We start from the raw sequence: 110,345 nt of genomic DNA on the forward strand, positions 1-110,345 counted from the left end.
GCCGCCGACATCGTCGCGGCACGGGGTCAGCCCGCGATGAGCTGCGGCGGGCGACGCCGCTCGACGGCCTCGATGGCCAGGAGCGCGGTCTCGAGCTCGCTGTCCTGCGCGCCGGACTCACGGCGAAGGAACAGCGACTGCTTGAAGCTCTCCCTGGCGGTCTCGTAGTCGCCCGCGTCGTAGGCGTTCTTGCCGTGGTGCTGATAGGCGAAGGCGGCGATCGACAGCCAACGCTGCCCTTCCGCCTCGGTCGCGCAGGTCGAGAGCTCCTGTTCGGCCGCGGCATGCGCGCCACGGTACTGCAGGATCGTCGCGTGCAGCACGCGGGCGCGCAGAACGTCCTTGCGAGTGCCGGCCATGCGTGCCTGGCGCACCGTCTCATCTGCCAGATCGAGCGCCTCGTCGAGGCGGTCGAGCACCTTCAGCAGCCACACGCGCTCCAGCAGAGCGGGCAGGCTGCGCTGCGAATCGATCTCCGCGAGACGTGTCTCGCACTCATCGAGATCGACCTTTTCGCGGAGGGTCTCCTGGTCGTATCCCCGGATGAAACTCATTGCTCTCCTTCCGCAGCGTCCCCCATCAGTCTGCCTTCCGGTCGCGGGCTCGTGGGGGCGGCGCGCCCTGGTCGCGGCATCCTGTCCTCGACACGCCGTCGCCCCGCTGCGTCGGTTCTTCCCGGGGTGCCGGATGACCGCGTCGTGGCTCAGCGCAGGAAGAGCGAAGCGTCCGGCCGAGGGGAGGCGACGGCGTCGACGTCGGTGACGATCCGCGCGCCCTGGATGAACGCGTCGACCTCTGCGCCCTGCGCGATCTTCGCGGGGTGGGGGCCCGCGGCCAGGATGCGCGGCAGCCACTCCGTCGGCAGGGGAGTGGCCGAAGCGGCGATGACGAGGTTTCCGAAGCGTCGCCCCTTGAGCACCTGGGTGTCGGCGAGGATGCCGATCTCGGGGAGTATGTGCGCGATCGTCGCGGCCTGACGGCGGGCGAACGCGAGCCCGGGACCGTCGGCGACGTTGACGAGGAGCACGCCGTCGGTCGACAGCAGCTCCGACAGCTCGCGGTAGAACTCGACGCTGGTGAGGTGGGCGGGCGTCTGCGCCCCCGAATACACGTCGGAGACGACGAGGTCGCACTGCGCCCGCAGCGCGCTCGGCAGCTTCGCGACTCCCTCGCGGGCATCGCCGATCCTGATCCGGATCGGTGCGCCCTTGGGCAGCGGGAGGTGCTCCCGCACCAGCTGCGCGAGCGGGGCTTCGAGTTCGATGACCTGCTGACGCGAGCCCGGGCGCGTGGCCTCGATATAGCGGGGGATCGTCAGCGCACCGGCACCGAGGTGCACGGCCGTCAGCGCACCCGGTGCGAGCTGGTCGATCACCGCTCCCATGCGCACGATGTACTCGAAGTGCAGGTGCGTCGGGTCGTCCAGGTCGACGTGCGACTGCGGGGTGCCGTCGACGATCAGCTCGAAACCGCTCGTGAACTCCGACGGAATGATGCTGGCGATGCCGCCGTGATCGAGTCGGGTCTGGGGGTGCTCGGTGTCTCGCGATCTCGTCCGGCCCATGGGCACGAGCCTACGCGCTGGGGGCACAGCGTCAGCGCTGCCTGCCGTTCGCGCAGGTCTCCTGCTCCGCCGTCTGCCCGGAGATGGCGGAGTCGAGCGTCGCGCGCGGCACCGGAGCCTCCGTCGCGGGGGCGTCGGTCGCGGGATCCGTCGCCGGAACCTCCGCCTCGGCGCCCGGTGCCGGTTCGACGAGCTCGACGCCTCCGTTGTTGCTGACATCGCCGGTGAGCTGCACGGGCTGGCCCGCCTTCAGGGCGTCCCAGATGGTGGCCGCGGCGTCGCGGTTCGGGATCACGCGGTCGGAATCGTCGGGGTCGGCGAACACCGGGTACTGCAGGAAGACGAACTCCGAGAACGGCACATCCTTGACCGACAGTGCGAGCTGGGCGAGCCGGACCGGGTTGGCCAGCTTGTCGCTCGGGTCGATGTTGTCGACGACGGTGTTCGCGAGCCCCAGCACCTTGCCCGGGTCGGAGAGCACCTCGTCGCTCATGATCTTCTTCACCAGACGAGACATGTACTGCTGCTGGTTCGACACCCGTGCCATGTCGCTCTCGTCGCCGACGCCGTGCCGCGTGCGGATGAACTGGAGCGCCTCGTAGCCCGAGACCGTGCGCGGTCCCGGCTCCCAGTCGATGGCCGTCTGGTCGTCGCGGATGCCCTCGCCACCGATGCACACCTCGACCCCGCCGATGGCGTCGGTGACGTCGATCACCCCGTCGAAGTCGATCTTGGCGGCAAAGGGGATCTCCACGCCGGTGAGGTCGGTGATGGTCTTCGCCACGCATGAGATGCCCGCCCGCTGGAAGATCGAGTTGATCTGGGTCTTGCGCGTCGCCGAGGCGACGGAGCCGTCGGGCAGGGTGCACTCGGGGGTCTCGAGCATCAGGTCGCGGGGGAACGAGATCACGGTGACCTTGCGCGGTTCCGCCGACACATGCACGAGCAGGTTCACGTCGTTGAGGATCCCGCCGTCCGCTTCCGAGCAGCGCTCGCCCAGCAGGCCCGTCGACACTTCGCCGCACTCGTCGGTGCCGATCAGCAGCACGCTGAACTCGCCGGGGAAGGCGCTGATGGAGGGGGGTTCGACCTCGGGAGCGTCCTCCAGCGTGACGGCGCCCTCGTTGAAGCGGTTGAAGTAGTCGGTCACGACGAACGCGGCGACAGCGATCGCGGAGACCAGCACGACACCCAGCGTGATCCCGGCGATCTTCAGGAATCCTCTGGCGGGCCCGGGGGAGGGGAGCGTCGCGTGGCGGGCGACCGTCGAACGGTCCTTGTCAGGGGTGCGGCGAACCATCCGGGGAGCCTACCGGGGGAACCTGAAATGGGCATCCGTCGAGTTCCCCGATCCGTTCGCCAGCTCTGTTAATGTCGTGATTTCCGCGCCCTAGCGCGGAGTCGATCGGAGGAAAGAGAAACATGAAGAACAAGAAGAGGGCCAAGTGGCTGGCATCGGCGGCCGTGACGGCAGCACTGGTGGCGGGGGCCGTCAGCGCGGGCCAGATGGCGACCAGCGTCGAGATCGGGACGCTTCGCTTCACGTCTGAATACACGTGTCAGCACACCGTGCGCGAAGCTGTCACCGAAGGTAAGAAGATCCGTCAGGGCTGCACCTATGCGGGGCCGACCTGGTTCGGCTTGCCGACGGCTGCCGGGCCCTGGATCGCCGTGATCGGCTGAGTCGCGGAGAGCGCTAGGCTCCGGTTGCGTCCGGACCTGCACGCGCGCGGCCCCGGGGAGCATGCTCCCCGGGGCCGCATGCGGTTGTGGAGCTGATGTTACGGCCGCATGACGATTGTGAGAGGAACTTGCAGGTAATTAGTTAGTCGTGGATACTTTTTCCTAACCCCCGGTGAGTACCCGATGCTTGCCAGGACTTTTCAAAGAGGAGATCCCCGCAATGCACAAGCGCATTCTCTCGGCCGTGGCGCTCGGCGCCGTGGCCACGCTCGCCCTCGCCGGCTGCGCCGGCGGCACCGACGCCGCCTCCACCGACGGCAAGGGCCAGGAGCTCACCGTCTGGATCATGAAGGGCACCAACCCCGACGCCTCCGCCTTCTACGACAAGGTGTCCGACGCCTTCGAGGAGGAGACCGGCGCGACGGTCAAGATCGAGGAGATCCAGTGGGCAGACGCCCACGACCGCTTCGTGACCTCCATCGCCGGTGGCACGACTCCCGACATCGCCGAGACCGGAACCACCTGGACCGCCGAGTTCGCCGACGCCGGCGCGCTGCTGCCGATCGACGAGTACGTCGACGCCGAGAAGGGCCTCCGCGGCGACCTCGTCGAGGGTCTCGAAGTCGCCGGCACCTACGACGGAGAGCTGTACGGCATGCCGTGGTACGCCGGCGTCCGCTCGCTCGTGTACCGCGCCGACGTGTTCGAGGAGCTCGGACTCGAGGCTCCGAAGACGTGGGACGACATCGTCGCCGCGGGTGAGGCCATCAAGGCCGCCAAGCCCGACATGCTCCCCTTCCCCGTTCCCGGTGACGCCGAGTTCCAGGTCTACCCCTGGGTCTGGGGCGCCGGCGGCGAGATCGCCACGAAGGACGGCAAGACCTGGACGAGCGAGCTCGACAGCAAGGAATCGCAGGCGGGCATCGAGTTCTACACGGGCCTGGCCACCGAGCACGGCTTCTCCTCCGCAGGTGCCACCACCTGGAAGGAGACCGACCTCAGCGACGCGTTCACGCAGGGCAATGTCGCCATGATGCTCTCCGGCTCCTGGACGCCGAACAAGCTCCTCGAGACCAACCCCGACCTCGAGGGCAAGATCGGTGCAGCAGTCATCCCGGGTGAAGACGGCGGCATCGCTCCCTCCGTTCTCGGCGGATCGCACCTCTCGATCTTCAACACGACCAAGAACGCCGACCTGGCGTGGGAGTTCGTCAAGCTCGTGACCACGGGCGACCTCGCTGAGCAGTGGTCGAACGAGACCGGGTACTTCCCGGGCGTCCAGTCCGCGATGGAAGAGGCACTGGCCTCGACCGACCCGCTGGTCGCACCGTTCGCCGAGCAGATGGTCGATGGCGGCGCATCCGTCCCGGTCACCCCGAACTTCGGCGCCGTGCAGGCGAAGAAGACGACCAACTCCATGATTCAGGCCATCCTCAGCGGGCAGAAGGACGTCGCGACCGCGACGAAGGACGCCGCAGCCGAGATGACCGAACTGCTCAACCAGAAGTAAGGAAGCACTCCTTCCATGTCGATGGTGCAAGCGCCACTGCCGGCCACGAAGGCGGAGCCCACCTCCGCCTCCGTGGCCGGCGGCCGGAAGCGACGCGGTCTCTCGATCGTCGCGGCCCGCCCCTGGCTCCTTCTCGCGCCCGGGCTGGCCATCCTCGCGGTGCTCATGCTCTGGCCGCTCATCCAGGTGTTCATCTACTCGCTGCAGGACTACGGCCTGCGCGAGATCAACACCGGGGAGAACAACTGGATCGGTCTCGACAACTACGTCGAGGCGCTCACCAACCCGACTCTCTGGACGGTGGTGCTGCCCAACACGGTCGGCTTCGCCGCTGTGGCGGTGTTCGTCACCGTCGCCGTGGGCACGCTCGTGGCTCTGCTGCTCGCGCGTCTGGGCACCACCTGGCGCGTCATCGTCTCCAGCTGCATCATGGTCGCCTGGGCGATGCCCGCCGTGACCGGCACCTATGTCTGGACCTTCATCTTCGATGCCGACCGCGGCATCTTCAACGCCGTGCTGCGTGACCTCGGTCTCATGGACGACCCGGTCAACTGGTTCACGAACCAGTGGTCGTTCTACGCCATCGTGCTCCTGAACGTGGTGCACCACGGATTCCCGTTCGTCGCCATCACGGTGCTCGCGGGACTGCTCGGCGTCTCGAAGGAGATGCTCGAGGCTGCAGCCCTCGACGGCGCCGGCGCCTGGCGCCGATTCTGGAAGATCATCTTCCCCACGCTCAAGCCCGTCTTCTCGGTCGTGATCATCCTGTCGACGATCTGGGACTTCAAGGTCTTCGCCCAGGTGTACCTGATGCCCGGCGGTGGCGGTGGCAACCGTCAGGTGCTGAACCTCGGCGTCTGGTCGTACGTGGAGTCCTTCGGTCAGAACCGCTACGGCTTCGGTGCGGCGCTCGCCGTGCTGCTCACGCTCGTCCTGATCGGCATCACGATCGTCTACATCCGCTCCCTCATGAAGGAGGACGAGCTGTGAACCCGCGCCCGAGGCTCCGCTCCCGCATCGGAATCGGAATCGCGGTCGCCGCGGTCCTGATCTTCACGCTGTTCCCCGTCTACTGGATGGTCTCCAGTGCCTTCGACGGCAAGGCCTCCAGTGGTGGGCAGTCGCTGCTCCCGCAGGAGTTCACGTGGGACAACTTCGCGTTCGTGCTCACCGACGGCGGATTCGGCACATACCTGCGCAACTCGGCGATCGTGGCGCTGGTCACCGTGCTCGTGAGCGCGCTCGTGTGTCTGCTCGCCGCCGTCGCCGTCGCACGGTTCAAGTTCAAGTTCCGCACCACGATCCTGATGATGATCCTGATCGTGCAGATGGTGCCGCTCGAGGCGCTCGTCATCCCGCTGTTCCTGCAGGTCAAGAGCCTGGGGCTGCTCAACAGCATCCTCGGCCTGATGGTCGTCTACGTCGCACTGTCGCTCGCCTTCGGGATCTGGATGCTGCGCGGCTTCGTGGCCGCCGTCCCGGTCGAGCTCGAAGAGGCCGCGTACATCGACGGTGCGAGCTGGTGGCGCATGTTCCGCTCGGTGCTGCTGCCGCTCGTCATGCCCGGCCTCGTGGCGACCAGCATCTTCAGCTTCATCACGGCGTGGAACGAGTTCATCTTCGCGATGACGATCCTCGGCGCTCAGACCGACCAGTACACGGTCTCGATCGGTCTGAAGTCGTTCTTCGGACTGCACTCCAACGACTGGGGCAGCATCATGGCCGCGTCGACCATCATCACCGTCCCCGTCATGATCTTCTTCGTGCTAGTGCAGCGCAAGCTCGCCTCCGGCATGGTGGCAGGAGCGGTGAAGGGATGACCGACGACCTCGAACGTCTCGCGAACGGCGTGCTGTGGCCGGGCTTCTTCGGCACCGAAGCGCCCCAGTGGCTGCGTGACGAACTGCGTGAGGGCCTGGCCGGAGTCGTGTACTTCGGGCAGAACGTCGGCGAGGGGCTTCCGGCTCTCAGCGCCGCGATCCTCGACGCGAACCCCGACGCCCTGATCGGCATCGACGAAGAGGGCGGCAGCGTCACCCGGCTCGAGTCGGCCACCGGATCGACCGTCCCCGGAGCCGCCCAGCTCGGTCTGCTCGACGACCTCGTCGCCTCCGAGAAGACCGGTGCGGAGCTGGCCAGACGTGTGCGGGCGGTCGGCGCCAACGTGGTGCTCGGTCCGGTCGCCGACGTCAACACCGACCCCCGCAACCCGGTGATCGGCGTGCGGGCGTTCGGCGATGACGAGGCGCTGGTCTCCCGGCACGTGGTCGCGACGATCGACGGCATCCAGGACGGGGCGGTCGCCGCCTGCGTCAAGCACTTCCCCGGCCACGGCGACACCCACATGGATTCGCATCACTCGCTCCCCGAGATCACGCTCGATCTCGAGGAGTTCGAGCGGGTGCACCTGGAGCCCTTCCGTGCGGCGATCGACGCCGGAGTTGACGCCGTCATGACCGCGCACATCGTGGTCCCGGCGTGGGGGGAGCAGCCCGCGACGCTCAACCCGCGGGTGCTCGGCATGCTGCGCGACTGGGGCTACGAGGGCGTCATCATCACCGACGCGCTCGACATGGCCGCGATCCGAGAGACGGTGGGACTCGGTGGGGGAGCAGCCCTGGCACTCGCCGCCGGAGCAGACCTCCTCTGCATCGGGAACCCCACCAACCCCGGTGATGCCGCTCTTCCCGATCAGGATGAGCAGGACTTCCGTGCGGCCAGAGACGGCATCATCGCCGCGCTGCGTGACGGTTCGCTCTCCCGGGCGCGCGTCGAGGAGGCCGCCGGCCGGGTCGCGGCTCTCGCGACCAAGCTCCGTGCGGCAGCCGCTGCCGCCGACGAGGAGGAGCCGACGGACGACTTCGACGCGGCCGAGATCGTGCGCCGTGTGGTGACGATCTCCGGCGGCGCCCTCGAGACGGCATCCGAGCTCGCCGTGATCGATGCGCGTCGCCGATCGACGCTCGCCGTCGACAGCGCCGGTTCCTACGTCGCGAGCGCGCTCGCGGAGGAGGGGCTGCGCGTGCGCCTCGACGTGGCATCCGCACCGGAGTCCGAACAGGATCGTGTGCTCGACGAGGTCACCGCGGCGGCAGGGACCACCGTGCTCCTGATCGATCGGCCCGACACGGATGCCGCGCAGCGTGCGCTCGTCGAACGCGCTGCCGTGCGTGATCCCCGCGCTGTCGTCGTCAACGTGGGTCTTCCCACCGTGAGCCCGTTGCCGCTGCCGACCGTGGAGGTCGCCGCAGCCAGTAGGCTCGGTGCGCAGACGGCGCGTGAAGCACTCCTGGGGTGCTTCACTGTGCAGCAGAGGATGACCAGCGCCGGCTGAGACAGGGATCCCTCATGGACGATGACGTTCTCGCTCGGGTGCGACGCTCGCTCCCCAAGGTGAGCGCTGCCGAGGCGCGCGTCGCGGAGACGATCCTGGGAGACCCGACACTCGTCGTCGATCTGGCCATCAACGATCTCGCCCAGCTCTGCCACACCTCGCTCTCGACGGTCGCCCGCTATGCCCAGTCACTCGGGTACAGCGGATACCGCGAGCTGCGGGTGGCTGTGGCACGTGCGGTCACGCTGGAACAGGCGCAGCAGGCCCGGTTCGGTCTCGACACCACGGCGATCGACCCCGACGACGGTCCGACGGCGATCGCCGCCAAGCTCGCCGCGCAGGAGATCGACGCGATCGAGAAGACGGCGCTCGCCCTCGATGCGGTCGCCCTCGACAGGGTCGCGCGTGCGGTGGTCGACGCCCGTCACATCGATCTCTTCGGACAGGCGGCGTCATCACTGACGGCTCAGGATTTGCTGCTGAAACTGTCGCGCATCGGCTGCTCGGTCTCGCACTCGTCGGACCCGCACCTCGCGGTCACCACGGCCTCGCTGCGCACTGCGGACGATGTGGCGATCGCGTTCTCCCACGGCGGGGAGACGGCCGAGACTCTGCGCGCGCTCGAGGTCGCCCGCGATGCCGGCGCCCTCGCAGTGGCGGTCACCAGCGCCCCCGATTCGCCGTTGGCGCTGGCGGCGGATGTCGTGCTGCTCACGCATGCGCACGAATCCCCGTTCCGGATGGCCGCGATGTCGAGCCGCATCGCTCAGCTCGCCCTCGTCGACGTGCTGTTCGTGCGCGTCGTGCAGCACCGCGGCGAGCCGGTCGCGGTCTCGCTGCAACGGACCCACGACGCGGTCCCCGCGCGCCGCCGCACCTGACCTTCCGGATTCTCCGTCCGGCCGGGGCGTCAGTCGACGTGGTCGCGGGTGCTGACCAGCGCGCGCGTCGCGATGCGGTGTCCCCGCGCGAGGCTTCCCGTGAGCGACAGGCCGGTGAGGATGCCGGCGAGGAAGCCGGCCGCGAAGGCGTCTCCTGCTCCGATCGTCTCCACCACGGGGGCGTCGAGGGCGTCGCTGTCGGCGGTCTCCGTGCCGTCGAAGGCGACCGCACCATTCGGGTCGGTCACGAGCAGGTACCGCGGCCGGGGGAACAGCGAGCGCAGCCGGCGCGGGTCGCTCGTTCCGAACACCACCTCCGCATCGGTGCGGGTGCAGAACACGATGTCCGCGCGACCAGCGAAATCGGAGACCATCCTCCGACCCTCCTCTTCGCGGCCTCGCCAGAGCGCGGGTCGCCAGTTCAGGTCGAAGCTGAGCAGCCGGTCGGGGTGCCGTTGCGTGTAAAGGGCCTCCTGGGCAGCGAGCGCCGAGGCAGACAGCGCGGGGGTGATCCCCGAGGTGTGCACGAGCGCCGCTTCGGCGAGGAGAGCGGATGCCACGGGCGTGGTCAGGGTCTGGGGTGAGATCGCCGCAGCGGCCGAGCCGGCGCGGTAGTAGTGCATGGTTCCGTCGACCGCGCCGTCGTCTCGAGCCGAGAGCTCCTTCACATACAGGCCGGTGGGCGCATCTCCGTCGACCTCGACCGCGGAGTCGTCGACGCCGTGGTCGCGCAGCTCGGCGGTGAGGAAGCGTCCGAAGCCGTCGTCTCCCACCCGGGAGAGGACCGAGGTGCGGATGCCCGCCGATGCCAGGGCGATCGCGGTGTTCCACTCGGCCCCTGCCAGGGAGCGGTGGAAGGTCCGGCATCCCTCGAGAGGACCGGCGGTGGCGGCGACGAGGGCGACCATGCCCTCGCCGAAGCAGACGGCGAGCGGGGTGGTGTCGGGCACGATCTGGACACTACCGGATCGATGTCTGTCGCGCCGATATCGGATTGCAACCTGGATGCGTTTGGCATCTGAGGATCTGCTGGGTACCGTCGAGTCATCACCGTCCCCGAGGCGAAGAAGCCTCGGGACGCGCAATGAAGCGCCCGACAGGGAAGGTCACACAATGCACCAATCAGTCAAGCGTCGGCGAGGACTCATCGCCGTAACCGGAGCCACGATCGCGGCGCTCGCCCTCGCGGGCTGCGTCGCCAGCGAGCGTGGCGATGAAGGGTCCGAAGGCTCGGGCGACGTCGACGGGACATTCGTCTTCGCCGCCTCCTCCGACCCGGCGAGCCTCGACCCCGCCTTCGCTCAGGACGGCGAGAGCTTCCGCGTCTCGCGTCAGATCTTCGAAGGTCTCGTCGGCACCGAACCCGGCACCGCGGACCCTGCGCCGCTGCTCGCCGAGTCGTGGGAGTCGTCGGAGGACGGCATGTCCCACACCTTCGCGCTGAAGGAGGACGTCACATTCCAGGACGGAACGCCGTTCAACGCCGAAGCCGTCTGCGTGAACTTCGACCGCTGGTTCAACTGGACCGGCCTCGCCGCGTCCGAGGCGTTCGGCTACTACTACAACAAGCTCTTCAAGGGGTACGCCTCCAACCCGGCCGACGCCGTGTACAAGTCCTGCACCCCTGACGGCGACTACTCGGTCACGATCGACCTCAACAAGCCGTTCGCCGGCTTCGTCGCCTCCCTCTCGCTCCCGTCCTTCTCGATGCAGAGCCCTTCGGCGATGCAGGAGTTCGGTGCGGACGAGGTCAGCGGCTCGGCGGAGTCCCCGCAGCTGTCCGAGTACGCGATGGGTCACCCGGTCGGTACCGGTCCCTACGCGTTCGACGAGTGGGCACCGGGCGAGCAGGTCACGCTCAAGGCCTACGACGGCTACTGGGGCGACGCCGGACAGATCGACGAGATCATCTTCCGCACGATCGACGACCCGACCGCTCGCCGTCAGGCGCTCGAGTCCGGCTCGATCGACGGGTACGACCTCGTCGGACCGGCCGACACCAAGGCCCTCGAAGACGACGGCTTCACGATGGTCTCGCGCCCGCCGTTCACGATCCTCTACCTCGCCTTCAACCAGGCGGTCCCGGAGCTGCAGGACCCGAAGGTCCGTGAGGCTCTGTCCTACGCGGTCGACAAGGACGCGCTGATCAGCCAGGTGCTCCCTGAGGGCACCCAGAAGGCGATCGAGTTCGTGCCCGAGGTCGTCAACGGCTACAACCCCGATGTCACGACCTACGACTACGACCCGGAGAAGGCCAAGGCGCTGCTGGCCGAGGCCGGGTACACCGAGGCGAACCCGTTGAAGCTCACCTTCAACTACCCGGTCAACGTCTCGCGTCCCTACATGCCGGACCCCGAGCAGATCTTCACGGTGCTCTCGTCCCAGCTGTCCGAGGTCGGCGTCGAGACCACCCCGGTCTCGGAGGAGTGGGTCGAATACCTCGACCGCACCACCGGCACCGCGGATCACGGCATCCACCTGCTCGGCTGGACCGGCGACTACAACGACACCGACAACTTCGTCGGCGTCTTCTTCGGCCAGCAGAGCTCCGAGTGGGGCTTCGACAACCCCGAGCTGTTCCAGAAGCTGAACGAGGCGCGCGGCGTCTCCAACCTCGAGGAGCAGACGGCGCTGTACGAGGAGATCAACGAGATGGTCGCCCAGTTCATCCCTGGAGTCCCGCTCGCGCACCCGGCGCCGACCCTGGCGTTCGACCCGCGCGTGAAGAGCTACCCCGCCAGCCCGGTGAACGACGAGGTCTTCACGGACATCGTCCTCACCAAGTAGGCCTGACCACTTGATATGTCGACCCCCGGTCCCGCGCATTCGGCGGGACCGGGGGAACGGCGTACCTTCTGATCGACGGAGATCTTCGTGCTGCGCACCATCGGCAGGCGACTGCTGTTCCTCATTCCCACCCTGTTCGGGCTCAGCATCCTGCTGTTCGCCTGGGTCAGGGCCCTCCCCGGCGGCCCCGCGGTCGCCCTGCTCGGCGAGAAGGCCACGCCAGAGGCTGTCGCGAGAGTCAACGAGCTCTACGGCTTCGACAAGCCCCTCATCGAGCAGTACTTCATCTGGATCGGACGCCTTCTCCAGGGAGACTTCGGCACCTCGATCCAGACCAACAGGCCGGTGACGGAGGAGTTCCTCCGCCGGTTCCCCGCGACGCTGGAGCTGAGCGTCATGGCGCTCATCTTCGCCGTCGGCATCGGCATCCCGCTCGGGTACTGGGCGGCTCGCCGTCACGGCAAGTTCACCGACCATGCCTCGGTCGTGCTGAGCCTGATCGGCATCACCATCCCGGTGTTCTTCCTCGCGTTCATCCTGAAGTACGTCTTCGCGGTGCAGCTGGGATGGCTGCCTTCGGACGGACGCCAGAATCCACGAATAGATGCCACCCATCCCACCGGGTTCTATGTGTGGGACGGCATCATCACCGGAGAGTTCGATGCCGCATGGGATGCGATCCTGCATCTGATCCTGCCGGCGCTCGCACTGGGCACCATCCCACTCGCGATCATCGTCCGCATCACCAGGGCGAGTGTCCTGGAGGTGCAGAACGCGGACTACGTGCGCACGGGTCGGGCGAAGGGCGTCGGGTCGCCGACGCTGCGCAACCGCTTCATCCTGCGAAACGCCATGCTCCCGGTGATCACCACGATCGGCCTGCAGACGGGGCTGCTGATCTCGGGGGCGGTGCTCACCGAGACGGTGTTCGCCTTCCCTGGCATCGGCTCGTTCCTGGCGAGAGCCATCTTCACCAGGGACTTCCCCGTCCTCCAAGGGTTCATCATCTTCATCGCGATCGCATACGCGTTGATCAACCTGGCGGTGGACGTCTCCTACAGCTTCATCGATCCGAGAGTGAGGGTGCAGTGATGTCACTCCCCACCGTGCGAAAGGAGGCGGTCGTATGAGCATCGCCCTCCCGCCCGCCCAGGGCCCTTCGGCAGAGAGCGGCGGCAGCATCGACACCGTCGCGATCGCCCAGGCCGATCTGAAGAACGGTTCCGGCGGATTCTGGCGGGACGTGTTCCGTCGCCTCCGTCGCAATCCGACAGCGTGGATCGGCGCGGCCATCGTCTTGGCGTTCCTGCTCATCGCAGTCCTCGCGCCCCTGCTCGCTCCCTTTCCGGAGACGGCGCTGCCGGGTGCGAAGTACATCACGCCCACCTACATCCCGGGTCCGGGAGAGCTGCCGCAGTTCCCTCTGGGCCTGGACCGCTTCGGCGGCGACGTGCTGTCCAAGCTCATCTGGGGCGCGCAGGCGTCGCTCATGATCGGCGTCATCTCCACCGCGATGGGTCTGGTCGGGGGCATGATCCTCGGCCTGCTCGCCGGTACGTTCGGCGGATGGGTGGACACCCTCATCATGCGCATCGTCGACATCATCCTGTCGGTGCCGAATCTTCTGCTCGCGGTGTCGATCGCCGCGATCCTCGGTCAGACCCCGTTCGCGATCATGATCGCGATCGGTGCATCGCAGGTGCCGATCTTCGCTCGCCTCCTGCGCGCGTCGATGCTGCAGCAGCGGTCGAGCGACTACGTGCTCTCCGCGCAGACCCTCGGTCTCGGTCGCGGCAAGATCACCATGTCGCATGTGCTGCCCAACGCCATCGGTCCGGTGATCGTGCAGGGGACCCTGACGCTGGCGACCGCCGTCATCGATGCGGCGGCCCTGTCGTTCCTCGGCCTCGGCGGCGGACGTCCGGAGACGGCGGAGTGGGGCCGCATGCTCACCTACGCGCAGTCCGAGCTGGCCATCGCGCCGTGGCTCGCCTTCCTTCCCGGTATCTGCATCGCGGTCACCGCGCTCGGCTTCACCCTGCTGGGTGAGGCGCTGCGCGAGGCGATGGATCCCCGGACGAGGGCACGATGAACGCGCGGGAAGACGGCGCCGTGAGCGCCGCGAAGGAGAAGCAGATGTCGACCGAACCGCTGTTGTCGGTCCAGGGGCTGGCCGTGGACTTCGCCACCATGGACGGTGTCGTGCACGCCGTGGAGGGCGTGGACCTCGAGATCCGCCCCGGCGAGACCGTCGCGATCGTGGGGGAGTCCGGCTCGGGCAAATCCACCACCGCGATGGCGATCATCGGGCTGCTCGCCGGGGGCGGCAAGATCGCCTCCGGCAGCATCCGCCTCGACGGGAAGGAGATCTCGCGTGCGTCGGAGCATGAGATGCGCGCGATCCGCGGTCGTGACATCGGTCTCGTGCCGCAGGACCCGATGTCCAACCTGAACCCGGTCGCGAAGATCGGCACCCAGGTGGCGGAGACGCTGCTCGCGCACGGCCTCGCCACACGGCAGAACGTGCAGACCAAGGTGGTCGAGGCCCTGACCGCCGCGGGCCTTCCCGACCCGGCGCGACGTGCGAAGCAGTATCCGCACGAGTTCTCCGGCGGCATGCGTCAGCGCGCGCTCATCGCGATCGGGCTGGCGTGCAAGCCCCGACTGCTGATCGCCGACGAGCCCACGAGCGCCCTCGACGTCACGGTGCAGCAGACGATCCTCGACCAGATCGGACAGATGACTCGCGAGCTGGGAACGGCCGTGCTGCTCATCACACACGACCTGGGGCTCGCGGCAGAGCGTGCCGAGCGGGTGATCGTTATGCATCGCGGCAAGGTGGTCGAGCAGGGCGATGCCCGGCAGATCCTGGAGGACCCGCAGCATCCGTACACGCAGTCGCTCGTGAAGGCGGCCCCCTCGGTCGCCGCGGCCCGCCTGCAGCCGGAGGCGTTCCGTGTGCAGGAGAGGGCAGCGGAGGCGAGCACCGTCGCCGAGACGGCTCCCGCCGACAACATCGTCGAGATCGAGAACCTCACCAAGGTGTATCCGGTGCGCGGACGCGGGGAGGACTTCGTAGCCGTCGACGACGTGTCGCTGGTGATCCCGCGCGGCGAGACCGTGGCGATCGTGGGCGAGTCCGGCTCGGGCAAGACCACGACGGCACGGATGCTGCTCAAGGTGATCGAGCCGACCAGCGGGCTGATCCGCTACGAGGGCAAGGACATCGCGTCGCTGACTCGGGCGGAGACGAAGGAGTTCCGGCAGCAGGTGCAGCCGATCTTCCAGGATCCGTACTCGAGCCTGAACCCGATGTTCACGATCGAGCGCCTGATCGCCGAACCGTTGGAGTTCTACAAGAGGGGAAGTGGCGCCGACCGACGCAGGCGCGTGCGTCAGCTGCTGGATGACGTGGCTCTGCCGCAGTCGATGCTGCGTCGGTACCCGTCCGAGCTGTCCGGTGGGCAGCGGCAGCGCGTCGCGATCGCCCGTGCCCTCGCCCTCTCGCCCGATCTGATCGTGTGCGACGAACCGGTGTCGGCGCTCGATGTGCTCGTGCAGGACCAGATCCTGAAGCTGCTCGGCGACCTGCAGAGCGAGTACGGGTTGAGCTATCTGTTCATCTCGCACGACCTCGCGGTGGTGCGACTGATCAGCGACTACGTGTGCGTGATGAAGGACGGCAAGCTCGTCGAGGCCGCCACCTCGGAGGAGATCTTCACGAACCCCCGCGACCCGTACACCCGGCGTCTGCTGGCGTCGATTCCCGGCAACGAGCTGGGCATCGCCTCCTGACGACGGTCGTCCGCCGAGACCCACCCCGCTCGTCGAGACCCATCTCCGCAGTCGTCTGCGGGGGTGGGTCTCGACACAGAAGGTGGGTCTCGGCGTCCCCGCAGGGGCACTCATACCGCAGCTTCCGAGATTGGTCAAGGACTGCGCTTGCCATGTCGCATAATCGTGCGTATAGTAGGTAGTTGCGCTCGCTTCTCCCTGCCCTCATATGGTGGTCGGCATCTGTTGAGTTCCCGGGCGCACACTCCACCTGACGACAAAGGAATCGAGAAGCCCTGCGGGGCTCACGGAGGTTATTCCCTTGGCTGCTGCTCGCAACGCATCCACATCCACCACCACCAAGAACGGACGCGGAGCATCCCGTCTTTCGTTCGCCAAGATCTCCGACACGCTGACGGTCCCTGACCTTCTCGCCCTGCAGACCGAATCCTTCGGTTGGCTGGTCGGCAACGACGCCTGGAAGGCGCGCGTGGCCGAGGCCAAGAAGCAGGGTCGCACCGACGTCAACGAGAACAGCGGTCTGGGCGAGATCTTCGAGGAGATCTCTCCTATCGAGGACCTCGGCGAGACGATGCAGCTGTCGTTCACGAACCCCTACCTCGAGCCGGAGAAGTACTCGATCGAGGAGTGCAAGGAGCGTGGCAAGACCTACGCCGCTCCGCTGTACGTCGAGGCCGAGTTCATGAACCACCTCACGGGTGAGATCAAGACCCAGACGGTCTTCATGGGCGACTTCCCGCTGCAGACCGACAAGGGCACGTTCATCATCAACGGCTCTGAGCGAGTCGTCGTGTCGCAGCTCGTGCGCTCGCCGGGTGTCTACTTCGACAAGACCCCCGACAAGACGAGTGACAAGGACATCGTGTCGGCTCGCGTCATCCCGAGCCGTGGAGCATGGCTCGAGTTCGAGATCGACAAGCGCGACCAGGTGGGCGTGCGCGTCGACCGCAAGCGCAAGCAGTCGGTCACGGTCTTCCTCAAGGCGCTGGGCATGACCAGCGAGGAGATCCTCGCCGAGTTCGCCGGCTACACCTCGATCGAGGAGACGCTCGCGAAGGACACGATCGTCACCAAGGAAGATGCGCTCCGCGACATCTACCGCAAGCTCCGTCCGGGCGAGCAGGTCGCTGCCGAGGCCGCGCGCGCGCTGCTGGACAACTTCTACTTCAACCCGAAGCGCTACGACCTGGCCAAGGTCGGTCGCTACAAGATCAACCACAAGCTGGGCCTGGACCAGCCGCTGAACTCTTCGGTGCTGACCGTCGAGGACATCGTGGCCACGATCAAGTACCTCGTGCGTCTGCACGCCGGTACCGAGGAGACCTTCACGGGCATCCGCGGTGGCAAGAAGGCCGAGATCCGTCTCGCGACCGACGACATCGACAACTTCGGCAACCGTCGCATCCGCGCGGTCGGCGAGCTGATCCAGAACCAGGTCCGCACCGGTCTGTCCCGCATGGAGCGCGTCGTCCGCGAGCGCATGACCACGCAGGACATCGAGGCGATCACCCCGCAGACCCTGATCAACGTGCGCCCCGTCGTCGCCGCGATCAAGGAGTTCTTCGGAACGTCGCAGCTGTCGCAGTTCATGGACCAGAACAACCCGCTCGCGGGTCTGACGAACAAGCGTCGTCTGTCCGCGCTCGGCCCCGGTGGTCTCTCGCGTGACCGCGCCGGCGTCGAGGTCCGTGACGTCCACCCCTCGCACTACGGCCGCATGTGCCCGATCGAGACGCCTGAAGGCCCGAACATCGGTCTGATCGGTGCTCTCGCGACCTTCGCGCGCATCAACTCGTTCGGTTTCATCGAGACCCCGTACCGCAAGGTCGAGGGTGGCGTCGTCACCGACCAGATCGACTACCTGACCGCTTCCGAAGAGGTCGACTTCAACATCGCGCAGGCCAACGCCCCGCTCGATGCCAAGGGTCGCTTCATCGAGAGCCACGTCCTGGCCCGTCCCAAGGGCGGTAGCGGTGAGGTCGACATGTTCCTCCCGGAGGACATCGGCTACATCGACGTCTCGCCGCGCCAGATGGTGTCGGTCGCGACCTCGCTCGTGCCCTTCCTCGAGCACGACGACGCACAGCGCGCCCTCATGGGTGCCAACATGCAGCGTCAGGCTGTGCCGCTGCTTCGCAGCGACTCGCCGCTCGTCGGAACCGGTATGGAGGGCTACACGGCCATCGACGCCGGTGACGTCATCACCGCCGAGAAGGCCGGTGTCGTCTCCGAGGTCTCCGCAGACCGCGTCGTCGTCATGCTCGACGAGGGCGGAACGCAGGAGTACCACCTCCGCAAGTTCGACCGCTCGAACCAGGGCACGTCGTACAACCAGAAGGTCGTCGTCAACGCCGGTGAGCGCGTCGAGGTCGGAGAGGTCATCGCCGATGGCCCCGCCACCGAGAACGGTGAGCTGGCCCTCGGAAAGAACCTCCTCGTCGCCTTCATGACGTGGGAGGGCTACAACTTCGAGGACGCGATCATCCTGAGCCAGGACCTGGTGAAGGACGACACCCTCTCCTCGATCCACATCGAGGAGTACGAGGTCGATGCTCGCGACACCAAGCTCGGCAAGGAGGAGATCACCCGTGACCTCCCCAACGTCAGCCCGGAGCTGCTGAAGGACCTCGACGAGCGCGGCATCATCCGCATCGGTGCCGAGGTCCGCCCCGGCGACATCCTCGTCGGCAAGGTCACGCCGAAGGGTGAGACCGAGCTGTCGGCCGAGGAGCGTCTGCTCCGCGCGATCTTCAACGAGAAGAGCCGCGAGGTCCGCGACACGTCCCTGAAGGTGCCTCACGGCGAGCAGGGCACGATCATCGCGGTCAAGGAGTTCAACGCCGAGGACGGCGACGACGAGCTCGGCTCTGGCGTCAACCGCCGCGTCGTGGTCTACATCGCCCAGAAGCGCAAGATCACCGAGGGTGACAAGCTCGCCGGCCGTCACGGCAACAAGGGTGTCATCGCGAAGATCCTCCCGATCGAGGACATGCCGTTCATGGCGGACGGCACCCCGGTCGACATCGTGCTCAACCCGCTCGGTATCCCCGGTCGAATGAACTTCGGTCAGGTCCTCGAGACCCACCTCGGGTGGATCGCGAAGCAGGGCTGGAAGGTCGAGGGCACCCCGGAGTGGGCATCCCGTCTGCCGGAGCAGGCCTTCGAGGCAGCTCCCGGCACGAAGGTCGCCACCCCGGTGTTCGACGGTGCGAGCGAGGAGGAGATCGCAGGTCTCCTCGACGCGACCATCCCGACCCGCGACGGTGTGCGTCTGATCGACTCCACCGGAAAGGCCCAGATGTTCGACGGCCGCTCCGGCGAGCCGTTCCCGGCGCCGATCTCGGTGGGCTACATGTACATCCTGAAGCTGCACCACCTGGTCGACGACAAGATCCACGCACGCTCCACGGGTCCGTACTCGATGATCACCCAGCAGCCGCTCGGTGGTAAGGCGCAGTTCGGTGGACAGCGCTTCGGTGAGATGGAGGTGTGGGCCCTCGAGGCCTACGGCGCCGCATACGCGCTCCAGGAGCTCCTCACGATCAAGTCCGACGACATCCTCGGCCGCGTCAAGGTGTACGAGGCGATCGTCAAGGGCGAGAACATCCAGGAGCCCGGCATCCCCGAGTCCTTCAAGGTGCTCATGAAGGAGATGCAGTCGCTCTGCCTGAACGTCGAGGTCCTCTCGGCCGACGGCACGCTGGTGAACCTCCGCGACACCGACGATGAGGCGTTCCGCGCCGCAGAAGAGCTCGGTATCAACATCTCCAGCCGCTTCGAGGCCGCCTCGATCGACGAGATCTAATCCGCAGGTGTGCCCGGGATCCAACTCCCGGGCACACCCCAGCAGACTTCTCAAAAAGAATTTCCGACACAGGAGAACTAGTGCTCGAGTCCACAACTTTCGATGAGCTTCGCATCGGCCTGGCGACCGCAGACCACATCCGCGCGTGGTCCTACGGCGAGGTCAAGAAGCCCGAAACCATCAACTACCGCACCCTGAAGCCGGAGAAGGATGGTCTCTTCGGAGAGCAGATCTTCGGCCCGTCCCGCGACTGGGAGTGCGCCTGCGGCAAGTACAAGCGTGTCCGCTTCAAGGGCATCGTCTGCGAGCGCTGCGGCGTGGAGGTCACCAAGAGCTCCGTCCGTCGTGAGCGCATGGGTCACATCGAGCTCGCCGCTCCCGTCACCCACATCTGGTACTTCAAGGGCGTGCCCTCGCGTCTGGGCTACCTGCTCGACATGGCGCCGAAGGACCTCGAGAAGGTCATCTACTTCGCCGCCTACATGGTCATCTCGGTCGACGAGGAAGCTCGTCACCGCGACCTGGGCACGCAGGAGAACAACATCCGTCTCGAGCTGAAGACGCTCGGCGACCGCCGCGATTCCAAGATCGCGGAGCGCCTGGCCAAGCTGGAGGAGGAGCTCGCCGCTCTCGAGGCGGAGGGTGCCAAGGCCGACGCCAAGAAGAAGGTCAAGGACGCCGCCGAGAAGGAGATGTCGCTCATCCGCAAGGGTGCCGACGAGGCGATCCTGAAGCTGGAGCGCGTGTGGGAGGACTTCCGCACCCTCGAGGTCGGCGCCCTGCGCCCGGAGGACGACGTCTTCCACGAGCTGCAGGACCGGTTCGGACAGTACTTCGAGGCCTACATGGGTGCCGAGTCGATCCAGCGCCGCCTTGCGGCCTTCGACCTCGTCGCCGAGGCGGAGAACCTGCGTCTGCAGATCTCCGAGGGCAAGGGCCAGCGCAAGATCCGTGCGATCAAGCGCCTCAAGGTCGTCAGCTCGTTCCTCGAGACCGGCATGAGCCCGGCCGCGATGGTCCTCGACGTCGTCCCGGTGATCCCGCCGGAGCTGCGCCCGATGGTCCAGCTCGACGGTGGCCGCTTCGCGACCAGTGACCTGAACGACCTGTACCGTCGCGTGATCAACCGCAACAACCGTCTTCGTCGTCTGATCGACCTCGGTGCCCCCGAGATCATCGTCAACAACGAGAAGCGCATGCTGCAGGAGGCCGTCGACGCACTGTTCGACAACGGTCGCCGTGGTCGCCCCGTCACCGGTACCGGCAACCGTGCCCTGAAGTCCCTCAGCGACATGCTGAAGGGTAAGCAGGGTCGTTTCCGCCAGAACCTGCTCGGAAAGCGTGTCGACTACTCTGGCCGTTCGGTCATCATCGTCGGGCCGCAGCTGAAGCTGCACCAGTGCGGTCTGCCCAAGCAGATGGCTCTGGAGCTCTTCAAGCCGTTCGTCATCAAGCGCCTGATCGACCTCGGTCACTCGCAGAACATCAAGGCGGCCAAGCGCGCCGTCGAGCGCACCCGTCCCGAGGTCTGGGACGTGCTCGAGGAGATCATCCGTGAGCGTCCGGTTCTGCTGAACCGTGCACCCACGCTGCACCGCCTCGGCATCCAGGCGTTCGAGCCTCAGCTCGTCGAGGGCAAGGCCATCCAGCTGCACCCGCTCGTCTGCGCGGCGTTCAACGCCGACTTCGACGGTGACCAGATGGCTGTCCACCTGCCGCTGTCGGTCGAGGCTCAGGCCGAGGCACGTGTGCTGATGCTCGCGTCGAACAACATCCTGAAGCCGTCTGACGGTCGTCCGGTCACCCTGCCTTCGCAGGACATGATCATCGGCCTCCACCACCTGACCACGGTCAAGGAGGGTGCAGCCGGCGAGGGACGTGCGTTCGGTTCTGTGGGCGAGGCGATCCTGGCCAAGGACGAGGGTTCCCTCGACCTGCAGGCGAAGATCCGCATCCGCATCCCCGGTCTGACCTTCCTCGAGGGCGAAGCTCCCGAGGGCTACGAGCGTCACGGTCTCGTCGACGCCTCGCTGGGTCAGGCGATCTTCAACGACACGCTGCCCAAGGGCTACCCGTTCGTCCGCGAGCAGGCTGACAAGAACAAGCTGTCGCAGATCGTCAACAAGCTGGCCGAGGAGTACCCCAAGGTCGAGACGGCTGCGTCGCTGGACCGCATCAAGGACGCCGGTTTCTACTGGGCCACGCGCTCCGGTGTGACCGTCGCCCTGAGCGACATCCTCACCCCGCCGAACAAGGCGGAGATCGTCGCCGGCTACGAGAAGCAGGCCGCGAAGGTCCAGTCGCAGTACGAGAAGGGTCTGACGACCGACTCCGAGCGTCGCCAGGAGCTCATCAAGATCTGGACCGAGGCCACCGACGAGGTTCAGGCCGCCATGAAGGCGAACTTCCCCGAGGACAACACCATCAACCGCATGGTGTCGTCGGGTGCTCGTGGTAACTGGCTGCAGATCCGGAACATCGCCGGTATGCGTGGTCTGGTGAACAACCCCAAGGGTGAGATCATCCCGCGTCCGATCATCTCCTCGTACCGCGAGGGTCTGTCGGTTGCGGAGTACTTCATCGCGACGCACGGTACCCGTAAGGGTCTGGCCGACACCGCTCTGCGTACCGCCGACTCGGGTTACCTGACCCGTCGTCTGGTGGACGTCTCGCAGGACGTCATCATCCGCGAAGAGGACTGTGGCACGTCGAAGGGCCTCGAGCTCCCGATCGCCGCTCCGAACTCGCAGGGTGAGCTCGTGCGCGACGCGAACGTCGAGAACTCGGTGTTCGCTCGTACGCTGGCCTCCGACGTCGTGAACGAGTCGGGCGAGGTTCTCGCCTCGGCCGGTGACGACGTGGGTGACGTGCTGATCGACAAGCTCGTCGGACTCGGTGTCGAGAGCATCAAGGTGCGCTCGGTCCTGACCTGCGACTCGGCTGTCGGTGTCTGCGCGCAGTGCTACGGCCGTTCGCTCGCGACCGGCAAGACGGTCGACATCGGAGAGGCCGTCGGCATCATCGCGGCCCAGTCGATCGGTGAGCCCGGTACCCAGCTGACGATGCGTACCTTCCACACGGGTGGTTCGGCATCGGCGGATGACATCACGCAGGGTCTTCCCCGTGTGCAGGAGCTCTTCGAAGCGCGTACCCCCAAGGGCGCGTCGCCGATCGCCGAGGCCGATGGCCGCATCACGATCGACGAGACCGACAAGGGCAAGAAGGTCATCCTCACGCCCGACAGCGGTGACGAGCCGGTCATCTACCCGGTGCTGAAGCGTGCGACGCTTCTCGTCGAGGACGGGCAGCACGTCACGGTCGGTCAGCCGATCCTGGTGGGCACGCTCGACCCCAAGGAGATCATGCGCGTCATGGGTGCTCGCGAGGTGCAGCGTTACCTCGTCGGCGGCGTCCAGGGCGTGTACCGCTCGCAGGGTGTGCCGATCCACGACAAGCACATCGAGGTCATCGTCCGTCAGATGCTCCGCAAGGTCACCGTCGTCGATCACGCCGACACGAACCTGCTGCCGGGTGAGATGGTCGACCTCAAGCGCTACCAGTCGATCAACCGCGAGACAGTGGCAGAGGGCAAGCGCCCCGCGTCGGGCCGTCCGGAGCTGATGGGTATCACGAAGGCGTCGCTCGCGACCGAGTCGTGGCTGTCGGCCGCCTCCTTCCAGGAGACGACCCGCGTGCTCACCGAGGCTGCGATGCAGGGCAAGCGTGACCCGCTGGTCGGTCTCAAGGAGAACGTCATCATCGGTAAGCTCATCCCCGCCGGAACCGGTCTCTCGAAGTACCGCGACGTCACGGTCGAGGCCACCGAGGAAGCCAAGAGCGAGCGCTACCCGAACCGGATCTTCGCATCCGACGGCGCGTACGCTGACGGTGACTTCGGCTACGTCGACTTCGACGCGTTCTCGACGGACGACATCACCCCCGGCACTTACAACTGATTGAGTGCTGAGTGACTGAGAAGGCCCCAGGCGATTCGCCTGGGGCCTTCTTCGTGCCCTGGTGCAGTCGCGTGGCGCCTGGTAGCCGCGCGGTGGACGCGGTCAGCCGAAGAGGTGCTCCACGATGCTCGAGGTGTACCCGCTCGGCGCCAGGTTCGAGTAGCGCGTGTCGATGAGCACATCCTCCCGCCAGAAGAGGGTGCGGCCGTCGGTCACCGGGTACTGCGCATTGGGCCAGGTCTTCTCGCAGCGCGTGCCGCCGTCCGGGGTGAAGCAGGAGAAGCCCTCATCGTTCGCGAGAGCGTTCAACATGTCGAGCGCGGGTCCGCGGTTCATCCGGGAGATCGTGGTCGTGAGACCGGTCGTGTCGGCGCCGGGGTCGGCCCAGATGCACGTCAGAGTGCCGTCGGAGCCCACACCGGAAGGGCCGAAGGCGGCGTCGTTGAGCGGTGTCTCCCCGAGTTCGGCCAGGACGGCGTCCGACAGGATCGCACGGCAGTCGGTCGGGAGCGCGACGGGTGCGCTGGTCGGCGTGGGGCTGGGCGACGGCGAGCCGGTCTGCTCGGGGTCGGCCGTCTCGCTCCCTGCCGGGCTCGGCGAAGCGCTCGCGCCGCCCGTCTGCGGGGTGCAGGCGGTCAGTGCGACGAGGAGGAGGAGTGCCGCGGCAGCGCCGGTGAGTCGGGGCTTCATGGCCACACCGTACTGCGCATCGGTGTCGGGATGGCAGAGGATCGCGGTGTTGCCGTCGGCTCCCCGTGCCGCGATAGTGTCGGCGGGTGAGCAACCAGACTTCTTCCGCCGGTTCCGTGGTCGTGATCGGCGACGCCTTGATCGATGAGATCCGCGACGATTCGGGGGTGCGCGAGCTCGTCGGCGGTGCCGCACTCAACGTCGCCGTCGGACTGCGGCGCCTGGGAGTCGTGACGACGCTGATCGCGATGGTGGGAGATGACGAGGCCGGCGCGCACATCCGCGAGTACCTTTCCGACCACGGCGTGCGGCTGATCGGGAGTGAGGCCCCGCTCGGGTCCTCGCGGGCGATGGTGCAACGGGCGGCGAACGGTGAGCCGCAGTACGTCTTCAACGACGCCGCACAGAAGCGCAGCATCCTGTACTCCGACGAGGCTCGACAGGCGATCGCCGACGCCGGGCTCGTCGCGATCAGCTGCTTCCCGTTCGACGAGCCGGTCGAGGTCGACGCCCTGACCGATGCCCTGGCGGGTGCGCGCGTTGCCGTCGACCCCAACCCGCGCACCGGAATGCTCAGCGACCGTGAGGAGTTCGTCCGCGGCTTCGAGCGGCTCGCGGCTTCGGCCGCCATCGTCAAAGTCGGCGCGGATGACGCGACGATCCTCTACGACGGCGACCTCGACGCCCTGCGCGCCCGTCTGCGGGCCCTCGGCGCTGCTGCCGTCCTCGCGACCGCGGGTGCCGACGGCGCCACCATCGATGCGGATGCCGGCATCGTCTCGGCTCCCATCGCGCAGCTTCCCGGTGTCGTGATCGACACCGTCGGCGCGGGGGACGCGACTCTCGCGGCGGTTTCGGAGGGCCTGGTCGCAGCGTCTCCGTCCGACCTGGGGGAGTGGCGTGCACTGCTGCTGCGCGCGATGGACGTCGCCGCCGCGACCTGTCGCGCCGAGGGTGGTCTGCTGCGGACACCCGAGTCGCTGGAGGACTCCAGGCGCGGCGCGAACGGCAGCTGACCGTTCGATTTCTTGCACCCGCCTCCGGCAGGTATGCTTGTCTCTCGTGCCCCCGGTTGGCTGTCCAAGTCGGACGGGTGCGCTCTGGCGAGTTACCCAAGCGGCCAAAGGGATCTGACTGTAAATCAGACTGCTCAGCATTCGGGGGTTCGAATCCCTCACTCGCCACCACCACATCCGCGGAACTCGAAGGCCCACGCGATTACCGCGGGGGCCTTCTCTCGTCACCGTGGCCCTCACGATGAATAGGGTGGTCACATGCCAATGACGACTTGTGCTCGCCTCGACCTCCGAGATCGTTCGTGACCACGCCCGCGGGTTGGTATGTCGACGACAAGGGCGCGACCCGGTGGTGGGACGGTTCCCGGTGGGGTGAGGACTCTCCGGTCGCAGCGCCATCGACGGAGTTCCCATCGGTCCCGGAGGGGACGAGCACGACCACGGTATGGGTGTGGCCGGGTGTCGCTGGCTTCACGGATCCAGTCGCGCAATTGCGAGATCCGTCGGCCGCACGGCGAGCCGGACAGACGCGCGGCAAGCTCCCGCTGCGCGACTGGGTGGTGTCGGTGGAGAAGAACTCACTGCTCGGATGTCAGACTCTCGAGCCCCGCTGAGCGACATGCGTCGATGGAGTGGTGTTTGCGCGAGACGGAAAATCCTGACAGACATTTTTCTGATCGACGCGACAGGCGCAGAGAGAAGCGGTGACGGCGGCTGCGGCGACGGCAGCACGGCGCCCGCTCATCGTCCGCATTTGGCCGCAGGAATACGCCGAAGTGAGGGCAGGAAAGATGTGTGTCAGGTGTTCCTTGTGCCTGCAAAAGGCCACCACCGTGTCCTCCGAAAGGGGGACAGACACTCCGAAACGCTGTCTTTCACACTCAGGGGGAACCGAGGTGAAACTGGTCAATACTGATCCAGGCCTCGCATCCATGAGGAGAGAAAATGAAGTTGAGCACGAAGAAGCGCTTGGCGAAGTTCGCCGCCGCGACGGCAGTGTCCGCCGCCCTGATCGTCACGCCGTCGGTTGCGGCGATGGCCGACGCCACGGCGACGTACACGACAGGCGGCCAGGCGCGCGCCACCGCGTACTGGAATGCATCCTCGGACACGATGTCCAGCACCGACCGTTACAACGACGGGTGGGGCTCCCGCACCGCGTACAACCTCCGTGGCAATACCAGCAACCAGTACGTTGACAACATCAAGGGCGCCGGCACGACCGAGTCGCGCACCCTGTGGGTGCTTCCTGGCTGGGAGTTCCGCGTCCAGGCGTGCTCCATCAACAACGGCACGCAGCTCGGCTGCGGGTCCTGGTCGGGGTTCTCGGGAGTCTGACCCACGCGTGAGACCGGGCCTACTGCGTGCCCGGTCTCACGTCCCCACCGTCTCGAGATTAGGAACGCCCCGAACCCATGAAACGCCTCGCGCCCACACTGCCCCTGCTCGCCATTGCCGCACTCGTCATCTCGGGATGCTCCAACGCGTCGTCGGAAGAGGGATGGACCACCCCGGACCTTCCTGCAGAACTCTCCGCGACGCAGGCGCTCGCAGCGTTGCCGTTCGATTCGTTCGCGATGAGCAACTCCGAACGTGAGCAGCTGCAACAGGGCACGGCCGCTCTACTGAACCGGTGCATCGCCGACTTCGGTCTCTCTGCGACGTTCAGCGGCGACTACATCCAGCAGCTGAGTGAAGATCCGGACGTGCCTCTCATCTACCAATGGGGAGGCAGGCTCGGTACTCTCCCGCGTGACCAGGCCGAAGAGTACGGCTACGCAGCACCTCCCGGAGGCGAGTGGTCGAATGGGGCCGGCATCTACCTGTCCAGCGCGGAGAACTTGAACCCGGTTATGCCGAGCGATCCGACGGAGGCCGCGCAGCTGGCGGCGGTGATGTACGGCCCCGAGCAAGGAATGATCCCCGGCGAGGGGGGCGATGACCAGGTACTTTCCTCAGAGCTCATCCCGACAGACGTCGAAGGCAATGCGCCATCCGCGAAGGGGTGCTACGGAGTCGTCGAAGACGAGATCGGAGTTCCGTTCGTCGACCTCCGCGACCTGACGTCCGACGTCTACGGCCTCACGTTCAGTCACGATGCGGTGAAAGAGAAAGCCAGCGCCTGGTCGGCATGCATGAAGGATGCCGGCTTCGATTACGCACGCTTCGAGGAAGCTCCGACTGCGAATGCGGGCGCGATCAGCGCGGACACTATCGCCGTGGCCTTGGCAGATGTCGAGTGCACGAAGGAAAGCCGCTGGCCGGACACTTTCTACTACGTCCTCGCCGACTACGAGCAGCAAGCGATAGACAAGCAGCCGGACACGTTCCAATCAGCGCTGGACGGAGAGCGGAAGCGACTCGAGGCCGTGAACACACTCCTGGGCAAATAGAGACGATGGACGACAAGCCCCGGATGACGCCGACACGTCGAGTAGGCACCCTGATCCTCGTCACAGCTCTCGTATCTGCGGCCATCGGGGGTGCGGCCGGCTTCTTCGTGCGCTCGCCCGCACAAGTTGCGGCGGATGCTGCCCCGCCCGCGCACAGTGAGCTGACCGTTGCCGTCGAAGAGGGCACTATCACCGACCCGCTTCTCCTGTCCGGAGTCGTTGCTCTCGGCAGCGTGACCGACCTCACGCCAAACGGGGGAGGTGTTGTCACAGGTCTGCCGGTAGCCCTCGGAGCGCAGTTCACCGCCGGTACCGTCATCGCCGAGGTGAACGACAGGCCCGTGATCTACCTGCAAGGCTCTATACCGCTGCTGCGGGACCTGCGCCCCGGGGACAAGGGTGAGGATGTTCGGCGCCTGCAGGAAGGGCTGCGTCCGTGGCTGAGCGGCGAGCCCGATGGCACGTGGGGGACGGCGACGACCCGTGCTCTGCAGGCCCTCTACAAAGCTGCAGGGTATGTGGCTCCTGTGGACAGCGCCGCTCTCCAGGCGGAGCTCGTATTCGGCGCCGCGGCCACGGCTACGGTTCTCAGTGTCGCGTCCCCGCTCGGAGGAGCGGTCGAGAGTCCGCTGATTCGGGCGACCACATCCGATCCGACAGTGATAGCAGAAGTCGCCGATGCGACGTCGCAGCTTGTTCACATCGGTGACCGCGTATCCGTGACAGGCAGTGCCATCGGCGGTGCGCAGGACGGCACGATCACCGCGGTGGGCGGCTTGGTCACGGGAGACGATGGAGTCAGCCGGGCCACCGTCACAGTCCAGCCGGATGTTGCGTTGCCAGCCGCGGCTATTGACCGAAAGGTGGAGATCACCGTCTTGACCGGCGCGGACGCTGAGGTCGGTCTCATCGTTCCGCTCTCCGCTATCCGCTCGAACGCGACCGGCGGAACATATGTACTGCACGTGCACGGGGAGAACCCTCATCGCGTCATGGTGACTGTCGAAGAGACGGGAGGCGGACAGGCGCGAGTGACCGCCAGCGACGGAGATCTCGCTGTCGGTGACCTGGTCGTGCTGGGCGTGCAATGACAGCTGTCGTCGAACTGCGAGACGTCTCGCGTGTCTACCCTGGGCCACCCGAGGTGCACGCGCTGGTAACGTCCTCCGTCACCATCGATGAAGGCGATTTCGTCACCATCGTCGGCCCGTCCGGCTCTGGGAAATCGACTCTTCTGAACCTTCTCGGCCTTCTCGACAAGCCGACGGCGGGAACCTACGCGTTGAGAGGCCAGGACGTCACGCCGCTTTCGGAAAACGAGCGGGCGCGTGTGCGGGGCACCGACATCGGGTTCGTCTTCCAGTCCTTCCACCTGCTCGAACAACGCACCTGCTTAGAGAACGTGATGCTCAGCGACCTGTACAACGGAACGACGGAGCGAGAGTCTCGCGCTCGCGCATACGAGGCGTTGGAGGCAGTCGGACTCGGGGCTTTCGACCGCCGGCTGCCGACCGAACTCTCGGGCGGACAGCAACAACGAGTAGCCATCGCCCGAGCGTTGGCATCCGACCCCGCGGTGCTGTTGTGCGATGAACCGACCGGAAACCTGGATAGCGTAACCGCATCGGCCATCCTCACCCTCTTCGACGACCTCAACGCCGTCGGCCGCACGGTCGTGCTCATCACCCACGACGCCGACGTCGCCCGCCACGGCAATCGAACACTGCACATGCTTGATGGCGCGTTGAGCGAGGAGTCATGACCCGTCACCCGGTGCGCAGGCGGTTGCTCAACGAGGCGATGGCCGGTGTTGTGCAACGCTCGTCTCGCTCGGGGATGACGATTGTCGGAATCGCGATCGGCGTCGCGTCCTTCGTGGCGGTGCTCGGCGTGACCGCCAGCGCCAACGGACAGATCAGTGACGAGTTCCTGAGAGTCGAAGCCACCCAGATCACGGTGACTCCCCGCACTGGGGGAACCGGGACCGAACCTCTCTTCGCTACGGACGCCGACCGCCGTGTCGGTCAGATCGACGGGGTCACCGCGACCGGACGATGGTGGAACGTCCCCGGCGTCACCATCAGCGTAAATCCTCCGTCGATCGACCCCGGCTCCTCCCAACCTTCGTTGCTGGCAGCGACACCGGGGTACTTCGATCTCGTCGGCGCTGAGGTGTCCAGCGGCCGCACATTCGATGAGTTCCATGAGGATCAGCCGGTTGCGGTCATCGGAGACAAGCTGGCCGGCGACCTCCGTATCAGCGACATCGCTGATCAACCCGTCATCGTGCTCAACGACCTTCGGGTCACTGTCATCGGCGTCATCGATGACACGACCGGCTCGAGCGCTGCGCTGACAAGCGTCATCATCCCCGACGGGTTCGCTCGGACACACTTCACTGCACCAGGACAGCGGGAGACGATGGTCGTAGCCACCGAGGTGGGGGCATCGGAGGTTGTCGCCGACCAGCTCGCGGTCGCCTTGAACCCCGCGGAACTCACCGCGTTTCAGATCGTCCCACCTCCGAAGCCGACGGTCGTGAAAGACCGGGTCAACACGTCGACGCAGGCGCTCTTCTTCGCACTCGCAGGCATCTGCGTTCTCGTCAGTGGTGTCGGAATCGCCAACGTGTCATTGCTCGGCGTCATCGCCCGCACGCGAGAGATCGCACTTCGGCGTTCGCTCGGCGCCTTGCCCAGACATATAGCGATGCAGTTCCTCGGAGAGTCAGTCGTGCGCGGGCTCCTGGGTGGGCTTGTGGGTACGGCGTTGGCGATGGCAGCCGTGACCGCCATCGCAGTGAGTCAGCAGTGGACGGCCGTCATCGAACCATGGTCGCTCATCATGGGGCCGGTCATGGGTGTGGCCATCGGATCGATCGCGGGGCTCTATCCGGCGATTCGAGCCACGAGGATCGAACCGGTAGAGGCGTTCCGTCGATGAACGTCTATTCGATTTCGTTCTGTCTCACTTGACGTCCCACAGCGTGTACCCGACGACACCAGCAGGAATGAACTCCATCGCCTTGGTCAGTTCGTTCTCGGTACCGACTATCCGCCCCGTATCCCGAGAGATGAGGAGTGTGTTCTGATAACCGCGGTCGTCGATGGTTGTGCGGAGCCCGACGACCGCTCGTCCCAGTCGGTCGGTCGATTCGCCGAGAACCGTGACATCGCCTGCATCGACGAGCATGTGGATTAAGGTCGCGTGCTGTTCGTCGGTCAAGGTCCAGTAGCTCAGCAGTTGGCTGATGGCCACGAGGAGGTCTCCGGATGAAGAGTCGGCTGACGCGCCAAGCTCTCCCAGCGCTGCAAACAGTTCCTCGCGACTCGACCCCTTCAGGCTCACAACCCCGGGCGGGATGTCGAGGTCTGCGGCGCTGGTCGTGAGTTCGCTGATGATGTCACCAGGTCGATACGGACTCTCAGCGATGCCCTCAGGCCGCGCATCGCCAGACCAATACGATTCGGCGGCGACGACCGTGCTGATGGAGCCAGTCTCCGGCGACCAGTCGAAGGTTGTTTTTTGCGGCACGACCTCCACCCGCCCCTTCGCCATGTCGATGTTCCACCCCCAGCTCAGCGTCTGCACCCGCGACTCCTGGACGACGTCGTCTGGCAGATCGAGTTTCAGCTCAGCGGCTGTGACGACGGCAGACAGCGGCTGCGCGTTTGCGTATTGCAGTGGCGGGGGGGTGAGCGCGACAGCGGATTGCGGCGGACCCAGTACGTTGACCGCGATGATGGTGACCGCAGCGATGGATGCCACCACGGCGGTCACGCCGCCCCAGACCCGCCCTGCGCGACGGCGAGGCTCCGGTGATAGTTCGAACGTCCCGCGGATGATGCCCTCGCGGATAGCGATGTCGCGCGCGGTGAGCGGAGCGAAGCGTGCGCCCGGCGCAGGGCTCACTGCTCGGAACAGCTGGTCCAGCTCCTCGTCGGAGACGTTCATCGCCCGTCCTCCTTCACCTCAAGCTGGATACGCAGCTTCGTCCTCGCGCGGGTGAGTGTGGTCCATACCGCCGCAGAACTGCAACGCAGCACAGCCGCGACCTCACCGGCGGTGAGTTCGTCCCAGTATGTGAGTACCACCACTTGACGCTCACGGGCGTTCAACTTCTTCATAGCCTGACGCAGCGCGAGCGCCTCCAGCGGATGAAGCCGCTCCGCGGCGTTCTCCAAGCCCCGGCTCATCGCGTCAAGCGCCCTCCCTCGCGAACGGGCACTTCGGTCGACATCGCGGACCTTGTTGTCTGCGGTGCGGATGAACCAGCGCAAGCCCATCGGCGTCTCCGGACGCAGTTTCCTCCATGCGACGACGAACACCTCCGCAGTGATCTCGTCGACTTCTTCCTGGTTGTCGAGGAAACACGACAGGTGGTGGTGCACGAGAGGCCAATACTCATCGAACAATCGGCGGAAGACGACGGCCTTGTTGAGAGCCGGGGCGCTCGTCGAGGTGCTGGAATGCGCCTCAGCCGGAAGGGGAAAGCTCTCAGCTCCGGCAAGAACGACGCGGACGGTATCGAATAGCCCCAGCCTCACCATCGAAGACGCCCCGCTCATCTCGCTCGTCTCCTCAGGTTATCGGGTGCTCAGAGCGTGCAGAGCAAGTTGGTGGTGCCAGCGCCGACGTTCGCGGAACCGTTCGCCCCGGCCGTCGCGAGCGTTGTGCCTGAGGAGTTGCGCGCGCGAACGCTGCCGAAGGAGCGGCCGTTGGCGATGGATCCGACGGACTGCAATGCGGCTGTGCTGACGGTGGTGCAGATGGTGAACGTCAACTTCGAGCCTTGAAGATTGGGCGAGGCGTATGCGCAGTATGTCCCGGTGGCGCAACTGCCGACAGCGCGCAGCGACGCGGACTCCGACCCCGCTTCGAGGATCATCCCGAGTGCCGGCCAGACGGCGGTGGTGTCGTTCACGGCGAAGCCGCCGGGCAACGCCTCCAAGGCGTACTCGACATCCGGGTGGAGTTCGTCGGAGTCTGCGTTGGCTGTGGCAGGTGTGAGAACCAGTGCGAGGACGAGCGCCGCGATGGTGGTGATGGTGCGTTTCATGTTGCCCCCAGGCTCAGGATGCGAGGGAACCCGGGGGCCAACCGAGCACCCCGCCGAGGGGCGCGAATGGCCTCCGATCTCAGTACGGGTGCCCTCCGATTTCAGTATCCGCGCGGGATAGCGGTCCCATCCGCTCCTTCTTTGCGGCTGAGGGCGATTCCTGACACACCTGTTCGATGACTGAGCCCAGCTAAGTTCACAGCTGTCTTCGCGCGACGTGCTCGTGGTGTCAGGTCTCACTTTCGTGGTCGCGCGATGGGTGACTCCCACCGAGAAGATTGGGCGGGGGCGTTCTCTCGTCACCGTGGCCCTCACCATGAATAGCGTGGTCACGACGACGTGTGCTCGCACCGACCTCCGAGATCGTTCGTGACCGCGCCCGCGGGTTGGTATGTCGACGACAAGGGTGCGACATCCGTCTGGGCATCCGTGTTCGTCGCCCAGACGTTCGAGACCGTGTTCTGGATGGTCACGACGCGGCAGATGTGACGTGGCCCCGGGACCGCGAACGATTCATAGACTGGAGCGATGCGACCGCTCACCGAAGCCGACGTCCGCGCATCGTTCGTCAATGCGGATGCTGACGAGCTGCGCCTCATGGAGATGCCGCACGACTTCCTGCTCGTCGACTGGGACTACCTCGACTTCTTCGCCTGGCAGGATCCGGGTGCGAGCCGTCGAGGCTACGTGGTGATCCCTCACGACGACGAGGTGGTCGGCATCGTGCTGCGCGCGACGGAGCCCGGCCGCGCCCGTTCGGGCATGTGCAACATCTGCCACACGATGCAGCCCGGCAACCAGGTCGCGCTCCTCTCCGCACGTCGGGCCGGTGAAGCGGGCACGCGTGGGGACTCGTTCGGCACCTACATGTGCGCCGACCTCTCCTGCCACGAGAATGTGCGCCTCGCCCACCCGCTCGCGCCCAACGAGGTGCGCACTCCGGGGCAGGTCGACTTCCGCCTCGACGGCACCCGTCGGCGGATGGAGAGCTTCGTCTCGCAGGTCTGGGAGCGGGTCTGATCGCGGTTACGCTGGTCCCACACGTCCTGCGCTCGAAGGAGAAGCCATGAGTGATGCCATCCTGTTCGCCGTCGAAGAGGGAATGGCCCGGCTGACGCTGAACCGCCCCGCTCGCCTCAACGCCTTCAATGCCGACCTGGCGCACGCCTGGAAGGATGCGACGGCCGAGGCGACCTCGAGGGCCGACGTGAAGGCGATTCTCATCGATGCCGCCGGCCCCGCGTTCTGCGCCGGCGGCGACGTGATCGACATGGCGACGACGATGGGGGCGTCCGGTGGGCAGATCACCGCGCTCGCCGAGGTGATCAACGCCGGTATCCGCTCGCTCACGGAGTCTGCGGTGCCCGTCGTCGCGGCTGCCCACGGCACGACCGCAGGCGGCGGTCTCGGCATCCTGCTGTGCAGCGACTACGCCGTCGTCGGCTCACGGTCGAAGCTCGGCAGCCTCTACGCGAACATCGGTCTGACTCCGGATCTGTCCGTCTCCGCTCAACTCGCCCGCGCCGTGGGCCAGCGCCGCGCCCTGCAGCTCGTGCTGCAGGACCGACTGCTCTCGTCGGCGGAGGCCGTGGAATGGGGGCTCGTCGCCGAAGCCGTCGAGGGTGCGGATGCCGTCTCCGAGGCGGAGAGCGTGCGAGCACGCGGTGAGGAGATCGCGCGGTTCTGGCTGGCAGGAGCGGCCGAAGCCTACGGTCAGGCGAAGCGGTTGGTGCGCTCCCAGCCCGAGCGCTCCTTCGTCGAGCAGCTGAGTGAAGAGGCGCGTTCGATCGGTGCGGCTCTGGAGACGCCCGACGCGCAGGCCAGGGTCGCAGCCTTCGCCGCGGCGTCGGCGAAGAAGGCGGGCTGACGACCTCTCCTGCCCAGGCGCGGGGGAGGAGTGAGCTTCCCCGGGATGGGGCGGGAGCCGTGGCAACCGTCGACGCGCGTGGCAGGATGAAGGCATCGCCGCTCGACGAGAGGATCGCCATGTCCCATCCGGACATCACCACGCATCAGACGCAGGGTGAGAAGAAGAACATGTCGCTGCTCATCAGGGGCTCTCTGTGGATCGCCATCGGGGCTCTGATCGCTGCGGCTCTCGTGTGCGTGGTCTGGGTGCTCATCGGTGATCAGGACGGTCTGATCGGTCGGGCCTTCCTCACGATCCTCCTGCTGGCGGCTTTCGCGGGGATCGCGATCCTCGAAGCAGGGCTGGCGCCGAATCGCCCCGACTGGCTGCAGCTGGCGAGCATGGTGAGCTGGATCGTCGCTCTCCTCGTCGGCGCCGTGAAGATCTGGCTGCCGGAGGACGGCTTCTACTTCGGCGCGGAGCGGTTCTTCCAGCTGCTCCTCGTCATCGGAATCCTCCAGCTCGCCCTGCTGCATGTGCGCCTGTTCACTCCGGCCGCGCAGAGACATGTCACGACGTTCACGCGCATCATCTACATCGTCACCGTCACGTTCCTCGTCGGCCTGGTCGGCATGCTCGTGTTCTTCCTCGCCTTCCCGAACACCTTCGAGTACGGCGAGCTGTACTGGCGCATCGTGGTCGCGCTCACGATCCTCGTGGCCGTCGGCACGACGCTGATCCCGCTGCTGAACGCGCTCTTCGCGCCGAAGAAGAAGACGCCTGCCGATCGTGCGGTGGCGGCGGCGCCGGCGTGGCCCACCTACGCAGACGGCATCACGCCGCTCCCTGCCCTCCCCGACGCGACTCCGGATTGGAACGCCTACTACACCGGGTATCCGACCGTCGCGCCGCAGCAGGCTCTCGGTCAGGTACCCGGCTCGGCCTTCCCGGTCGCGCCCCAGCCCCTGCCCCCGCAGCCTGCCCCGCCGCTCCCGGCCGCCCCGCAGTTCGCGCAGCCTGTCGTGCCCGCACCCGTCGCTTCGGGAGAGCACCCGGTACCGCCGGCACCGACCGCCGCGCAGTCGACGGCTTCTCCTCAGGAGCCGTCGCCGGCCTTCCCGCCGCCTCCGCCCGCCCCGCAGCAGCCTGCACAGTGACACTCGAACTCGAACTCCGCGAACTCGCCACCGAGATCGCTGAGGAGGCCGGACGACTCGCGCGCACACGTCGACAGGAGGGTGTGCGCCTGGCGGCCACCAAATCGTCCCTGGCCGACATCGTCACCGAAGCCGACCGAGAGGTCGAGGCGCTGATCCGCGCACGTCTTCGTGCAGCACGAGCTGACGATGGTTTCCTCGGCGAGGAGTCGGGCGCCGAGGTCGGCAGCAGCGGGATCACCTGGGTCGTCGATCCGATCGACGGCACCGTCAACTACGCCTACGGCATCCCGGCGTACAACGTGAGCATCGCCGCCGTCCGGGGTGAACCCGACCCGGCGACGTGGGAAGCGCTCGCCGGGGCCGTCAACGCGCCGGCACTGGGCGAGACGTTCATGGCTGCCCGCGGCCACGGCGCGTGGGTGAACGGGAGCCGGCTCGCGGTGACCGCCGCGACCCCGGCAGGCGCTCTGCTCGCGACGGGGTTCGGCTATGACCCCGCCACCCACGAGGGGGACATCGCGACCGTGGCCCGAGTCATGCCGATGGCCCGTGACATCCGTCGCATGGGCGCTGCGGCGCTCGACCTCGCCTTCGTCGCGGCCGGACGACTCGACGGGTACTTCGAGCGAGGACTCCGCCCCTGGGACTTCGCCGCCGGCGCCCTCCTGGTCGAGGAGGCGGGTGGCGTCGTTTCGCGAATCGACGTCGACTCCCTGCGTCCGATGCTGATCGCGGGTGGACCCGATGTGCACGCCCGACTCCTCGCGATCCTCGACGAGAAACCGTGAACGATTCATGGCATTCCCAGCCTGGTCAGGGTAGGGTTTACGGGATCGTTACTTTCGCCACCCGAAGGTGAAAGTCAAAGTTTGCGCCCCCCGAGCTTGACGCACGACCGAGAGAAACGCTTTGCCCTTCGAGAATTCCCAGGCTGCCTCTGCGCCCACGCGCCGGTCCAGCCGACTCCGCACTGCGGCCTCTGAGGCCCCCGCGGCGGGACCGACGGCACCCATTTCTGCCGCGGAGTCCACCGCTATCGCCCTCGCTGCCGTCGCTCCTCTTTCCCGACGCGCCGCCCGCCAGCGCCAGGCGCCCGACGACGTCGCAGCCGAAGCGCTGATCGAGCCCTTCACGGCGGCGAGCCCCGAGCCGATCATCGCCGATGTTCCCGCCGTGCCCGTCGCGGCCGAGAACGTCGACGAGGCCTTCGAGCTCGTCGACGTCGAAGCCGACGTCGAAGTTGAAGAGGCTCCCGAGTCGATCGAACCCTCAGCCTCTCCCGAAGAAGCCCCGTATCCCGTTTCCGGGAATGACGACGAGGTCGATGCTTTCGAGCGCGCATCCCGCGCCTTCCGTGTCACCGGTTCGGTGCCGACGGTTTCCGCCGCCGCCGACCCGTCGCAGCCGGAGCAGGGGTCGAGTGACGAGCCTGTCGCTTCCGCGCACGTGGCGCCTCGTCGTCCTCGCAGCATCCGCAAGGCCGTCACCTTCGGCGCGACCGTCGGTGTGATGAGCCTCGCCGGTCTCCTCGCGGTGTCCATGACGCTCCCCGCTGAAGCCGTTGCCGGCGTTCAGGGAGCCTCGGCGGCATCGATGTCGTTGGTCTCCTCCTCCGCGGCCGCCGCGAAGGACGCCGCCGACGACGAGATCCAGGCTTTCGTCGCCCCGTCCGGTGTGGAGAGCGAATCGCTCACTCGCGCCGATGACTTCAGCACGGTCTCGCTCGCCGAGGTCGCGGCGGAACAGGGCATCAACTACTCGGGTGAGATCTTCACGAACGATCCGGACGCCGCCATCCAGTGGCCGTTCCTCGTCGGCGTGGGCATGAGCTACGGGTACGGCATGCGCAGTGGCCGTCTCCACGAAGGCATCGACTTCGTGCCCGGCGACGGGGCCCCCATCCAGGCCATCGCCGACGGCACGGTGCGCATCGCGACCGAGCAGGGCGGCGCCTTCGGTGTCACCGTCTACATTGACCACGTCATCGACGGCCAGGTCATCACGAGCCACTACTCGCACATGCAGTATGGCTCCCTCAACGTCAAGGCCGGCGACACGGTGAAGGTCGGCACCATCGTCGGCAAGACCGGCAACACGGGCCGTTCCTACGGCGCGCACCTGCACTTCGAGCTCATCGTCAACGGATCGACCATCGACCCGATGCCGTGGCTCAAGGAGAATGCCGGTCGAACGTCGTACTGACCGGCTCGATTTCATGAGGACGCCACAGTGATGGTATTCTCGTACGGTTGCCCCGCGAGGGGCAGCACGCCCCGATAGCTCAGTGGCAGAGCACTTCCATGGTAAGGAAGGGGTCGTCAGTTCAATCCTGACTCGGGGCTCGCAAGCATTCTTCTCACGCGGACGGATGCCTCGCGGCAGGGTAGCTCAGCTGGTTAGAGCGCACGACTCATAATCGTGAGGTCGCGGGTTCAAGCCCCGCTCCTGCTACAGATGAAAACCCCGGTTCGCCGGGGTTTTTCTGCTTTCCGGCGGTACTTTCCCGGCGACCTGCGACTATTCCGCGGGCGAGTGCGAGGGCTGTGCCCTGGGCGCTCTCGCAACGGGAGGCCACACGACGAGCAGGAAAGCTGCGATCGGGCCGAACAGGAGCGTCAGAAGGAACCACGCCCACGCGGACCTGTTGCGCGTCCGGGCGAATCCTCCGGCGAGGATGGCGACGGTCAGCCACATGGACGACACGACGGTCCCGAGGTACTCGACAGTCATGCCCTCGAGGCTACGACGGCGTCCCCATACCCCCCGCAGGTGCCGGGGCGTGTCGGTGGTGTCGCGCGCCCGTCCGCGGCAGGCCGGCGGGGGGCCTATCGTGGCAGGGGAATCGATTGAGAACGAACAAGGAGCGGCATGCGCATCGCACTGCACTCGGTGATCGCAGAAGGTGCGATCGACGACTACCGGACCCACCACGCCCGCGTCCCCGATGGGCTGCGGGACCTGTTCGGGGTCGCCGGGATCGAGGATTGGACCATCTGGCGCTCCGGTCGCAACCTGTTCCACATCGTCGAGTGCGAGGACTTCGACGCGGCGATGCGGGTGGTCAACGCCTCGCCGGCGAACGATGCGTGGCAGGCCGACATCGGCCGTTTCGTTGAGGGGTTCCACGGGCCCGACGGGGAGGACGGGTTCACTCCGATCGAGCAGGTGTGGGCGCTGTCGACACAGCGGAGCTACGAAGGTTGAGATCTGCGCCAGCGATCGGTATCTTTTGGATACTAGGAGCGCTTGCGGGTAACTAGAGGGCTTCGGATAGCGTGGCGCGCATGGCAACCACGAACCTTCCGGAATCCTCTTCCACCCCGCTGTCCCTCCCTGAGCGGATGCCCGCGATCGGCGCCCGCGGCAGGCGTCCCGTGTCGGCCCCCGACGCGCTCAGCGACATCTTCCTTCCCGTGCCGAGACCTGCCGGACGGGATGTGCTCGTCGAGGTGCAGGGCGTCTCGGTGAACCCCGTCGACGTGAAGGTGCGTGCGGGAGCCGCCACCACCGGGGCGCCTCGGGTCCTCGGGTACGACGCGGCAGGAGTCGTGGTGGCCGTCGGCGACGAGGCCACGCGCTTCGCGGTGGGGGACCGCGTGTACTACGCGGGTCAGATCGACCGCCCCGGCACCAACGCCCGGTTCCATCTCGTGAACGAGAACATCGTCGGGCATGCCCCACGCACTCTCTCGGTCGCCGAGACGGCCGCTCTGCCCCTCACCGTCATCACCGCGTGGGAGAGTCTCTTCGACCGGCTCGCGCTCACCCAGGAGAGCGAGGGCGTGCTCCTCGTGATCGGGGCCGCAGGCGGCGTCGGCTCGCTCATCATCCAGCTCGCGAAGGCGCTCACGCGTCTCGAGGTCATCGCGGTGGCCTCCCGCCCTGAGACCGCGGAGTGGGTGCGGCAGATGGGGGCCGACCACGTCGTGGGTCGCGACTTCGTCTCCGAGGTCTCGGCGATCGCTCCCGCCGGCGTCGACTACGTGTTCACGTCGTTCACTCCTGGCAACGTCCGGGCGATCGCCGACGTCATCCGTCCACGCGGGCAGGTGGTCTCCATCGACGAGACCGGTGGCAGCATTGACGCGCTCAAGGCGAAGAGCGTGACCTGGCACTGGGAGCTCATGTTCACCAGGCCCGTCACCGACCCCGCCGACCACTACCAGCACGATCTGCTGGAGGCCGTCGCCGCGCTTGTGGACGACGGCACGCTGCGCACCACCGTGACGACCCACCTCACGCCGCTGGATGCGGCGACCATGCGTCAGGCCCACGAGATCGTCGAGGCGTCGCGCACCATCGGCAAGGTCGTCGTCACCGACTGGCCGGAGGGGGATCGATCAGCCTGAGGATCGAGGGGACCGCGGCCGCTCGGCATCCGTCAGGCGGCGCGGTCCTCGGCGAAGGAGGGGGCGGCGTCGCCCACGCGGCCGCGGATGAAGAAGATCAGCACGGCCGCAGCGGCGATGACGACGATGTTGCCGAAACCGGCGAACGCGGTGAGAGCGCCTTCGGCAGGGTGCGCGGTCTGGAGGAAGATGCTCGGATCGGTGCTGGCGTGCAGCAGGATCGGCGCGAGGATCGTCCCGGTGACCCGGAGCGCGAGGTACATCAGGATGCCGAACGCGAAGGTGTACACGAGCTGGAACGCGGTCGCGAACACCGACTGTCCGCTCAGGAGGTTCCCGGCGTGGAGGCCGGCGAACACGGCGGCGGAGAGCACCGCGACCACGATCTCGCGGTATCCGGCCTTGCGGGCGAGGTTGACGACCAGCCCCCGGGTGAGCACCTCTTCGGCGAACCCGATGAAGAGTCCGGCCAACAGCCAGCTGGCCACGACGTCGAATCCGACGTCGCCGTAGTCGATCGTGGCGAAGCGCAGGATGTTGAACAGGAGCACGACGACGATCGCGATCCACATCCATCCCCGTCCTCGGATCGGCTGCGGACCGAAGACGTCGCGCCACCACCCGACCGACGCGATGAAGCCGACGAGCAGCAGGCCGCCGACGACGAGCGGCAGGACGTAGTAGACGACGACCGCAGCGGCACCGGTCGGGTCGTCGAGCTGAAGGGCGAGGGGCGTGAACGCGAGCGAGAGCAGGTCGTAGAGCACGAAGTACACGGCAGCCAGGACGAGCGCACGCCACCAGCCGCCCTTCTCCCAGAACCTCTTCCAGGGGGACGCGTCCGTGGGGCTCGACATGGGATGCTCCAGACCGTCGGCGGGTGGGGGCGGCCGACTATCCGTCAGTTTGTCGCACGACGGCGGTCAGCGTCCATCCGGAGAATCCGGGGAGTGTCGGACGGCTCACCCGCGGAACCCCCTCGGGCCACGCGCCGGAGGCATATGTGGGATCGGGATCGGACGTGTGGCGCGTGAGGTGTCCTGGAACCTGCGCACGGCCTCGAGAACGTCGGCAGCCGAGGAATAGCGCAAAGCGAGCGGCAGGTCGCGTCGCCACAGGACCTCGACTTCGGTCGGGGCGTCTTCGAAGATCGTGCAGACGACGCGACGGTGGTCGTTCTCCGGGTACTGCAGATCGTGGATGGTCCAGTCGGTCGCGCTGACCTCGACCAGCGTGAACCTGCGATCAGGATCGTGCTCCATCATTCTCCTCGCTGTCCCCACGGTGAAGAATGCGGGATCCACGCCCGGAAGGGGAGCCCCTTGACAGACGGCGGCCCCTGCCCACGTCGGGGCAGGTGCCGCTCGTCTCAGCGCGTGAGCGGTGTCGTGTCGGTGTCCGTCGGGTCGGCATCGGCCGCGACGGCGGTCGCCGAGACGCCGTCTGCGCGCCCGACCCCGCGCTGTGCGGCCTCCAACCTCTCGGCTTCCTCGCCACTGACGGCCTCGCCGCGTGCGACGAGTCCTGCCTGATCCGACAGCGGGATCTGCTTGAGGAACAAAGAGAGCAGCAGCGCGAGCACGATGAACGGCACGAGGTACCAGAAGACCGGCGCGAGAGCGTCCGCGTAGGCGGTGACGATGCCCTCCCGCACCTCGTCCGGCAGCGAGTTGAGGGTCGACGGATCGATCGTCGATGCGGCCTCGGAGGCGCCTTCGGGGGAGGCGCCGGCGCCGGTGAAGACGCCGAGCAGGTTCTCGGTCAGACGTGTGGTGAAGATCGTCCCGAACACCGCGGTTCCCAGAGATGCTCCCACCTCGCGGAAGTAATTGTTCGTGCTCGTCGCGGTGCCGATCTCGCCGGCCGGGACCGCGTTCTGCACGACCAGGACGACGACCTGCATGATGAGGCCGAGCCCGGCGCCGAACACGAACAGGAACACGCAGATCAGCCAGATCGGCGTCGACGCCGACAGAGTGGTCATCGAGACCATGGCGATGCCGGTGATGATGGTGCCGAGGATCGGATAGATCCTGTACTTGCCGGTCTTCGAGATCGCGATTCCGGAGAAGATCGACGTGCCCATGAGCCCCACCATCATCGGGATCATCAGCAGTCCGGATTCCGCCGCAGACGTGCCGGAGGACATCTGCAGGAACGTCGGCACGAAGCCGATCGCCGCGAACATCCCGATTCCGAGCACCAGCCCGATCGCAGTGGCGTTGACGAAGATCGGGTTGCGGAACAGGCTCAGCGGGATGATCGGGTCCTGAACCCGCGATTCGGTGATCACGAAGGCGGTCGCGGCGACGACCAGCCCGGCGCCCCAGGCCCAGGTCGCGAGCGAGTCCCAACCGAATTCCTTGTCTCCGCCGAAGTCCGTGAAGAAGATCAGGCACGTGGTCGCGATCGAGAGGAAGATGACGCCGAAGATATCGATCGGCTTCTCGGCCTTCTTGCTCGGCAGCTTGAGTGCGACCAGCGCGATGATGAATGCCGCGATCCCGACGGGGATGTTGATGTAGAACGCCCACTGCCAGGTCAGGTGGTCGACGAAGTAGCCGCCGAGGAGCGGGCCGGCGACGGCGGACAGCCCGAAGACCGCACCGAGCGGCCCCATGTACTTGCCGCGCTCGTTGGCAGGGACGATGTCGGCGATGATCGCCTGGGACAGGATCATCAGGCCGCCACCGCCGAGGCCCTGCAGGGCGCGGAAGACGACGAACATCCAGAAATCGGTGGCGAATGCGCAGCCGACCGAGGCCAGGGTGAACAGAGCGATCGCGACGAGGAACAGGCTGCGTCGACCCAGTACGTCGCCGAACTTGCCGTAGATGGGCATCACGATCGTGGTGGCCAGGAGATAGGCGGTGGTGATCCACACCTGGTGGTCGACGCCGCCGAGCTGCCCGACGATCGTCGGCATGGCGGTGGACACGATGGTCTGGTCGAGGCTGGAGAGCAGCATGCCTGCGATGAGGGCGCTGAAGATGATCCAGATGCGGCGCTTCGTGAGCAGGAAGGGGGCGTCCTTCGTGGAGGTGGCGGACATTCAGTGCGCTTTCTGTGACGGTGCGTAGAGCGAGCGGGCGACGTCGAGGCGTCGGGTGAGGAGATCGGCGAACGGCTCGGTCGACTGGCGATGCAGCAGCTCGTCCATGCTCATGCGCACGAGCGCGCCGACGGTGTGCACGACCACCTCGGCCTGCAGCTCGGCGGCGTCGTCGGCGGTGCGATCGGTCTCGGCGGTTCGGCGGAGGATCAGCCCCACATCGCGCCTCTCGTTCTTCGCGAGATGCTCGAAGGCTGCCTTGAGCAGACGCGGCTCCTGCTCGATCACGGCGAACATCGCGGGGGCGTCCTCGACCGGGTTGAACAGCTCGAAGCGGCGGATCGTCAACCGGAGGAAGTCGTCGAGCAGGTCTCCGCGTCGGGCGGCGAACTCCTCCTCGAGCGCCTCCTGGGACGAGTCGATCGTCGCGAACCCGAAGACCGCATTCTCCTTGCTCTCGAAGTAGTTGAAGAACGTGCGGCGGGAGACTCCGACCTCGGCGCACACCTCCTCGATCGTGAACCCGGCGAACCCCTTCTCCGTCGTCAGACGTCGTGCGGCGTCGGTGAGGGCGCGGGAGGTCTCTCGCTTGCGCTGTTCTCGCAAGGAATCTGCACTGTCGGTCATGGAGTGCAATATTGCACTCTCAACCTTTGAGTGCACCGTGAGCGGTTCGTCAGGGGTCTTCAGAGATTTCTTTCGACGGATCTGTGACATCTGCCGTTCGGTATACGTCCTAGTGGTGGCGTCGCCGACCGCGACCTGCGCTTCGCACTGCGAGCGGCATGAGGAAGAAGGAGCTCACGATGACGAACACGACAGGTGGCACCCAGCCCGAGATTCAGGTCGTCACCCCGCCGCAGGGGGCTGCGGTGGGGACGACCACGATCGAGGATGCGGTGGTCGCGAAGATCGCCGGCATCGCTGCGCGTGACGTCAGCGGAGTCCATGCGCTCGGCGGGGGCGCCGCACGCATGGTGGGCGCGATTCGGGACGCGCTCAACACGACCGACCTCTCGCAGGGGATCAGCGTCGCGGTCGGCGAAGCACAGATCACCGTCGACGTGACGATCGTCGCCGAGTACCCCGTCTCGCTGCAGAAGGTCGCGGATGACGTCCGCGCGGCGATCCACCGGGACATGGTCGATCTGGTCGGGGTGGGCGTGGTCGAGGTCAACGTCACCATCGACGACGTGCACGTCCCCTCGGATGACGAAGGCGACACCGCAGACACGGACGAGGCACCGACGGCATAAGCCGCCTCGTCGAGGACTCGGCCCCGAGATGCGGGGTCGGTGGAGAAGGAGAAGGAGAAGCCATGAGCGCTGAAGACAAGATCAAGGCCGCAGCCGAGAAAATCGCCGGCAAGGCGAAGGAGACCGTCGGCAAGGTCATCGATGACGACAAGCTCGTCGCCGAGGGCAAGGCGGAGCAGGCCAAGGGCAACGTCCGCGATGCCGCCGAGAACGTGAAGGATGCGTTCAAGAAGTGACGAGGCGGGGGAGAGGCCCGCACGGCCTCTCCCCGATCCCTCACAGGCGGGTGAACAATGATCCGATCCGTTGGGGCATCTGTTCCGAATCCCTCAGGGGATCGGATCGAGGGGTGGGGTAGATGGAAGACGAACGCTTTCGCACAGCGCTCGAACACGCGGACGACGGCATCGTCGCCGGACGCGCGATGGACGGCGACGTCGAGGCCTTCGCGGTGCTCGTGCGCAGGTACACGCCCATGATGCGCGCGTACACACAGCGGATGCTGAATGCATCCGCGGATGTGGACGACATCGTGCAGGAGTCCTTCGTCACCGCCTGGCAGCGGTTCGGCGAACTCGAGGATCCGGCCAAGGTCAAGAGCTGGCTGATGAGGATCGTGAGCCGGAAGGCCGTGGATCGCATCCGCGCGATCCGCCCGGCCGTCGACATCGATTCGATCGACCGTCCGGCTCCGCTGCATGCCTCACCGACCGCGGTCGTCGAGGCTCGCGCGGGCGTCGCCGCCCTCGGGGCAGCGCTTCGAGAGCTGCCGGACGCGCAGCGCGAATGCTGGGTGCTGCGGGAGATCGGCGGGTACTCCTACGAGGAGATCTCCGAGGAGCTCGACATCCCCGTCTCGACCGCGCGCGGCCTGCTCGCGCGGGCCCGGAAATACATGATCGTACGGATGGAGGAGTGGCGATGACCGACGAGAGAGAGACTCGCGAAGTCCGCCGGCTCGGCCTGGAACCGACCGATCTCGACGGGCACACGCTCGACGAGCTCACCGACTATCTCGACGCGGGGCGACAGCCCGCCGATCGCTCGATCGACGAGTCGCCCGGCTGTCAGCTGGCGCTGGATGCACTGGAACGGCTGCAGGGGCTCGGTGCTGAGCTCATCGCCGCAGAAGCCGCAGCCGAACCCCCGGTCGACGAGAACTGGGTCGATCGCATCCTCAGCGGCATCGCGATGGATGCGCGCGCCGGACGCCGCATCCCCTTGGAGTCACCGGATCCGCACGTGGATCTCGCGATCACCGAGGGAGCGGTGCGCGGCCTCATCCGCTCTGCGGAGAATGCCGTGCCGGGACTCCTCGTCGGGCGCTGTCGACTCGACGGGGACGTGACGCAGGCGGGTGCGCCGATCCGGATCGAGATCGACGCGAGCGCTCTGCACGGTCAGTCGATCCCGAAGGTCGCCGCTGAGCTGCGGGCCGAGGTCGATCGAGGCCTTCGCGCGCATACCGAGTTGAACGTGATCGCGATCGACATCGCGATCAAGGACGTCCGGGAGGTGTCGTCGTGGGCGGGAGAGAGCCGATGAGGGCGGAGGAGCGCGACGAGCTCGCCGCGGCGATCGAGGCGACGCTGCGGTCGACGCCGGGCGTTCGCAGCGTCTACCGATCGGGTTCCCTGATCTCCAACCTGCTGCGCGCGGGAGCCGAGGCGATCGGCGTGCGCAAGGACGACGAGCCGATCGTGTCGGTGGTCGCCGCGGGCGACGGGGTGGCGGTGGAGGCGACGCTCGGTGTGGACTCCGGCGCGAAGTCGGCGGAGATCCTCCGCACTGGGCACGCGGCCATCGACGCATTGCTCGGGGCGCGCGGCATACAGCGGGAGAGCATCACGCTCACGGTCGCGCACGTGCAGGCCGGCGCGCACGGGCAGGCGCACGTGGGTTCCTGACCCCGTGCCTACGACCACCGAGTGCCGCCGTCCGGGGGGACGGCGGCACTCGGTCTTGCGGAAGCGATCAGGCGGAGGCGGCGCGCAGTCCTTCGAGGAGCGGGGTCGTCGGGCGACCGATCAGACGCGCGAGCGTGCCGTCGGTGTCGGCGAGTGCCCCGTCCTTGATGCCGGCGTCGAGCGCGGCGACGAATCCGGCCGTGCCCTCGTCGAGGCCGGCCTCACGCAGCGCCGCGACCTGGTCGTCGAAGCCGAGACGCACATACGAGACCTCGCGTCCGGTCAGCTCGGAGAAGGTCGCAGCGAGGTCGGAGTACGTCCAGGCGACGTCGCCCGCCAGCTCGTACACCTCGCCGATGTGCCCGTCTTCGAGCGCCACTGCGGCCGCAGCCTCGGCGAAGTCCCTGCGGCTCGCCGAGGCGACGCGTCCGTCCCCGGCACCGGCGGCGAGCACGCCCGTCTCGGCGGAGCGGGTGAGGTCGGCGACGTAGTTCTCGGTGTACCAGTTGTTGCGGAGGATCACCGCGGGCACACCTGCGGCGGCGATGAGCTCTTCCGTCGCCTTGTGCTCCGGCGCCAGGACCAGGTCGCTCGTGGTGGCCTTCGGCACACTCGTGTAGACGAGCTTCGAGACGCCGGCGGCCTTCGCCGCATCGATGACCGCGCGGTGCTGGGCAACGCGCTGACCGACCTCGGAGCCGGAGACCAGCACGACGGTGTCGATACCCTCGACGGCGGTCGCGACCGAGGCGGCGTCGGTGTAGTCGAGGTGCACGACACGCACGCCCAGATCGGCGGCCTTGGCCGTGTTGCGAGCTCCGGCGACGATCGACTGCGGGTCGGCGCCGCGCTCGAGGAGGCCGGCGATGATGAGACGGCCGAGGTTGCCGGTCGCACCGGTGACGAGGATGGTCATGAGGGTCCTTTCGTAAGTGACATCCTCGACAACCCGAGAGCGGGCATCCCGCATTCCATCCAGCGGGTACCCACTTTGAAGTAAGGTACCCACATGACGGTTAGTTTCGCGCAGATAAAGGAATCCACTCCGTTCGTCTTCGATCAGAACTGCGGCACGCGCGTCATCCTCGATCACATCATGAGCAAGTGGGGCGTTCTCGTGCTCTCCTGCCTGTCCGACGGCACCCACCGCTGGGGCGCGCTGCGACGGGAAGTCGACGGCATCAGCGAGAAGATGCTCGCCTCCACCCTGCGTACGCTCGCCGAAGACGGATTGGTGCACCGGGAATCCCTCCCGACCGTGCCGCCGCACGTGGAGTACAGCCTGACCCCGCTCGGGCGTGACCTGATGGAGAGGATGCTGCCGTTGATGGAGTGGGTGGCCGAGCACGCTGACGGCATGCTCGAAAGGCCCTGATTCCACGGATTCCGTCGTGAAGGTCCATTCCGCGCTTCGGATTCAGACGGTCGAAGAAACCCGTTGACGCGATAACCGCGGTGGCTCTACTGTTCTGACATGGCAGCAACGACGCCGATTCATCTGGAACGACCCGACGGCAAGGGTCTGGCTGCGGGAACACTGGGGCTCTGGGGCTCGACCGTCATCGGTCTCGCCTCGACGGCGCCCGTCTACTCGCTCGTCGCGACGCTCGGCTTCGTGGTGCTCGCTGTGGGCGCCCAGGCGCCGATCGCCTTCATCATCGCCTTCGTCCCGATGCTCCTGATCGCCTTCGCCTATCGCGAGCTCAACAACGCGGTCCCCGACTGCGGGACGACCTTCACCTGGGGGACCAAGGCCTTCGGCCCGTGGGTCGGCTGGATGGGCGGCTGGGGTGTTGCTGTGGCCGGCATGGTCGTGCTCGCCAACCTGGCCCAGATCGCCTCGGTCTACTTCTGGTCGCTGATCGGGCAGGACCTGGAGAACAACGACTGGCGGGTCGTCGTGGTGGCCGTGCTCTTCATCGCGGCCATGACCTGGGTCAGCTGGCGCGGGGTCGAGATCGGCGAGCGCATCCAGAACATCCTGCTCGGCATCCAGTACCTCGCGCTCGCGATCTTCGTCGTCACCGCGCTCTGGCAGTTCTTCGCCGGCACCGCACCCAATCCGACCCCGTTCGACTGGGAGTGGATGAACCCGTTCGCGTTCACCGACTGGTCGGGGTTCACCGAGGCCATCCTGCTCGCACTCTTCATCTACTGGGGATGGGACACCTGTCTCGCCCTGAACGAGGAGACGAAGGACCCGAAGCGCATTCCGGGCCGCGCAGCGCTCCTGACGACCGTGATCCTGCTGTTCACCTACGTCGCCGTGACCATCGCGGCCATGATGTACGCCGGTCTCGGAGAAGACGGCACGGGCCTGGGCAACGAGGCGAACGCCGACGACTTCTTCCTGGCGATCAAGGACGGGCTGCTCGGACCGTTCGGCTGGGTGCTGGTGGTCTCGGTGATCATCTCGGCGATCTCGTCGACCCAGACCACGATCCTCCCCACCGCTCGCGGCACGCTCGCGATGGGTGTGTACCGCGCTCTGCCCGCCCGGTTCAAGGAGGTGCACCCGACCTACAAGACCCCGTCGTTCTCGACCATCGTGATGGGCGTGGTCGCGTCGCTCTACTACGTCGGGATGACGCTGATCAGCGACAACATCCTGCAGGACTCGATCCTCTCGCTGGGGCTCGCGATCGCGTTCTACTACGCCATCACCGGGTTCGCCTGCGTCTGGTACTTCCGCAAGGATCTGACCTCCTCCGCCCGCGAGTTCTTCTTCAAGGGCCTGTTCCCGCTGCTGGGCGGGCTCATGCTGGCCTGGGCGTTCATACAGTCGGCGATCGACATGTGGGACGTCGACTACGGCTACACGGTCCTGTTCGGCATCGGCGGCACGTTCGTGATCGGCGTCGGCTCGCTGGCCTTCGGCCTGGTGCTGATGTTCCTCTGGTACCTGTTCCCTCGATCGAAGCGGTTCTTCCGCGGTGAGAGCCTGAACCGGGAGACCCAGGTGATGGTGCCGGACGAGCCCGCCGTGACGATCCGTTCCATCGACGGAGGCATCTGAGGATGCCGGTCGCGACGGCGGATCTCTACGACGAGCTCGAAGAGGGGATCCAGTCGCTCTCGCTGCAGCTGCGATCGTTCGGCGGCCGGTCGGCATTCGACGGTCCGATCCGCACCGTCCGCTGTTTCGAAGACAACGCGCTCGTGAAGTCCGTGCTGGCGACACCCGGTGCGGGCGCCGTGCTCGTCGTCGACGGTGCAGGCTCGCTCGAGACGGCGCTCATGGGCGACCTGATCGCGGCCTCAGCGGTGGCGAACGGCTGGGCGGGCGTCGTGATCAACGGGGCGATCCGCGACCGCGTCGCGATCGATGCGCTCGACCTCGGCGTCAAGGCGCTGGGCACCAATCCGCGCAAGAGCGCCAAGCTCGGTGCGGGCGAGCTCGACGTCACGCTCGTGATCGCTGGAGTGGTGTTCCGACCCGGAGCGCATCTCTACAGCGATGAGGACGGCATCCTGGTCGAGCACTGAGGGTCGCCCGGTGGTACCGGGGCGCTTGTCCTAGGCTTGCTGCGTGCGCATCCGGCTCGACATCGCCTACGACGGCACCCACTTCCGCGGGTGGGCGAAGCAGCCGACTCTCCGCACGGTCCAGGGGACGCTGGAAGCCGCGCTCGCGCGCATCGTCGGCTCCGACGTGCAGTTCGTGGTGGCCGGCCGCACCGACGCCGGAGTGCATGCGAGCGGGCAGGTCGCGCACGTCGACCTCGACGAGAAGCAGTGGTCGCGCATCGAAGCGAGGCAGGGGCGTGCACCGCTGGAACCAGCCGAGACCATCGCCGGGCGCATGCGGGGAGTGCTCGGTGCCTACTCCGATGTCACCGTGACCCGCACGTCGATCGCTCCTGAGGGGTTCGACGCCCGGTTCTCCGCCGTCTGGCGACGCTACCGTTACCGACTCGCCGATGGTCAGGCGGGCTACGATCCGCTGCGCCGCCACGACACGACCGTCGTCCGCGGTCGCCTCGACGAAGACGCGATGGATGCCGCGGCGAGGACCCTGATCGGACTGCACGACTTCGCGGCGTACTGCAAGCCGCGTGAGGAGGCGACGACCATCCGCACCCTGCTCGACTACCGCTGGGAGCGCGATGCCGACGGCGTGCTCGTCGCCGAGGTCAAGGCCGATGCGTTCTGCCACAGCATGGTGCGCGCGCTCGTGGGCGCCTGCGTGGCCGTGGGCGAGGGGCGCCTCGACGTCGACGACCTCGTGGTGCTGCGCGATGCGCTCACCCGGACCAGCGAGTTCAAGGTGCTGGCCGCTCGCGGCTTGATCCTCACCGAGGTCGGCTACCCCGCAGACGAGCTGCTCTCGTCCCGTGCCACTCAGACCCGCGCCCGTCGCGATGGAGCGAACGGCTGAGATGACGGCGCCGACCGGCGACCGGCCGAACGCGTTCGCGGAGGCTCTGCGGGCGGCGGTCTCCGAGCGCGGCATCACCCTCGCCCGTCTGCGCCGGCAGCTCGCCGACGACGGCAACGTCGTGTCCATGGCCACGCTCAGCTATTGGCGTTCTGGTGATCGCCAGCCGGAGGGTGCCCAATCCCTTGCCATCGTCGAGGGCATCGAGGACCGCCTCCGCCTTCGTCGCGGTCATCTGAGCGCCCTCCTGGGCCCGTCCGCTCGACTCGGCGCGGTCCCGCCTCCGCGTCTGCCGTTCGACGAGGAGCGCGAGAACCGGGAGACGGAGCAGACGCTCGCGGCGCTGCGTTCCTCCCCTCAGGAGACTCTGCGGGATCTCTCGACCCAGATGACGGTGCGCGTCGGCGCGGACGGTGCCGTCGCGAGCATCGTGATGCGCTCGCTCGTCCAGGCCACCCGTGGGGTGATCACCGAGCTCCCCCTCATCGACGTCGCTCCAGAGGAGACCGAGGTGCTCTCCGTCATCTCGAATCTCGTCGGCGGTCGCGTGGATCGCGAGTATCTGCACCCCGGGCATCGGGTCTCCGGGGTGGTGATCGCGCTGGATGAGCCGATCGTGGTCGGCGACACGACTCTCTTCGAGTTCACCGAGACCTTCCCGCCCGGATCCCCGGTTCGACAGTCGGCGTGGCACGCGACCTCGCGACCCGCGCGCGAGACGCTCATCTGGGTACGGTTCCATCCGGACGCCCTGCCGAGCTGGTGCGAGGAGTACGCCGAGACGGACGACGACTACGTGTGCGTCATCCGGCCGGTGCGCGGGGGGTCCGTGCACGCCGCCCGCCACGGATTCGGTCCGGGCGTTCTCGGAATCCGCTGGGGATACGACGACGATCCGGAGCCGGGGCACAGCAGGGGCGAGTAGCGTGGAACGGTCATGAAGGTCATCTCGTACAACCTCCAGAAGCACCGGGCCGCCGGCGAACTCGCGGCGCTGGTGCGCGAGCACGATCCCGACATCCTCTGCCTGCAGGAGTGCGACGTGCCCGAGCTGCCGGCGCAGATCGGCGATCTCGTGCTCGCGGACGCCACCCAGGGCAACCGCCTCGGACTCGCGCTCTTCTATCGCGCGAGCACGTTCCGCCTGCAGGCGATCCGCATGCTCGGCCTCAAGAAGTCGCTGCACGACCGCATCGCGAAACCGGCGCACGAGCGCGTGCTCGGTGCGCGGCTGAGCGACATCGACGACCGCCAGGATTTCATCGTCGCCTCGTTCCACGCAGCACCGCTGACCGCGTTGAACTCCCTGCGACGCCACCAGATCCGTGCCGCGCTCACCGAGCTCGCGGCACTCGGCGAAGGTCTGCCCCAGCTGATGGTGGGGGACTACAACTACCCGATCTTCAAGGAGAACCTCGGCCAGGCCGTGCGCGACCACGGGTACGCGCTCTCTCTCAGCGACGACCACACCTACACGCGCTACCGCGTCTTCCGCGGGCACTACGACTTCGCCACCTCCACGGGGTTCGAGATCGAGCGCATCACGACCCTGCCGCAGGGGGCGAGCGATCACCGGCCGATCCTCGTGACGGTCAAGCCCGACTGAGCCCGTGGTTTGGGCATACGGCACGGCGTGGCGTATGATTTCTCTTTGGTGCCTTTCCCCGCTCGCGGAGAAGGGGCATCGTCCGAACGTGAGCCCTCCACTGGCGTGTTCCTCCCTGTCGGGAAGAACCACCCCGGAGTGGGATTCACGAACTTCTCCGTTCGACACAAGAAAGCAGCACTATCGTGACGCGCACTTACACCCCCAAGGCTGGCGAAGTCCAGCGCGATTGGGTCGTCATCGACGCCACCGACGTCGTTCTCGGCCGTCTGGCCTCGCACGCCGCTACGCTCCTGCGTGGCAAGCACAAGCCGACCTTCGCCAACCACATCGACTCGGGTGACTTCGTCATCATCGTGAACGCGGAGAAGGTTGCGCTCACCGGTCAGAAGCTCCAGAAGAAGATGGCCTACCGCCACTCCGGTTACCCGGGCGGCCTGAAGTCGGTCACCTACGCCGAGCTCCTCGAGAAGAACCCGGTCCGCGCTGTCGAGAAGGCCATCCGTGGCATGCTCCCCAAGAACAGCATCGGCCGCCAGCAGCTGTCCAAGCTCAAGGTGTACGTCGGTGCCGAGCACCCGCACGCCGCGCAGCAGCCGACGCCGTACACCCTCGACCAGGTCGCCCAGTAAGCGCCGTAAGACTTAAAGGACATACTCGTGGCTGACATCCAGGACACCACCGAAACCCCCCAGAACTTCTCGACGTCGACTCCCGAGACCGACGTGGTCGAGGCGGCTCCCCGCCCCGTCCTCAGCGTCCCGGGTGCCGCTGTCGGCCGTCGCAAGCAGGCCATCGCCCGCGTGCGCATCGTCCCCGGCTCGGGAACGATCACGGTCAACGGCCGCACGATCGAGGACTACTTCCCGAACAAGCTGCACCAGCAGCTGATCAACGACCCGTTCACCGTGCTGAACCTCGCCGGTGCATACGACGTCATCGCGCGCATCTCCGGCGGCGGCCCCTCGGGCCAGGCCGGTGCGCTTCGCCTCGGCATCGCCCGTTCGCTGAACGGCATCGACGAGGAGAACAACCGCCCGACCCTGAAGAAGGCCGGCTTCCTCTCGCGCGACGCCCGCGTCAAGGAGCGCAAGAAGGCTGGACTCAAGAAGGCCCGTAAGGCGCCTCAGTACTCGAAGCGTTAAGGTCAACTGCTCCGATGCCGATCTTTGGCACGGACGGTGTGCGAGGACTCGCCAATGGCATCCTCACCGCCGACCTGGCGCTCACCCTGGCCCAGGCGACTGCTGTCGTCCTGGGCCAGGGCCGTACTGCGGAGGCTCGCAAGGCCGAAGGCAAGCGACTCACCGCAGTGGTCGCCCGAGACCCCCGGGTCTCTGGACACTTCATCGCCGCGGCCGTCGCCGCGGGTCTCGCCTCCTCCGGAGTCGACGTGCTCGAGGCGGGAGTCATTCCGACGCCCGCGCTCGCATTCCTCGTCGCCGACCGTGACGCCGACTTCGGCGTGATGATCTCGGCGTCGCACAATGCTGCGCCCGACAACGGGATCAAGATCTTCGCCCGCGGAGGCCGCAAGCTTCCCGACGTGGTCGAGCAGCGCATCGAAGAGGCCATGGCCGGCGACAAGCTGCGCCCCACGGGCGCCGGAGTCGGTCGCATCGATCGGTTCTCCGACGCCGAGGACCGCTACGTGGTGCACCTGCTCGGATCGCTCCCGAACCGCCTGGACGGCATCCACGTGGTGCTCGACTGCGCCCACGGCGCGGCATCCGGCGTCTCACCGGAGACGTTCCGCGACGCTGGCGCCGAGGTGACCGTCATCGGGGCAGACCCCGACGGCTGGAACATCAACGACGGTGTCGGCTCGACTCACCTCGACAACCTCGCCGAGGCCGTCGTGCGTCTGGGCGCCGACATCGGCATCGCCCATGACGGCGACGCCGACCGGTGCCTCGCGGTGGATGCCGAGGGAAACCACATCGACGGCGACCAGATCATGGCCATCCTCGCGGTGTCCATGAAGGAGCGCGGTCACCTCACCGACGACACCCTCGTCGCGACGGTGATGAGCAACCTCGGTTTGCATGTCGCGATGCGCGAGCACGGGATCACCGTCCGACAGACCGCTGTCGGAGACCGCTACGTGCTCGAGGACATGAACGAGGGCGGCTACGCGCTCGGCGGCGAGCAGTCCGGTCACGTCATCATGAGCGAGTACGCCACCACGGGTGACGGAATCCTCACAGGCCTGCACCTGGTGGCCGAGATGGCGCGGCAGAAGAAGTCGATCGCCGAGCTCGCATCGGTGATGACCATCTACCCGCAGGTTCTCATCAACGTGCGCGATGTCGACAAGGACCGCGTCGCAGACGACGAGGTCGTGCAGCAGGCCGTGCGCGACATCGAGATCGAGCTGGGTGATTCCGGACGCGTGCTGCTGCGCAAGTCCGGCACCGAGCCGCTGGTGCGTGTGATGGTGGAGGCGGCCGACGCAGAGTCGGTGCATGCCTATGCCGGACGCCTCGCGGCGGTGGTGCAGGAGCGCCTGTCGCTCTGACGTCCGCACAGATTCAGTGACGGCCGACCGCTGTGTTCAGCGGTCGGCCGTCTCGTTCTGGGGGGCGTTGCGCGGCCTCGCGGTGCGCGCGAAGCGCACGGGGGGTGGCGCCGTACTCTTCCTCGAGTGCGCGACGCAGGCTGATGGGTGAGGGGAAGCCGGCACGCTGCGAGATCTGCTCGATGCTGAGCGAGTCGAACCGGCTGTCGAGCAGGAGTGACTTGGCCAGACGCGCCCGCTGGCGCCTGATCTCGCAGGCCACGCTGTTCTCCGCCTCCGCGAAGACCAGCTGCAGCTGACGCAGCGACGATCGCACTTCGCGGGCGACCCGTGCGGGGTTCAGTGCGGGATCGCTGCACTGCTGCGCGATGACAGCGACCGCCTTGTCGCGCAGAGCGGCGTGGGGGGAACGGTGCCCGGATGCCCCGTCGACGCGGTCGAGCAGGATGGCTCCGCTCATCTCCACGATCAGGCGATCGATCGCGTAGCGTTCGATCGCGGTCGCCGTGTCGTCGACGGCCAAGACTTGTTCGACGAAGGCCTGCATCGCGCGGTCCAGCGGGCGCCGCTCCTCGAGGACCTGAGCGGTGGTGGGCAGCGCCGCGACGAATGCTCCGAGCGCGGCCCGGGGAACACACGCGGCGGTGATGCTCCAGGAGCCTGCGCAGCGCACGTGCTGGGCGATCCCGGACGGCGCGATCACGAGCCCGCTCCCGACCGGCGTCCACGGGCCGTTGTGCTCTTTCGCCACGAGTCCGGGTGCATCGACGAAGGCGAACACGGCGTGGTCGGGGCGTACGGTGACGGTGTCGATGGACAGTTCGTGGGCTGCGCCCTGCATCGACAGCAGGAGCACGGGGCCGGTCGTTCGCTGCGTCGACGTGATCGTCGTGCGTTCGTCGACGACATGCACGCCGTGTGAGAGCAGCTCTCCTGAGCCGATCTCTCTCACATCTCCCGGACTCACACAGCCTCCCCGACGCCGATGACCATGGGGCGGCCCCGACCCTGGGCCGGTGCTCGCTTGGTCAGAGGATACCGGCGGCGACGGAGGCGGCAACAGAGGCTGTCACTCCGTGCGACCGGTCGCTCAGCGTCGGGAGTCGTTCCAACCCAGCTGCTCGATGTACCGCAGCAGCACGCCTTCACGCAGCGCCCACGGCGATACTTCAAGCTCGTCGACGTCCAAGGCGGTCATCGCGGCGTGCAACGACACGGCGGCCGCCACGATCTGGAACGTGCGATCCGGTGTGATGCCCGGCAGCTCCTGACGCGCGGAAGCGGGAAGGCGTGCGAGGCGTGGGATCCACGATCCGAGCGACGCCCGGGGGAGCAGCATCCGCTCGCTTCCGGACCACCCCGGCGCCGGGTAGCCGACCAGTCGGGCCAGAGAACGGATGGCCTTCGACGACCCCACGACGTGATCGGGCCGGGGGAGCGCGACGAACCGCGGGAGGACATCGGCCAGAGTCGTCGCCGCGTGGGCGCGCAGCCGCTCCACGTCGCTCTCGCCCGGAGGATCGTTCGGCAGGAACTGCACCGTCATGCGTCCGGCGCCGAGGGGAACGGATGCCGCAGCGTCGGGCATCTCCTCCGCTCCTGCGGCGATCTCGAGTGAACCGCCCCCGATGTCGAGGAGCAGGATCTGTCCGGCCGACCAGCCGAACCAGCGTCGCACCGCGAGGAACGTCAGCTCGGCCTCGGTCTCCCCATCGAGCACCTGCAAGGGCTGGCCGAGAGCCGCTTCGATGCGGGCGATGACCTCGGTTCCGTTGCGCGCATCGCGGACGGCGCTCGTCGCCGTGGCCAGCAGCGCGTCGACGCGCTCGCTCTCCGCCACGCGCCGCGCCTGCGCGACCGCGGCGACGAGGGCGACGACGCCTTCCTCCGAGATGGAGCCGTCGGGTGTGAGGTAGCGCATGAGGCGCAGCACCGTCCTGTCGCTCGTCGTCGCGAGCGGCCGTCCGCCGGGGCGGACGTCGGCCGCCAGCATGTGGACGGTGTTGGATCCGATGTCGAGGACTCCCAGGCGCACGGGAAGAGACTACTCGCCCCCCGATACGATGTACTCCGTGACCACCGCCGACCCCACGCTGCCACTGTCGCCCTATCGGGAGATCGGACGCGCGGAGTGGGCGCGCCTGGCGGCCGGGCTCGACCAGCCGCTCACCGAGACCGAGGTCGTCGAGCTCCGCGGCATCGGGGACCGTCTCTCCCTCACCGAGGTGCGCGAGGTGTACCTGCCGCTGAGCCGTCTGCTCAGCCTGTACGCCACCGCGACGAAGCGACTGGGCGCCGCCACCTCGTCGTTCCTCCAGGAAGACGACACCACGACGCCGTTCGTCGTGGGCGTCGCCGGTTCCGTGGCTGTGGGCAAGTCCACCATCGCCCGTCTGCTGCGCGAGCTCATGAGCCGCTGGCCGGGAACGCCTCGGGTGGAGCTGGTCACCACCGACGGATTCCTGTACCCGAACGCCGAGCTCGAGCGCCGCGGCATCATGGATCGCAAAGGGTTCCCCGAGTCGTACGACCGTCGAGCGCTGATCGAGTTCCTCACCGAGGTCAAGAGCGGCGCCACCGAGGTGCGGGCCCCGTTCTACTCCCACATGCGCTACGACATCGTGCCGGATGCGAACGTCGTCGTGCGCCGGCCCGACGTCGTGATCGTCGAGGGACTGAACGTGCTGCAGCCGCCGCCCGCTCCGAACGATGTCGCCGTGAGCGACCTGTTCGACTTCTCGATCTTCGTCGACGCCGACACCTCGCACATCGAGAAGTGGTACGTCGACCGCTTCCTCGCGCTCCGTCAGGCCGCTTTCAGCAACCCGTCCTCGTACTTCAACGTGTTCGCGCACCTCACCGACGAGGAGGCGATCACCACGGCCCTCGGCTACTGGAACGAGATCAACATGCCCAACCTCGTCGAGAACGTGATGCCCACGCGGCACCGCGCACGGCTCGTGCTGCGCAAGGGCGCCGACCACGATGTCGAGACGGTGCTGCTGCGCAAACTCTGAGGCCGCAGCCGGACCGTCGCCGTCCGAAGAATGTACGGACGACTCGCAAAAAAACCGTCTTACTCTTGATCCCATGTGTGGAATCGTCGGATACGTGGGCCCGCGCCCCAGCCAGGACATCCTTCTCGCAGGCCTCGCCCGCCTCGAGTACCGCGGATACGACTCCGCGGGTGTCGCCGTCATCGACGGAGACGGCGTGCTCGGCATGCGCAAGAAGGCGGGCAAGCTCGCCGTGCTGCGCGACTCGCTCGCCGACGCGCCTCTGCCCGATGGGTCGACCGGGATCGGACACACCCGCTGGGCGACGCACGGAGGGCCGACCGACGGCAACGCGCACCCGCACCTGGCAGACGACGACAAGCTCGCCGTCATCCACAACGGCATCATCGAGAACTTCTCCGCACTGCGCGACGAGCTCCTCGCCGACGGCGTGGTGTTCCGCAGCGAGACCGACACCGAGGTCGCCGCTGCCCTGCTCGGACGCGAGTACGCCGGCAACGGCGGCGACCTGCAGCTGGCCTTCCGCAGCATCGTGAACCGCCTCGAGGGCGCGTTCACCCTGCTGGCGATGCACCAGGACCACCCCGGCCTCGTGGTCGGCGCCCGTCGCAACTCCCCGCTCGTGATCGGCCTCGGCGAAGGGGAGAACTTCCTCGGCTCCGACGTCGCCGCGTTCGTCGAGTACACGCGCAAGGCGCTCGCGATCGGCCAGGACCAGATCGTCTCGATCACGCCGGAGTCCGTCACCGTCATGGACTTCGCCGGCACGCCCGTCGAGCCCGAGCCGTTCGACGTGTCCTGGGATGCCGCCGCCGCCGAGAAGGGCGGATGGTCGAGCTTCATGGCCAAGGAGGTCGCCGAGCAGCCCGAGGCCGTCGCCAACACGATCCGCGGGCGCATCCACGACGGCCAGGTCGTCATCCCCGAGCTCGACGGACTGGACGAGCTCTTCGTGGGCATCAACCGGGTCATCATCACCGCCTGCGGCACGGCGTCCTACGCGGCGCTGGTCGGCAAGTACGCGATCGAGCAGTGGGCACGCGTGGCCGTCGACGTCGAACTCGCCCACGAGTTCCGCTACCGCGACCCGGTGATCGGCGCCGACACGCTCGTGGTGTCGATCAGCCAGTCGGGCGAGACCATGGACACCCTGATGGCCGTGAAGTACGCCCGCGAACGCGGCGCACGCACGCTGTCGGTCTGCAACACGCAGGGCGCCACCATCCCGCGCGAGTCGGATGCCGTCGTCTACACCCACGCCGGACCCGAGGTCGCCGTGGCCTCGACCAAGGCATTCTCCGCGCAGATCACCGCGCTCCTGCTGCTGGGCCTGCACATGGGACGGGTGCGCGGCGCGATCGCCGACGCCTCGGTCGACGTCGCAGAGCTCGCGGCGCTTCCGGAGAAGATCGCCAAGGTGCTCGAAAGCGAGCAGGAGCACGTCACCCAGCTCGCCGGATGGATGGCGGACACGCGTTCGGTGCTGTTCCTGGGGCGCCACGTCGGCTACCCGATCGCGCTCGAGGGTGCGCTCAAGCTCAAGGAGATCTCCTACATCCACGCCGAGGGCTTCGCCGCCGGTGAGCTCAAGCACGGTCCGATCGCGCTCATCGAGCCGGGGCAGCCGGTGTTCGTGCTGGTCCCCTCCCCGCGTCACTCGGCACTCGTGCACTCGAAGGTCGTCTCGAACATCCAGGAGATCCGCGCGCGCGGTGCCCGGGTGATCGTGATCGCCGAGGAGGGCGACGCCGCGGTGCTGCCGTTCGCCGACGAGGTCATCCACATCCCGCTCGCCGGGGCGATGTTCGAGCCGCTGCTCGCCGTCGTGCCGCTGCAGATCTTCGCGATGGCACTGGCCACGGCCAAGGGCCTCGACGTCGACCAGCCGCGCAACCTCGCCAAGTCGGTCACCGTCGAGTAAGGCTCGTCTCGTATCACCGGAATGGCTTCGTTTCCACGGGAACGGAGCCATTTGGGCGATTTCAACCGAACGCACGCTCGGTAGGCTGAACGGGTGATCATCGGCACCGGCATCGACCTCGTGGACATCCCACGGTTCGAGCGCACGATGGAGAGGACTCCGAGGCTGCGTGAGCGGCTCTTCGCCCCTTCCGAGCGCACTCTCCGTCTTCCCTCCCTCGCCGCGCGCTACGCCGCGAAGGAGGCGCTGATCAAGGCGCTCGGCGGTTCCGACGGCGTGCACTGGACCGAGATCGAGATCGCCTCCGAGCCCTCGGGGCGCCCGCACTTCGTGCTGTCCGGGTCGACGGCCGCGGTCGTCGAAGAACGGGGCATCCTCACGCTGCATCTCACCCTCACCCACGACGCCGGTCTCGCCGCGGCGTTCGTCGTCGCCGAAGGAGCACCGCTGTGACCGCCCCCTTCCGTGAAGCGAGCATCGACCTCGACGCGATCGCCGACAACGTGCGGCACTTCCGACGCCTGACCGGCGTCGAGGTGATCGCTGTCGTGAAGGCCGATGCCTACGGCCACGGCGCGGCGATGGCTGCAGTCGCGGCGCTCTCGGCCGGTGCCACCCGCATCGGCGTCGCCGAGATCCCCGAGGCGCTCGAGCTGCGCCGGCAGGGTGTGCATGCACCGATCATGGCGTGGCTGCATGCTCCGGGGGAGCGGTTCGAGCAGGCGGCTGCCCAGGATATCGAAGTCGGGATCTCGTCGTTTGATCAGCTCGAGGCGGCCGCGACCGCTGCTGCGGTCGACCGCCCGGTGGGGGTGCACCTGAAGTTCGAGACCGGTCTGTCGCGCAACGGCATCGCCCCGGCGGACTGGGGGCGTGTGCTCGCCGAGGCCGCGCGCCTCGAACGCATCGGACGCCTTCGCATCGTCGGACTGTTCAGTCACCTCTCCAACACCTCGGCGGAAGACGACAGAGCAGCGCTCGCGAAGTTCGAAGAGGGGGTCGCCGCGGCGGCATCCTTCGGCATCCACCCCGAGATCCGGCACATCGCCGCGACCGCGGCTGCCATCGACCTGCCGGAGATGCGCCTGGATGCGGTGCGCATCGGCGTGGGACTCTTCGGCCTCTCGCCGTTCGACGATCGCAGCTCCGCCGAGCTCGGCCTGCGTCCGGCGATGACGCTGCGGGGGGCGATCGCCGCCGTGCGCAGAGTGCCGGCCGGGACGGGCGTCTCCTACGGCTACGACCATCGCACGGACCGCGACACGACGCTGGTCCTCGTGCCTCTCGGATACGCCGACGGGGTGCCGCGCAACGCGTCGGGAAAGCTCCCGGTCTCCATCGGCGGACGCCGGTTCGTGAACGTCGGACGCATCGCGATGGATCAGTTCGTCGTTGACGTCGGAGACACCCCGGTCTCGATCGGCGACGAGGTCGTCTTGTTCGGCGACCCCACCCTCGGCGTGCCGTCAGCGGCGGACTGGGCCGATGCCGCCGACACCATCAACTACGAGATCGTCACCCGCATCGGTCCCCGCGTGCCCCGGCGGGCCTCGTGAGCGTGGACCCTGCGTTCCTCGGTCGTCGGGAGATCGCGACCGCCGAGGAGATGGAGCAGCTGGGCCTGCGCATCGGCGAACGGCTGGAAGCCGGCGACCTCCTCGTCCTGACGGGTCCGCTCGGAGCGGGGAAGACCACCTTCACCCGCGGGCTCGCCGAAGGGCTGGGGGTGCGCGGTCCCGTGCAGAGCCCCACCTTCGTGATCGCCCGCACGCACCCCTCGCTGGTCGGCGGAGCGCCACTGGTGCACGTCGATGCCTACCGCCTCGGTTCGGCGGCGGAGCTCGACGACCTCGACCTCGACCTCGAGCGCTCCGTCGTGGTGGTCGAGTGGGGCAGAGGCATGGCCGAGGAGCTGGCCGACTCCTGGTGGGACATCGAGGTGGAGCGGCCTGTGGGGTCCTCGGACGACCTCGACCCTTCGGAGCTCGATTCGGATGCGCCGAGGATCGTCACGATCGTGCGCGAGAGCGCCGCATGACCTCGACGTCGACGCCCGCACTCGTCGCCGTGATCATCGAAGACGATCCCGACGTGCGATCACTCCTGGACGAGGTGTTCCTCGCGGCAGGCTTCGAGACGATCCTCACGGGCTCCGGCGTCGAGGGGCTCGCTGCCGTCGAACAGCACCATCCGGTGATCACGACCCTCGACATCAACCTTCCCGGCATCGACGGCTTCGAGGTCGCCCGGCGGATCCGGCGGGTCAGCGACACCTTCATCATGATGCTCTCCGCACTCTCCGAAGAGTCCGACGTGGTCCTCGGGCTCACCTCGGGAGCGGACGAGTACCTGGTCAAACCCTTCCGCCCGCGCGAGCTCCGCGCCCGTATCGAGGCCCTTCTGCGGCGTCCGCGGCTTCCGGCCCCCGGTGTCGCCGACGCCCGCGTGCCCAGCCCTCGACTGCCGGACAACGGCAGGTCCGATCCCGGCGCCGAGCAGGCGCCGGACGGAGCGACGGTCCTGACATGGCGCGGCCGAGTGCACCGCGATCTCAGCCTCGACCTCGACACGCGACTGGTCCTGATCGGGCAGCGACGGATAGAACTCACACCGACCGAGTTCGACCTGCTCGCGATGCTGCTGGAGGCCGGGAAGCGGGTGTGCGGCAAGGCCGATCTCGCCCGAGGCCTGCGCGCTGCGCCGCCGGGGTCGAACGACTACGTGAGCGAGCCGGACAAGCGGGCGATCGAGACGCATATCGCGAACCTGCGACGAAAGCTCGGCGACAGCACGACGCAGCCGCGCTACATCGAGACCGTGCGCGGTGTCGGCTACCGGCTCACGTCGGACGAGGGCTCGTGAAGACCGAGGGGGCGGGGCCGTGGTTCCCCAACCACGGCCCCGATTGCCTGCGAATCCCCACTCGCGCGGCCCCAGCGTCTGCGTTGTGCCCCAGTCGCAGTATCGGCCCCCACTGAGAATGCTAGGGGCGAGAGGTCGCCTGAAGAGCGGGCTCGAACGATCTTTGAGTAATCTTGCGGCAAAGCTGAGGTTCGAAGGGGAGGGTGGACACTGATGGTCCGCACGGTGTCCATCTGGCGCTGGCAGCTCGTCTTCACCGGCAGCATCGTGGCGATCGTCGTCATGATCACCGCTTTCAAGCCCCAGACCTTCGCGAACCCCCTCGTGGTCGCCGGATTCGGTCTCGTCATTCTGACCACGGTGGCGACCCTGGCTGTGCCGTGGCATCGACTCCCGCGCACCGCGGCGACGGCCGTGCCGCTTCTGGATGCGCTCGCCGTGGGGCTCACCACCAACGCCCCCGACATCAGGCTCGGCTTCCTCTGGGTCTTCCCCGTCGTCTGGCTGGCCACCTACTTCACGTTGCCGTGGGTGCTCGGGGGCATCGCCTTCATCAGCGCCACCCTCGTGGCGTTCGCGGATCACAGCGGCGCGCCGGCCGACATCCTGCTGCGGCTGCTCACTCTCGTGATCACGCTGGGCTTCCTCGGGGTGACGATCCGCATCGGCTCACAGCGCTCCCGCGCCGCGCGTCGGCTGCTGCAGCGTCGTTCAGAGCAGGTCAATCGTGCGGCTGAGCGGGCCGAGGCCAATCAGCGACGGGTCGTCCAGATCGTCGATGCGCTGAGGGTCGCGCTCGTGGTCGTGAGCACGAGCGGGCGCGTCCTCCAGATGAACGACGCCTACCGTGCGCTCTACGGGCGCGACCGCTTCGGCGCGGCGCTGCCCTCGGCCTCCGTCGAGTACGACGCGCGGCGCGGCACTGCGCTGCCGCCCTCGCGCACCTCGCTGGCTCGGGCCGCCAGCGGGGAGCAGCTGCAGGCCGAGCGGGTATGGCTGTTCGACGGCAGGGGGCAGTGGCGTGCACTCGAGGTGAGCACGCAGTCGATGGCCAGTGCGGGCGAGGGGGAGGACATCACGCTCGTCGTGATCGACGACGTGACGGCCCTGCTCGAGGCCGATGAGGAGCGGCGCGCCTTCAACGCCGTCGTCTCCCATGAGCTGCGCAATCCGCTCACGGCGATCATCGGGCACGTCGACCTGCTCCGTGAGCGCGAAGACCTCCCCGGGCGCGTGCCGGCGCAGCTGGACATCATCGCGCACGCGGGCGAACGCATGCAGGACCTGGTCGCGAGCATCCTCCAGCAGACGAGTCGTACCGCGCAGGAGCCGTTCGCCCCCGTGGACCTGCGCGAGGTCGTCGACGAGGCCGCCGCGTCGTATGCACCGGTCTTCTCTGGCAACCGGCAGGAGCTGGTCATCGCAGGAGCGACGAGCCTCGTGATCTCCGGCGATCCCTTCCGGCTGCGACAGGTGCTGGACAACCTCCTCAGCAACGCGGCCAAGTACACCCCGGCCGGCGGGCGCATCGACGTCGCGATCGACACGGCCGCCACCGGTCAGGCGGAGGTCTCGATCATCGACAACGGGTTCGGGATGACGCCGGAGGAGCTGTCACGGGTGTTCGAGCCGTACTTCCGCGCGGAGCGGGCGGTGCGCGCCGGCATCAGCGGCACAGGGTTGGGTATGGGGATCGTGCGGGAGATCGTGGCTGCGCACGAAGGCAGCATCGACGTCTCGAGCGAGCGGGGGATCGGCACCCGCGTGATACTTCGATTCCCGCCGCGTTCCCCCGAGGAGGTACAGGCGTGAACCCTCTCGTTCCCGTCAACGTCGACATCACCACCAGCATGGTGGCCGTGGTCACGGTGCTCACGGTCATGGTCGTGGGGCTCGGCACACTCGCCCGTCCGAGCAGGGCGACGGTCGCTTGGGGCGGCGCCTTCGGCCTGGGGATGCTCGGGGCCTACCTCTGGCTCGCCGGCCAGCAGACGGACGTCGCGATGCTGCGAGGGGCGGCGTCCGCGCTCCTGCTGTGCTTCGAACCTCTGGTCTGGATCGGTCTGCGGATGCACTTCGGGCGGCGGGCCCGTCGGTGGCCGATCGTCCTGTTCGTCCTGGCCTCTCCCACCCTCCTGGTGGCCACGGCCGGCACCGGCTGGTACATGCCCGCGTTCCAGCTCGTCTTCCTCGGCAGCGCCGTCTTCGCAGGCCTGGTGGCCTACGAGCTGCTGCGCGACGGATCAGCCGTCAAGGACATCGTGCTGCCGCTGGCTCTCGCCTCTTGCGGCTTCGTGGTGGTCGCGCTCGTGAGCGCCGCGATCGCACTGATCTCCGGTGGTGCCGGCACCGAGGCCCAGCTGAGCGCACTGCGGGGTCTCAATGCCGTCGGCACCGTCGTGGTCAGCACCTGTGCGGCATTCACGCTGGTGCTGCTGGTGCGATCGGAGCAGAAGAAGGACGCTGCCGGTGACATCGCCGAACGCGCGCGTCGACGGCTGCGCAAGGCCGAGGCGCAGAGCGACCAGCCATGGTCGATCCTCGACATCCGGCTGGACGATCCCGCCGACCTCCGTGAGGCGTCGACGGGGGCGGCGTTCGCCCTCATCGTCGATCGCTTCCACCAGGACATCGAGGAGACCCTGCCGGCGTCGGCCGATGCCGATCGGGTCGCCGACGGCCGTGCGATGGTCATCATCCGCGGCAGCGACGAGTCGGTTCGTCATCATCTGCGCGAGATCCTGACGCGCATCTCGGTGATCGACACCGAGACCGCGGTGAGGGGCATCCGGTCGTCGGCGAGCATCGGCTGGGCGACTGCATCGGTGTTCGGCTACGACTATGACGCCCTCGTCACCGCGGCGGGCAGTGCGGCGGACAGAGCGCGAGCTGCCGGCGGCGACCAATGGAAGCGGGCCACGGTGGCGGACCTGGCATCCGCCTGAGGTCGACCTTCGACTAGGAGGGTCGGGCTTCCCGGCCCCGAGCGAGGGCAGCGGCGATGGCCTCTTCCGCACCGGCATCGGTCTCGGCAGCGGCGGACACGTTCTCGGCGACGACGGCCTCGATGATCTCGGTGCGCTGGATGCGCGTCTCGCGGGGCGCCTTCACACCGATCCGCACGCTGTCGCCCTTGATCTCGAGCAGCGTGATCTCGATGTCGCCGTCGATGCGCACGCTCTCACCGATCCGCCTCGTCAAAACCAGCATTCGTTCAGCCTAGTGCTGCGGGGACGACGCCGACCGCAGGAGCGGGGATGTCCCGCACGACCCCGACCGTCTCGATCGTGAGGGCGGCGGCGGTCGCCTCGGTGTAGGAGAGCACGGGAAGGCCGTCCGTCTGCGCCGAGACGAGGCGTCGCACGGCCGGCCGCAGAGACGGCGCGCACACCAGCACCGGCTCGCCGCCCTCGCGCACCGAGGACACGGCCTGCTTCACCGATTCGACCACGGCTTCCATGCGCTGCGGGTCGAACACGATCTGACTGCCCTCGTCGCCCGGACGCAGGCTCTCGAGCATCGCCTGCTCCAGCAGCGGATTGATCATCACCACACGCAGCGTGCCGGCGTCTGCGAACCGGGCGGCGATCGCGGGACCGAGCGCGGCTCGGGCGGCCTCGATCAGGCCCTCGGGGTCGGTGGAGGCCCTGGCGCGCAGTGCGAGAGCCTCGTAGATGCGACCGAGGTCGTTGATCGGCACGCGTTCCGCGAGGAGTCCCTGCAGCACGCGTTGGACCTCGGCCAACGACAGCAGCGCCGGTGTGAGCTCCTCGACCGCGGCGGGGGAGACCTGCTTGAGGGCATCGGTGAGCTGGCGCACGTCCTCGCGGCTCAGCAGGCGTGCGGCGTGGGCGTGGATCACGCTGGACAGATGCGTGATGATCACGCTCGCGCGGTCGATCACCGTGGCGCCGGAGAACTCGGCGCTGTGGCGCATCTCCATGGGGATCCACTTGCCCTCGAGCCCGAAGACCGGGTCGAGCGTCGCGGTGCCGGGGAGGGTGTCCAGGCCCTGGCCGAGAGCGAGCACGGACCCCGCCGGTGCGGTGCCGCGGCCGGTCTCGACCCCGGCGATGCGGATGACGTAGGTCGCCTGCGGCAGCTCGATGCTGTCGCGGGTGCGCACCGGCGGCGTGATGAGGCCGAGATCGAGGGCGATCCGGCGCCGGAGGGCCTTCACACGCGCGAGCAGGTCGTCGGGGCCCCCGGTGACCATATCGACGATGTCGGGGGCGAGCAGGATCTCGAGTGGATGCACACGCATCTTCTCGATGAGCTCCTCCGGTTGGTCGGTCGGGACGCTCGAAGGGCTCTGCGCGGCCGCGGCGGCCTCCTCCCGCTTCTGGGTCGCCTTGATGCGCTGCGCGATGAGCAGGAGCAGCGCCCCGATCGCGACGAACGGCAGCATCGGCATGTGCGGGATGAGCGACATGATGATCGCGGCGCATCCGGCGATGATCAGCGCGTTGCGGGACTGGCCGAGCTGGGCCGACGCCGCCGTGCCCATCTCCACCTCAGCCGTGGAGCGGGTGACGATCATGCCGGTGGAGACGGCCATGAGCAGGGCGGGGATCTGCGTCACGAGCCCGTCGCCGATCGTGAGCAGGCTGTAGGTGCTCACCGCTTCGTCGATGGTCATCCCGTGCTGCACGATGCCGATCGCGATGCCGCCGACGACGTTGATGATGATGATGACGAGACCGGCGATCGCGTCGCCCTTCACGAACTTCGACGCACCGTCCATCGCGCCGTAGAAGTCGGCTTCGGCCGCCACCTCGGCGCGGCGCTCTCGCGCCTCGGCGTCGGTGATGAGTCCGGCGTTGAGGTCGGCGTCGATCGCCATCTGCTTGCCGGGCATGGCATCGAGCGTGAACCGCGCGCCGACCTCGGCCACGCGCTCGGCTCCCTTGGTCACGACGACGAACTGGATGACGACGAGGATGAGGAAGACGACAGCGCCGATGATGAGAGAGCCGCCGACGGCGATCGCGCCGAACGCCTCGATCACCTGCCCCGCATACGCCTCCCCGAGCACGAGACGGGTCGAGGCGACGTTGAGTCCGAGCCGGAACAGGGTCGCCACGAGCAGGAGCGACGGGAACACCGAGAAGTCCAGCGGCTTCTTCACGAACATCGACGTGAGCAGGATCACCAGCGCGAACATGATGTTCAGGATGATGAGGATGTCGAGCAGGAACGGCGGCACCGGCACGACCAGGAGCATGATGATGCCCACGACTCCGATCGGCACCATCAGCTTGGTCATCAGCTGTCTCATGCGGTCCTCCGGTAGGGAAGGGAGTGGATGCCGCGCGCGGCTCCGCGTCGTCGCAGCGAGTCGACGAACACGAGCACGCGCGCCACGGCGTTGTACAGGTCTTCGGGGATCTCCTGGCCGAGCTCGCAGGCGGCGTGCAGGGCCCGGGCCAGGGTGATCTCGCGCACGAGCGGCACGCCGGCGCGCACGGCCTCGTCACGGATGCGTTCCGCGATCACACCGCTGCCCTTGGCGACCACCTTGGGGGCGGCACGACCCGGCTCGTACCGCAGTGCGACCGCGATGTGGGTCGGATTGACCACGACGACATCGGAGCCGGCGACCGCGGCGATCATCCGGTTGCGGCTGACGGCGAGCTGCCGCGAGCGTCGCTGCTGGCGGATCAGCGGGTCGCCTTCGGAGTTCTTGCTCTCGTCGCGGATCTCGCGCTTGGTCATGCGCGTGTGTTTGCGGTTGCGTCGCATCACCACGAACATGTCGATCGCGGCGAGGGCGAGCCCGACGCCGATCGCGGTCTGCAGCAGGGCGGCGGTGCCCTCGCTCGCGGTGCCGAGCAGGCGGGAGATCGAGTGCGCGCCACTCGCCGTCAGCACGGGCATCAGGCTGGCGATCACGAACCACAGCGCGATGCCGATGGCCGCGGTCTTCATGAGCGCCTTGGCGCCCTCCCAGAGGGCCTGCATGCCGAACACCCGGCGCATGCCGCTGACGAGGTTGAACTGCTCGAAGCGGCCGGTGAGCGGTTTCAGGTGCACGCCGCCCTGGACGACGGCTCCGAGCAGGGTGACGATCGCGACGGCGGCCAGCATCACGGTGATCGTGGGGAGCACGGAGGCGAGGCCGCGACCGAGGGCTGCGAGTGCCGCCTGCGGCGTCGGGGCATCGACCAGAGAGGTCAGAGTGAGCATCTGCTCGCTGCCGGCCGATGCGCCCAGGGCGATGGCCGCAGGCATGGTGACCGCCGCCGCACCGATTCCCAGCCAGGCGGTGAGGTCCTGGCTGCGGGAGAGGCGTCCCTTCTTGCGGGCCTCGCCGAGGTGCTTGTCGGTCGCCTTCTCACTGCGTTCGCCGCTGTCGGTGCCGCTCACTGGTGCACCCCCTGCATCATGCGCAGCGCCTGCGCGGCGAGGGCATCGACGATGCCGGGGAGCACGGCGTACACGGCGCCGGCGAGCAGCAGCGTCAGCAGGATCTTCACCGGGAAGCCCATCGCGAACGCGTTCAGGGCCGGGGCGACGCGGGTGATGAGTCCGAGCCCGACGTCGGCGAGGAACAGCACGAGCACCAGCGGCCCCGCGATCTGCACGGCCGCGAGCACCATCTGGGAGACCCCGTCGACGAGGAGCTCGGCCGGTCCTGCCGCCGAGAACATGCCGTCGACCGGCACGGCCTCGAAGCTGCGGGCGAGCCCGGCCAGGATCAGCTGGTACCCGCCGGAGGCGAACAGCAGCGTCAGCGCGGTCAGATGGAAGAGCCTGGTGAACTGGGCGCCGTTCACGAGCGAATGCGGGTCGAACGCCTGAGCGAGCTGGAACCCGCCGAACACGTCGATCAGGCTTCCGGCGGCCTGCAGCGCCGAGAAGCACAGCAGCACGAGGAACCCGAGCAGGGCGCCGGTGACCAGCTGCAGCACCAGGGCGCCGAGGAACGGCCCGGTGTCGAGGTTCTCGTAGCCGGGAGCGACGGCCGTGCCCACCGCGAGGGAGAGGCCGATCGCGAGCATCGCCTTCACCCGCGCCGGAATCGCCCCGTAGGAGAACGGCGGAGCGATCATGATGAACGCCGTGATGCGCACGGCGGCGAGCATCGTGGCCTCCAGCCAGGCGAAGTCGATCGGGATGTACACGGGGTCATCCGCTCAGCAGCGAGGGGATACGGGCGAACATCTCGTTCGTGAAGGCGATCATCTCCGCGATCATCCAGTTGCCGGCGATCAGCAGCGCGATGCCCACGGCGACGATCTTCGGCACGAACGACAGCGTCACCTCCTGCACCTGGGTGATGGACTGCAGCAGCGAGATGGCGAAGCCCACCACGAGGGCGGTGACCAGCACGGGCGCGGCGAGCTTCGCCGCGATGATCAACCCCTGCGTGCCGATGTCGATGACGGCTTCGGGACTCATCCGACCCCTCCGTAACTCTCCAGGAGTGCCCGGATGATGAGCCCCCAACCGTCGACGAGGATGAACAGCAGGATCTTGAACGGGAGCGAGATCATGACGGGCGGGAGCATCATCATGCCCATCGACATCAGCGCCGCGGCCACGACGAGATCGATGACCAGGAACGGGATGAAGATCACGAAGCCGATGATGAACGCGGCCCGCAGCTCGGAGATCATGAACGCGGGGATGAGGGTGTACATCGGGACGCTCGAGGGATCCTCGGGGTTGGGCTGACCCGCCATCCGGGTCATCAGGGCGAGGTCCTCCTCGCGCGTGAAGCGCAGCATCCACTCCTGCAGCGGAAGCTGGCCGACGTCGATCGCCTGCGTGAAGGTGAGGCCGCCGTCGATGTAGGGCTGCACCGCGACGGTGTTGATCTCGGTCAACACCGGCCACATGATGAACAGCGACAGGAAGAGGGAGAGACCGGCCAGCACCTGGTTCGGGGGGATGGTCGGCAGTGAGAGGGCGTTCCTGGTCATCGCCAGCACCACGAAGATCTTCGTGAACGACGACATCATCAGCAGGAGCGCCGGGGCGACCGAGAGCAGCGTGATGCCCAGCAGGGTCAGGATGGAGCCCGAGGGGCCGCCGTCGACGCCGTTGATGTCGATCGTGACGCCATCGCCCTGGTCGTCCGGGGTCACCTGTGCCTGGGCGGCCGTGCCCGTGACGAGTGTGACGACGACGACCAGCGCGAGCGCCGCGGCGAGGAGCAGGGCGATCCGTCGCAGCGCACGAGCGTCGCCGACCACGCGGGCGACGCTCATCGGGTGCGCCGGATGGCCTCGGCGGTCTGCCGCCAGGTTTCAGGGGAGAGGATGGAGCCGCGCAGCGGATCGTTGCGGTGCCGCACCCGACGCTGCGGCGTCGGGGACGCGGGTGAGACGGTCGTCGACGCGGTCAGGGCGGTGGCCGCGAGGATCCGGTCGAACTCCTCGGCGTCTGACGCTGCTTCGGCGCTCGCCGCCGACCACGTCGGAAGCGCGGGGTCGTCCTGCTCTTCCGTGGGCACGACCGGCAGGCGGTCGACGACGTTCACGCCGTGCTCGGTGACACCGAGCACGTACCGGGCATCCGCCGTCTGGATCACGACGATCTGCGCCTTCGGACCGACTCCCTGGCGACCGAGCACCGTGATCGCCTCGCTGTCCCGACGACGCGCCTGCGTGCGTGCGACGCGGCGCTGGAGGAACCACAGCACCCCGAGCACTGCGGCGAGCGAGAGCACGACCCGCAGGCCGAGCAGGAGGTCGTCCAGGGTCAGGCCTCGACGTTCTCGAGGATGCGGGTGATGCGCACCGCGTAGTCCTGGTCGACGACGACGACCTCGCCGTGCGCGATGATGCGTCCGTTGAGCTTGATATCGGCGGGGGCGCCGGCGGAGCGGTCGAGCTCGACGATGCGCCCTGGTTCCAGATCGAGCACGTCGCGCACCGCCATCCTGGTGCGTCCGATCTCGACCGTGAGCTCCATCTCCACTCCCGCGATGCGGTGCAGTCGGCGCGAGGAGTGGGAGGCGCCCGCCGGCGCGCGCGTGACGACGACGGCGAGACGGCCGACCGTGTGACCGGCATCGTCCTGCAGGTCGAAGAGCTGCACAGCCGGATCGGCGAAGAGCCTGGAGGCGTCGCCGATCGTCGCCTCACCGAGGGCGCCGGAACCCAACGCGCTGGTCGCGGTCTCGAGGGCGTCGCGCAGGCGGTCGGCCAGGGGTGTGCCGCCGAGTCCGTCGACGAGGATCTCGGGCTCGAACAGCTGCACCGCCAGGTGCGCGCTCGCCTCGCCCACGAACGGCACGATCAGGGCGTCGCCGGTGTCTCCGGAGACCTGCGAGGCGCGCGCGATGAGAGGAGAGGCCGTCGGCAGCGACGCGGCGAACGCGGCGGCGACGGCGGACTCGTAGGTGGTGGTGCTGGTCACGCGGGCTCCTCGGCGAAAGCGGGATCGGGGACGATGGTGGTCACGACGCAGGCCAGTCGTGCGCCTGCGGTGCCGACGGCCGCCGTGGCGACGGTCTGATCACCGACGACGAGGGTCATCGGTCGGTCGGCGGAGTGCGGGAACGCGATCACGTCGCCGACGGACAGATCCAGCACCTCACGGGGCAGCACGGCGCGGGGTGCGAGGCGCAGCGCGAGCTCGACGGGGGCGAGATCGACCTGACGACGGATCCGGGCAGGGGCGGCTGTGCGCTCGTCCTCGGAGGGGCGCACGGTGAAACCGGCGAGCACGGAGGCCGGAAGCATCACACTCGTCGGCACCGTGCGACCGGCGAGGCGCATCGAGAAGCGCGCGACGATGACGGGTTCTCCGGAGGCCGCGACCTGGGCGAACTGCGAGCTGTACTGGATGCCGCTGAAGGAGACCCCGGTCGGGAGCAGCCCGTCGAGCGCTCCGGTGAGATGGTCGATCGCATCGACGATGAGCGAGCGGATCAGCGCCTGCTCGATCGGGGTGAAGGTGCGCTCCTCGGACGCGGCGGATACCCGTCCGCCCACCATCTGCACGATCCAGGCGGTCGCGGCCGATGTCGGCAGCTGCACGATGAGACGCTCTTCCGAATCCGGAAGCGCGCACACGATCATGGTGGTCGTGGTCGGCAGGGACTCGGCGTACTCGCCGTAGGTCATCATCCCGACATGCTCGACCGCGATGGTGGCACGCACGTGGATCTTCGCCGACAGCTGCGCAGACCACTGCCGGGAGAACGTCTCGAAAGCCAGTTCCAGGGCACGGGTGTGTTCACGCGAGAGGGTCGCCGAACGGCCGAAGTCGTACACCTCGACTTCGGCGGTCCTCTCCACCGTCCCTGCGCGCGCTCCGGAGCGCACGCTGTCCTCGATCACCACGAACCCGACTATCGGGCGGTGATCGGCGTGCGTTAGGCGAGAGGCGGTTCAGGAGGACGGCGTTCCCGCCTGTGCCTGGGGGATGAGCGCGCGCACCTCCTCGTTCGCGTCGGAGAGCACGACGATGTCGACCCGTCTGTTCTGGGCCAGCGCCTCGGGAGCGTCACCCGCTGCGACCGGGCGAGTGTCGCCGAAGCCGACCGACTTCAGGTGCGCCGGCGGAAGCCCCGAGGCCTCGACGAGATGCCGCAGCACCTGCGTGGAGCGTCCGGCCGACAGCTCCCAGTTGGTGGGGTACGGCGCGACCGATCCGCGTACGTCGGCGTGGCCCTCGACCGAGATCTCGTTGGTGGTGGTGACCAGCACCGAGCCGAGCGCGTCCAGGACCAGGACGGCCGTCGAGCTGAGCGTCGTGCTGTTCGTGGTGAAGAAGGTCTCGGCGCTCACGAGGCCGATCGTGAGGCCGCGCTCGTCGATGGTGAAGGTGACGTCGGCTTCGAGCCCGTTCTCGGCGAGGACCTGACGCAGCCGCTCCCGCAGGGCCGACAGCTCGTCGAACTCGGTCTGCGCCGCGGCGAGGTCGACGTCGGCGAAGTCCTCGCCCTTCTCATCGACCAGCTCGGGTGGCACGACCACACCCGTGGTGGCGTCGATCTCGTCCGACGGCTCCTGCCCGAAGCCGGTCGCGAGGGAGGCGCTGAGAGCCTCGAACTTCTCCTGGTCGACCGTGGACATCGCGAACAGCACGATGAACATGCACATCAGCACGGTCACCATGTCCATGTACGACGCCATCCACCGCTCATCCGGACCGCTGTGCTCCTCCTGCGGCACGCGGCGACGGGCACGGACGCTCATGACGCCTGCTCCGTCTCCTCGGCTGCTTGGGTGCGGGCGCGACGGCCAGAGCGGGCGGAGGAGCGCTCGGACACGAGGGCTCGTAGGCGTTCTCCGACGAACTGCGGCGGGGCGCCGGTCTGGATCGCGAGCATGCCCTCCATGAGCACGGTCATGCGTTCGAGCTCGAGCTCGCCGAGACGCTGGAGGCGTCCGCCGATGGGCAGCCAGATGAAGTTGGCCGAGAGTAGACCCCACAGCGTCGCGACGAATGCTGTCGCGATCATGGGACCGAGCGTGTCGGGCTTGTCGAGCTTCTCCAGCACGTGCGTGAGGGAGACGACGGTGCCGATGATGCCGACCGTGGGCGCGAAGCCGCCGAGCGTCATGTAGAAGCGTGAGGCGGTGCGGTTGCGGGCGGCGGTCGAGGTGAGCTCATCCTCCAGCAGCGTTCGCAGGTCTTCGGCGTCGGTGCCGTCGGCGATGCTCTGAAGTGCCTGGCGCAGGAACGGGTCCTTCTCGTCCTCGAGTCCCTGCTCGAGGGCGAGGAGCCCTTCGGCGCGCGCCTTCTCGGCGTAGCCGACCACCGTGTCGATCATGCTCGACGCGGTGCGGCGCTCGCCGCGGAAGGCGCGGGGGAGCGACTTGACCGCATGCAGCGCATCGCGCACAGTACCGCTCGCGATGCCGACGGCGATCGTGGCTCCGAAGACCAGCACCATCGGGGCGGGGATCAGCAGCGATCCGATGGTCGCGCCTTCGAGGTTGATCATGGCGATCAGGGCGCCGAACGCGAGGACCAGTCCGAGGATGAGAGACGGATCCATCAGAGACCGACCTCGGAAGCGGGGGCGTCTGAATCCGTTCCGGCGGTGCTGATCAGAGCGGCGGCCGTGGCGAGCACTTCGGCGCGGAACCGGGTGATCTGCGCGATCACGTCATCCATCGTCTCGGTGACGACGAAGGTCGCACCGTCGACCATGATGAGCGTCGTGTCCGGCGTTGCCTGGACACGTTCGATCAGGTCGGGGTTCACCGCGAACCGCGAACGGTTCAGGCGCGTGAGGATGATCATGGGCTCCATCCTGGAAAGATCCGTCCGCGTTCCGGGGAGCGCGGACCCGACGGCCCGTCCTGGGCTGTCGGAGGTGACTGTCGGCTGGAGGGCGTCAGCCGTTAGTCGTGCCCGTGGGGGAGGATCCCGTGAGGGAGGACGATCAGCGCTCGGCGAGGAGGTGGTCCCGCACCTGTCGACGCAGCACCTTGCCGATGAGGGAGCGGGGGAGGTCGTCGACGGCGGTGATGCGGCGCGGCACCTTGTACGGGGTGAGCCGGGTGCGGCAGAAGTCGCGCAGCGCGTCCACGTCGAGGGCGGCGCCGTCGCGGAGAACCACGGCGGCGGCGACCTCTTCCCCGCCATGAGGTCGCGGAAGACCCACGACCGCCGCGGCCACGACATCGGGGTGCGCGATGAGGGCGTCTTCCACCTCGCTCGGCGACACGTTGAAGCCGCCGGTGATGATGAGCTCCTTCAGGCGGTCGACGATGCTCACGAACCCGTCCGAGGAGACCTGGGCGATGTCGCCCGATCGGAGCCAGCCGTCCGGCAGCAGAGCGTCGGCCGTCTCGCCGGGCCGCCCCCAGTACCCCTGGAAGACCTGCGGGCCGCGGATGAGGAGTTCGCCGGGTTCTCCGGAAGGCACGTCGACCGTCGGGTCAGCGGGGTCGACGACGCGGATCTCCGTGCTCGGAAAAGGCACGCCGACGGTGCCGGGACGGCGGGTGGGACCCATCGGATTGCCGAGCGCGACCGGCGAGCTCTCGGTCATGCCGTAACCCTCCACGAGCAGACCGCCCGTCGCCTCCTCCCAGCGCTTCACGGTGGCCACCGGAAGACTCATCGCTCCGGAGATCGCGAAGCGCACGGTCGAGAGGTCGATGGTCCCCCGAGAGGCTGCGCGGGCGAGAGCATCATAGATCGGCGGCACAGCGGGAAGGAAGGTGGGAGGCGTCGAGCGCGCCGCCGCTGTGACCAGCCCCAGATCGAACGCGGGAAAGAGCACGAGCCGGGCCCCGATGCTCATCGCGAAGGTGAGGCACAGCGTCATCCCGTACGCGTGGAACAGCGGCAGCACACCGTAGAACGTCTCCTCGCCGTCGACGAGTCCCGGCACCCACGCTCGTCCCTGCATCGCGTTGGCGCGGAGGTTCGCGTGCGTGAGGATCGCTCCCTTCGGGACGCCCGTCGTCCCGCTGGTGTACTGCAGGAGCGCAGTGTCGTCGAGGCCCGGTCCTGCCACCCGCCGCGAGATCCGCCGGTGATCGGCGAGGCTCTTCCAGGTGACGAGGTGCCGCGCCTTCGGGGTGCCGGTGAGCTTCGCGCGGGCCTCGCGTGCCCGCGGCAGGGGCAGTCGCAGGGCGAGGCGCTTCGACAGCGGCATCGCCGCGGTGATGTCGACGCTCACGACGTGCTCGACCCTGACGTCGGTGGGGAATCCGGCGATCGTGTCGACGGCCTTGTCCCACACGATGGCGACGCGTGCGCCGTGATCCTCGAACTGGTGTCGCAGCTCGCGCGCGGTGTAGAGCGGGTTGTGCTCGACCACGATCGCACCCAGTCGGAGGATCGCGTAGAACGCGACGACGTGCTGCGGGCAGTTCGGCAGCACCAGGGCGACGCGGTCGCCGGCACCGACCCCGAGCCGGCGCAGGCCCTCAGCGGCGCGCTCGACCTGCTCTCCGAGTTCCCGGTACGTGGTCACCGCTCCGAAGAAGTCCAGCGCCGGGCGTCGACCGAAGGCCTTCACGCTCGCCGACAGCATCTCCGGCAAGGTCTGCGACGGATCCTCGATCTGGGCGGGGACGCCCTCGGCGTAGGAATCGAGCCAGGGCCGGGAGGCGAGGGGAGAGTCGGGCATGTCTCCATCCTCCCCCGGGATCGCGTTTCGCGGGCGCTGTGCCTCAGCCGACGAACAGCAGGATGATCGACACGGCGACCGCGGCCGCGCCGACGCCGGCCAGGGTGATCCCGAGCACCTGGAGCGCATGGAGGAGGGGGCGTCGGGGTTCGAACCTCATCAGGCGCGGGTGTCGGGCGCTGATGAACGCGTCTACGTCCTCCCTCCCACGCCAATGGACGGACTCCTCCGCCCGGAGCGGCCGCTCCCAGAAGTCGCCGGCGGTGAACCAGCGGGCGCGCGCCCGGCCGTCCTCCTCCTCGAGGATGACGACCTCGTGGGGCAGCCAGGGACCGTCGTGCACCTTCACCAGCAGCACGATCGTGAGCAGCGGGAGCCCGACACCGAGTCCGACCCATGAGAGGATCTCGGCGATCATTCCGACAGCATCGACCGCGTTCATGACCGCCTCCGTTCTCCCAGAGACGACAGTACCGGCGAAGTCGGGCGTCCTAAGCTGACGATGTGAACGAAGATGTGCGGAATGTGCAGGCGGCGCTGGCAACTATGACCGAGCATTGGCAGCCGCACCGGCTGGCCAGCGTCAACGACTACGACGTCAAGGTCGTGAAGCTGCTCGGAGAGTTCGTCTGGCACACCCATCCCGACACCGACGAGCTCTTCATGGTGGTGCACGGGCGTCTGACGATCCAGTTGCGCGATCGTGATGTGGTGCTGGGGCCGAACGACGTCTTCGTCGTTCCGAAGGGTGTCGAGCACTGCCCGCGAGCCGACGAGGAGGTGCAGGCGATCCTGTTCGAGCCGAAGGGCACCGTCAACACGGGCGATGCCGGGGGAGAGATGACGTCGGAGCTCCGGGAGCTCGGATAGGTCGCGGGGCACGACCTGCGGCGGTGCGGTGGTGCGGTGGTGCTCAGACCGCGCGGAGCGCGTCGGCTGCGGCCTCCATCGCGTCGGCGTTCAGCGCGAAGTACGCCCACTTGCCGCGCTGCTCTCGCGTGACCAGACCGGCTTCGGTCAGAAGCTTCATGTGATGGGAGACCGTTCCCTGCGAGAGGCCGACGGGCTCGGTCAGGTCGCAGATGCAGGCCTCACCGCCGGACCCGGCGGCGATGAGGGACAACAGTCTGACCCGAGTGGGGTCTCCCAGCGCCTTGAACACCCGGGCGACGCGCTCCGCATCCTCGACGGTCATGGTCGCGGTGACAGGAGGGACGCAGCAGGTGCGGGCTTCGATCGTCGTCGGCAGGGTCACTCGCCCATCCTGTCACGTATTGACAATCTTCGATAGGTGGGAGACAGTCTTCATATTGAAGATTCTCAATCCGAGGAGATGTGATGTCTGAGCTTCCCGTCGTCGTCATCGGAGCCGGCCCTCAGGGCCTCGCCGCCGCGGCGCATCTCGTCGAACGCGAGGAGGACGTGGTCGTCGTCGAGCGCGGCCGTGGTCCCGCGGCCGCCGTATCCGAGTGGGGTCACGTGCGCCTCTTCTCGTCGTGGCCGGAGCTCACGGACGCGGCCGCGCGTCGCGTTCTCGAGCCGACCGGTTGGACCGCACCCGCGGCGGGGTATCCCACGGGGGCGGAGTGGGTGAGCGGATACCTCGCGCCGCTCGCGAAGGTTCTGGGCGAGCGGATCCGGTACACGACGACAGTCACAGGAGTCGCACGTCAGGGACGCGACAAGGTCGTCGACGGAGGGCGCAGGAGCCAGCCGTTCGTCGTGCATACGGTTGACGCCGATGGTCGGGAATCCCGACTCCTCGCTCGCGCCGTCATCGACGCGAGCGGCACCTGGGGTCTTCCCAACCCGGCCGGGGCCGATGGTTTCCCGGCTCTCGGAGAGGCCGCGGCGGCCGGTGCGATCTCCTATCGGATCCCGGCCGATGTCTCGGAACTCGCGGGTTCGCACGTCGTCGTCGTGGGGGCCGGGCACTCCGCCACGCATGCCGTGCTGCGCCTGAGCGAGCTGGCACGGCGCGCCCCGGGAACACGGGTGACGTGGATGCTGCGCCGGGGGAGCGCCGCGAACGTGTTCGGTGGCGGTGCCGGCGACGAACTGCCGGAGCGCGCGGCTCTCGGCTCTCGCGCACGAAAGGTGATCGACGACGGAGTCGTCGACCTGGTGACCGGATTCCGCGTCGCCGAGTTCCGGCAGGAGGCCGAAGGGCTGACGGTCATCGCCGAAGACGGGCGCGTCGTCAGGGGCGTCGGCCGCATGTTCGCGCTCACGGGTTTCCGACCCGATCTGCAGATGCTGCGCGAGCTCCGGACCGAACTGGATCCCACGCTCGAAGCCGTCGCCGGTATCGCATCCGAGATTGATCCGAACATCCACTCCTGCGGATCCGTGGGTGCGACCGGGGCGCGTGAGCTCGTGCAGCCGGAGCGAGGATTCTTCATCGTCGGCGCGAAGTCCTACGGTCGGGCGCCGACCTTCCTCGCGCTGACGGGCTTCGAGCAGGTGCGCAGTGTCGCCGCTCACCTCGCCGGCGATCACGAGGCAGCTGATCGCCGCGAACTCAGGCTTCCGGACACCGGGGTGTGCGGAGGGGCCGGCGACTTCGATGACAACGCGGGCAGCTGCTGCGCCGCCCCCTCCACGCTTCAGATCGGTGCGCGGCCCGTCGTCGTCGGCTGATCGAGCTCGGAGGGAGCGGCGACGAGGGGGCCTCTCCCGGGCCTCGTCGCTCGAGGAGAAGGCAGATACCCGGCACCGGAGTTCACCTCGTCAGCGGCGCCCCGCCAGCATCGAGCCGTTCCAGCACTCGCACTGCTTCACCTGTGCCGTCGTCGCCGGAGATGCTCTGCGCGAGCGTTTCTGCACTGTCGGCGTAGCGTCCTGTCGAGACGAGCTCGTCGATGCGCGCTGCGAGAGCCGCCGCTGTGGCTCTCCGCAGCGGAAGAGGGCGCGGCCCGGCCCCGAGCGCGTGCACCCTGGATCCCCAGAACGGCTGGTCTCCCAGCACCGGGCAGATCAGGCTGGGTCGACCCGCCCTGAGACCGGCCGCCGTCGTCCCTGCCCCGCCGTGATGCACGACGGCAGTGACGCGGGGGAAGAGCCAGCGGTGCGGGGCTTCGTCGATGACGTGGATGCGCGGGTCGGAGATGTCGTCGAGGCCGCCCCACCCCTTCGCGACGACGGCTCTGACCCCGGCGTGCCGGACAGCCTCGAGGACCGTCTTGCTCCGTTCCGCTGAGGGTTTTCCGAACCCCATGCTCCCGAAGCCGATGTAGATCGCAGGACCGGCTTCGAGGAATTCCCTCAGCGCCGGCGGTGGCGTCCACTCGTCGCTGTCGTTCTCAGGGAACCAGTAGCCGGTGATGTGAGCGGAATCCGGGTAGTCGGCAGGCGGCGGAACCACATGGGGGCTGAAGGGGTAGAGGACCGGTACGCGTTCGCCATCACGGTGCAGATAGTCGCTCATCCGGCTGGTTCGTCGCATCCCCAACGTCTGAGTGCGGAACCGATTGATCATCCCCCCATAGGCGAGGGCCGTGAAGCGGTTGAACTGATAGCTCAGATGGTTGACGGGTCCGGGAAATCGGCGAGCCACGAACGGGATGGCGAAGTCGCGCGTCGGAGTGAGGAAGGGGAGTGGGAGCGAGGCGACGAAGGGAATGCCGAGTCGCTCGGCTATGTGGACTCCGGCCAGCGCCTTCGGGTGAGACACGATGACGGTCGGATCGACCTTCTGCGCCACCGTCCACTGCTCGGAGAGGGAGCGTCGCATCGCCTGTGACATGCGCCGGGCGAGCGTCGCTGCTTCGACAGGACCCCGTGAGTCCGCCATCAGTGCTCGCATTTCATCGTGCATCGCGTCACCCATGGGTTCGAACCGGATGCCACGTCGCTCGAGGTCTTCTCGGTAGACGCCGGGCGCGGACAGGGTGACCGCATGCCCCTCCCGCTGAAGCCGTGATGCAAGGGCGACGTAGGGGTCGACATCACCTCGGGTGCCGAACGTGAAGATGAGTGCGCGCATCGACTCAGCCGTTCACGTCGCGGTGGCGGAGCGCACGCGCTCATGTGGCGATGTCGGGTCGTTCTCTCCCTTGTCCGAGCTCGGGCCGCTGTGCCCGCCCAGCGCTTCCTTCGCAGCGACGAGCAGACGATCGTCCGAGTAGAGACCGTGCGTGTACAACTCCAACACAGGGATGGTCGAGCGCTCCAGCAACGAGGTCGTCAGCGAGCTCTCTCCGAAGGCCCGGGCGAGGTGGCGACGCAGGATGACCGGCCCCAAGCCGTAGAGCGTGATGTACACGGCTGTCGCTTCGAGATCGGACTGCTCGCGCATCGTTCCAGCCGCGACCTGTTCTCGGAGCATCTCTCTGGTACCGGCGAGGAACGTGTCGAAGAGCCGGTCGGACGCGGTGGAATCGTCGACCAGCATCCCGGCGAGGTAGTCCAGGGCGACGCTGCGCTTCTCCAGCGAATCCAGCGCCTCTCGCATCAGGCGTGAAGCGTCCGCACCGGTCATGCCGTCGCGCTCGGAGAGGAACTCGCTCACGACGTGCGCGTCACACGCCTCCCGCAGCCCATCCTTGCTTCCGAAGTGGTGCAGGATCAGAGCCGGGCTCACGGCAGCGTCCTGTGCGATCTGACGCAGGCTGGTGCCAGCGAAACCCTGCTGGCCGAACCGTGTGATCGCCGCGTCGCGAATGCGCGCTCTGGTCGTGAGGTCTGCGGATGCTGAACGCATATTCAGAATGCTAAACGAATGTTCAGCGAAATCCAACCACCATGCGAGGGGTGGAAAGCGCCGAGACGCCCTCCACCCCTCGACCGTCGTGGGGTCAGCCCGCGGCGGGGGCGATCTCGTTGGGCGTCACGTCGAGCTCGGTGCTGGCGAGCACCTTGCCGGTGGTGAGGTCCACCGCATGAACGCTGTTGGCGGCAGGCTCGGTGACGTACGCGATGTTCCCGGCGACGACGATGGCGGGGTGGGCGTCCTGCCACTCGGCCGGACCTTCCCACGCCTTCACGACCGGGAAGCTGTCGGTGATGTCACCGGACTCCGGATCGAGCACATGGATGGCACCGTCGCTGCTGAGGATGTAGGCGAGGTCCTTCGGCCCGCGGACGATGTCGCGGAACGTGTACTCGACGCCCTCGGGAAGATCGACGACCTCGAGGGTCTTGGCCGCGGTGTCGATCAGCGTCACAGCGCTCAGCAGGTAGCCTTCCGCGTCGACGTCGTCCTTGTAGTCGCCGACGACGATCGGGCTCGTCTCACTGACGTACGCGTTGCCCATGCGGCCGTAAGGCTGGTCGGGGGCATCGAGCTTGGTGATCTCGCCGTCGTGGTAGACCAGGGCTCCGTTCTCGCAGCCGAAGACGACCGCCTCGTCCTTCGCGGTGCCTTCGCCGTGGACACCGGGGCACTGGTCCGAGGACGCGATCTCGGTGCCTTCCGCGTCCTTCGCCACGATCCCGTTGCGGCCGTCCGCGTTGCCGACCGTGGTGAGGAAGGTGCCGTCCTCCAGTACGACGGAGACGCCGTGGTGCGCCTCGACACCCGCGATGGTCTTGACCTCGGGCAACCCGTCGGTGCCCGCCAGGTCGGCGGAGTCGAAGATGGTGGTGTCGCTCGTGCCGTCGGCGTAGAGCACCGTCTTGTCGGCGTGCCGCACGACATGGCCTGGGGCGTCAGCGGCAAAGATCGTGTCGGTGAGCTCAGGCTCGTCGCTGGAGCCGGCTCCCGTGTCCAGCACCTGGAAGCCCTCGCTCATGGTGACCATCACGTGCCGTCCGTCACCGGCCGCGTTGAGGCGCGTGAACGGCTCGGAGTCGAATTCGGCGAGCGTGTCGAGCGTCTTGCCGTCGAGGACCAGGATCCCGCCCTCGTAGGAGATGGCGACGCGGGAGGTTCCGGCAGCGTCGGACGCGCTGCTGCCGGGGGTGGAAGCCGGTGCAGCGGCGTCACCGCCGGTCGAGCACGACGTCAGGGTGATGACCGCGCCGATGGCTGCCGCGCTGATCAGCGCGCGACGCAGGGGGGAGGGGGATCGCATATGCATGCCTCTTTCTCTGTGGTGAGGTCTCACGGCGTGAGACCGGTGGTGATGCGCTCGGTGTTGACACGCATCATGGTCAGGTAGTCGGGGGCGGCCTCATCGGGTCCGGTGAGCGATTCGGTGAAGAGCTCGATGACCTCGACCTGCACGTTCGCCTCGCTCGCCAGGGCCTGGACGAGGCGATCAGGTGAGGAGGATTCCGCGAAGATCGCCCGCACTCCGGTCTCTTCGATCGCGTCGACCAGGTCGGCCAGGTCGGATGCCGAGGGGGCCGCCAGAGTCGTCCCGCCCGGGATCACCGTGCCGACGACGTCGAAGTCGAACCGATCGGCGAGGTAGCCGAAGACGTGATGGTTGGTCACCAGGGCGCGGTGTGCCACCGGGAGGGAAGCGAACGCCTCGCTCATCTCGGCGTCCAACGCCTGCAGCTGGGCGCGATACGCCTGGACGGTCGTGGCCAGGGAATCCTGATCGATCCCGTCGACATCGGCGAGGACCGGCTCGACGGCGTCGACGACGTCGAGCATGCGAGCGGGATCCGTCCAGAAGTGGGAGTCCGGCATCCCGGCGGCATCCCCCTCGCTGTAGTCGAGGACGTCGATGGCATCCCCGGCCACGAACATCGGCACGTCATCCGAGGCAGCGGCATCGATATGCTGCTGCAGTCCCTCCTCGAGCCCGAGACCGTTCGAGACCAGCAGGTCGGCGTTGCGCAGCATCGCAGCCTCCTGCGCCGAGATCTCGAACGAGTGCGGGTCGGCGTTCGGCTTCATGAGGGTCACGACCTGCGCCTGGTCACCGATCAGCTCTTCGACGACGTCGCCGAGGATGTTCGTCGAGACGACGATCGTCGGACGTGAGTCGACCGGTGTCGAACAGCCGGTGAGGCTCGCCAGGGTGAGCCCGCAGAGCGCGAGAGTAGCAAGGGTCGCGAGGGAACGCAGGGAGGGCATGTCATCGTCCTGTCTCAGCGACGAAGGCCGGTGCGGTGGCGGTCTCGAAGGTGCGGGCGATGCGGGCACCGTCGGCGTAGTCGATCTCGTAGAGACGGTGCTCCGTCGGGGCGCTCACATAGGCGCGGTGCTGATCCGCGATCAGAGACGGGGTCGTGCCCGCGGCCAGCGACTCGGCGACGAGAGGTTCGGTCTCGGCGAGCACGGTGCCGTTCTCGTCGCTCAACACCAGCACGCGTCCGTCCCGAGCGAGGGCCATCAGATGACCGGCTTCATCGTCCACCGCGGTGACGTGTACGAGCGGAACAGGGGAGGGGAGCAGGGTCCAGGACCGCTCGCGAGTATCGAGGAGCCAGATCCCTTCCGCTCCGGCGAGGCCGGCGACCGTGGGACGGCCCTCGCGGTTGTCGAACGATCGCGCGGCGGGCGCTGTCGTCCCCGCGGGGTAGGGGATGCGCTCCACCTGCAGCTCCTCGCCGTCGACATGCGCGAGCAGGGCGCCGTCTCGGCATCCGATGACGGCGCCGACGCGGGTCGTGATGGTCCCGGCCAGATCGGTGCACGGCTCCTCGAGACCGGTCGCCTCTCCGTCGGACGTGTACCCGGCGACGGTCGAGTCCGCCCCGGCCGAAGCCTCGGACACCAGAGCGAACGATCCGACGGGGACCACGAGTCCGGAGTGGGGCTCGCGCTCGAGTCGGAACAGCTCGCGGATCTCGCCCTTCGACAGTGCTTCGGTATCGAGCAGCACGGCATCTCCGGAATCGGCGAACGAGATACCGGTCCCGCCTGTCGTCGACAGGTTCGTCGTCGCGATCGTCGCCGGCCCCGCCCCCGTCACGGAACCGAGAAGAGCGGGGGCTGCCCGGTAGTAGTGGAAATGATCGACGTGATCCCAGGTCCACACGCCACTGTCGACGATCTCGATACCGTCGTCGGTCTGTGCGAACAGGTAGCGTCCATCCGTCGTCACACCGGTGACGACCGGGATCTCACCGATCTCGGTGGTGCTTTCGTCGAGGAGGTCCAGGTGGGAGACCGTGCCTTCCGGGCCGATCCAGGTGAGACCGAGCTGCGGCTCGGCCACCTCCGCGGCGCCCGCGACGGCGCCGTGCCCGTTGTCGGCGGAGTCGTCGGACGGGACCGTGGTGGCCGGCGTCGTGACGCAGGCCGTCAAGGAGACGGTGAGAGCGCCGGTGAGGGCGAAGAGGGCGATGCGAGAGCGCACGGTGTCCTTCCTTTGTCGTGGTCGTTCGAGAGTTCGCGTCGTCGCGACGGCGGGCTCAGGCGTGCGGCGTCCGGGCTCCGCGAGAGCTGAGGGTGCGCACGGCCCACGAGAGGCAGGCGAGCAGGATCGCGCATGCCGCGACCGAGGCTCCTGCCGCCGTCGCGGCGTACCAGGAGGCGAGGAGACCGAGGATGACCGCGGTCACGCCGAAGACGGCCGCGAGCGCCATGCGTGTGGGGATGCGGGTGGTCCAGTGCCCGGCGGCAACCGCCGGCGCGAGCAGGAGGCCGACGACGAGCATCGAGCCGACCGCCTGGTAGGACGCGACGACGGCCAGGGTGACGAGACCTACCAGCGCGGCCCGCGCGAGCTGCGGGCGCAGTCCGAGAACCGAGGCGATGCGCACGTCGAGCGAGAGGGCGACGAAGGAGCGGTGGAACAGGATGGCGACGATCAGCCCGACAGCGGCCGCGGCGGCGAGCAGGACGAGATCGACGGCGCTGATGGCGAGGATGTCGCCGAACAGGATGGCGGTCGCGTCGGTGGCAAAGCTGCCCGAGTGGGAGATGATGATGACGCCCAGTGCCAGCATCGAGACGAACAGCAGGCCGATGCTCGTGTCGTAGGAGAGGCGTGCGCGTCGTTGCAACGCTCCGATGCCGAGGCTCATGGCGATGGCGCTGAGCGCGCCGCCGATCAGGACCGGAAGCGAGAGCACGGTCGCCAGGGCGACGCCGGGAAGCATGCCGTGCGCCAGCGCTTCGCCCAGGAATGCCATCCCCCGGATGACCACCCACGTGCCGACGATCGCGCAGAGGATCGCGACCAGCGCGCCGCCGAGCATGCCCCGCTGCAGGAAGTCCAGGGCGAACGGGGCGAAGAGGTCAGATGGGTGGCGGGGCACGGTGTCGAGACTAGAGGTTTATGAGAATGATTATCAAACTCATAAACTGGGGGCATGCTCGAGACCCGATTCCGCCCCGACATCGTCGCTTGTCTGACCGACGTCCACGTGTCCTTCAACGGTCGGGCGGCGCTGGTGGGCGTCGACGTCTCGATTCCGCGCGCGTCCCTCACGGTCATCACAGGTCCGAACGGTGCGGGGAAGTCGACGCTGCTCGAAGTGCTGGGCGGGACGAGAGTCGCTACCTCGGGGCGCCGGATCATCAGTGGAACCGTCGCTTTCGTGCCGCAACGGGCCGCCGTTCCGTCCGGGCTTCCGGTCTCGGTGAAGGACGTCGTCAGCGTGGGAGCGTGGGGAAGACTCGGTCTGTGGCGGCGCATGGATGCCGCGGCCCGAGAGGTCGTCGCGCGATCGATGGAGCGTCTCGACATCAGCGCGCTGGCGAGGCATCCGTTCGCGTTGCTCTCCGGCGGTCAGCAGCAGCGGACACTCCTCGCCCAGGGGCTGGCGCGCGGAGCTGATCTGCTCCTGCTCGATGAACCGACGACGGGGCTCGACGTTGCCAGTGCGCTTCGCATCCGCGCTGTGTTGCGCGAGGAGGTGGAGCGCGGGGTCGCCGTCGTGTGCGTCTCGCACGACCCGTCCGTGATCGGCGACGCCGAGCGGAGGATCTCGCTTCAGGAGGGGCGGGTCTGCTCCGACGTCTGATCGGTCACCGTGTCGCTCGCTGCGGAGTGTCGGGTGGCGCTGTGAGGGGGAGCGATCCGCGGCGGGCGATGGAATCGTCGGTCACGGGTGTTCCTCGACGATTGCCGGCCAGGTCGGAAGAGGGTCGGTGAATCGTCGCCAGGCGTGTGGTCCCGCGATGAGCTCGTCGTCGTCGACGGCGGCGGCGTCGAGGGCCAGACGGATTCCCTCATGGTCGAGGTCGAGTCCGGTGAGGGCCAGATCCTGTGCGGTCGTCGCGTCCTCCTGTCCTGTCGACTGCGGATCGATCCAGATCGCGGAGCCGACGTGGTCCCACCGTGCGAGGATGCCGAGGCGGGTGGCGAGACGGCAGAAGCCGGCTGATCGGAGCACGATGCCCCAGCGGCCGGAGTCGATGTCATCCAGTGCCGCGGCCAGCCGTCCCGGATGGAGTGGCCGGGGTTGTTCGTAGCGCAGTGTCGTCACCCGCGGATCCGTCATGTGGGGATCGTGCTCGTCGTTGAGGGCATGCACCCATCCGGCCCGCTCGAGCAAGGGGAGCGGTTCGCACCCGCCGTCTAACGAGGCTCGGAGATCCTCGACCGGGCCACGCGACAGTCGTGCGCGAGCGGTGGGGTTCAGGTGCGAGGTGATCGCCATGAGCAACGACAACTCGGCCGTGGGTACCGTTTCCCAGTTCACGAAGGAGACAAGCGTCGCACTCTCCACGTGCGATACCGCACGGCGTGCTCGCGATCCGAAGTCACCCCGGTCGTCGCCCTCGACTGCCACCTCTGAGAGAGGTCTGCCGTCGCCGAGGTCGTGGGAGAAGTGGAGTGCATCGACGACGCAGATCACCGAGGAGCGCGGCGCGTTCGCCAGGGCGAGGTGGGGGAGATCGATCTCGCTGTCGACGTCCACGACGAGGTGAGAAGTGCTCTGGGGCAGGGAGGGGCGTTCCGGCGAGAGCACGATGTGCTGCGGGCCTCGTCCGGGCATCGGTTCGACAAGTGCGATCAGATGGCCTCCGATGCCCTGCGCCAGCTCTGCGGCATATGACCGCCTCTCCGGCGTGCACACTCCGACCACGACGAGGGGGTTCCTGCTCTCCACGACGACCTGCTCTTCCTCACATTGACGAGACTCTCGTCTCACCCTAACTTGTTAATGAGAAAGATTATCAATAAGGAGATCCCCATGAAGGTTCGTGCATCCCTCAAGTCCCTGAAGAATCAGCCGGGCGCCCAAGTGGTGCGCCGCCAGGGCAGAGTGTTCGTCATCAACAAGCTCAACCCGCGCTTCAAGGGGCGACAGGGCTGAGTGCGACGCGAAAGGGCCCGGCGGAATGATCCGCCGGGCCCTTTCGTTGTGCGCCTCGTCGACGTGATCGCGACGGTGCCGAACGGATGAGACGGGGCGTCTCAGATCTGGGCGAGCTGTGCGAGGAACTCGTCGGCCATCGCCACCTGGCTCGCGAGCTTCGCGCGACGAGCGCCGGCCTCGTCGCGGAGCGCGCTGAGTCTTGCGCGCAGCTGCTCATCCTCGGGTGCGTCGACCAGGGCGTCGACGACGTCGAGGAGCGCCCGCATCTCGTCCAGCGAGTAGCCCAAGGGTTTCATCCGTCGCACGATCATGAGTCGTGCGACGTCCCTCGGCGTGTAGAGCCGGAACCCGCCCTCCGTGCGACCGGAGGGAATCACCAGTCCGACGTCCTCATAGTGGCGAAGCGTGCGGAACGACAGGGAAGTCTGTTCGGCCACTTCGCCGATGCGCATAGTCTGCACGTTCTCCACTGATCCGCCTTCGTCAATTCGTCAGCAAACCTCACGTTACGTTAGAGTCTGCGAGTGTGCCCCTTCGGCATCCCCATTCTTCCGCGTCGAGCTGTTCGGCGCCTGCGTGTCCGCGCGCGTATCGCCGCTCGTTCGCGAGCCCGACTCAGGAGAGCACATTGACTGCTGTCACTCCCGCCAGGGACAGCGCATCGCGCTATCGGATCGAACCCACCGTGCTGCAGGCGCTGCGCAGCCCCAGGCTGCTCACTCGCGAGGTCCTCGCTGGCCTCGTCGTCGCATTGGCGCTGATCCCCGAGGCGATCGCCTTCTCGATCATCGCCGGCGTCGACCCCCGGGTGGGTCTGTTCTCCTCCTTCGTGATGGCCGTGGCCATCGCGTTCCTCGGTGGCCGTCCGGCGATGATCACCGCGGCGACGGGGGCCATCGCACTCGTGATCGCCCCGGTGGCCCGAGAGCACGGGATGGACTACTTCATCGCCACGGTGCTGCTGGGTGGGCTGATCCAGATCGTGCTGGCCCTCCTCGGCGTCGCCAAGCTCATGCGGTTCATTCCTCGCTCGGTCATGGTGGGCTTCGTGAACGCGCTCGCGATCCTCATCTTCACCGCTCAGCTGCCCCAGCTGTTCGACGTGCCGTGGCTGGTGTACCCGCTGGTCGCCGTGGGGCTGGCGATCCTGTTCCTGATGCCGCGCATCACGAAGGTGGTCCCGGCTCCGCTGGTGACGATCGTGCTGCTGACAGCGGCCGTCGTGGTGTTCGGATGGAGCGTGCCGAACGTGGGTGACCAGGGTGAGCTTCCGCAGAGTCTGCCCGAACTCTTCATCCCGGAGGTGCCATTGACCCTGGAGACACTCGGGATCATCGGCCCGTTCGCTCTCGCCATGGCGGTCGTCGGCCTGCTCGAGTCGCTCATGACGGCCAAGCTGGTCGATGACATCACGGACACCCACTCCCGCAAGACGCGCGAGGCGTGGGGCCAGGGCGTGGCGAACGTGCTCTCCGGTGCCTTCGGCGGAATGGGCGGATGCGCGATGATCGGCCAGACGATGATCAACGTGAAGGCCTCGGGCGCGCGCACGCGCATCTCGACGTTCCTCGCCGGTGTCTTCCTCCTCGTCCTTGTTCTCGCGCTCGGCGACGTGGTGGCGATCATCCCGATGGCGGCGCTGGTGGCTGTGATGATCCTCGTTTCCGTCGCGACCTTCGACTGGCACAGCATCCGCCCCTCGACGTTGCGTCGGATGCCGAAGAGCGAGACGGCCGTCATGCTCATCACTGTCATCGCGACGGTGTGGACGCACAACCTCGCTATCGGCGTCATCCTCGGAGTGCTCGCCGCGATGGTGATGTTCGCCCGACGGGTCGCACACTTCGTCACCGTTACGCGCACTGTGGTGGACGAGGAGGGGATCGCTGCCGCTCGCTACGAAGTCGTCGGGGAGCTGTTCTTCGCGTCGAGCAACGACCTGACGACCCAATTCGCGTACGCGGAAGATCCGGACCGGGTCGTCGTCGACATGACCCGGTCGCACATCTGGGACGCCTCGACCGTTGCTGCTCTCGATGCCGTCGTCACCAAGTACGAGCGCCTCGGCAAGTCCGTCACGATCCATGGCCTCAACGACACCGCGGCGGCGTTCCGTCAACGGCTCACGGGCAATCTTGGGACAGGGCACTAGCAGGCGGCAAGGTGACGAACAGGTGAACTCCTCCGTCGGAGATTGCAGGGGGTATCGATGAGTGTCAATATAGACACATGTCGATTCAACAGGTTGAGCTGGTCATCATCGGGTCCGGCCCTGCGGGGTACACCGCGGCCGTGTATGCGGCGCGCGCGGGTCTTTCCCCTGTGGTGCTCGCCGGGTCCGTGACCGCGGGCGGCGCGCTGATGACCACGACCGAGGTCGAGAACTTCCCCGGGTTCGTCGATGGCGTGCAGGGGCCCGAGCTGATGGAGTCGATGCGCGCGCAGGCGGAGCGCTTCGGAGCCCGCATCCGTCTCGATGACGCGGTCCTGGTCGACCTCGACGGCCCCCTCAAGACCGTGGAGACGGGCTCCGGTGAGACCTTCCTCGCTCGCGCCGTCATCCTGACGATGGGCTCCGCCTACCGGAAACTCGGCATCGCGGATGAGGAGAGACTCACCGGCCGCGGCGTCTCGTGGTGCGCCACCTGCGACGGCTTCTTCTTCCGCGAGCAGGAGATCGTCGTCGTCGGCGGAGGGGACTCCGCGATGGAGGAGGCGCTGTTCCTCACCCGCTTCGCCTCGAAGGTCACCGTGGTGCACCGTCGGGGTGAGTTCAGGGCCTCGAAGATCATGGCGCAGCGCGTGCTCGACCACCCCAAGATCGAGATCGCGTGGAACAGCGAGGTCGCAGGCCTCATCGGTGCGGAGAAGGTGGAGGCGGTGGAACTGCGCGACACCGTGACCGGTGCCGAACGGAAGCTGCCGGCTACGGGAGTCTTCGTCGCGATCGGGCACGATCCGCGCTCCGAGATCGTCGCTGGACTCGTCGACACGGATACCGACGGCTACGTGCTCGTCGAGCACCCCTCCACTCGCACGAACGTGTCGGGAGTCTTCGCCGCCGGCGATCTGGTCGACCACACCTACCGCCAGGCGATCACCGCCGCAGGCACCGGATGTGCTGCAGCGCAGGATGCGCAGCACTACCTCGCGGCTCTCGACGAGGCAGAGCCCGTCATCGCCGAGAAGCGGGAGGCGCTCCTCGCATGAGCACCGCGACCGTACCCACCACCGCTCCTTCCGCGCGCCGCCTGTCGACCCTCGACCGGTGGCTGCCGCTCTGGATCGGCCTGGCCATGATCGGCGGCATCGTCATCGGCCGCTTCATCCCCGGCGTCTCCGACCTCCTGGCCCGCCTCGAGGTCGGTGGAATCTCCATCCCCATCGCCCTCGGCCTGCTGGTGATGATGTACCCGGTGCTCGCGAAGGTCCGCTACGACAAGGTCGCCGCCGTCACCGGCGACAAGAAGCTGCTGCTCTCGTCGCTGGCGCTCAACTGGCTCGTGGGCCCTGCGCTGATGTTCGCCCTCGCGTGGGCGTTCCTGCCCGACCTGCCCGAATACCGCACGGGCCTCATCATCGTGGGGCTCGCGCGCTGCATCGCCATGGTCGTCATCTGGAACGACCTGGCCTGCGGCGACCGCGAGGCCGCGGCCGTGCTCGTCGCTATCAACTCGGTCTTCCAGGTCATCGCCTTCTCGATGCTCGGCTGGTTCTACCTCACCGTCCTCCCGGGTTGGCTCGGACTCGACTCACAAGGGTTGGACATCTCGATCGGACAGATCGCGCTGAACGTCCTGATCTTCCTCGGCATCCCCCTCGTCGCGGGATTCGCCTCCCGCTTCATCGGGGAGCGTACGAAAGGACGCGACTGGTACGAAGAGAAGTTCCTTCCGAAGATCGGTCCGTGGGCGCTCTACGGCCTGCTGTTCACCATCGTGCTGCTGTTCGCCCTGCAGGGTGAGCAGGTCACGAGTCGTCCGTGGGATGTCGCCCGGATCGCACTCCCGCTGCTGGCGTACTTCGCGATCATGTGGTTCGTCGGCCTGTTCACCGGCAAGGCGCTCGGCCTCGGATACGCACGATCGTCGACCCTGGCGTTCACCGCCGCCGGCAACAACTTCGAGCTCGCGATCGCCGTCGCCATCGGCACGTTCGGTGCGACATCCGGCCAGGCCCTCGCCGGAGTCGTCGGCCCGCTGATCGAAGTCCCGGTGCTGGTCGGGCTCGTCTACGTCTCGCTCTGGGCCGCCCGGCGCTGGTTCCACACCGACCCGTACACCGCTGAGAGGATCTCGTCATGAATGTCACCCCGACGACCGCAGACGACACCTGCAGTCCCGTCGCGACGCATGCGATCGGGCAGGAGGCTGCCTCCTCGGTTGCTGCGACGTTGAAGGCTCTGTCGGATCCGCTGCGGCTGCGGATGCTGTCGGCCATCGCGTCCGACCCGCGCGGAGAATCGTGCGTGTGCGACCTCGCCGAGCTCGCCGAGGTGTCGCAGCCGACCGTGTCCCACCACCTCAAGGTGCTCAAAGACGTCGATGTCCTCACCTCCGAGCGGCGAGGAACCTGGGTCTGGTACCGGATCACCCCGGGCCGGCGCCGCGCGGTCACGGCATTGCTGGACTCGTTCGCACCCGCGACGGTCGCGCCCTGGAGCGTCTCCGCCGACGACGAGGGGCGGCGCCCCGACTTCGACGCGCGCGTCACCCGTCTCGCCCAGGAGCTTGCCGCGGAGGTTCCGGAGCTGGATTCCGACGTCGTGCTCACGACCGTCCGCGAGTCGTACACGGCGCTCGCGCGCAGCGCCCGCGTCACCTCCGCTCTCGTGCCGCTCACGGAGCGCTTCGCGCGTCAGCGCCTCGCCGACCTCACCCGCGATCGTGATGCCGCGGTCCCGCAGGTGCTCTTCGTCTGCGTCGCCAACGCGGGGCGGTCGCAGCTCGCCGCCGCGCTCGTCAACAAGCTGGCGGCCGGCAAGGTCGTGGCTCGCTCGGCAGGATCGGCCCCCGCCGACGTCATCCACCCGCACGTCCGCTCGATCCTCGCGGAGATCGAAGGCGACCTGGCCGCCGAGCGCTTCCCGAAGCCCCTCACCGACGACGCCGTGCGTGCGGCCGACGTCGTCATCACCATGGGGTGCGGCGACGTCTGCCCGATCATCCCCGGCGTCCGCTACGACGACTGGGCCGTCGGCGATCCCGCCCTCGCTTCGCGGGAGGGCGTCGAAGCCATCCGCGACGACATCGCCGCACGCGTGCGCGCGCTCGTCGACGACCTTCTTCCCTGACCACATCTCTCACCAGGAGTCTCCATGACCGACACGACCACCACGCCCTCCGTCCTCTTCGTCTGCGTGCACAACGCCGGACGCTCCCAGATGGCCGCCGGATTCCTTCGCGACATCGCTGGCGACCGCATCGAGGTCCGCTCGGCCGGCTCCATGCCCGCCGACCAGATCAACCCCACCGCCGTCGAAGCGATGCAGGAACTCGGCATCGACATCACAGCCGAGCAGCCCAAGGTGCTCACGACCGAGGCCGTGCAGGCGTCGGATGTGGTGATCACGATGGGCTGCGGCGACGCGTGCCCGTTCTTCCCCGGCAAGCGCTACGAGGACTGGAAGCTCGAGGACCCGGCCGGCCAGGGGATCGACGCCGTGCGGCCGATCCGCGACGACATCCGGGCGCGCATCGAGCAGCTGGTAAGCGAACTGCTCTGACCACAGGCGACGGCGCGGCGGCTCGTGATCTCACGCGCCGCCGCGCCGCCCCACGGCTCAGCGCTTCAGGTTCGTGAGCTCCTGCAGCACCTCGTCGCTGGTGGTGATGATGCGGGCGTTCGCCTGGAAGCCGCGCTGCGCGACGATCAGGTTGGTGAACTCCTGCGACAGGTCGACGTTGGACATCTCGAGCGCGCCGCTGATGATGCCGCCCAGGCCGTCGGTGCCCGCCTGCCCGAGCGTCGGCTCGCCGGAGTTGCCGCTCGGGCGGTACTGCGAGGAGCCGGCCTTCTCGAGTCCTCCCGGGTTGACGAACCCTGCCAGGGCGACGCGGGCGAGCACCTCGGTGTCGCCGTTGCTGAAGGTGCCGACGAGGCTGCCGTCGTTCATCAGCGCGTACGAGCTCAGCGTGCCGGCCGGCTTGCCGTTCTGCTCCTTGATCGCGACGTCGCTGACATCCGCGAACCCGGTGACGGCGGAGAGGTCGACCGTGACACCGCCGGAGACGATGGAGGAGGCCGCCGCCTGCTTGCCGTCGGTGAACGTGAGGGCGGTGTTCGTGCCGCCCGGCTCGGTGACGCTCCAGCCCGTGGCGGTGCGGGTGAAGGTGAGGCGCAGCGACGTGGCCGTACCCTCGGCGTCGTAGGTCTTGATGTCGCGCACCAGCTGCTCGCCGACCGCTGCCCCGGAGGGCAGGTTGCCGGTGACGCGGGCGGTGGTGGTCGCGGTGGCGGGGCTCAGCGCGCCGACAGGCAGCCGGATGTCGCCGATGCCCTGACCCGGGACGATCACTCCGTTCTGGGCCGTCCAGCCCTGCACGAGCGCGCCGTCTGCGGAGACCAGCTTGCCGCTGGCGTCGAACGAGAACCCGCCGTTGCGGGTGTACAGGGTCTCGCCGCCCGAGCGGACAACGAAGAAGCCGTCGCCCGCGATCATGAGGTTGGTCGGCACACCGGTGGGCTGCGGCGCCCCGGAGGCGAAGTTCGTGCTGATGCCGGCGACCTGCACGCCGAGACCGACCTGGGCGGGGTTCTGACCGCCGACGGCCTGCTGCGGCATCATCGAGTTGCGCACGAGCTGCGAGAGCGAATCCTGGAACTGCACGGCCGAGGCCTTGAAGCCGGTGGTGTTGACGTTGGCGATGTTGTTGCCGGTGACGTCGAGCATGGTCTGGTGCGAACGCAGACCCGAGATACCTGCGAACAGAGAGCGGAGCATGGTGATGCCTTTCTGGAAGGGACTGGTCAGGACTGCGAACGGGGAGCGAGGGAGACGCCGGAGACGGCGTCGAGAGGGATGGATGCGTCGCCGATGGTGACGAGCGGGACAGCGCCGGCGTAGGAGACCGAGGTGACGATGCCCTTCTGGGTGACGCCCTTCTCATCGACGTACTGCGCTTCGTGGCCGATCAGCGCGGCGGCCGTCTGGCGCATGCTGAGCGCGAAGCTCTCGGTCGAGGTCGCCGTGAGCGCGGTGAGCTGCTCCATCGAGGCCAGCTGGGTGGTCTGCGAGATCATCTCGTTGGTGTTCATGGGCGAGCTCGGGTCCTGATTGGTCAGCTGGGTCACCAGGAGTTTCAGGAAGACCTCCGAGTCGAGCGTCTTCTTGCGCTCGGTCGGGGGCGTCGTGCTGCCCGTCTGCACTCCGGAGGGCGGGATGGTGCCGGAGATGGGGTCGACCGTGGTCATGGATTCCTCTCGGATCAGGCGAAGACGTCGATGCCGCCGTGCGGCGAGATGAGGGGGACGGGGGATGCCGGATCGGTCGGCGATGTCAGGTCGGTGGACGCTCTGTCACCGGACGAGGGATGTGCTGCGTCTCGGCCTCTCGCGTCGGCGGCTCCCGGCTCACCGCTGTTCGTTCCGGTCGTGGCACCGTTCGAGGAGCCGGTCCCGCCTCCGGCGCTGTTGTGGGCGGAGTGCTGCGGGTTCGAGGATGCGGGCCCGTCGTCCGAGGTCGACAGCAGGAGCGAGGCCTGCGGTGCCGCGGCTGCGAGGTCGCGGCGCAGGTCGACGAGGATCGCACGCAGCGCCTCGCGACCGAGGTCGTTCGGGGCGTGCAGCTCGATGTGGATGGCCCCACCCGAGATGTGCGCGCGCACCGTCACAGGACCGAGGTTCTCCGGCGACACCGTCAGGGTGAGGCTGTGGTCTCCGTCCGGAGCCTGCGCGAGCGAGATCACGGGTGCAGTGATCTGCGGGAGCAGTGCCGGCCGTGGGGCGGCGGCAGCGGCCGGGGCTGCGGCGGCGACGGGCGTCGGCGGAGGAGTGCTGCCGACGGCCGCGGGCGGGACGGGCGCGTCACCGGTGGAGGCCGAGGCCGCGCGGGCGGGAGCGGACGCAGAGATCGCGGGCGCCGGGGTCGTCGGGGCGTCCGGGGAGAGTGCGGGAGGCACCGCGTCCGTCTCTTGTGCTCCTGCGTGAGCGCTCGGGACGGGGCCGCTCGGCGCTCCTGCGACGACGGGGATCCCGCTGATCGGACCACTGCTGACGCCGATGCGGGAGGCCGTCGAGGCAGTCCGGGGCAGGGCCGGCTCCGCCGTGCCGAGCACGCCCGTCGCCGTGGGCCCGGCGGAGTGCGAAGCAGCAGGGGTCGGGGCATCGAGGGCGGAAGTCGTCGTCGTCGCGAGCGGGAGGCTTCTCGTCGTCTCGGAGACCGCGGGCTGGGCGGGGGCAGTCTCGACGGGGCTGGCCGGTGCGGTCGTTCCCGCGACAGCGGCAGGTGCTCCGATCGAACCGGCGGATGCGGCGGACTCCGCTGCCACGACCGTGACCGCTCCCTCGGGGGCATCCGCCGCATCGGCACTCTGTGGGGCCGGTATCGCCGCGGCGGGCACCTCGCCTGTGGCGTCGCCGATCACGACCGCGCTCACGGGGAGCACGAGAGTCGGCTCGGGCAGGGGAACGATCGCCGGCGGGATGTTCGTGGCCGGGGTGGAGGGAGCAGCGGGGGCGGCATCCGCGGTGTCGCCTTCCGTCGATGCTCCGGCGAACGTCCCCTCCGCGGCGTCGGCGTCGACGCGCGAGGCGTCCAGGATCACATCGGCGAAGGCCGCGGCCCCCGGCGTGATCTGCCGGGAGGGCGAGGGGGGAGCCGCTGCGCGCTGGACACGCGGATCGAGCAGGTCCACGATGCCGAGAGATGTCATGCCTGGCCCTCCGCACGGATGCGCGAACCGATCTCATCGAGCTCCGCCTGCTCGGCCCGCAGCTCGGCCGTCCGCACCTGCAGGGCGTGCGCCTGGGAGAGACGGTCGAGTCCGCGCATCGCCCTCCTCGCCTCCGCGTGCTCCGTTCGGGCCAGATCGACCGTCTGCTCCTGCAGCTCCGAGATGGTCGTGAGATCGGCCAGAAGGGTTCTGCCGGCCACTCTGGCTGCGGCGAGGGCGGCGAGGGAGCGCACATCGACGGCCTCGCTCCCGACGCCCGACAGGTGCGCGCGCAGCGACCGGTCGCGGGCCTCGGTGTGCTGGGCGTCGATCACCGCGCGGGAGAGCCGCTGGGCGGCCGCGCGCTCCTGGATCTCGCGCACGCGCAGGAGTCCGGCCAGGGAGAAGGACCGCGTCATGACACTCCTTCGAAGGAGGCGACGAGATCGTCGAGTCGGCGCCACGATTCGCCGATCTCGCTCGTCTCGTCGAGGGGCTGGGTGAGGAAGGCGCTGATCGCCCTCTCGTGGGCGATCGCCGCGTCGATGCGGGAGTCCGCTCCGGGCTGATAGGCGCCGATGTCGATCAGGTCGTTCGCACGAAGACGGGCCGCGAGCACGGCTCGGAGCGTGGCGGCGTGCGCTCTGCGCTCGGGGGCGGTGACCTTGCCGGCCACCCTCGACACGGAGCCGAGCACGTCGATCGCCGGATGGTGGCCCGACAGCGCGAGTGCGCGATCGAGCACGACGTGGCCGTCGAGGATCGACCTGACGGTGTCGGCGATCGGCTCGTTGTGGTCGTCGCCGTCGACGAGCACGGTATAGATGCCGGTGATCGAGCCGCGCGTGTCCGTGCCCGCCCGTTCGAGCAGTCCCGCCAGGAGCGAGAACGTGGAAGGAGGATAGCCGCGGGTGGCAGGAGGCTCCCCGGCCGAGAGCCCGATCTCGCGCTGTGCCATCGCCACGCGGGTCAGCGAGTCCATCATGAGGATGGCGTGGGCCCCGTCGTCGCGGAAGGCCTCGGCGATCCTCGTGGCGGTGTACGCCGCACGGATGCGCGCCATGGCCGGCTGGTCCGATGTCGAGACCACGACGACGGAGCGGGCGAGCCCTTCCGGTCCCAGGTCGTCTTCGATGAACTCGCGCACCTCGCGACCGCGCTCGCCGACGAGGGCGATCACGGTGACCTCCGCCTCGGTGCCGCGCGCGATCATCGACAGCAGGGAGGACTTTCCGACCCCTGATCCGGCGAAGAGTCCGACACGTTGGCCGCGGCCCACGCTGACGAGCGTGTCCAGGGCCCGCACGCCCAGCGGAAGCGGTGAGTCGATCCGGTCGCGGCCCATGATCGACGGCGGCGCGTGGTCGAGGCTCACCGGGACGGCGCCCGTCAGCGGTCCCTTTCCATCGATCGGCCGGCCGAGGCCGTCGAGGACCCGTCCGAGCAGAGCAGCACCGGTCGGTACACGCAGCGCCCCTCCGCGTGACCGCACGGGGGCGCCGACCGTGAGACCTGCGACGGGGGCGAGCGGCATGCAGCGCAGTCCACCCTCGCCGATCGCCACGACTTCGGCATCCACGCCGTCGAGTGCCACGACGTCGCCGACCGCGCCCTCGAGGCCGCGCACCTGCACGCTCAGTCCGCGCACCTGCGACACCTCGCCGATGCGCTCCGGCCGCACCGCTTCGCGCACCGCCGCCCAGACACTCATGCGCCGACCACGGCGTGGCGGGCGCGCTCGAGCGCGCCCGCGACACGGGCATCGATGCGACCGTGGGCCAGGACCGCGACGGCGTCGCCCCGGTCGAGGGTGTCGTCGGCGACGAGGGCGATCCCGGCGAGATCGTCGGCGGATTCGCGGAGTGTGCGCAGGTCGTCCGGGTGCAGTCGCACCTCGCGGATCTCGGCGGGGTCGGCGCCGGAGAGAGCGCGCCGGGCGGCGACCGCGGCGGAGGCTCCGGCGTCGGAGAGCTCGCCGACGACGATCAGCTCGGCGAGCTCGATCGCACAGCGCACCACCTGGTCGTGCGCGGCGGTGGTCAGCTCGCGTTCCCGATCGCCCAGCGAACGTGCGGCCGCGTGCAGCGCCGCCACAGCGTTCTCGAGCTCCCGAGCCGCAGCCGCCTCGCGGGCGGTCCTGGCCTCTTCCGCCGTGCGCTGCGCGACCTCGGCCTCGGCGCGGCCGGCACGGAAGCCCTCCGCGTGTCCGTCGGCATAGCCGCGCATCCGCGCCCTGGCATGCTCCTCGCCGCCCTCGCGTCCGTCGAGACGCGGGAACAGCACCGGCGAGAACGCGTCAGTAGACATACTCGTCCTCGTCGGCGCGTTGCACCGTGATGTCCCCGGCCGCCTCGAGCGCGCGGATCGTGCGGACGATCTCGGCTCTGGCCTCTTCGACCTGCGACACGCGCACGGGGCCGAGCGTGCGGGCCTCCTCGTCGAGGTTCTCCCTGTTGCGCTCGGAGACGTTGCGGCGGATGAGGTCGGCGATCGGCTGGTGCGCGCCCTTCAGTGCCAGCGCGAGCGAGCGGATGTCCATGCCCCGCAGCACGCGCTGGGTGTCGCGGTCGTCGAGCTTGACGATGTCGGCGAAGGTGAACATGCGCGAGCGGATGTCCTCCGCGAGCGCGCTGTCCCTGTCTTCGATGCTCGCCAGCAGCGCCTTCTCGACCGTGGCTCCCGAACGGGCGATGATCTCGACCAGAGGCTCCACCCCGCCCAGCACCTCGGGGGTGTCGCGTGCGGCGAAGGTCCCGGTCCGAGCCTTGAGCGCATCGGCCACGATCGCGATCGCCTCCTGCGACGCAGTCCCCATCGTCGCGATCGCGTGGGCGACGTCGGTGCGCGTGGGGTCGGGAAGCGCGGCCAGGACCGCTGCGGCGCGGTCGGTCGGCAGGTGGGCGAGCACGAGGGCGACCGTCTGCGGGAGCTCGCCGTCCAGCAGCGTCGCCAGCTGCGCAGGGTCGGCGGAGCCGAGGAACTCGAAGGAGGAGTTCATCGAGGACGAACCGACCCGGCCCAGCACGGCAGCCGCGCGCTCGGCGCCGAACGTCGCCTCCAGCAGCCCCGCGGCGATGTCGCGGCCGCCACGGGCCGGTGGCAGGTGTCCGGAGGCGATCCGGTGGAATTGCCCGAGAGCCTGCGCGGTGGTCGCCGCATCCAGGTTCTGCAGGTCGATGATCTCGGCGGCGACGGCCTCCGCCTCGGACTCGGAGAGGTGCTTCATCACCTCGATGGCCTGTGCGCGATCGAGGTTCATGAGCACGACGGCCGCCGTCTGCCGATCGGTCAGTCCGGTCATACCTGCTGCCTGTCGTCGATGAGGGTGCGCAGCAGGTCGGCGGTGCGCTTCGGGTCCTGCCGGGTGAGGGAGTCGATCTCCGCGCGGCGGCGCTCGAGACTCACCTGCGCGGGCTCGGGCGCCGGCTCCGGTTCGGGGTCGGGTGCCGTCTCGAGGAACGCCAGCGGCGTGGTCGGCGACTGATCGATCGCCGCGGTCGCCCCGGCGTCGAGGGCGGAGAGCGCGGGCGGGCGGGCGCCGAAGAGCTGCTCGAACTCGCTGTCGGCGCTGCTGCGTCGGCGGGCACGCATGATCAGGGCGGCGAGGGCGGCGAGCAGCGGGATGGCGATCGCGGCGGCGATGATGAGGGTGTTCAGCAGCACGGCCTGGCGTTCGGCGCCCTCGGCGTCCTTCGCAGCCTGGAGGGCGGCCTGCGCCGCTTCGGAGCTGGTCTGGTTGAACGACACGAGCTCGACGGCGATCGAGTCGCCGCGGTCGGTGTCGATCCCGGCCGCGGTCTCGACGAGGTCGCTCAGCTGCGCCGTGCTCAGATCGCCGCCCGCCCCCGCATCGACCGCGACCGAGACCGACTGACGAAGCAGGGATCCGGCCGGCGTGGAGGTGCTCTGCGTGCTCTTGTTGACCGCGTTGGTCTTCGACGTCTCCGTGGATTCGGAGGTGCCGTCGCCGTCGGCCGACGGAACCGCGATGTTGTCGGGGCCGAGCACTCCGGCATTCGAACTGGAGCCGTTCTGCGTGTCGGTCCTGGTCTGCTCGGTGAGCGGGGGAGCGCCCTCGGCCGGGGTGTAGGTCTCTTCGACGCGCTCGTTGACGGAGTGGTCGATCTCGGCGACGACGGTCACCTTGGCGTTGCCCGGTCCGACGACGGTGTCGAGCATCTGCTGCACGTTCGCCGTCACGCGGGCCTCGTAGTCGCTCGCCTGCTGGTCGATGCCGCCGGTGGTCCCGACTCCCGCGGCCGAGAGGGTCTGACCGCTCTGGTCCACGACGGCGACGTTCTCCGGCTTCATGCCGCTCACCGCTGCGGAGGTCAGGTGCACGATCGCCTCGACCTGCTTCGGCGAGAGCGTCGAGCTGCCGGAGGTCTCCACGAACACGGAGGCGGTGGGGTCGACGGTCTCAGAGACGAAGACGCTCTCCTCGGGGATCGCGAGCTGGACCGATGCCGCCGTCACGCCCTTGATCGATGAGATCGTCGCGGCGAGTTCCCCCTCGATCGCGCGCTTGAAGGTCACGGACTGCTGGAACTCGCTCGTGGTGACGCCCATCTTGTCCAGCAGCGAGTAGCCGCCGGAGCTGCTGCCGGGGAGCCCTGCCGACGCGGCGGCGAGTCGCTGGTCGTAGACGTCCTTCTCGGGGACGAGCACCGTCGCACCGCCGTCGGCCAGCTCGTAGGGCACCGACGAGGACCGCAGCTGCTCGACCACGGCATTCGCATCCGAGGCGCTCATCCCGGAGAACAGCGGCGTGTACGTCGGGCGGCTGAGCCAGCTGGAGAGGGCGACGATCCCGAGCGCGAGCACGGCGACGCCGATGATGGCGATCGTGCGCTGCGCGAGCGAGAAGCCCGCGATCACGCGCCCGATCCGCTGGAACACGTTGGTGACGGCCTGGGGCATCAGGCTTGCATCCGCATGATCTCGTTGAACGCGTCGACGCCCTTGTTGCGCACGGCGGCGACGAGTTCGAGGGTGACCGCCGCGCGGGAGGACGCGATCATCGCGGAGTGGATGTCATCGAGGTCGCCGGTGACCGCGGCGACCTTGAGCGTGTCCGACTCGGACTGCAGCGACCTCAGCTCGTCGATGGCACCGGTCACGCTGCTCGCGAAGGCGCTGTCGTCGGTGGCCTTCGCCGATGCGGGGGCGGGCGCGGCGAGCGTGAACCCGGAGGAGACGGCTTCGATGCCGGCGAGTGAGGCCATCAGCTGCGTCCGATCTGCAGGGCGGATTCGTAGGAGTTGCGTGCGCGGTCCACGATGGCCGCGCTGGCCTGGTAGCCGCGCTGGGCGAGGATGAGCTGGCTCATCTGGTCACCGAGATCGATGTCGGGGTAGCGCACGTAGCCGTCCGCGTCTGCGAGGGGATGGTCGGGCTGGTGCACGAGGCGTCCCTGCGCGCTGCCCTGCGCGGTGCCGGCCACGTAGACGCCGGGGGACTGATCGCTCGTCTGGGCGAGGATGTACCGGGCGCGGAACGCCGCACCGTCGCTCGGAGCGGCGGTGTTGATGTTGGCGATGTTGTCGCTGATGGCGTCGAGCCATTTGCGGTGCACCGTCAGTCCGGTGCCGGCGATGCCGATCGCGTCGAAGGTCATGAGGTCCTCATCGCGGTGCGCATCGATGTGAACGAGCCGTTCACGGCCTGCGTCGCGAACTGGTAGCGCAGCATCGTGTCGATGCTGGAAAGCGTCTCGGTGTCGAGGTTGACGTTGTTGCCGTTCAGGCGTGTGGGCTCGAGCGAGGTGCCGACCGTCGCCGCGACCCGACCGTCGCCCGCATCGATCGAGCGTGCGAGCGCCTCTTCGAACTGCACACGCTTGGCGTGGTAGTTCGGGGTGTTGATGTTGGCGATGTTGTCGGAGATCGCGCGCTGGCGCTGCGCGAGGCCGTCGAGCGCGCTCGTCAGCGCGTTGATGGTCACAGAATCGAACACGAACCGGCTCCCCGTGTGTGGCTGGTGTGGCCGATCCATGGCCGAGTCTTGCGAGCCATCCGTGCTCTCCCTGCTCTATCGGCAGGATCTTCCGCGATGTTAGAGAGCGGTCTCACCCGTCGACGTCGAGATAGGCGGGCTCCTCCGGGCGGCGGGTGCTCGGGATCCGGCTCACGGCGCCCAGGTGCTGACGCAGGCCGTCGAGGTCGGCCCGTGTGCGCTCCATCGCCGCACGCTGGAGGTCGACGACGTGCCTGGCGCGGTCGGCGAGAGCGGGGGGCAGCGGTGTGGTCGGCGGGGTCCACGGGGCGATGTCGGTGTCGGCAGCGGTGCCGGGGGCGGCGGCGAGGATCCGTCCGGCGTCCTGTTCGAGCCGGTCGAGCATCGCGGTCCACTCGTCGAGGCTCATGATCGCGCCTCGGCGACCGTGCGGGCGGCCTCGTGCCACGCCTCCCGCAGCGGGGCGATGATCTCATGACAGGCGCGCGTGCGCTCGGGGTCGCGACCGATGTTCGCTCCGATGAGGGTCTGCGAGAGGAACACGTACAGCGAGCGCAGGCCGGCGCTGCCGCTCCACTCGTCGGTGAGCGATGACGACAGTTCCGAGACGATCGCCTGTGCGTGCTGGAGCTGGGCGTTGGCCTCCTCCCAGTCCTCGGAGCGCTGTGCACTCTCCCCGCGCTCGATGTCGAGCAGGAGACGGTCGTAGAGCATCGTCACCAGGCGCTCGGGCGGTGCGGACAGCACGGCGTCGTCGCGGTAGCGCTGTTGGGCACGCAGGGCGGCGTTCATGCTCACTTCCCCGAGTTCGAGCTCGAGCCCGGCAGGGCGGCGATCTGCGACGACAGGTACGAGGACTGCGACTGCAGCTGCGACAGCATGACCTCGAGGCGTGCGTAGGTGCGCTCGAGGGTCGACTTGCGCTGCGCGAGACGCACGTCCCACCGCTCCATCTGCTCGCCGAGACCCTTGACCTCGCTCTCCTGCCCGGTGATGCGTGTGGTGAGCAGGCCGTCGTACTTGTCGAAGTAGACCTTCGAGGTGTCCTGCACACGCGAGGCGATGTCGGAGAACAACCCGGCGACGGCGTCCGGATCCTTCGCGAGCGCCTCGGCGAACTTCTCCTCATCGAAGCTCAGCACGCCGTACATGTCGGTCGAGATGCCGATCGTCGAGGGGGAGACACCGTTCACCGGGTGCTGGACCGCGTCGGCGAGGGCCGTTCGGAGCCCACGGACCGCGCTGTCGCCGGTGAAGACGCCCAGCGTGGTCTTGTCTCCCTGCTTGGCGGCGACGGTGGCCTTCGAGCCGTTGTCGATGCGGGTCAGGATGTCCTTGACCGCGGCGATGAAGTCGGCGGAGGCCTTGGTGCGCGCAGCGGTGTCGACCGCGACGCCGATGGTGACGGGGGCGGTCGAGACTGCGGAGACGGTCACGTCGACACCGTCGAACAGGTCGGTGAAGGTGTTGCTCGATGAGGTCAGCACCTGCTCGGCGCTGGTGCCGGCCCACAGTCGCACCTGGGCGTCGGCGCCGACATCGATAACGGCTGCTCCCACTTCGGTGGAGATGTCGGAGGCGGTGCCCGCCGCGACGGCGGCGATGTCTGCGCTGTAGGCGCGGAACTGTCCGGCTTCTCCGGAATCGGCGGCGCGCAGTTGCAGGCGGTGCTGCATGTTCCCGGCAGCATCGCGCCCGGCGGGAACGGCGGTGGCGACGATCCCGAAGCCGGCTTCGTTCACCGCACGTGCGACGTCCTGCATCGAGGAGGAGTCGGCCGTCACCTGCCGGCGCTCGCCCTTCGCGTTCTCCAGGGTGATCACGGGAGGGTCTGCGGGCCAGCCGGTGGAGACGGCGGAGACGATGGTGTGGTTCTTGGCGACCTTGTCGACGACGATGTCGGCGGAGAGCGCCGCGGCGCCGGTGCGGGTGGCGACGGTGACGGTGGGGGACGACGACGTGGTCGTGAAGCGGGCCAGCCCGTCGCGCGTCGCGGCCTTCTCTGCAGCCGTGGCGAGGTTCTGCACCGCGGTGTTCAGCGTCCGGAGCTGGGTGACGACGCCGTTCTTGTCGTCCATCTTCGCCTTGAGCAGCGAACGGGGGATGGCCGCGACATCCATCAGCGCCTTGATGACCTCGGTGGTCTTCAGGCCGGAGACGAGTCCGTCGAGCGAGAGGGACATGATCGCCTTTCCGTGTCGGGGGCGGACAGGGTCCGGGCGCCGGTGGGCGTCCGGACCCTATGGCGTGGTTCAGCGCAGGAGCTGGAGCACGCCCTGGTTGGCCTGGTTGGCCTGGGCCAGCATCGCCGTACCTGCCTGGGACAGGATGTTCTTCGACGTGAACTTGACCATCTCGGACGCCATGTCGGTGTCGCGGATCCGGCTCTCGGCGGCGGCGAGGTTCTCCGCCGACACGTTGAGGCTGTTGATGGTCGACTCGAAGCGGTTCTGCAGCGCACCGTAGCCGGCACGTGCGGTCGAGACCGCCTGGATCTGCGTGTCGATACCGGCCAGCGCGGTGCCGTACGTCGCTGCGTCCGTCATGGTCGCCGCGAGCGTCTTGATGTCGGCGCCGAGGGTGGCGAAGTCGGTCAGGGCGACCGAGATCTGGTCCTCGGCGGCGACGGAGCCCGCACCGACCTGGAACGTCAGCGTGTCGCCGCCCGAGAGCAGCTTGATGCCGTTGAAGTTCGTGCTGCCGGCGATCCGGGTGAGCTCATCACCGAGGGTGTTGATCTCCTTCTGGATCGCGTCGCGCGACTTCGCGTTGTTCGAGTCGTTCGCACCCTGAGCGGTCAGGTCGCGAACGCGCTGCAGGATCGAGTGGACCTCGGTCAGGGCGCCTTCCGCGGTCTGGATGACCGAGATGCCGTCCTGGGCGTTGCGTGCCGCGACGTTCAGACCGTTGACCTGCGAGCGCAGGCCCTCGGAGATCGCGAGGCCCGCCGCGTCGTCGGCCGCGCGGTTGATGCGGAAGCCGCTGGAGAGCTTCTCGAGCGACTTCGACACGTCGTTCTGCGTGTTGGACAGGTTGCGGTAGGCGTTGAGTGCCGACACGTTCGTGCTGATCTGCATACCCATAAGGGTTCTCCTCCGTGAATGGTGTTGTGCGGGAGACCATCCGTGGTCTCCCGGTCACACCTATCGGCGGAGAGTGCGCTCGCGTTAGCCGTTCGCGCGGGGAATCGGTTCAGACGGCGGCCGATTCGCGGAAGGCGCCGGCGATCCGGGAACCGGCGCCCTCGGCGATCCGGGTGAAGTACGCCTCGCGGGCGGCGAGGGAGACCCGGGTCGTGGCAGCCGGTGTCGACCCCTCGGCGAAGTATCGATCCAGGGCGTCGCGCAGGAGTCGGATCGCCTCCGAACGCTGCTGCGACACCGCGGAGTGCGTCACCCCCAGCTCCTCGGCGATCTCCTTGACGGGGCGTTCGTCGAAGTAGACGGCCAGCACGATGCGGCGCATGCGCTCGGGAAGGGCGGCGACGGCCTGTTCGAGCACTTCGCGCCGTTCGCCGACCAGTGCCGATTCCTCGGGGAGGGGGATCTCCGCGGCGACATCACGTGCCGAAGGCTCATCGAGCGTCGTCAGGGTCCTGGCGGCATCGCCGAGCGCTTCGATCACGACGTCCTTCGGCACGCCCATCGCCGTGGCGACCTCGGCGGCCGTCGCCGTCCTGCCGAAGCCCGCGGTCAGGGCGTCGCGCACGGCGACGGTCTCCTTGATGCGCTTGCGGATGCCGCGCGACGCCCAGTCCATCGAGCGCATCTCGTCGGCGAACGCCCCGAGGATGCGGCGACGGGCGTAGGCGCCGAAGGGCACGCCGAGTTCGGGGTCGAAGGCTTCGGCGGCGGTCACGAGCGCGAGGGCTCCGACGGCGGCGAGTTCGTCGCGGGGGATGTGGGTGGCTCGGGAGTGGGTCTCGGCGGCGAGGTATCCGACCAGAGGGAGGTTGCTCTCGATGAGCAGATTGCGCTCAGCGCGCGACGACATGGGGGATGATCCACCTCTCTGGATGCACTCCGGAAGTTCCAAGGAGAAGGACAGATGCATATATCACACTTATTGTGATCTGTACATGGGGAGAACTGCCCATCGCCGTTCCACATAGTAACGTTAGGCGAGCGCTGGCCGATAGTGACCTTTGGCCGCGTTGCCAGGCGTGGCGATCACTGGGGAAAAGGGGATCATGGGAGCCAACGAACTATCGATACAGCTGTGGCGCGAGCGTGAACTGCTCGAGATGCTGCTGTTCAAGCTCGACGAGCAGCAGCTGCTTCTCGCCGCCGGCCGATCCCAGTGGATCCAGTTTGCCGCGCGGGAGATCGATCAGGTCCTCGACAGGCTGCGCGGCGCGGGACTCGCCCGCACCGTCGAGGTCGCAACCGTCGCGGAGGAGTGGGGGGCTCCCGAGGCCTCGACCATTCGCGAACTGATCGAGCACGCGCCCGAAGGGGCATGGCAGGAGGTCTTCGCCGACCATCTGCGTGCGCTCACCAAGCTCGCCGCCGAGGTCGAGCAGATGCGCGACGCCAACGCGGAGCAGCTCAGCGGAGTGCTCCGCGCCACGCAGGAGACGATCGCCGCACTCGGGCACGACACCGGCGAGTACACGACCAAGGGTGACCGCGCCCGCGACGACGCCGCGCGCATCATCGACACCGAGATGTGACCGAGAGGGGATCATGTCGACCTTCAGTGGACTGAACACGGCGGCCAGCGCCCTGGCCGCCGCGCGGCGCGGGATGGACGTGGTCGGGCAGAACATCGCCAACCAGAAGACCGAGGGGTACACGCGGCAGCGCGTGACGACCTCGGCGGTCGCCGCGATCGCCCAGACCGGACGGTTCAGCGTCGGCGCCCTGCCCGGGCACGGCGTCTCGATCGACGGCGTCGCGCGACTCGGCGACGCGCTGCTCGATGCCAGGGTGCGCGACGCCCTCGGCGCCTCGGGCTACTGGTCCACCAGGGCGGTCGCGGCGACCACCGTCGAGGCATCGCTGGCCGAGCCCACCGCGAACGGGCTCGCAGCCCGGCTGTCGAAGTTCTGGTCCGGCTGGCAGGATCTCGCGAACACCCCGGATTCGGGGGCCGCGGCATCGAGCATCCTGGAATCGGCGAAGGAGCTCGCCTCCCACATCGCCGGCGGATACCGCAACGTCGCCACGCAGTGGACCAACGCGCGTGACTCCGCCGACCGCACGGTCTCGCAGGTGAATGCGACCGCCGACCAGATCGCGGTGCTCAACGACGAGATCCGCGACGCCCTCGCCTCCGGCCGCTCGGCGAACGAGCTGATGGACCAGCGCAGCGTCCTCGCGCAGAACGTCGCCAGGATGTCGGGCGCGGCGGCCACGATCGAGAGCGACGGCACCATGACCGTCCGCCTCGGCGGCAACGCACTGGTCTCCGGTTCCGATTCCCGTCATCTCGTGCTCACGGGGCCGGCGTCCATCGACTCGGGCCAGCGCTTCAGCCTCTCCTGGGCATCCGCGCCCGATCTTCCCGTCTCGATCGACGGCGGCGAGCTCGGCGCTTCGCTCTCGGTTCTCGCGCCGGCAGCCGACGGCGGTATGCTCGCGGGACTCGCGGCGACCTACGACAGGGTGGCGACGGCGCTCGCCGAGGCGATGAACACCCAGCACCGCGCGGGTGTGACCTCCACGGGCCAGGCCGGCGGGGACTTCTTCACCGTCCCGGGCACCGGGTCGGCAGCGCTCGGTCTCCAGGTCGCCGTCGCCACGGCGGCCGAGCTCGCACTCGCCGCACCGGGGGCGGGACCGCTGGATGCGACGAATGCCGACCTGATCTCCCAGATCGGCCGGCGTGCAGGCTCTCCCGATGCGCTCTGGTCCGATCAGGTCACCCGGTTCGGGGTCGCGACCGCGGCCGATGTGCAGCGCGCGAAGCTCTCCGATTCCGCAGCGGTCGCCGCCGTCGGTGCACAGCAGTCGGTCGCCGCCGTCGACGGCGACGAGGAGACGATCAGCCTGCTCACCTACCAGACCGCCTACCAGGCCGCAGCCCGAGTGATGACCGCGGTGGATGAGGCGCTCGACGTTCTCATCAACCGCACGGGTCTCGTCGGACGCTGAGCGAAGGAGCCTCATGATCTCTCGAGTGACCTCGTCCGCGATGACGCAGACGGCCATGCGCCAACTGCAGTCCAACCTCTCCGAGCTGGCGCGTCTGCAGGAGCAGGCGACATCCCAGCGTGCGTTCGCCGCTCCGTCGGACGACCCCGCAGCAGCCGCTGCGGCCCTCGCGCTGCATGCCGAGCAGCGCCGCACCGAGCAGTACGCCCGCAACATCGACGACGGTCTGGCCTGGGTCACCGCGGCTGACACCGCGATCACCGCGAGCACGGCCCTGCTGGGGCGGATTCGCGACCTGACCGCCCAGGGCGCGAACGACGGCGCTCTCGACGCCACCGCCAAGGAGGCCCTGGCGGTCGAGCTCGAAGGCATCGGCAAGGAGCTCCTCGCCCAGGCGAACACCCGGCTACTCGGCCGCTCTGTGTTCGCCGGCACTTCCGACACAGCGGCCTTCGCCGCGGACTACAGCCACAGCGGTGTGCCGGGAGCCGAGGTCACCCGCCGTGTCTCCGATGCGGCATCCGTCCGTGTCGACACCGACGGTGCCGCGGCCTTCGGCACCGGAGACGACTCGGTCTTCGCGCTCGTGGACAAGATCGTCGCCGACCTCCGCTCCGGCACGAACGTCGGTCCCCGTCTGGGAGAGATCGACAGCCGCCGCACGGCCATGCTCGGTGTGCAGGGCTCGGTGGGAACCAGACAGTCGCAGATCGAACGCGCCAAGGAGGCGGCAGTGCACAATTCCGTGTCCCTCGAGTCCCGCAGGACGGCGGTGGAGGACGTCGATTCGATCGAGGTGCTCGTGCGCCTGCAGGCGCAGGAGCTCGTGTACCGCTCCGCGCTCGCGGTGAATGCGCGCGTGCTCCAGCCCTCACTCATGGACTTCCTCCGATGACCGCCGCACTGACCTTCCTCGCCCCGCCGCCCGGACTCGCCCCCCACGTCGATTTCGCCCTGACCCCCGTCGACGGTGCCGACGGGCTGTTCTCGCTGCGGGCCGTGGACGACGCCGAGCTGCGTCTGTATCTGGTGGATCCTCGAACGGTGCTGAGCGCGTACGCGCCGACCCTCACCGACGAGCAGGCAGACGGTCTGGCGCTCGCATCGCCGGATGACGCGCTGATCCTCGTCGTCGCCCATCCGTCCGCCGAGGGCGTGAGCGTGAACCTCCTCGCCCCCGTGATCGTGAACCAGACGACGGGAGCCGCCTCGCAGGTGATCCTCGAGGATCAGGACTACCCGCTGCGCGCTCCGCTCGGCTGAGCCCGGGGCCTCCGGCGCCTGCGGGGAGCTCCCTCGCGGGACGGCGGCTAATCTGGAGTCGTGATCCTTGCCGTCGACACTTCCCTGGGCACGGCTGTCGCCCTCATCGATGCCGACGGGGAGCGACGCGCCGAAGCCGGTGCCGTCGACCCTCTCGGCCACGCCGAGGTCATCGGCGACCTCCTCGTCGATGTGCTCCGCGAGGCGGGTGACGCGAAGATCACCCACGTCGTCGCCGGCATGGGGCCCGGCCCCTTCACCGGGTTGCGTATCGGCATCGCCGCGGCGCGTGCCTTCGCACTCGGACGCGGCCTGCCCGTCGTCCCCGTCCCCAGCCACTTCGCCGCGGCTCTGACAGCGCTGGAGAGCGAGACCGCTCCCTTCGCGATCGTCACCGACGCCCGTCGGCGCGAGGTCGCCATCACCGTGTTCGACGGTCTCGACGACGACGGCATCCCGGTCGTCGTCGCCGACACCGTGCTCGTGCGGGCTGCCGACGCCGACGCGCACCTCGACGGCATCCGGCGCATCGATGTGACGACGCTCTCCGCATCGGATCTCGCGCGGGTCGGGGCCCGCGCGCTTGCCACCGGTCGCATGCTCGCCGGCGAGGAGCCCCTCTACATGCGTCACCCCGATGTGACGCTTC

General features: G+C 68.0%; 117 protein-coding genes and 3 tRNA genes (1 of these 120 running past the window's edge). 65 read left to right on the plus strand and 55 right to left on the minus strand.

What is annotated here, in order from left to right:
- Positions 1-26 precede the first annotated feature (26 nt).
- The 3 genes from ASC55_RS15075 to ASC55_RS15085 all read right to left on the minus strand — a co-directional run bounded on the left by ASC55_RS15075 (position 27) and on the right by ASC55_RS15085 (position 2,864).
- Complete coding sequence (locus tag ASC55_RS15075; RefSeq protein WP_017828166.1) at positions 27-554, minus strand: hypothetical protein; 528 nt, start codon at positions 552-554, stop codon at positions 27-29.
- A gap of 149 nt (positions 555-703) precedes the next feature.
- Positions 704-1,564, minus strand: a complete 861-nt coding sequence (locus ASC55_RS15080; protein ID WP_055877162.1) for a spermidine synthase — start codon at positions 1,562-1,564, stop codon at positions 704-706.
- A 31-nt stretch (positions 1,565-1,595) separates the two neighbouring features.
- Positions 1,596-2,864, minus strand: a complete 1,269-nt coding sequence (locus ASC55_RS15085; RefSeq protein ID WP_055877165.1) for an LCP family protein — start codon at positions 2,862-2,864, stop codon at positions 1,596-1,598.
- Positions 2,865-2,986: 122 nt separating this feature from the next.
- Between ASC55_RS15085 and ASC55_RS15090 the strand changes: the two genes are divergently transcribed.
- From ASC55_RS15090 to ASC55_RS15115, 6 genes are all read left to right on the plus strand, one after another.
- Positions 2,987-3,247, plus strand: a complete 261-nt coding sequence (locus ASC55_RS15090; protein WP_055877168.1) for a hypothetical protein — start codon at positions 2,987-2,989, stop codon at positions 3,245-3,247.
- A gap of 220 nt (positions 3,248-3,467) precedes the next feature.
- The gene (locus tag ASC55_RS15095; RefSeq protein ID WP_055870092.1) at positions 3,468-4,757 is read left to right on the plus strand and encodes a sugar ABC transporter substrate-binding protein; all 1,290 of its coding nucleotides are present in this window, start codon (positions 3,468-3,470) and stop codon (positions 4,755-4,757) included.
- Between the two features lie 15 nt (positions 4,758-4,772).
- Positions 4,773-5,747 (plus strand): carbohydrate ABC transporter permease, encoded by a 975-nt coding sequence (locus ASC55_RS15100; protein WP_055877170.1) that lies wholly within the window; start codon positions 4,773-4,775, stop codon positions 5,745-5,747.
- The gene (locus tag ASC55_RS15105) at positions 5,744-6,577 is read left to right on the plus strand and encodes a carbohydrate ABC transporter permease (RefSeq protein WP_017828171.1); all 834 of its coding nucleotides are present in this window, start codon (positions 5,744-5,746) and stop codon (positions 6,575-6,577) included. Before ASC55_RS15100 ends, ASC55_RS15105 begins: the two co-directional genes overlap by 4 nt.
- Positions 6,574-8,091 carry a glycoside hydrolase family 3 protein gene (locus ASC55_RS15110; RefSeq protein ID WP_055877174.1) on the plus strand — a complete coding sequence of 506 codons (1,518 nt, stop codon included), beginning with the start codon at positions 6,574-6,576 and terminating at the stop codon, positions 8,089-8,091. The genes ASC55_RS15105 and ASC55_RS15110 overlap by 4 nt, the downstream gene beginning before the upstream one ends.
- A 14-nt stretch (positions 8,092-8,105) precedes the next feature.
- Complete coding sequence (locus tag ASC55_RS15115) at positions 8,106-8,972, plus strand: MurR/RpiR family transcriptional regulator (RefSeq protein WP_055870098.1); 867 nt, start codon at positions 8,106-8,108, stop codon at positions 8,970-8,972.
- 29 nt (positions 8,973-9,001) lie between these two features.
- Here the strand turns inward: ASC55_RS15115 and ASC55_RS15120 are convergent, their stop codons facing one another.
- Positions 9,002-9,922, minus strand: coding sequence for a sugar kinase (locus ASC55_RS15120; protein ID WP_055877179.1), 921 nt, complete (start codon positions 9,920-9,922; stop codon positions 9,002-9,004).
- A 163-nt stretch (positions 9,923-10,085) separates the two neighbouring features.
- Here ASC55_RS15120 and ASC55_RS15125 point away from each other — a divergent pair, with 163 nt between their 5' ends.
- The 6 genes from ASC55_RS15125 (at position 10,086) to rpoC (ending at position 23,315) form a co-directional block, all read left to right on the plus strand.
- Positions 10,086-11,759 (plus strand): ABC transporter substrate-binding protein, encoded by a 1,674-nt coding sequence (locus ASC55_RS15125; protein ID WP_055870104.1) that lies wholly within the window; start codon positions 10,086-10,088, stop codon positions 11,757-11,759.
- Between the two features lie 87 nt (positions 11,760-11,846).
- On the plus strand, positions 11,847-12,851 hold the full coding sequence (locus ASC55_RS15130; RefSeq protein WP_017828176.1) for an ABC transporter permease: 1,005 nt from the start codon (positions 11,847-11,849) through the stop codon (positions 12,849-12,851).
- A 34-nt stretch (positions 12,852-12,885) separates the two neighbouring features.
- A complete protein-coding gene (locus tag ASC55_RS15135) occupies positions 12,886-13,851 on the plus strand; it encodes an ABC transporter permease (protein ID WP_055877183.1) in 966 nt (321 codons plus the stop codon).
- Entirely contained in the window at positions 13,848-15,554 is a 1,707-nt protein-coding gene (locus tag ASC55_RS15140; RefSeq protein ID WP_082524382.1) for an ABC transporter ATP-binding protein, read from the plus strand. Before ASC55_RS15135 ends, ASC55_RS15140 begins: the two co-directional genes overlap by 4 nt.
- Before the next feature lie 301 nt (positions 15,555-15,855).
- On the plus strand, positions 15,856-19,359 hold the full coding sequence (gene rpoB, locus ASC55_RS15145; protein WP_055870115.1) for a DNA-directed RNA polymerase subunit beta: 3,504 nt from the start codon (positions 15,856-15,858) through the stop codon (positions 19,357-19,359).
- Positions 19,360-19,439: 80 nt separating this feature from the next.
- Positions 19,440-23,315, plus strand: coding sequence for a DNA-directed RNA polymerase subunit beta' (gene rpoC / locus ASC55_RS15150; RefSeq protein WP_055870118.1), 3,876 nt, complete (start codon positions 19,440-19,442; stop codon positions 23,313-23,315).
- Between the two features lie 102 nt (positions 23,316-23,417).
- On the opposite strand, the gene ASC55_RS15155 is transcribed toward rpoC, so the two are convergent.
- The gene (locus ASC55_RS15155) at positions 23,418-24,005 is read right to left on the minus strand and encodes a hypothetical protein (RefSeq protein ID WP_055870121.1); all 588 of its coding nucleotides are present in this window, start codon (positions 24,003-24,005) and stop codon (positions 23,418-23,420) included.
- An 86-nt stretch (positions 24,006-24,091) separates the two neighbouring features.
- Between ASC55_RS15155 and ASC55_RS15160 the strand changes: the two genes are divergently transcribed.
- From ASC55_RS15160 to ASC55_RS15190, 8 genes are all read left to right on the plus strand, one after another.
- The gene (locus ASC55_RS15160; RefSeq protein ID WP_055877186.1) at positions 24,092-25,021 is read left to right on the plus strand and encodes a PfkB family carbohydrate kinase; all 930 of its coding nucleotides are present in this window, start codon (positions 24,092-24,094) and stop codon (positions 25,019-25,021) included.
- Positions 25,022-25,107: 86 nt separating this feature from the next.
- Positions 25,108-25,192 (plus strand) — tRNA-Tyr (locus ASC55_RS15165).
- Positions 25,193-25,323: 131 nt separating this feature from the next.
- Positions 25,324-25,635 carry a DUF2510 domain-containing protein gene (locus ASC55_RS17530; RefSeq protein ID WP_055870127.1) on the plus strand — a complete coding sequence of 104 codons (312 nt, stop codon included), beginning with the start codon at positions 25,324-25,326 and terminating at the stop codon, positions 25,633-25,635.
- Positions 25,636-25,966: 331 nt separating this feature from the next.
- Positions 25,967-26,359: a hypothetical protein gene (locus ASC55_RS15170; protein WP_055870130.1), complete on the plus strand. Its 393-nt coding sequence runs from the start codon at positions 25,967-25,969 to the stop codon at positions 26,357-26,359.
- Positions 26,360-26,436: 77 nt separating this feature from the next.
- Complete coding sequence (locus ASC55_RS15175; protein ID WP_055870133.1) at positions 26,437-27,414, plus strand: hypothetical protein; 978 nt, start codon at positions 26,437-26,439, stop codon at positions 27,412-27,414.
- Positions 27,415-27,419: 5 nt separating this feature from the next.
- Positions 27,420-28,505: an efflux RND transporter periplasmic adaptor subunit gene (locus ASC55_RS15180; protein ID WP_055877189.1), complete on the plus strand. Its 1,086-nt coding sequence runs from the start codon at positions 27,420-27,422 to the stop codon at positions 28,503-28,505.
- On the plus strand, positions 28,502-29,176 hold the full coding sequence (locus ASC55_RS15185; protein ID WP_055870139.1) for an ABC transporter ATP-binding protein: 675 nt from the start codon (positions 28,502-28,504) through the stop codon (positions 29,174-29,176). The genes ASC55_RS15180 and ASC55_RS15185 overlap by 4 nt, the downstream gene beginning before the upstream one ends.
- Positions 29,177-29,250: 74 nt before the next feature.
- The gene (locus ASC55_RS15190; protein WP_162243060.1) at positions 29,251-30,357 is read left to right on the plus strand and encodes an ABC transporter permease; all 1,107 of its coding nucleotides are present in this window, start codon (positions 29,251-29,253) and stop codon (positions 30,355-30,357) included.
- Between the two features lie 24 nt (positions 30,358-30,381).
- Here the strand turns inward: ASC55_RS15190 and ASC55_RS15195 are convergent, their stop codons facing one another.
- The 3 genes from ASC55_RS15195 to ASC55_RS15205 are packed head-to-tail and all read right to left on the minus strand — an operon-like array spanning position 30,382 to position 32,473.
- Positions 30,382-31,368 (minus strand): hypothetical protein, encoded by a 987-nt coding sequence (locus tag ASC55_RS15195; RefSeq protein WP_055877192.1) that lies wholly within the window; start codon positions 31,366-31,368, stop codon positions 30,382-30,384.
- Entirely contained in the window at positions 31,365-31,982 is a 618-nt protein-coding gene (locus ASC55_RS15200; RefSeq protein ID WP_055877195.1) for an RNA polymerase sigma factor, read from the minus strand. Before ASC55_RS15200 ends, ASC55_RS15195 begins: the two co-directional genes overlap by 4 nt.
- Before the next feature lie 29 nt (positions 31,983-32,011).
- On the minus strand, positions 32,012-32,473 hold the full coding sequence (locus ASC55_RS15205) for a hypothetical protein (protein WP_055870151.1): 462 nt from the start codon (positions 32,471-32,473) through the stop codon (positions 32,012-32,014).
- 528 nt (positions 32,474-33,001) lie between these two features.
- On the opposite strand from ASC55_RS15205, the gene ASC55_RS15210 reads away from it, so the two are divergent.
- The 7 genes from ASC55_RS15210 (at position 33,002) to ASC55_RS15240 (ending at position 37,933) form a co-directional block, all read left to right on the plus strand.
- The gene (locus ASC55_RS15210; RefSeq protein WP_055870154.1) at positions 33,002-33,493 is read left to right on the plus strand and encodes an FBP domain-containing protein; all 492 of its coding nucleotides are present in this window, start codon (positions 33,002-33,004) and stop codon (positions 33,491-33,493) included.
- A gap of 46 nt (positions 33,494-33,539) precedes the next feature.
- The gene (locus ASC55_RS15215; protein ID WP_055877198.1) at positions 33,540-34,340 is read left to right on the plus strand and encodes an enoyl-CoA hydratase/isomerase family protein; all 801 of its coding nucleotides are present in this window, start codon (positions 33,540-33,542) and stop codon (positions 34,338-34,340) included.
- Between the two features lie 119 nt (positions 34,341-34,459).
- Positions 34,460-35,479 carry a hypothetical protein gene (locus tag ASC55_RS15220; RefSeq protein WP_157559473.1) on the plus strand — a complete coding sequence of 340 codons (1,020 nt, stop codon included), beginning with the start codon at positions 34,460-34,462 and terminating at the stop codon, positions 35,477-35,479.
- Positions 35,476-36,270 (plus strand): inositol monophosphatase family protein, encoded by a 795-nt coding sequence (locus ASC55_RS15225; RefSeq protein ID WP_055877201.1) that lies wholly within the window; start codon positions 35,476-35,478, stop codon positions 36,268-36,270. Before ASC55_RS15220 ends, ASC55_RS15225 begins: the two co-directional genes overlap by 4 nt.
- A gap of 121 nt (positions 36,271-36,391) precedes the next feature.
- On the plus strand, positions 36,392-37,684 hold the full coding sequence (locus tag ASC55_RS15230; RefSeq protein ID WP_055877204.1) for a M23 family metallopeptidase: 1,293 nt from the start codon (positions 36,392-36,394) through the stop codon (positions 37,682-37,684).
- Positions 37,685-37,752: 68 nt separating this feature from the next.
- Positions 37,753-37,824: transfer RNA gene (locus ASC55_RS15235), tRNA-Thr, on the plus strand.
- 35 nt (positions 37,825-37,859) lie between these two features.
- Positions 37,860-37,933, plus strand: a tRNA-Met gene (locus tag ASC55_RS15240).
- A gap of 66 nt (positions 37,934-37,999) precedes the next feature.
- On the opposite strand, the gene ASC55_RS15245 is transcribed toward ASC55_RS15240, so the two are convergent.
- On the minus strand, positions 38,000-38,212 hold the full coding sequence (locus tag ASC55_RS15245) for a hypothetical protein (RefSeq protein ID WP_055877207.1): 213 nt from the start codon (positions 38,210-38,212) through the stop codon (positions 38,000-38,002).
- A gap of 138 nt (positions 38,213-38,350) precedes the next feature.
- Between ASC55_RS15245 and ASC55_RS15250 the strand changes: the two genes are divergently transcribed.
- Together ASC55_RS15250 and ASC55_RS15255 are read left to right on the plus strand one after the other, a co-directional pair.
- Entirely contained in the window at positions 38,351-38,686 is a 336-nt protein-coding gene (locus ASC55_RS15250; protein WP_055877210.1) for an L-rhamnose mutarotase, read from the plus strand.
- 80 nt (positions 38,687-38,766) lie between these two features.
- Positions 38,767-39,831: a zinc-binding alcohol dehydrogenase family protein gene (locus ASC55_RS15255; protein WP_235563395.1), complete on the plus strand. Its 1,065-nt coding sequence runs from the start codon at positions 38,767-38,769 to the stop codon at positions 39,829-39,831.
- Positions 39,832-39,863: 32 nt separating this feature from the next.
- Here the strand turns inward: ASC55_RS15255 and ASC55_RS15260 are convergent, their stop codons facing one another.
- The 4 genes from ASC55_RS15260 to ASC55_RS15275 form a co-directional block, all read right to left on the minus strand.
- The gene (locus ASC55_RS15260) at positions 39,864-40,688 is read right to left on the minus strand and encodes a CPBP family intramembrane glutamic endopeptidase (RefSeq protein ID WP_055877216.1); all 825 of its coding nucleotides are present in this window, start codon (positions 40,686-40,688) and stop codon (positions 39,864-39,866) included.
- Positions 40,689-40,793: 105 nt separating this feature from the next.
- On the minus strand, positions 40,794-41,096 hold the full coding sequence (locus ASC55_RS15265) for a hypothetical protein (RefSeq protein ID WP_235563396.1): 303 nt from the start codon (positions 41,094-41,096) through the stop codon (positions 40,794-40,796).
- Between the two features lie 104 nt (positions 41,097-41,200).
- Positions 41,201-42,883 carry an MDR family MFS transporter gene (locus ASC55_RS15270; RefSeq protein WP_055877219.1) on the minus strand — a complete coding sequence of 561 codons (1,683 nt, stop codon included), beginning with the start codon at positions 42,881-42,883 and terminating at the stop codon, positions 41,201-41,203.
- Positions 42,884-43,510, minus strand: coding sequence for a TetR/AcrR family transcriptional regulator (locus ASC55_RS15275; RefSeq protein WP_055877222.1), 627 nt, complete (start codon positions 43,508-43,510; stop codon positions 42,884-42,886).
- A 179-nt stretch (positions 43,511-43,689) separates the two neighbouring features.
- Between ASC55_RS15275 and ASC55_RS15280 the strand changes: the two genes are divergently transcribed.
- From ASC55_RS15280 to ASC55_RS15300, 5 genes are all read left to right on the plus strand, one after another.
- Positions 43,690-44,139 carry an Asp23/Gls24 family envelope stress response protein gene (locus ASC55_RS15280; RefSeq protein WP_235562598.1) on the plus strand — a complete coding sequence of 150 codons (450 nt, stop codon included), beginning with the start codon at positions 43,690-43,692 and terminating at the stop codon, positions 44,137-44,139.
- 62 nt (positions 44,140-44,201) lie between these two features.
- On the plus strand, positions 44,202-44,375 hold the full coding sequence (locus tag ASC55_RS15285) for a CsbD family protein (protein ID WP_017828199.1): 174 nt from the start codon (positions 44,202-44,204) through the stop codon (positions 44,373-44,375).
- Positions 44,376-44,497: 122 nt separating this feature from the next.
- On the plus strand, positions 44,498-45,064 hold the full coding sequence (locus ASC55_RS15290) for an RNA polymerase sigma factor (RefSeq protein WP_055877225.1): 567 nt from the start codon (positions 44,498-44,500) through the stop codon (positions 45,062-45,064).
- Entirely contained in the window at positions 45,061-45,684 is a 624-nt protein-coding gene (locus ASC55_RS15295; RefSeq protein ID WP_055877230.1) for an Asp23/Gls24 family envelope stress response protein, read from the plus strand. The genes ASC55_RS15290 and ASC55_RS15295 overlap by 4 nt, the downstream gene beginning before the upstream one ends.
- On the plus strand, positions 45,681-46,046 hold the full coding sequence (locus tag ASC55_RS15300) for a hypothetical protein (protein WP_055877233.1): 366 nt from the start codon (positions 45,681-45,683) through the stop codon (positions 46,044-46,046). Before ASC55_RS15295 ends, ASC55_RS15300 begins: the two co-directional genes overlap by 4 nt.
- 67 nt (positions 46,047-46,113) lie before the next feature.
- Here ASC55_RS15300 and ASC55_RS15305 read toward each other — a convergent pair whose 3' ends face one another.
- Positions 46,114-46,962, minus strand: a complete 849-nt coding sequence (locus ASC55_RS15305) for an SDR family oxidoreductase (protein ID WP_055870201.1) — start codon at positions 46,960-46,962, stop codon at positions 46,114-46,116.
- A 93-nt stretch (positions 46,963-47,055) separates the two neighbouring features.
- On the opposite strand from ASC55_RS15305, the gene ASC55_RS15310 reads away from it, so the two are divergent.
- From ASC55_RS15310 to glmM, 9 genes are all read left to right on the plus strand, one after another.
- Positions 47,056-47,421, plus strand: a complete 366-nt coding sequence (locus tag ASC55_RS15310) for a winged helix-turn-helix transcriptional regulator (RefSeq protein WP_055877236.1) — start codon at positions 47,056-47,058, stop codon at positions 47,419-47,421.
- A 99-nt stretch (positions 47,422-47,520) separates the two neighbouring features.
- Positions 47,521-49,062: an APC family permease gene (locus ASC55_RS15315; protein WP_055870207.1), complete on the plus strand. Its 1,542-nt coding sequence runs from the start codon at positions 47,521-47,523 to the stop codon at positions 49,060-49,062.
- A 2-nt stretch (positions 49,063-49,064) separates the two neighbouring features.
- Entirely contained in the window at positions 49,065-49,532 is a 468-nt protein-coding gene (gene rraA, locus ASC55_RS15320) for a ribonuclease E activity regulator RraA (RefSeq protein WP_055877237.1), read from the plus strand.
- Between the two features lie 43 nt (positions 49,533-49,575).
- Positions 49,576-50,424, plus strand: a complete 849-nt coding sequence (gene truA / locus ASC55_RS15325) for a tRNA pseudouridine(38-40) synthase TruA (protein WP_055877240.1) — start codon at positions 49,576-49,578, stop codon at positions 50,422-50,424.
- A gap of 1 nt (position 50,425) precedes the next feature.
- Positions 50,426-51,349, plus strand: a complete 924-nt coding sequence (locus ASC55_RS15330) for a hypothetical protein (protein WP_055877243.1) — start codon at positions 50,426-50,428, stop codon at positions 51,347-51,349.
- 12 nt (positions 51,350-51,361) lie between these two features.
- Positions 51,362-52,030 carry an endonuclease/exonuclease/phosphatase family protein gene (locus ASC55_RS15335; protein WP_055870221.1) on the plus strand — a complete coding sequence of 223 codons (669 nt, stop codon included), beginning with the start codon at positions 51,362-51,364 and terminating at the stop codon, positions 52,028-52,030.
- Positions 52,031-52,215: 185 nt separating this feature from the next.
- Positions 52,216-52,662 carry a 50S ribosomal protein L13 gene (gene rplM, locus ASC55_RS15340; RefSeq protein ID WP_017828209.1) on the plus strand — a complete coding sequence of 149 codons (447 nt, stop codon included), beginning with the start codon at positions 52,216-52,218 and terminating at the stop codon, positions 52,660-52,662.
- Positions 52,663-52,689: 27 nt separating this feature from the next.
- Positions 52,690-53,175 (plus strand): 30S ribosomal protein S9, encoded by a 486-nt coding sequence (rpsI, locus tag ASC55_RS15345; RefSeq protein ID WP_017828210.1) that lies wholly within the window; start codon positions 52,690-52,692, stop codon positions 53,173-53,175.
- A gap of 14 nt (positions 53,176-53,189) precedes the next feature.
- Complete coding sequence (gene glmM / locus ASC55_RS15350) at positions 53,190-54,548, plus strand: phosphoglucosamine mutase (RefSeq protein WP_055877246.1); 1,359 nt, start codon at positions 53,190-53,192, stop codon at positions 54,546-54,548.
- Positions 54,549-54,561: 13 nt separating this feature from the next.
- Here glmM and ASC55_RS15355 read toward each other — a convergent pair whose 3' ends face one another.
- Together ASC55_RS15355 and ASC55_RS15360 are read right to left on the minus strand one after the other, a co-directional pair.
- Complete coding sequence (locus ASC55_RS15355; RefSeq protein ID WP_157559474.1) at positions 54,562-55,515, minus strand: helix-turn-helix domain-containing protein; 954 nt, start codon at positions 55,513-55,515, stop codon at positions 54,562-54,564.
- Positions 55,516-55,638: 123 nt separating this feature from the next.
- Complete coding sequence (locus ASC55_RS15360; RefSeq protein WP_055870230.1) at positions 55,639-56,583, minus strand: Ppx/GppA phosphatase family protein; 945 nt, start codon at positions 56,581-56,583, stop codon at positions 55,639-55,641.
- Positions 56,584-56,611: 28 nt separating this feature from the next.
- Between ASC55_RS15360 and coaA the strand changes: the two genes are divergently transcribed.
- From coaA to ASC55_RS15400, 8 genes are all read left to right on the plus strand, one after another.
- The gene (gene coaA, locus ASC55_RS15365; RefSeq protein ID WP_017828214.1) at positions 56,612-57,565 is read left to right on the plus strand and encodes a type I pantothenate kinase; all 954 of its coding nucleotides are present in this window, start codon (positions 56,612-56,614) and stop codon (positions 57,563-57,565) included.
- Positions 57,566-57,638: 73 nt separating this feature from the next.
- Positions 57,639-59,486, plus strand: coding sequence for a glutamine--fructose-6-phosphate transaminase (isomerizing) (gene glmS, locus ASC55_RS15370; RefSeq protein ID WP_055877252.1), 1,848 nt, complete (start codon positions 57,639-57,641; stop codon positions 59,484-59,486).
- Between the two features lie 93 nt (positions 59,487-59,579).
- On the plus strand, positions 59,580-59,939 hold the full coding sequence (locus tag ASC55_RS15375) for a holo-ACP synthase (protein WP_017828216.1): 360 nt from the start codon (positions 59,580-59,582) through the stop codon (positions 59,937-59,939).
- Positions 59,936-61,042 (plus strand): alanine racemase, encoded by a 1,107-nt coding sequence (alr, locus tag ASC55_RS15380; protein ID WP_055877255.1) that lies wholly within the window; start codon positions 59,936-59,938, stop codon positions 61,040-61,042. Before ASC55_RS15375 ends, alr begins: the two co-directional genes overlap by 4 nt.
- Entirely contained in the window at positions 61,039-61,524 is a 486-nt protein-coding gene (tsaE, locus tag ASC55_RS15385; protein WP_442922365.1) for a tRNA (adenosine(37)-N6)-threonylcarbamoyltransferase complex ATPase subunit type 1 TsaE, read from the plus strand. The genes alr and tsaE overlap by 4 nt, the downstream gene beginning before the upstream one ends.
- Positions 61,521-62,348, plus strand: coding sequence for a response regulator transcription factor (locus ASC55_RS15390; protein ID WP_055870238.1), 828 nt, complete (start codon positions 61,521-61,523; stop codon positions 62,346-62,348). The genes tsaE and ASC55_RS15390 overlap by 4 nt, the downstream gene beginning before the upstream one ends.
- A gap of 213 nt (positions 62,349-62,561) precedes the next feature.
- Complete coding sequence (locus ASC55_RS15395) at positions 62,562-64,160, plus strand: sensor histidine kinase (protein ID WP_055877258.1); 1,599 nt, start codon at positions 62,562-62,564, stop codon at positions 64,158-64,160.
- Entirely contained in the window at positions 64,157-65,293 is a 1,137-nt protein-coding gene (locus ASC55_RS15400; RefSeq protein WP_055877261.1) for a hypothetical protein, read from the plus strand. The genes ASC55_RS15395 and ASC55_RS15400 overlap by 4 nt, the downstream gene beginning before the upstream one ends.
- 13 nt (positions 65,294-65,306) lie before the next feature.
- Here ASC55_RS15400 and csrA read toward each other — a convergent pair whose 3' ends face one another.
- The 14 genes from csrA to ASC55_RS15470 all read right to left on the minus strand — a co-directional run bounded on the left by csrA (position 65,307) and on the right by ASC55_RS15470 (position 76,840).
- Positions 65,307-65,558: a carbon storage regulator CsrA gene (gene csrA / locus ASC55_RS15405; RefSeq protein WP_055870247.1), complete on the minus strand. Its 252-nt coding sequence runs from the start codon at positions 65,556-65,558 to the stop codon at positions 65,307-65,309.
- A gap of 4 nt (positions 65,559-65,562) precedes the next feature.
- Positions 65,563-67,626 carry a flagellar biosynthesis protein FlhA gene (locus ASC55_RS15410; protein WP_031205350.1) on the minus strand — a complete coding sequence of 688 codons (2,064 nt, stop codon included), beginning with the start codon at positions 67,624-67,626 and terminating at the stop codon, positions 65,563-65,565.
- Positions 67,623-68,714: an EscU/YscU/HrcU family type III secretion system export apparatus switch protein gene (locus ASC55_RS15415; RefSeq protein WP_055877264.1), complete on the minus strand. Its 1,092-nt coding sequence runs from the start codon at positions 68,712-68,714 to the stop codon at positions 67,623-67,625. Before ASC55_RS15415 ends, ASC55_RS15410 begins: the two co-directional genes overlap by 4 nt.
- A complete protein-coding gene (locus tag ASC55_RS15420; RefSeq protein WP_055877265.1) occupies positions 68,711-69,472 on the minus strand; it encodes a flagellar biosynthetic protein FliR in 762 nt (253 codons plus the stop codon). The genes ASC55_RS15415 and ASC55_RS15420 overlap by 4 nt, the downstream gene beginning before the upstream one ends.
- 4 nt (positions 69,473-69,476) lie before the next feature.
- On the minus strand, positions 69,477-69,749 hold the full coding sequence (fliQ, locus tag ASC55_RS15425) for a flagellar biosynthesis protein FliQ (RefSeq protein WP_017828226.1): 273 nt from the start codon (positions 69,747-69,749) through the stop codon (positions 69,477-69,479).
- Positions 69,746-70,561, minus strand: a complete 816-nt coding sequence (gene fliP / locus ASC55_RS15430; RefSeq protein WP_055877268.1) for a flagellar type III secretion system pore protein FliP — start codon at positions 70,559-70,561, stop codon at positions 69,746-69,748. The genes fliQ and fliP overlap by 4 nt, the downstream gene beginning before the upstream one ends.
- On the minus strand, positions 70,558-71,022 hold the full coding sequence (locus ASC55_RS15435; RefSeq protein WP_235562600.1) for a FliO/MopB family protein: 465 nt from the start codon (positions 71,020-71,022) through the stop codon (positions 70,558-70,560). Before ASC55_RS15435 ends, fliP begins: the two co-directional genes overlap by 4 nt.
- Positions 71,023-71,054: 32 nt before the next feature.
- Positions 71,055-71,714, minus strand: a complete 660-nt coding sequence (gene fliN, locus ASC55_RS15440) for a flagellar motor switch protein FliN (protein WP_055877271.1) — start codon at positions 71,712-71,714, stop codon at positions 71,055-71,057.
- Positions 71,711-72,643, minus strand: a complete 933-nt coding sequence (locus ASC55_RS15445; protein WP_055877274.1) for a flagellar motor switch protein FliM — start codon at positions 72,641-72,643, stop codon at positions 71,711-71,713. Before ASC55_RS15445 ends, fliN begins: the two co-directional genes overlap by 4 nt.
- A gap of 48 nt (positions 72,644-72,691) precedes the next feature.
- Positions 72,692-73,501, minus strand: coding sequence for an OmpA/MotB family protein (locus ASC55_RS15450; protein ID WP_055877277.1), 810 nt, complete (start codon positions 73,499-73,501; stop codon positions 72,692-72,694).
- Positions 73,498-74,307: a motility protein A gene (locus tag ASC55_RS15455; RefSeq protein WP_055877281.1), complete on the minus strand. Its 810-nt coding sequence runs from the start codon at positions 74,305-74,307 to the stop codon at positions 73,498-73,500. The genes ASC55_RS15450 and ASC55_RS15455 overlap by 4 nt, the downstream gene beginning before the upstream one ends.
- Entirely contained in the window at positions 74,307-74,555 is a 249-nt protein-coding gene (locus ASC55_RS15460) for a flagellar FlbD family protein (protein WP_055877284.1), read from the minus strand. Before ASC55_RS15460 ends, ASC55_RS15455 begins: the two co-directional genes overlap by 1 nt.
- A 142-nt stretch (positions 74,556-74,697) precedes the next feature.
- Positions 74,698-76,398: a long-chain-fatty-acid--CoA ligase gene (locus ASC55_RS15465; RefSeq protein WP_055877287.1), complete on the minus strand. Its 1,701-nt coding sequence runs from the start codon at positions 76,396-76,398 to the stop codon at positions 74,698-74,700.
- A 43-nt stretch (positions 76,399-76,441) separates the two neighbouring features.
- A complete protein-coding gene (locus tag ASC55_RS15470; protein WP_055877290.1) occupies positions 76,442-76,840 on the minus strand; it encodes a hypothetical protein in 399 nt (132 codons plus the stop codon).
- Positions 76,841-76,902: 62 nt separating this feature from the next.
- Between ASC55_RS15470 and ASC55_RS15475 the strand changes: the two genes are divergently transcribed.
- Positions 76,903-77,268, plus strand: coding sequence for a cupin domain-containing protein (locus ASC55_RS15475; RefSeq protein WP_200935188.1), 366 nt, complete (start codon positions 76,903-76,905; stop codon positions 77,266-77,268).
- A 43-nt stretch (positions 77,269-77,311) separates the two neighbouring features.
- On the opposite strand, the gene ASC55_RS15480 is transcribed toward ASC55_RS15475, so the two are convergent.
- Entirely contained in the window at positions 77,312-77,593 is a 282-nt protein-coding gene (locus ASC55_RS15480; protein ID WP_055871175.1) for an ArsR/SmtB family transcription factor, read from the minus strand.
- 143 nt (positions 77,594-77,736) lie between these two features.
- Here ASC55_RS15480 and ASC55_RS15485 point away from each other — a divergent pair, with 143 nt between their 5' ends.
- Positions 77,737-79,038, plus strand: coding sequence for an NAD(P)-binding domain-containing protein (locus ASC55_RS15485; RefSeq protein WP_055877293.1), 1,302 nt, complete (start codon positions 77,737-77,739; stop codon positions 79,036-79,038).
- 82 nt (positions 79,039-79,120) lie between these two features.
- Here the strand turns inward: ASC55_RS15485 and ASC55_RS15490 are convergent, their stop codons facing one another.
- The 6 genes from ASC55_RS15490 to aztB all read right to left on the minus strand — a co-directional run bounded on the left by ASC55_RS15490 (position 79,121) and on the right by aztB (position 85,500).
- Positions 79,121-80,383 (minus strand): glycosyltransferase, encoded by a 1,263-nt coding sequence (locus tag ASC55_RS15490; RefSeq protein WP_055877296.1) that lies wholly within the window; start codon positions 80,381-80,383, stop codon positions 79,121-79,123.
- A gap of 12 nt (positions 80,384-80,395) precedes the next feature.
- Positions 80,396-81,100 (minus strand): TetR family transcriptional regulator, encoded by a 705-nt coding sequence (locus ASC55_RS15495; RefSeq protein WP_055870285.1) that lies wholly within the window; start codon positions 81,098-81,100, stop codon positions 80,396-80,398.
- 94 nt (positions 81,101-81,194) lie between these two features.
- On the minus strand, positions 81,195-82,412 hold the full coding sequence (gene aztD / locus ASC55_RS15500) for a zinc metallochaperone AztD (RefSeq protein WP_200935189.1): 1,218 nt from the start codon (positions 82,410-82,412) through the stop codon (positions 81,195-81,197).
- A 29-nt stretch (positions 82,413-82,441) separates the two neighbouring features.
- Entirely contained in the window at positions 82,442-83,368 is a 927-nt protein-coding gene (aztC, locus tag ASC55_RS15505) for a zinc ABC transporter substrate-binding protein AztC (RefSeq protein WP_082524383.1), read from the minus strand.
- A gap of 1 nt (position 83,369) precedes the next feature.
- Entirely contained in the window at positions 83,370-84,596 is a 1,227-nt protein-coding gene (locus tag ASC55_RS15510; protein ID WP_055877299.1) for a hypothetical protein, read from the minus strand.
- A 55-nt stretch (positions 84,597-84,651) separates the two neighbouring features.
- Positions 84,652-85,500, minus strand: coding sequence for a zinc ABC transporter permease AztB (aztB, locus tag ASC55_RS15515; RefSeq protein ID WP_268775994.1), 849 nt, complete (start codon positions 85,498-85,500; stop codon positions 84,652-84,654).
- 54 nt (positions 85,501-85,554) lie between these two features.
- Here aztB and aztA point away from each other — a divergent pair, with 54 nt between their 5' ends.
- Entirely contained in the window at positions 85,555-86,208 is a 654-nt protein-coding gene (gene aztA / locus ASC55_RS15520) for a zinc ABC transporter ATP-binding protein AztA (RefSeq protein ID WP_055877303.1), read from the plus strand.
- 81 nt (positions 86,209-86,289) lie between these two features.
- Here aztA and ASC55_RS15525 read toward each other — a convergent pair whose 3' ends face one another.
- Positions 86,290-87,300, minus strand: a complete 1,011-nt coding sequence (locus ASC55_RS15525) for a GTP-binding protein (protein WP_055877306.1) — start codon at positions 87,298-87,300, stop codon at positions 86,290-86,292.
- An 84-nt stretch (positions 87,301-87,384) separates the two neighbouring features.
- Here ASC55_RS15525 and ykgO point away from each other — a divergent pair, with 84 nt between their 5' ends.
- A complete protein-coding gene (gene ykgO / locus ASC55_RS15530; protein ID WP_055877309.1) occupies positions 87,385-87,507 on the plus strand; it encodes a type B 50S ribosomal protein L36 in 123 nt (40 codons plus the stop codon).
- Between the two features lie 101 nt (positions 87,508-87,608).
- Here the strand turns inward: ykgO and ASC55_RS15535 are convergent, their stop codons facing one another.
- The gene (locus ASC55_RS15535) at positions 87,609-87,962 is read right to left on the minus strand and encodes a MerR family transcriptional regulator (protein ID WP_055877311.1); all 354 of its coding nucleotides are present in this window, start codon (positions 87,960-87,962) and stop codon (positions 87,609-87,611) included.
- 176 nt (positions 87,963-88,138) lie between these two features.
- Here ASC55_RS15535 and ASC55_RS15540 point away from each other — a divergent pair, with 176 nt between their 5' ends.
- From ASC55_RS15540 to ASC55_RS15560, 5 genes are all read left to right on the plus strand, one after another.
- Entirely contained in the window at positions 88,139-89,662 is a 1,524-nt protein-coding gene (locus ASC55_RS15540; RefSeq protein ID WP_055877315.1) for a SulP family inorganic anion transporter, read from the plus strand.
- A gap of 77 nt (positions 89,663-89,739) precedes the next feature.
- A complete protein-coding gene (trxB, locus tag ASC55_RS15545) occupies positions 89,740-90,720 on the plus strand; it encodes a thioredoxin-disulfide reductase (RefSeq protein WP_055877319.1) in 981 nt (326 codons plus the stop codon).
- Positions 90,717-91,814 carry an ACR3 family arsenite efflux transporter gene (gene arsB / locus ASC55_RS15550; protein ID WP_055877321.1) on the plus strand — a complete coding sequence of 366 codons (1,098 nt, stop codon included), beginning with the start codon at positions 90,717-90,719 and terminating at the stop codon, positions 91,812-91,814. Before trxB ends, arsB begins: the two co-directional genes overlap by 4 nt.
- Positions 91,811-92,803, plus strand: a complete 993-nt coding sequence (locus ASC55_RS15555) for a metalloregulator ArsR/SmtB family transcription factor (protein ID WP_055877324.1) — start codon at positions 91,811-91,813, stop codon at positions 92,801-92,803. The genes arsB and ASC55_RS15555 overlap by 4 nt, the downstream gene beginning before the upstream one ends.
- A gap of 24 nt (positions 92,804-92,827) precedes the next feature.
- On the plus strand, positions 92,828-93,235 hold the full coding sequence (locus ASC55_RS15560; RefSeq protein ID WP_055877327.1) for an arsenate reductase ArsC: 408 nt from the start codon (positions 92,828-92,830) through the stop codon (positions 93,233-93,235).
- Positions 93,236-93,292: 57 nt separating this feature from the next.
- Here the strand turns inward: ASC55_RS15560 and ASC55_RS15565 are convergent, their stop codons facing one another.
- From ASC55_RS15565 to ASC55_RS15640, 16 genes are all read right to left on the minus strand, one after another.
- Positions 93,293-94,453, minus strand: a complete 1,161-nt coding sequence (locus tag ASC55_RS15565; RefSeq protein WP_055870310.1) for a flagellar hook protein FlgE — start codon at positions 94,451-94,453, stop codon at positions 93,293-93,295.
- A gap of 26 nt (positions 94,454-94,479) precedes the next feature.
- Positions 94,480-94,923 carry a flagellar hook assembly protein FlgD gene (locus tag ASC55_RS15570; RefSeq protein ID WP_055870313.1) on the minus strand — a complete coding sequence of 148 codons (444 nt, stop codon included), beginning with the start codon at positions 94,921-94,923 and terminating at the stop codon, positions 94,480-94,482.
- Between the two features lie 14 nt (positions 94,924-94,937).
- On the minus strand, positions 94,938-96,383 hold the full coding sequence (locus ASC55_RS15575) for a flagellar hook-length control protein FliK (RefSeq protein WP_055877330.1): 1,446 nt from the start codon (positions 96,381-96,383) through the stop codon (positions 94,938-94,940).
- Positions 96,380-96,802 (minus strand): flagellar FliJ family protein, encoded by a 423-nt coding sequence (locus tag ASC55_RS15580; RefSeq protein WP_055877333.1) that lies wholly within the window; start codon positions 96,800-96,802, stop codon positions 96,380-96,382. Before ASC55_RS15580 ends, ASC55_RS15575 begins: the two co-directional genes overlap by 4 nt.
- Positions 96,799-98,094 carry a FliI/YscN family ATPase gene (locus ASC55_RS15585; RefSeq protein WP_055877335.1) on the minus strand — a complete coding sequence of 432 codons (1,296 nt, stop codon included), beginning with the start codon at positions 98,092-98,094 and terminating at the stop codon, positions 96,799-96,801. The genes ASC55_RS15580 and ASC55_RS15585 overlap by 4 nt, the downstream gene beginning before the upstream one ends.
- A complete protein-coding gene (locus tag ASC55_RS15590; protein WP_082524384.1) occupies positions 98,091-98,690 on the minus strand; it encodes a FliH/SctL family protein in 600 nt (199 codons plus the stop codon). The genes ASC55_RS15585 and ASC55_RS15590 overlap by 4 nt, the downstream gene beginning before the upstream one ends.
- Positions 98,680-99,684 (minus strand): flagellar motor switch protein FliG, encoded by a 1,005-nt coding sequence (gene fliG, locus ASC55_RS15595; protein WP_017828247.1) that lies wholly within the window; start codon positions 99,682-99,684, stop codon positions 98,680-98,682. Before fliG ends, ASC55_RS15590 begins: the two co-directional genes overlap by 11 nt.
- Positions 99,681-101,303, minus strand: coding sequence for a flagellar basal-body MS-ring/collar protein FliF (gene fliF / locus ASC55_RS15600; protein ID WP_055877340.1), 1,623 nt, complete (start codon positions 101,301-101,303; stop codon positions 99,681-99,683). Before fliF ends, fliG begins: the two co-directional genes overlap by 4 nt.
- Positions 101,303-101,608, minus strand: coding sequence for a flagellar hook-basal body complex protein FliE (fliE, locus tag ASC55_RS15605; RefSeq protein WP_055877343.1), 306 nt, complete (start codon positions 101,606-101,608; stop codon positions 101,303-101,305). The genes fliF and fliE overlap by 1 nt, the downstream gene beginning before the upstream one ends.
- Positions 101,608-102,000, minus strand: a complete 393-nt coding sequence (locus ASC55_RS15610; RefSeq protein ID WP_017828250.1) for a flagellar basal body rod protein FlgC — start codon at positions 101,998-102,000, stop codon at positions 101,608-101,610. The genes fliE and ASC55_RS15610 overlap by 1 nt, the downstream gene beginning before the upstream one ends.
- A complete protein-coding gene (locus tag ASC55_RS15615; RefSeq protein WP_017828251.1) occupies positions 101,997-102,338 on the minus strand; it encodes a flagellar basal body rod protein FlgB in 342 nt (113 codons plus the stop codon). Before ASC55_RS15615 ends, ASC55_RS15610 begins: the two co-directional genes overlap by 4 nt.
- 112 nt (positions 102,339-102,450) lie before the next feature.
- Entirely contained in the window at positions 102,451-102,747 is a 297-nt protein-coding gene (locus ASC55_RS15620; RefSeq protein WP_055877346.1) for a hypothetical protein, read from the minus strand.
- A complete protein-coding gene (gene fliS / locus ASC55_RS15625) occupies positions 102,744-103,130 on the minus strand; it encodes a flagellar export chaperone FliS (RefSeq protein ID WP_017828253.1) in 387 nt (128 codons plus the stop codon). The genes ASC55_RS15620 and fliS overlap by 4 nt, the downstream gene beginning before the upstream one ends.
- Positions 103,131-103,132: 2 nt before the next feature.
- Positions 103,133-104,521, minus strand: a complete 1,389-nt coding sequence (fliD, locus tag ASC55_RS15630; RefSeq protein ID WP_055877349.1) for a flagellar filament capping protein FliD — start codon at positions 104,519-104,521, stop codon at positions 103,133-103,135.
- A 69-nt stretch (positions 104,522-104,590) separates the two neighbouring features.
- Complete coding sequence (locus tag ASC55_RS15635) at positions 104,591-105,421, minus strand: flagellin N-terminal helical domain-containing protein (protein ID WP_017828255.1); 831 nt, start codon at positions 105,419-105,421, stop codon at positions 104,591-104,593.
- A gap of 109 nt (positions 105,422-105,530) precedes the next feature.
- Positions 105,531-106,331 (minus strand): sigma-70 family RNA polymerase sigma factor, encoded by an 801-nt coding sequence (locus tag ASC55_RS15640; protein WP_055870352.1) that lies wholly within the window; start codon positions 106,329-106,331, stop codon positions 105,531-105,533.
- Positions 106,332-106,527: 196 nt separating this feature from the next.
- Between ASC55_RS15640 and flgN the strand changes: the two genes are divergently transcribed.
- The 5 genes in view from flgN to tsaB are tightly spaced (at most 60 nt apart) and all read left to right on the plus strand, a layout consistent with a single transcriptional unit that may run on beyond the window.
- Positions 106,528-107,010, plus strand: a complete 483-nt coding sequence (flgN, locus tag ASC55_RS15645) for a flagellar export chaperone FlgN (RefSeq protein WP_055870359.1) — start codon at positions 106,528-106,530, stop codon at positions 107,008-107,010.
- 13 nt (positions 107,011-107,023) lie between these two features.
- Positions 107,024-108,433: a flagellar hook-associated protein FlgK gene (flgK, locus tag ASC55_RS15650; protein ID WP_055877352.1), complete on the plus strand. Its 1,410-nt coding sequence runs from the start codon at positions 107,024-107,026 to the stop codon at positions 108,431-108,433.
- Between the two features lie 13 nt (positions 108,434-108,446).
- Positions 108,447-109,328 carry a flagellin N-terminal helical domain-containing protein gene (locus ASC55_RS15655; protein ID WP_055877355.1) on the plus strand — a complete coding sequence of 294 codons (882 nt, stop codon included), beginning with the start codon at positions 108,447-108,449 and terminating at the stop codon, positions 109,326-109,328.
- On the plus strand, positions 109,325-109,696 hold the full coding sequence (locus ASC55_RS15660; RefSeq protein WP_055870369.1) for a flagellar assembly protein FliW: 372 nt from the start codon (positions 109,325-109,327) through the stop codon (positions 109,694-109,696). The genes ASC55_RS15655 and ASC55_RS15660 overlap by 4 nt, the downstream gene beginning before the upstream one ends.
- A gap of 60 nt (positions 109,697-109,756) precedes the next feature.
- Positions 109,757-110,345 carry the 5' portion of a tRNA (adenosine(37)-N6)-threonylcarbamoyltransferase complex dimerization subunit type 1 TsaB gene (gene tsaB / locus ASC55_RS15665; protein WP_055877361.1) on the plus strand. Its footprint extends 29 nt past the window's final position, so only the first 589 of its 618 coding nucleotides appear in the window; the start codon lies at positions 109,757-109,759; its stop codon lies off the right edge, out of view.

Origin of the sequence: Microbacterium sp. Root322 (genome assembly GCF_001425645.1) — a bacterium.
Classification (GTDB): Bacteria; Actinomycetota; Actinomycetes; order Actinomycetales; family Microbacteriaceae; genus Microbacterium; species Microbacterium maritypicum.

What these genes read in the sequence shown, in the direction of transcription:
- ASC55_RS15075 (WP_017828166.1), bottom strand. Translation starts at nt 554, where the DNA reads ATGAGTTTCATCCGGGGATACGACCAGGAGACCCTCCGCGAAAAGGTC.
- ASC55_RS15300 (WP_055877233.1), top strand. Translation starts at nt 45,681, where the DNA reads ATGAGGGCGGAGGAGCGCGACGAGCTCGCCGCGGCGATCGAGGCGACG.
- ASC55_RS15450 (WP_055877277.1), bottom strand. Translation starts at nt 73,501, where the DNA reads ATGAGCGTCCGTGCCCGTCGCCGCGTGCCGCAGGAGGAGCACAGCGGT.
- ASC55_RS15200 (WP_055877195.1), bottom strand. Translation starts at nt 31,982, where the DNA reads ATGAGCGGGGCGTCTTCGATGGTGAGGCTGGGGCTATTCGATACCGTC.
- ASC55_RS15620 (WP_055877346.1), bottom strand. Translation starts at nt 102,747, where the DNA reads ATGAGCCTCGACGAGTGGACCGCGATGCTCGACCGGCTCGAACAGGAC.
- fliD (WP_055877349.1), bottom strand. Translation starts at nt 104,521, where the DNA reads ATGTCCCTCTCGCTCGACGGACTCGTCTCCGGCCTGAAGACCACCGAG.
- ASC55_RS15275 (WP_055877222.1), bottom strand. Translation starts at nt 43,510, where the DNA reads ATGACCGACAGTGCAGATTCCTTGCGAGAACAGCGCAAGCGAGAGACC.
- ASC55_RS15180 (WP_055877189.1), top strand. Translation starts at nt 27,420, where the DNA reads ATGGACGACAAGCCCCGGATGACGCCGACACGTCGAGTAGGCACCCTG.
- ASC55_RS15175 (WP_055870133.1), top strand. Translation starts at nt 26,437, where the DNA reads ATGAAACGCCTCGCGCCCACACTGCCCCTGCTCGCCATTGCCGCACTC.
- ASC55_RS15110 (WP_055877174.1), top strand. Translation starts at nt 6,574, where the DNA reads ATGACCGACGACCTCGAACGTCTCGCGAACGGCGTGCTGTGGCCGGGC.
- ASC55_RS15270 (WP_055877219.1), bottom strand. Translation starts at nt 42,883, where the DNA reads ATGTCCGCCACCTCCACGAAGGACGCCCCCTTCCTGCTCACGAAGCGC.
- ASC55_RS15635 (WP_017828255.1), bottom strand. Translation starts at nt 105,421, where the DNA reads ATGGGTATGCAGATCAGCACGAACGTGTCGGCACTCAACGCCTACCGC.
- ASC55_RS15390 (WP_055870238.1), top strand. Translation starts at nt 61,521, where the DNA reads ATGACCTCGACGTCGACGCCCGCACTCGTCGCCGTGATCATCGAAGAC.
- trxB (WP_055877319.1), top strand. Translation starts at nt 89,740, where the DNA reads ATGTCGATTCAACAGGTTGAGCTGGTCATCATCGGGTCCGGCCCTGCG.
- coaA (WP_017828214.1), top strand. Translation starts at nt 56,612, where the DNA reads ATGTACTCCGTGACCACCGCCGACCCCACGCTGCCACTGTCGCCCTAT.
- ASC55_RS15480 (WP_055871175.1), bottom strand. Translation starts at nt 77,593, where the DNA reads ATGACCGTCGAGGATGCGGAGCGCGTCGCCCGGGTGTTCAAGGCGCTG.
- ASC55_RS15085 (WP_055877165.1), bottom strand. Translation starts at nt 2,864, where the DNA reads ATGGTTCGCCGCACCCCTGACAAGGACCGTTCGACGGTCGCCCGCCAC.
- ASC55_RS15655 (WP_055877355.1), top strand. Translation starts at nt 108,447, where the DNA reads ATGATCTCTCGAGTGACCTCGTCCGCGATGACGCAGACGGCCATGCGC.
- ASC55_RS15465 (WP_055877287.1), bottom strand. Translation starts at nt 76,398, where the DNA reads ATGCCCGACTCTCCCCTCGCCTCCCGGCCCTGGCTCGATTCCTACGCC.
- ASC55_RS15395 (WP_055877258.1), top strand. Translation starts at nt 62,562, where the DNA reads ATGGTCCGCACGGTGTCCATCTGGCGCTGGCAGCTCGTCTTCACCGGC.
- ASC55_RS15455 (WP_055877281.1), bottom strand. Translation starts at nt 74,307, where the DNA reads ATGGATCCGTCTCTCATCCTCGGACTGGTCCTCGCGTTCGGCGCCCTG.
- ASC55_RS15080 (WP_055877162.1), bottom strand. Translation starts at nt 1,564, where the DNA reads ATGGGCCGGACGAGATCGCGAGACACCGAGCACCCCCAGACCCGACTC.
- ASC55_RS15305 (WP_055870201.1), bottom strand. Translation starts at nt 46,962, where the DNA reads ATGACCATCCTCGTCACCGGTGCGACCGGCAACCTCGGCCGTCTCATC.
- ASC55_RS15255 (WP_235563395.1), top strand. Translation starts at nt 38,767, where the DNA reads ATGGCAACCACGAACCTTCCGGAATCCTCTTCCACCCCGCTGTCCCTC.
- fliQ (WP_017828226.1), bottom strand. Translation starts at nt 69,749, where the DNA reads ATGAGTCCCGAAGCCGTCATCGACATCGGCACGCAGGGGTTGATCATC.
- ASC55_RS15310 (WP_055877236.1), top strand. Translation starts at nt 47,056, where the DNA reads ATGACGGTTAGTTTCGCGCAGATAAAGGAATCCACTCCGTTCGTCTTC.
- ASC55_RS15470 (WP_055877290.1), bottom strand. Translation starts at nt 76,840, where the DNA reads ATGAACGCGGTCGATGCTGTCGGAATGATCGCCGAGATCCTCTCATGG.
- ASC55_RS15640 (WP_055870352.1), bottom strand. Translation starts at nt 106,331, where the DNA reads ATGTCGTCGCGCGCTGAGCGCAATCTGCTCATCGAGAGCAACCTCCCT.
- ASC55_RS15185 (WP_055870139.1), top strand. Translation starts at nt 28,502, where the DNA reads ATGACAGCTGTCGTCGAACTGCGAGACGTCTCGCGTGTCTACCCTGGG.
- ASC55_RS15330 (WP_055877243.1), top strand. Translation starts at nt 50,426, where the DNA reads ATGACGGCGCCGACCGGCGACCGGCCGAACGCGTTCGCGGAGGCTCTG.
- glmM (WP_055877246.1), top strand. Translation starts at nt 53,190, where the DNA reads ATGCCGATCTTTGGCACGGACGGTGTGCGAGGACTCGCCAATGGCATC.
- fliG (WP_017828247.1), bottom strand. Translation starts at nt 99,684, where the DNA reads ATGACCGGACTGACCGATCGGCAGACGGCGGCCGTCGTGCTCATGAAC.
- flgK (WP_055877352.1), top strand. Translation starts at nt 107,024, where the DNA reads ATGTCGACCTTCAGTGGACTGAACACGGCGGCCAGCGCCCTGGCCGCC.
- ASC55_RS15490 (WP_055877296.1), bottom strand. Translation starts at nt 80,383, where the DNA reads ATGCGCGCACTCATCTTCACGTTCGGCACCCGAGGTGATGTCGACCCC.
- aztD (WP_200935189.1), bottom strand. Translation starts at nt 82,412, where the DNA reads ATGCGATCCCCCTCCCCCCTGCGTCGCGCGCTGATCAGCGCGGCAGCC.
- ASC55_RS15170 (WP_055870130.1), top strand. Translation starts at nt 25,967, where the DNA reads ATGAAGTTGAGCACGAAGAAGCGCTTGGCGAAGTTCGCCGCCGCGACG.
- fliE (WP_055877343.1), bottom strand. Translation starts at nt 101,608, where the DNA reads ATGGCCTCACTCGCCGGCATCGAAGCCGTCTCCTCCGGGTTCACGCTC.
- ASC55_RS15495 (WP_055870285.1), bottom strand. Translation starts at nt 81,100, where the DNA reads ATGCGTTCAGCATCCGCAGACCTCACGACCAGAGCGCGCATTCGCGAC.
- ASC55_RS15555 (WP_055877324.1), top strand. Translation starts at nt 91,811, where the DNA reads ATGAATGTCACCCCGACGACCGCAGACGACACCTGCAGTCCCGTCGCG.
- ASC55_RS15140 (WP_082524382.1), top strand. Translation starts at nt 13,848, where the DNA reads ATGAACGCGCGGGAAGACGGCGCCGTGAGCGCCGCGAAGGAGAAGCAG.
- ASC55_RS15660 (WP_055870369.1), top strand. Translation starts at nt 109,325, where the DNA reads ATGACCGCCGCACTGACCTTCCTCGCCCCGCCGCCCGGACTCGCCCCC.
- ASC55_RS15535 (WP_055877311.1), bottom strand. Translation starts at nt 87,962, where the DNA reads ATGCGCATCGGCGAAGTGGCCGAACAGACTTCCCTGTCGTTCCGCACG.
- ASC55_RS15570 (WP_055870313.1), bottom strand. Translation starts at nt 94,923, where the DNA reads ATGACCACGGTCGACCCCATCTCCGGCACCATCCCGCCCTCCGGAGTG.
- ASC55_RS15215 (WP_055877198.1), top strand. Translation starts at nt 33,540, where the DNA reads ATGAGTGATGCCATCCTGTTCGCCGTCGAAGAGGGAATGGCCCGGCTG.
- ASC55_RS15135 (WP_055877183.1), top strand. Translation starts at nt 12,886, where the DNA reads ATGAGCATCGCCCTCCCGCCCGCCCAGGGCCCTTCGGCAGAGAGCGGC.
- ASC55_RS15295 (WP_055877230.1), top strand. Translation starts at nt 45,061, where the DNA reads ATGACCGACGAGAGAGAGACTCGCGAAGTCCGCCGGCTCGGCCTGGAA.
- ykgO (WP_055877309.1), top strand. Translation starts at nt 87,385, where the DNA reads ATGAAGGTTCGTGCATCCCTCAAGTCCCTGAAGAATCAGCCGGGCGCC.
- ASC55_RS15575 (WP_055877330.1), bottom strand. Translation starts at nt 96,383, where the DNA reads ATGACATCTCTCGGCATCGTGGACCTGCTCGATCCGCGTGTCCAGCGC.
- ASC55_RS15095 (WP_055870092.1), top strand. Translation starts at nt 3,468, where the DNA reads ATGCACAAGCGCATTCTCTCGGCCGTGGCGCTCGGCGCCGTGGCCACG.
- ASC55_RS15285 (WP_017828199.1), top strand. Translation starts at nt 44,202, where the DNA reads ATGAGCGCTGAAGACAAGATCAAGGCCGCAGCCGAGAAAATCGCCGGC.
- ASC55_RS15205 (WP_055870151.1), bottom strand. Translation starts at nt 32,473, where the DNA reads ATGAAACGCACCATCACCACCATCGCGGCGCTCGTCCTCGCACTGGTT.
- ASC55_RS15590 (WP_082524384.1), bottom strand. Translation starts at nt 98,690, where the DNA reads ATGTCTACTGACGCGTTCTCGCCGGTGCTGTTCCCGCGTCTCGACGGA.
- ASC55_RS15220 (WP_157559473.1), top strand. Translation starts at nt 34,460, where the DNA reads ATGTCCCATCCGGACATCACCACGCATCAGACGCAGGGTGAGAAGAAG.
- ASC55_RS15090 (WP_055877168.1), top strand. Translation starts at nt 2,987, where the DNA reads ATGAAGAACAAGAAGAGGGCCAAGTGGCTGGCATCGGCGGCCGTGACG.
- ASC55_RS15155 (WP_055870121.1), bottom strand. Translation starts at nt 24,005, where the DNA reads ATGAAGCCCCGACTCACCGGCGCTGCCGCGGCACTCCTCCTCCTCGTC.
- glmS (WP_055877252.1), top strand. Translation starts at nt 57,639, where the DNA reads ATGTGTGGAATCGTCGGATACGTGGGCCCGCGCCCCAGCCAGGACATC.
- ASC55_RS15265 (WP_235563396.1), bottom strand. Translation starts at nt 41,096, where the DNA reads ATGATGGAGCACGATCCTGATCGCAGGTTCACGCTGGTCGAGGTCAGC.
- csrA (WP_055870247.1), bottom strand. Translation starts at nt 65,558, where the DNA reads ATGCTGGTTTTGACGAGGCGGATCGGTGAGAGCGTGCGCATCGACGGC.
- ASC55_RS15560 (WP_055877327.1), top strand. Translation starts at nt 92,828, where the DNA reads ATGACCGACACGACCACCACGCCCTCCGTCCTCTTCGTCTGCGTGCAC.
- aztC (WP_082524383.1), bottom strand. Translation starts at nt 83,368, where the DNA reads ATGCCCTCCCTGCGTTCCCTCGCGACCCTTGCTACTCTCGCGCTCTGC.
- ASC55_RS15190 (WP_162243060.1), top strand. Translation starts at nt 29,251, where the DNA reads ATGACGATTGTCGGAATCGCGATCGGCGTCGCGTCCTTCGTGGCGGTG.
- ASC55_RS15335 (WP_055870221.1), top strand. Translation starts at nt 51,362, where the DNA reads ATGAAGGTCATCTCGTACAACCTCCAGAAGCACCGGGCCGCCGGCGAA.
- rraA (WP_055877237.1), top strand. Translation starts at nt 49,065, where the DNA reads ATGCCGGTCGCGACGGCGGATCTCTACGACGAGCTCGAAGAGGGGATC.
- ASC55_RS15195 (WP_055877192.1), bottom strand. Translation starts at nt 31,368, where the DNA reads ATGAACGTCTCCGACGAGGAGCTGGACCAGCTGTTCCGAGCAGTGAGC.
- ASC55_RS15245 (WP_055877207.1), bottom strand. Translation starts at nt 38,212, where the DNA reads ATGACTGTCGAGTACCTCGGGACCGTCGTGTCGTCCATGTGGCTGACC.
- ASC55_RS15610 (WP_017828250.1), bottom strand. Translation starts at nt 102,000, where the DNA reads ATGACCTTCGACGCGATCGGCATCGCCGGCACCGGACTGACGGTGCAC.
- flgN (WP_055870359.1), top strand. Translation starts at nt 106,528, where the DNA reads ATGGGAGCCAACGAACTATCGATACAGCTGTGGCGCGAGCGTGAACTG.
- fliS (WP_017828253.1), bottom strand. Translation starts at nt 103,130, where the DNA reads ATGAACGCCGCCCTGCGTGCCCAACAGCGCTACCGCGACGACGCCGTG.
- ASC55_RS15580 (WP_055877333.1), bottom strand. Translation starts at nt 96,802, where the DNA reads ATGACGCGGTCCTTCTCCCTGGCCGGACTCCTGCGCGTGCGCGAGATC.
- ASC55_RS15460 (WP_055877284.1), bottom strand. Translation starts at nt 74,555, where the DNA reads ATGATCATCCTCACGCGCCTGAACCGTTCGCGGTTCGCGGTGAACCCC.
- aztA (WP_055877303.1), top strand. Translation starts at nt 85,555, where the DNA reads ATGCTCGAGACCCGATTCCGCCCCGACATCGTCGCTTGTCTGACCGAC.
- ASC55_RS15565 (WP_055870310.1), bottom strand. Translation starts at nt 94,453, where the DNA reads ATGCTCCGCTCTCTGTTCGCAGGTATCTCGGGTCTGCGTTCGCACCAG.
- ASC55_RS15125 (WP_055870104.1), top strand. Translation starts at nt 10,086, where the DNA reads ATGCACCAATCAGTCAAGCGTCGGCGAGGACTCATCGCCGTAACCGGA.
- ASC55_RS15410 (WP_031205350.1), bottom strand. Translation starts at nt 67,626, where the DNA reads ATGAGACAGCTGATGACCAAGCTGATGGTGCCGATCGGAGTCGTGGGC.
- ASC55_RS15485 (WP_055877293.1), top strand. Translation starts at nt 77,737, where the DNA reads ATGTCTGAGCTTCCCGTCGTCGTCATCGGAGCCGGCCCTCAGGGCCTC.
- ASC55_RS15260 (WP_055877216.1), bottom strand. Translation starts at nt 40,688, where the DNA reads ATGTCGAGCCCCACGGACGCGTCCCCCTGGAAGAGGTTCTGGGAGAAG.
- ASC55_RS15115 (WP_055870098.1), top strand. Translation starts at nt 8,106, where the DNA reads ATGGACGATGACGTTCTCGCTCGGGTGCGACGCTCGCTCCCCAAGGTG.
- ASC55_RS15585 (WP_055877335.1), bottom strand. Translation starts at nt 98,094, where the DNA reads ATGAGTGTCTGGGCGGCGGTGCGCGAAGCGGTGCGGCCGGAGCGCATC.
- ASC55_RS15210 (WP_055870154.1), top strand. Translation starts at nt 33,002, where the DNA reads ATGCGACCGCTCACCGAAGCCGACGTCCGCGCATCGTTCGTCAATGCG.
- ASC55_RS15250 (WP_055877210.1), top strand. Translation starts at nt 38,351, where the DNA reads ATGCGCATCGCACTGCACTCGGTGATCGCAGAAGGTGCGATCGACGAC.
- ASC55_RS15290 (WP_055877225.1), top strand. Translation starts at nt 44,498, where the DNA reads ATGGAAGACGAACGCTTTCGCACAGCGCTCGAACACGCGGACGACGGC.
- ASC55_RS15280 (WP_235562598.1), top strand. Translation starts at nt 43,690, where the DNA reads ATGACGAACACGACAGGTGGCACCCAGCCCGAGATTCAGGTCGTCACC.
- ASC55_RS15100 (WP_055877170.1), top strand. Translation starts at nt 4,773, where the DNA reads ATGTCGATGGTGCAAGCGCCACTGCCGGCCACGAAGGCGGAGCCCACC.
- fliP (WP_055877268.1), bottom strand. Translation starts at nt 70,561, where the DNA reads ATGAGCGTCGCCCGCGTGGTCGGCGACGCTCGTGCGCTGCGACGGATC.
- ASC55_RS15315 (WP_055870207.1), top strand. Translation starts at nt 47,521, where the DNA reads ATGGCAGCAACGACGCCGATTCATCTGGAACGACCCGACGGCAAGGGT.
- fliF (WP_055877340.1), bottom strand. Translation starts at nt 101,303, where the DNA reads ATGCCCCAGGCCGTCACCAACGTGTTCCAGCGGATCGGGCGCGTGATC.
- arsB (WP_055877321.1), top strand. Translation starts at nt 90,717, where the DNA reads ATGAGCACCGCGACCGTACCCACCACCGCTCCTTCCGCGCGCCGCCTG.